This is a genomic window from Sporosarcina newyorkensis, assembly GCF_900167515.1.
GTDB lineage: Bacteria > Bacillota > Bacilli > Bacillales_A > Planococcaceae > Sporosarcina > Sporosarcina newyorkensis.
In genome coordinates, this window is record NZ_FUYJ01000001.1 from 288,062 (window position 1) to 403,404 (window position 115,343).

Below are 115,343 nucleotides of genomic sequence, written 5' to 3' on the forward strand. Positions count from 1 at the left end.
CTTCATCTTTGGAAATGTGGAAAGGGATCATGAGCCCTGGTTGGATGCCCGCATCTTTTTCAGTTACCGCAATATGCGATGATCCGCAAAATGAACAGAAGTCTGCTATGGCATTTGCATCGAGAACAGACTCAGCACCGCAGCTATCACAGGAAAAGACTCGCTTATCTTCTTGCCATAAGTGATAAAGACTGTCGCCGGCTGCATTAAAGTCCAGCTCGACATTGTGCTTACTCGTAGCTTCAATCGCCATCTCATGACTGCATGAAGGGCATTTCAACCCTCCTGTCTCTGGATCGAACTTTGTATTACTACCGCAAGAAGGACACTTGATATTCTCTGTTTCTTCAACGATTGTGGATGATTGTTCATCTAATGAAGTCAACATTCATCCCTCACTTCGCGTCCAATGTCTCACCGCACTCAGCGCAAAATTTCGCGTTTGGTAGGTTCGCATGTGAGCACGCTGGACAGATCTTTTCGGTAATTTGCGCGGCACCGCATTCATTGCAAAACTTTGCATTTTTCGGAATCTGCGCTTCACATTTGACGCATGAGACTTTTTCAGTTTCAACAGATTTCCCGCATTGACCGCAAAATTTTGCATCTGCATTAATGGTAGCTTGACAATGTGGGCAGGATTTCGTTGCAGGGGCAGTGGTTTGTGTGGGTTGAGTATTCGGTGCCATCGCATTTGCCATAACCTGACCCATTGAAACACCTGCGCCCATTCCCATACCTGCCCCCGCCAAACCGCTGGAATCGTTCTTTGCTACATCCCGAATTGCTTCTGCCGCCTGATACTGCTGGTATTGCTGCATATCGCCAAGGACGCCCATTGTCGTCCGTTTATCCATCGCCTGTTCGACCTCTTTAGGAAGTGAAAGGTTTTCAATATAAAGGGACGTGATGTCAAATCCGAATGAAGAGAAACGCGGCATCATCTTTTGCTTGCCTTGTTCGCTTAGTTCATCGTAATGCATCGCTAAATCGAGTGCCGGTATTTGGGACTCTGCAAATAAGTCGGATAGCCCCGAAATAATCATTTTCTTCAACTGACCTTCAACAGAATTCGTATCATAGGAGCTGTTCGTACCGAATAATTCGCGTAAGAACACAACTGGCTCAGATACCCGATATGAATAAATTCCATAGCCGCGAAGACGGATCATACCGAAATCCGGGTCACGCATCATAATCGGATTGGACGTACCCCATTTCTGGTTAATAAATTGCTTCGTATTGATAAAGTACACTTCTGCTTTAAAAGGTGAATCAAAGCCATATTTCCAAGACTTTAACTTCGTCAGGATCGGCATGTTTTGTGTATAGAGAATATGTCTGCCAGGAGTGAATACGTCCGCAATTTCACCTTCATTCACCATAATTGCGACTTGTGATTCCCGGACTGTCAGTTCTGCGCCCATTTTGATTTCATTATTGTGAACTGGAAACTGATAAACTAGTGTATTGGCATCTTGATCCTGCCATTCGATTACTTCAATAAATTGGTTTTTGAAAAAGTTGAAAATCCCCATTGAAACCCCTCCATTTAGACAGCATATTGCAAATACCGCTATTTCTTGTAGTATACCATACGAAGAATAAACGATTTGGTTTCAACTACATGTAAATATTTCAAAAATAACGAGAATGGATACGTGACGCATAGGAAAATAAAGAGTACAATGTACTGAACAGTCATTCATTTCAAGGGGGAACTTTCTTATGATAGAAAAGATTATAACACCTACTCCATTTGCAGTCGGAGATGTGAATTGTTTCTTACTAAAAGGCGATACACTGACTTTAGTCGATGCAGGGACGAAGACACCAGAGGCATACGAAGCACTGCAACATAGATTACGAGAAATCGGTTACTCATTCAAGGACATAGAACAAGTTTTCGTTACCCATCATCATCCCGATCATTGCGGGTGGATTGAAGCATTCGATCGTGCAGAAGTACTCGGCCATCCCTACCTCAATTATTGGCTGACGCGCGATCAAGATTTTCTGGATCGACATGATCGATTTTATGAAAATTCTCTTCATGAAGAAGGCGTGCCTGAAGAATATTCTAAATGGATAAAAAGATTTCGTCGCTCTGTCGATTTTATGGGTAATCGTCCTGTCGATCGGATGGTGAATGAAGGGGATGATTTGCCGGGCCATCCGGGCTGGAAAGTGCAAGAATCATTAGGTCATGCACAGAGTCATTTATCGCTTTGGAATGAACAAGAGGGAATCTTAATCGGTGGCGATCTTTTATTGGAAAAGGTTTCGTCCAATCCGCTGATCGAACCACCTTTTAGAAAAGAAGAAGACCGGCCTCGGGCGTTGCTTCAATATAACGCATCACTTGAACGTTTACTCGATTTGCCCGTCAACATTGTTTATGGAGGGCATGCCGGAGAAGTCCATAACGCACATTCGCTTATCAAGGAACGCTTGGAGAAGCAGAATGATCGGGCGATGAAAGTGCTCGGCATGCTGCGTGAACAGCCACAGACCGTTTTTGAAGTGACCAAACGCTTGTTTCCGGCAGTGTATGAAAAAGAGCTTGGATTAACATTGTCCGAAACGATTGGTCAGCTTGATTATTTGATTTCCAAGGAATTGATTAGGGAAACGGCAGATGAGTCGGGAGTTCATCAATATGCCAGCTGTTAAATCCATCTTAATTACCGGTGCAACGAGCGGGGTCGGTTTTGAACTGGCCAGGCGACTGGCATCGGTAAAAGGGATGCGCGTAATGGCTACTGGTCGCAATACGAAAGCGCTGCAAGAACTGCAGCAAGTAGGGGTGGAAGGTTTTTGTGCTGATTTGCGGGATGCCAAACAACTGGACTGGCTCGTGTCACGTATAGGCGAAGTGCCGGATGTAATCGTTTATTCAGCAGGAGTTGGCAGATTTAATTTCGCTCATGAAGCATCCGACGAAGAGATGGCAGAAATGCTTGAAACGAACGTGCTTGTTCCGATGCAACTGACGAAACGTTTGCTGCCTGCTATGATGGAACGAAAAAGCGGACACTTGCTGTTCATCGGTTCGCAGGCGGGGAAAGTCGCAACACCCAAAACATCGGTCTATGCGGCGACGAAACATGCACTTATTGGCTATACGAATGCATTAAGAATGGAAGCGGCTCCGTATCATTTGGATGTATCAGTCATTCATCCTGGACCGATAGATACACCGTTTATCGAATTAGCGGATCAAACAGGAAAGTATAAGCAAGCTTTGGGGTCCCAACTGCTCTCCATCGATACGGTAGTGCGTGCTGTCATACAGACGATTCGTGAACCGAGGCGAGAAGTAAACTTACCTAAAGTTATGGGTCTGACCAGTAAACTATATGCTCTTGCTCCTTCTTTAGTAGAAGTTATTGGACGTCCTTTTTTCTATAAGAAGTAACTGGATAGTTAGAAAGTGAAGAAAATGCTTACGTTGTTATTATGTAAGCATTTTTTTGCGCATAATAATATTATGTAAACTAGCATTGTCTCGATGGAGAAACCATCTGCAGAATGATATCGTCATAAAGGCTGGGTGCTGAAGGGCGCATCCGGCTTTTTGTTTGGATTTTGACAATCCATTATAAACGTCTTAATGTTACAATGAATGATATAATGAAGGAATCATATTCAATTGAGAATATTTTTTGACAGCCATGATTATTGATGGAGGGATCCCAAAGTGAAAACTGATACAAAACTACAAAAAGATGCGATGAAAGTATTGAAAGAAACAAGCCGCACATTTTTTATTCCAATTAAACTTCTTGAACCTGAAGTAAGAGAAGCTGTAGCATCCGCTTATTTGTGCATGCGGGCCATCGATGAAATTGAAGATCATGAACAAATGGGTGTTGCGGATGTCGTAACGTTACTGAACAAAGTCAGCGAACTACTGGAAAATAAAATCGCAACAGGCGCACCCATTGCGGAAGCGCTGGACAAGCTATTTGCTCCTTATCAATCGCAATTGCCGGAAGTGACATTGCGCCTTGCCGATTGGGTGGAATTTTGCCCTGACACGGTCACCGATAAAGTACTTGAATCGACTGCGATTATGGGCAGAGGCATGGCGAAGTGGGCAGAAAAAGATTGGGTGATCCATACGCGTGAAGACTTAGAAGATTATACATACTACGTTGCGGGATTGGTAGGTGTCATGCTGACGGATATTTGGAGTTGGTATGATGGAACCGAAACAGATCGTGATTTGGCAATTGGCTTTGGAAGAGGCTTACAGTCTGTCAATATCCTGCGTAACTATAAAGAAGACGCGGAGCGCGATGTGAACTTCTTCCCGGACGGTTGGAAACTGGATGAAATGTTCCGCTTTGCAGAAGAGAACTTGGCGTTAGCGGATGAATATATTCAAGACATCGAGACGAAAACGATCCTGAACTTCTGTAAGATACCGTTAGCTTTGGCGCACGGTACATTGGATGCGCTGAAAGAAGGTCGGGAGAAAATGTCTCGGACTGAAGTGATGGTTGTCGTGAATCAAGCGATGCGTTCTAAATAAGACGAATGATACGAGTAAAGTGGAGATGGCGATGCTGGATTTATTCATTAGTAAATACGAATGAGTCGACAAGATCCTAGCTTTCGCTTTCTTGCTGACTCGTTTTTGTTTTTTTGACAAACAGCACTTATCACATTAGAGGGGTGTTTGTAATGAATGTATTAATCGTTGAAGATGATCAAGCTATCCAAAAGTTTTTACAAAATGCATTAGAAACGTTACCACAAGTATTTAATGTTTATCTTACAGACAGCGCGGCAAAAGCTATGAATTTGGCACAAGATATTAAAATAGATTTCTTTATTGTGGATATTCAGCTAGTTGATTACAAGGGAACGGACTTAGTCAAACAGTTACGCACCATGCCCGCTTATATGTATACTCCTATTGTTTTTGAAACGGCTGTTTTAACGGAAGAATTGTATGCATACCGAGAGCTTAAATGTTTTTATTATTTAGTGAAGCCGTTTACTCAGTTAGAATGCCAAAAGGTGATCCAAGATGTCTTGCAGTATTTGTCACACTTTGAGATGGATGAGGGAAAGATCCGTATTGAACAGAAAGGATTCATTTTTGAGTACCTATTAAAAGATTTGTTTTATATCGAATCTTTTGGTAAGAAAATTTGTTTACATATAAAACGTGATGGAATCTTACTGAATGAAATGATCTCAAGTTATTCATTAAAGGCTAGCATGGAATTACTAGATGATCGGTTTGTGCAAGTACATAAAAGCTTTATTATCAATCAAGACATGGTAGAACAAATAGATAAAGTGGGGCAAACAATCCGTTTACGAGGCGTAGATACCCTTATTCCAATTGGCTTAAAATATCGTCAGTATATCTTATAGGAGGAAATAGTATGAGCATTCTATCAGATATTCTGGCTCTTTGGCTTATTACCTGTTTGTTTTTCCGTGAACCCATCAAATTTAAATGGGCACACGTATTCTGGGTGAGCATCATTTCATTATTTTGTTTGCTAAGTGATACCGATGAGCGAGGGTTAATCATGACGCTTAAGGGGCTTGGAGTTTTACCTGTGCAATATGTACCTGGTCTGATTGGTTTTTGTTTTCTTACACTCGTAGCGAATAGTTATCTATTTAAGCGTAGTCACTTAACCATTCTTTTGATGACAATGCTCAGTTTAATGGTCTGGATGATGGTCCGAATGCAAGCAGTCTTGTTGACGATGCTTTTACCGCTAGAAATCGATTGGAATCATTTGATTTGCTTAGCTGTGGTACTAGGTCTTGTTTTCTTCATTCGCAGACATTTTGCCTATACAGAATTCGAACAAATGACATTGATGCAACAGCTATTCATGAGTATAATCTTTTTTTCCTTTTTGGGTATGTATCTGTTCCAAACAACAGAAATTACTCAATTGGGTAGCTGGCTTATGCTGTTAGGATCGATCTTTGTCTTTTTATTACTAACGTGGTTATTTTTTGAACAAAAGAAACAACACGCGTTGAAAGCCCGAATCTTAGCTACAGAAAAATATTTACCGATTATTGACGAGCTAGTACTAGAGGTTCGTGCGAGACAGCATGAATTTTCTAATAAAATGTTGGCTATTTCAAGTATTCTTGAAACGGCTAATACGTTAGAAGAGGCAAAGCATGAAATTACTCGTTACACTGGAAATGTAAAAATGCTTTCTCATCAACAACAACTGTTAACGATGGATCATAAAATTGTTGCTGGTTTTTTATATACAAAAGTAAAAAGAGCCGAACAAATGGGGATTCAGGTAGTGATAGATAATTCCATCTCGCTTCATGAAATGGCTTGTGAAGACGTGGATTTAATTGAGGTGCTCGGCATTTTACTTGATAATGCCTTTGATGCTAGTCAAAGTGGAGACACTGTATATGTCACGCTTAAGCAAGAAGAAAATCAATATATGTTACAAGTAAGCAATCCATCACCTTATATTTCAAACGATCATTTCCTAAAGATGTTCGATATTGGATTTTCAACGAAAAAAGGCATGCGAGGTTTTGGGTTGCACAATGTCCAACAAATTGCCAAACAATATAAGGCTCATATTCTTTTGAAAAATGAGCAGAGGACGGGAAACTATGTCACAATTGGTTTACGTTTTCAGGAATAAACGAAGGTTTTACGGGAATGAAAATATTTTCATTCCCGTAAAACCTTTCTTTGTTCTATAACCATTGTAGCCAGTAAACGGCTTCGTTATAGTGAGGGCAGGAAGGAGGAATAAAGCTTGAAGCGATTAATTAGGAATGAATGGCGGAAAGTAAGAGTGGCAGTCGGTTTCACAGCCGTACTTGCTATGCTAGCCGCTATAATCTGTACATTAATTATTTACAAAAATTATGCATTAGAGGCACAACTGGAAGTGTATGAGGTGGGTTTTGAGATCTTTAATCTAATTTTCCCGTTGCTTGCAGTCATTCCCACAGGTTGGCTTATGTATTTTGAGCGCAAAAATGGATTTATTAACTATACGCTACCACGTGTGAATAAAAAGAACTATGTATTTTCGAAATGGATCGTAAGTGCAGGAAGCGGATACTTAGTTGTTTTCTGCGTTTCGATGATAAGTGTACTTGTTGCATTATATGTTGTCCCACCCATTACGGTCCAATTGTCATTGGTTAATCCTGAAACAGGTGAGTTGATGGGAAAAATTGTACAAACTCATATTTATGGAGAGCAATTTTTGGAGCAGCCTTTCCTATATGGTCTGCTATTAAGTTTATGGAAAGGCATTATAGGTGCATTGGTTGCAACACTAGGGTTTGTATTTAGTTTATATAGCCAAAACTTATTTGTTATTTTAACAGGACCTTTTGTTTATGTATTACTAGAGAATTTTTGTTGGTCTGTTTTTGGACTTGAGAAGTATCGTTTGGTTACGGCTTTTGAACCGTCACTTGTGTGGGTAGAAGCTATTTCATGGACCAGTTTTGTCACGGGACCTGTTTTGCTTTTATTAGTTATTCTCGGATATCTTGTGTACAAACGAAAAATAGTAAATGCACGCATTTATGAATTGTAGGTGAACATATGAAAATGCTCATTCAGCAGCATTTGAAATTAGTAATGACGAAATCTCTTTTGCTTGTAGTGATCATTTTCGCATTGACTGCAGTAGCAGACCGCAAAACTTACGAAGGAAATTTCAGTTTGTTTGTTCTTCATCTCATGACGAATCACTATATCATAATTTTTATTATGACGCCGGTTTTCTTCCTGTGCGTATCAAAATTATATACAATGCCACGTATGTTTGAATTAATCCGTATGAAAAAGTTTTATCGTTTTATGTTTATGAGATGGGTAACAATCACGCTGTTTTCTACTGTATTTGTAGGGATTATTGGTATGATTTCACTAGTGGTCTCAATTGGATTGCCTATGAGAAATGACTGGCATAGCTCGCTGGATGCAGATATGATGCAGTACTATATGGGTACATTTAGTAGCCCGTTACAAGGTATTCTTTATACCGTGTTATTTTTAGTCACGGGTTACAGTTTCATTGGCTGTACATTTGTAACTATGGCACACTTTTTCTCAAGAAAAGCTACTTATTTTTGTATCGTATTTTTATACATCCTTATGATATTATCTATCAAAGTGCCCTGGGTCGAAAAGATACCTTTCATCACAATCAATCGTTATATTGTGTTACATCATAACTATTCTGGGGATTACCCGCTTTGGTGGACACTTATAGCGATAGTCATACTAAGTCTCTTGCAAATTTTTTGCATTGTACAGTTTTGGCACTGGACACCAGCATATCCTAAAAAGTTAAAAAAGGGATTGTTCTATTATTACACTCGTATCTTCTGGATACCTAGATTAGTGCTGGTTTGGTGTGCAAGTTTAGTTATTTTAGCAGTGACAAAGGCAATATTTAGTGAGGAAACATTGAATGAGTATGTAATACGTTTCTTTTACGGATTACCCCTAGGTTCTATACATGTCATGACATGGTTGGAACAAATGATTTATATCGGAACACCGATTTATATGTTCAGTATATTTTTGCAGTCATGGTATCATCCAAGAAATATGGCATTGTTTATACGTATACGAAAGAAATCCATATGGGGAACAACTGTTTTAGGTCATATACTATTAGTAGCAGTTGTCTATGTTGTATTGTCAGTCGCCATTTTGTTACTTGTAGGTATATCTTTTGATAAAATTTTGATGATCGATTGGCATTTACTGACATATGTTATCCTTATTAAAATACTAGAATTATGTTGCATGCTGACGTTAGTATTCTTGTTATTTATTGTAACCAATCGAGTGACATGGTCATTTCTAGCTAGCATGAGTTTGTATCTATTGAATGTGTTTCCAGTAAGTTGGTTGTCGTACAATGTGGCAGGGATTGGTCAATTAGCACGTATAGAGGAAATGGGAAGAACGATGTTAGACATGTCGAGTAGTGGTTTTATTGCCCTCATCTGTATGATTGGCATTATAAAATGGAAAACGTATAAATATTTTGAGAGAGGGTGAAATGGGTGGTATATGCAATTGAATTACAAGATATATCAAAACAATTTTCAGGTCACGAAGTATTAAAAAATATTCAATTAAAGATTGGACAAGGTCAAACGGTTGGGATTGTCGGTGGGAATGGTAGCGGTAAATCAGTTCTATTTAAATTGATATGTGGATTTGTTGTGCCGACTAGTGGGCAAATAAAAATACGACAGCAAGTTCTAGGAGAACAAATCGATTTTCCGGAAGGTGTAGGCGTCTTTATCAACGAACCTGGCTACATCGAACTTTTTAGTGGCTTTAAAAATCTACAATACTTGGCTGCCATTACGAATCGTATTACCGATAAGCAGATCGAGAAGGCGATGCAATTAGTTGGCTTAAACCCTAAAAATAAGGCAAAAGTAAAGGATTACTCCCTGGGTATGAAACAAAAGTTAGGAATTGCACAAGCTATTATGGAAAATCAAGATATTTTAATTTTAGATGAACCTTTCAACGCACTGGATTATAAGACATATCAAGACGTAAAAGAAATTATTAAACACTTAAAAGAACAGCAGAAGACCATATTACTGACAAGTCACCATTTTGCTGATATTGAAGAGTTATGTGATGAAATATTTGTTATCGAAGATGGTGAATTGATCCCTTTAACAGATCATTATAAAAAACAATTTATGAAAAAATAGGTTTTATGAATTTGGGCGGATGTAAATTAGTACAATTAGAAGTTGGAAGTAGGCGGATTTTTTAAAGGACTTTTACTTAATAGGAGCATGTTTTGGGGGAAAACCTCAAAATGTGCTTTTTTTGTTTGCTTCTTAAACAAATGGAGTTGAGATCCAATATATTTCAGCTTGCCTTATTTCATGCTGTTTTAGTCTTACCGTGCTTCTGATCTATTCTTTTTAAATTAGTTGAATAATGTTTCCTGTTTGTATATAGTGTATATATAGAACATATACATTGTGCGGTTCGAATTTAAAAAACGATCAAATATTGAAGTAGAGAGGAGATGGGTCCAATTGTTAGGCACAGTAAAAACATTTCCTACTAAGCGAGCGAAACGCTGGATGCTCACCATTGGAATATTTTTAATTGTTCAGTTGGTCTTTATTGCTGTGGATGGCACGTTCCTTGAACCAAACATAAACGATAGCGGCAACTTGTTCGCCAGGACAGGAAGGTGGATTTTGAACTTAAAAATCTTTACAGAATGGATCACTCTGTATTCCTATCCATTTTTTAATATGTTTACAATCATCCATATTCTGGCGATATTCATTCAAGCGATACAGGACATTCATTCTATTATATTTTCAAAAAAATAGTGAAGAGGGATTGGCATGCAAATAATCATTTCCAATAGTTCAAAGGAGCCAATTTATGAACAAATCACGAATCAAATTAAATCGTCTATTTTAGCAGGAGAACTGAAGGAGGGGGATGTAATACCTTCCATGCGAAAACTCGCAAAGGATTTACACATCAGTGTAATAACGACGAAACGGGCCTATGAGGAATTGGAGAAGGCAGGTTTTATCTATTCGATTGTCGGAAAGGGATCTTTTGTCGCTGAGCAAAATTTAGAGATGATACGAGAGAAGAAGTTAAAGGTCATTGAGGAGCAACTTAGTATGGTCATAGCGAATAGCAGGGAGATTGGCCTGTCGACTGAGGAGCTGCAACAATTATTGAACATTTTATCCGAGGAGTGAAATGAATGGAAAATGTGGTTGAATTAAAAAATGTCACGAAGAAATTCAAAGGTTTTTCCGTAGAAAATATTGATTTGCAGGTAAAGAAAGGTTTTGTAACGGGATTCATTGGAGCCAATGGAGCTGGTAAGTCGACAACGATAAAAATGATCATGAATCTACTAAAACCGGATACCGGGGAAATTAAAATATTCGGGTTGGACTATCAGACACATGAGAAGGAGATCAAGGAGCGTATTGGATTTGTCTACGATGGCAATGTATTTTTTGAAGGACTGAATTTAAAGGATATAAAACGCATCGTTGCGCCGGCTTACAAACATTGGGATGATACGTTGTTTGAGCAATTTGTGGACCAATTTGAACTACCGCTTAATAAAGCAATAAAAACATTCTCAAAAGGGATGCAAATGAAGGCTTCATTAGCGATCGCGCTCTCACATCATGCAGAGCTGATTATTATGGATGAACCGACAGCAGGCTTAGATCCCATTTTCAGACGCGAGTTGCTGAATCTTTTACAGGAATTCATGGTGGACGGCAATCGGACGATTTTTTTCTCTACTCATATTACAACTGATTTAGACCGCATCGCAGATTATATAGCTTTCCTGCAGAGAGGCGAATTAGTATTTAATCAATCGATTCACGATGTAGCTGAAAACTATGCGCTCGTTAAGGGAAGGGTGGAACTGCTGGATCGAGATACAGAAAAGGCCTTCGTTCATATACATCGTGCGCCGACAGGATTTGAGGCATTAACGAATAATGTGAATGCGGTGAATAATACGTTCGGGAATTCGGTTGTCATTGAACGGGCATCATTGGAAGATATCATGTATTACATGAAAGGAAGAGAGAGCTATGTTTAATTTGATCAGACGAGATGTCATACTTCAGAAAAGGCTGCTGTTAACCTTTATTCCTTTTATCGCATTCTTTATTATTATGGACTCACATCCAGCCCTGATTTTTCTCGTTGCCAGTATTTTCATTCCCTTTAATGCGTATGGTTATGATGAAAAAGCGGAGACGAATATACTATTAAATTCTTTACCTTACACGCGCAGGGAAATTATCGCGTCACGCTATCTTGGCGCTATCATCTATATGATATTAGCTATTGGGGTGACGAGTCTGGCACTATTTGCTTTGGATAAATCATTTACGATGACTGATATTGCGATTGGTGGCGGCTTATTCTTATTATTTTCCGCGTTTACCTTTCCGTTATTCCATATATTTAAACCGGGTAATATTACAACGGTTGTTCTTATTGGCTTTATCCTTTTGACAGGTGTCGTACCGCCTATTGTGATGTTTTTTGCTGAACATTTAACAGCGATCACTGATTTTATTGTCAACGTACCCACTACATATTTATATTGGGGCGCTGCAGCTATTATCCTGGTAGCTTATACTGTATCTTGGGGAGTTACCACTACCATTTACCAACGAAAAGCATTCTAATTGAATTTTTTATTTTAGAAATCTGCTGAGTGAATTAGCCTCCGCAGGTTTCTTTTCTTTGTGAATTAAACATTTTTGAGAATGCTAAAATTAAAGATATTTCGATAAATACTGCATGCCTATGGTAGACTAGCAATAAGATATTCAACTAAATTACAATATTTATTACTATACTCTCTAAAAGTAACTAAATACTTTAAAAGTGTATTAATACACTTTTAGTGTAAAAGGGGTGTTTAGATGAATAAACAAACGGTAATTGATCTAGTGTTACCTAGGCTGAAGTTGATTCGTACAGAAATGGATTATACGCAAGATCAGATGGCGGATATATTAGGGATTTCGAAGAAGACTCTTGTGCAACTGGAGAAAGGTCGTCAAGAGTTGAGTTGGACGGTTGCTGTGGCGATTTGCGCGTTGTTTAGGGAAAGTGCCTTGCTGCGCTCTGTCCTAGGGGATGATCCGATAGAGTTGGCCGAGATTGCTGTACATCCAGAGGTCCGTATACGTGAGCTCGCAACAAGTGGAACTGTCAATTGGTGGACGGAGATCGGGCAATGGCAGCATTATAAGCTCCAACAACATACGACGGGCGGTCATTACCGGATTATTGGGGAAGAGGATAGGCGGCTCTTCAGCACTGCGGATCGAGAAAAAGCGTTAACGGAATTTAAGAAATATATGGATATAACATCTTAGTTATTTCGATATAATTACGAAATTGATTATATGAAAATAGTTTATTTGTTTTATTGGAATAATAAAACCGGCTACCTGTGTTATGAGGTTGCCGGTTCTTCTATTTCAAATGAAAATTTTTGTGTGGTGGTAAATTCACCATTCTTGAATGTTCGCTCTTCAAAATATACGCGGTCGTCTGAATCTATTAAAACTACGGTTGTGCAACGAGTCCCATACCCTTCAGAAGCAATGAATATGGAGGATAGCAAACTTTCCAACTCTTCGCCCGCCCCTGTATCAGGCAGTTGTTCAAGTGGAAAGCCTTCCGCCCGCTGCATCATTTCGAACAAGATATCGACATCGATTTTATCTGCAGTTTTCGTATAATCGCGCAAAAGCCTTTTCGTTTCTTCGACTTTTGGCCAAGGTGTATCGAGCAATGCGTTGCTAAGTCCGTATGTGCCTGTTGTTAGATACCTGATTGACTGTTCCATATTTGAGTAATAAAACAGTTCTTCGCTTGACCCGGCCAATACATTGAAACCAGTGTACTCGTCATGATTTGCATGCAGTTGTTCCATAAATTCACGTGGCGGAGTCTGTGATTGTAAATAGGAAGAGACAATATGCCCTCGTGATTGTTTTCCTTTGATCGGAAGTGAGAAGTCACGAAAATTGGTTAACGCAGCAATTTTACCTTGTTTATTGACGCCCAGCCAAGTTCCCATTTGTTCTAAGTCTCGCCCCGCTAAGATATCCGGATGGTCTTGCCAAAATTCGGCGGGAGCCGTCGGGCGATCATACGCTTCGTCTCGATTTGCCATGAGGATGAGCTTGTATTTTGGATGGTTCTGTAATTGGAAAGCTAGTAGACACATTCTATCGAACCTCGCCTTTTATGTAGTTTTGGTTAGTGTACCATGTAAACGCTAGCTAGATAAATTTTCTTGTTTTGTTAACAGACATTCATTCGTTTCGTTTGGATATTTTAAAACGCAGAATGAAAATGTTTGTTTTTTTATTGACACGCTGATATGTTGAAGCTATTATAATCAATATAATGCAAACGAATCGTGAATGTGTTTGCTTAAAAATCAACTTTAATTGGATGTGTTTAGTAATGGATCTGTCTGAACTTTTTTGGAATGCCACGATGCCAGAATTAAAACAAGGCTATATTTTGGAAAAAGACTGTTACATTTGCTTGCTGTGTGGCAAGGAAGTTGAGAAGGGAATTATTTACCCTTCTGAAAATATCCTCTATGAAGCGGAGAGATATATGAGGCTGCATATTGAACGTACTCACGGATCGGTATTTGATTATTTGATCGGTTTGGATAAGAAATTGACTGGTCTTACAAGTCATCAAAGCCAGCTTCTTCATCTCTTTTATCAAGGCAGGAATGATAAAGACGTACAGCAGACGTTAGGGATCGGCAGTACGTCTACTGTACGGCATCATCGCTTTGTCTTGAAAGAGAAGGAACGTCAAGCGAAGACGTTTTTAGCGATGATGGAATTACTGAAAGAAAAGGACGAATATGCACCAGCTTTCATACCGCCTCATACGACGGCTAAAATGGTCGATGACCGATACGCTGTGACGGAAAAAGAAAAACAGGAGACCATTAAGAAGTTTTTCCCTGATGGAACGACAGGACGGTTAGAGAAATTCCCGCCAAAAGAAAAACAGCGCCTAATTGTTCTGCGGGAGCTTACGAAGCGATTTGACAATGAAGTCACTTACAGTGAACAGGAAACAAATTGTATTTTAGAAGAAGTTTATGAAGATTATGTGCTGATCAGAAGGTATTTAATCGAGTATGGATTACTGGACCGTACGTCAGATGGGAGTCAATATTGGCTGAAATCATAATGAGGAAGCAGGAGATGCAAATGGATCAAAAAAAAGAATTGAAACAGTTATATAAAGAGACGAAGATCGAGGCAGGTGTATATCAAATTAAAAACACCGTAAATCAAAAATTGTTTATTGGCAGTACACCGAATTTCAAAACATTAAATGGGGTGAAATTCAGTCTGAATACAGGTGTGTATATGAATAAAGCGCTGCAAGAAGAGTGGAACACATTTGGAAAAGAAGCGTTTCAAATAGACATCCTGGAAACCCTTAAAAAGAAGGAAGGTCCATTTTACAATGCAAAAGAAGCGCTGATGGAACTGGAGGATAAGTGGTTGGGCTGTCTTCAGCCTTATGATGAGCAAGGATATAATGTCAAGAAGCCTTCTTGATCTTGGAATTCGTGGTTTGTCCGGTCACTCGAATGGATTGCTTCTCTCTCAAAGTTTAGAAAATGATCATTTGGGAAGAGTAGAAGTAATCGTGAAAGGAGCGATCGTTGATGAATGCGATGGATACAGTGAAGAAAATTTTAGATGAAAGTTTTATTGGTACGATGGCGACGGTTGATAATAATAAGCCGTATAGTCGGTATATGACGTTTGTGAATGATGGCTTGTCGCTCTACACACCTACGAGCAACCAGACGGATAAGGTGGAGGATCTAGAAGATAATCCGTATACCCATATTCTAATCGGTTATGAGGGAGAGGGATTTGGTGATGCGTATGTCGAATACGCAGGGCGTGTATCCATTTCTTCAGATGAACAGATCAAGAAGAAAATTTGGAATAATCAAATGAAAAAATGGTTTGATGGTCCCGAGGATCCGAAATTGGTGATTTTGAAAATTGAACCTGAAGCCATTCGTCTAATGAATAAATCCGGAGAACCGCCACAGGATATTTCTCTTTAAATAAGGACAAAAACAGCCTATTGTTTGGCTGTTTTTTTGTTCAAAAAACCTACTACGCCCAATTTTATGTCATTTATCCGCCAACTCCCATTGATTGAACTCTGTGTGGGTGGGTAATATAGGGGTGAGGAACATTCGTTCTTATGGAGGTGAAGGTCATGACAGAGCACTTGCCACACAGACAGATCGCTTGTTTAGATATGCGCAGCTTCTACGCCAGCTGTGCTGCTGCAATGGAAGGGTTGGATGTGATGAAGGTGCCAATTGCGATTATCGGCGATATTGAGCGTAAAGGCGGGGTTGTCCTTGCTGCGTCTCCGCCGCTCAAAAAGCAGTTCGGCATCAAGACAGGTATGCGGCTATATGAGATTCCAAACGATGCAAGTATTCATTTGATTGAGCCGAAAATGCAATTTTTTATTGATGTTTCGATGGAACTGACGAAGTTATTGAATCGCTATGTTCCGAAAGAAGCAATCCATGTATACAGCATTGATGAAAGTTTCGTCGATTTCACAGGGACAGAAAAGTTATGGGGCCCCTTGGATGACATCATCTATCGGATACAGGATGAGTTGTATCGGCAGTTTCAACTTCATTCCGCTTGCGGGGTTGGTCCGAATATGCTGTTAGCTAAGCTGGCGCTTGATTTGGAGGCGAAGAAAACAGGTGTGGCATACTGGACATACGAAGATGTGCCGAAGAAGCTTTGGCCAGTATCACCTCTTCGGAATATGTGGGGAGTCGGCAGAAGAATGGAACGCACATTGGAAGACATGGGGATTTATTCTGTGGGCGACCTGGCAAGAACACCGCTTGAGCGTCTGGAAAAGAAATTTGGCGTCATGGGAAACCAGTTATATTACCATGCGCACGGAATTGATTATTCAACGCTCGGATCGGTTTTGATCAAAGGACAAATCAGTTACGGCAAAGGTCAGACCTTGCTGCGAGATTACATAAAGATGAATGAGATTTTAACCGTTCTCCTGGAGATGTGTGAGGACACTGCTATGCGCGCACGATTGGCAGGCAAGAAAGGTCGCACTGTGCAACTGTCATTCGGCTATTCCAAACATGCCTTAGGTGGCGGATTTCAACGCAGAAAAACGCTGGCGGAAGCAACGAATGAAACCTTGGTCATCTACCACACATGTGTAGAACTGCTTGAGACTTACCACGATGGCCGACCCGTCCGCCACATTTCCGTCACCCTTACCAATTTAGAAACTGAACACGGCATCCAGCTCGACTTGTTCAAACCAACCAACTGGAAACAACAGCGGATCGGTCATGTAATGGATGAACTCCGCCTAAAATACGGCTCCACAGCCATACTCCGCGCCGTCTCCATCACTTCCGGCGGGACTGCTTACAGGCGAAACAAGCTAATTGGCGGGCATTATAAATAAAAGCGGAAGACGCCGTTTAGCCTCGACAGGCGTTGGAAGACGAGCAATAAAGGCGTTTTTTGCCTTTACTGCTTGTCTGAAACGTCCCGAGAGGCTGGCGTCTGCAGCTGGATATAAATAAAAACGGAAGACGCCGTTTAGCCTCGACAGGCGTTGGAAGAAAAGCAATAAAGGCGTTTTTTGCCTTTACTGCTTGTCTGAAACGTCCCGAGAGGCTGGCGTCTGCAGCTGGATAGAAGTTAAAAGCGGAAGACGCTGTCGAGCCTCGACCGGCGTTAGGAACTCACCCGAAATTGCTTGAGCAAAAAGGATGGTACTATACAATTCACAATGTATGAACTTCAGAACAGCATACAGGAGAATGGCTGAGAGGTTGTCAAAAAGATTTCACAAACAAATGGGGCGTAATCTATACGCGGTTTTGTTACGATAGGGTGGGAGAGTTGGCGGGATAAAATATGTCTGCCGTCTATCTACTATTGCTTAGCGTGAAGGAGGAAATAGTTTGGGAACGGATGTGAATATATTTTTTGCGTTCGGAGCGGGTTTTCTAAGTTTCATTTCTCCGTGCGTCTTGCCGTTATACCCAGCCTTTATATCGTACATCACCGGAATGTCGTTGGATGATCTGGGAGATAAGTCAAAAGGTATGAACCGTACCGGTATTTTACATACGTTATTCTTTTTACTCGGATTTTCCGTTGTGTTTGTCTTTCTGGGATTCAGTACATCGTTTATCGGAGCAATATTTTTACAGTATCAAGATTTAATCCGTCAAATTGGTGCGATCTTCATTGTCCTTTTTGGTTTGATGACCATTGGATTATTCAAACCTGAATTTCTGATGAAGGAGAAAAAGCTGCAATTCAAGAATCGGCCGGCCGGTTATCTCGGCACTGCTTTAATCGGGTTAGCGTTTTCCGCTGGCTGGCAGCCTTGTATGGGGCCAATAATTGGAGCGATCATTTATTTGGCGGCTACAAATCCGGCTTCTAGTATGTTGTATATGATGTTGTATGTTCTTGGCTTTGCGATTCCGTTTTTCTTCTTGTCTTTCTTCATCACAAGAATTGGTTGGATTCGAAAGCACAGCATGAAAATTACCAAAGCGGGCGGATATCTCATGATTGCATTTGGGATTTTGCTGTTCTTTAATGGAATGGTGTACCTGACTAGTTTGCTCAGCCCGATCTTTGGTGATTTCCAAGGTTTCTAATTAAAGGTCATGAAACAGAAAAGAGGTGTACTATGCAGGAACTTACTTCTTTTGAAGAATGGCAACACGTATTGAACGAATCCAAGCAATTCCTATTGTTCGTCAAGACCCATCATTGTTCTGTTTGTGAAGGGCTATACCCTCAAGTGGCGGCACTTGAAAGTCGTTATCCTTTTCCTTTTTACAGAGTCAATGCAGCGGAAGTTCCTGAACTGGCTGGCCAGCTGGCACTCTTTACAGCACCTGTCGTATTGCTGTTTCATCAGAAGAAAGAACTGGCTCGTTTTGCTCGAATTGTCCCGATGAATGACTTGACGAAACGGATGGATGAACTGGTTGAGTGGGGGAACATAGAGGATGCTTAAGTTACAAGAGTGGGTAGATTATATTTTCACAAGCATTCCGCCGGTTTATTTGATTATTGGCTCTACCGTGATTTTTATTGTCATGACGACATTTGTCTATACAATGCGTGCAAGAGCCGCGAGTAAACCCATTCAGGCGAAGAAGATCATTCTGCCGCCGTTGTTCATGTCTACTGGAATGCTGATGTTCTTGTTCGATGAATTTCAAGTGCCATGGATACAAGTGCTGGAAGCAAGCCTCGTGGGATTGGTTTTCTCTGCTGTTCTCATTAAAACCACAATGTTTGAAATGAAGGAAGACGGAATTTACTTGAAGAAATCGAAAGCTTTCCTCGTGATCCTATTCAGCTTGTTGATTTTACGGATGGTCGGCAAGCTCGTGCTCAGCAGTTCGATAGATGTAGGAGAATTAGGTGGCATGTTTTTCATATTGGCATTCTCGATGATTTTGCCATGGAGAGTCGGCATGCTTGTGAAATTTAAAAAGCTTGAAAGGAGCGCAAACTAAAAGCAATCTGTCCATTGATCACTTTTGATCGTTTGGACAGATTGCTTTTTTATCATTTATTAGCCGAATAAATGTTCATACGGCTGCATGTCGACTTCCATCTCATTCAGCTTTTTACGCAGAAAATTATGGTCTCGTTTGGGTGTCGCAAGAATATAGCCTTTAATAATATGGTCGAATTCAATTGTTTTTGCTCGGTCTTCTAGCGCAATTTGGCCGATTTTAGAAGCGATCTTTTGTTTTGCTACATCCCGGAATAGTTCAGGAACCGGTGTAACCAATTCATTCAACATACCCTTTGCTTCTGTATTCCATAAATGCAGGGATTCATTGACATAATGCTCTTCCCAATCGAGCGTCGATTTGCCGTCTTCTTTCGGAAAGACTTTAAGAAACTTCCGGAACATAAAGAATCCGCCGATACCGAATAAACCAATTAGTACAACGCCCCAAAATAGGATAAACCACATAAATAGGTCTTGCACTGTTTTTCACCTCTTCCATTCTACTATCCATTATAAAAGCATTTCGAAAATATTTCACTAACAAAGTATCTTTTTTGTTCTTTCGTTCTATGTAGGGGATGAAAGGAGGTGAGACATATGGCAGCTTCACTAGAATTCAGTCAGGCAGTAGGCAAGATTCACTTCAATGCAGGGACGAATGAAAAGGGTAACATCATTCGTAAGGTAAAGACGTATAAACACATTACAAGAGAGTCTACTGCAACGGACTTGAGCGTAGCATTCACGCAATTAGCGTCACTTTCTAGCTATTTGATGATGAAGGCGGAGAAAGTGGTAACGGAAGAAGTGCAGGATGACTAAAAAAACAAAAGGAGGAATTCACACATGGCAAAAGTATTGGAATTGACATTTCTGACTGCAGTAGAAACACCGGTCAAACTAACGGTCGATGAGCCGCGAGAAGACATCACGGAAGAGCAAGTTGAGTCGGTCATGCAGCGAGTGATCGAAAGTGGTGTCTTTGTGGCAGATGACTCTCAACTCGCGTCTATTAAAAGTGCACGGATCGTTGAGCGGGATGCGCGCACCATATTGACTCGTTAATAATGCAAGAAAATCGGCATTCAGTTCTCTACTGGACGCCGGTTTTTTTACTTTGAAAAGAGAGGAGGAGTGGACTATGGAGCAATGGCTGCAACTGATCCAGGATATCGGGTTTCCGGTCTTTGTATCGTTTTACCTGTTACATCGTTTGGAAGTAAAGCTGGAAGCGATCCATGAAGTTCTCTCAGATATTAAAAACCGCTGAACTTCATCAGAACTTCATGAAACCGTCAATGTTTAGCCAAATAGGAACAGAGCTCCGCCTTGTTTGGCAAACGAACTTTCGATATGATAAAGTGACTATCAGAAGCTGGAGGAATTGATTATGAAGAAAAAGTTTTTTGTACCGCTGATGCTTATTTTTGTACTCATGCTTAGTGCGTGTGGCGGCGGATTCAAAGCGGACCATAAGTATAAGGTGGAACCATTTGAATTTACCAATCAAAATCATGAAAAAGTATCGAATGAAGACTTGAAAGGTGATGTGTGGTTGGCACAGTTCATTTTTACGGTCTGTACGTCTGCCTGTCCTCCAATGATGAATAATATGGTGGAGTTGCAGGAAAATTTACAAGCAGAAGGTGTGGAGGATTACAAAATCGTATCCTTCAGCATTGACCCTGATGTCGATACACCGGAAGCTTTGAAGGAGTATATGCAAGCATTTGGCCCTCCTGATGAAAGTAAATGGGAGATGCTAACGGGATATGATATGAAAACAATTGAGAAGCTAGCGGCCAGTTCATTTAAGACTGCTGTAAAAGACATCCCAAATAGTGATCAAGTGTTACACGGTACTGCTTTTGGCTTAGTTAACCAAAAAGGCGAGGTTGTAAAACTATATGATGGGTATAGCGACGTACCATATGATACAATCGTCAAAGACATGAAAGAATTGATTAAAGAAGGTAACTAATTTTAGAAAGAGGTGGGGCAATGAAGAAAAAGAAGGTCAGCCGGTCGATCCGCATCAAAGTCGCCTTCTTGATCTTATTAATTCCCGTTGCCGTCACCGTCTTCACGATTGCTGCGATACTTTGGACGAGCATTGAGAAAAGCGATGTCATTCGCAAGTCTGCTTCCACGCTTTTGAGTATCCAGGATCGACAGACAGGAACCGTGATACCTGAAGAATACATCCCCATCTATATAGCTGCAGCTGAAAAATATGATATCCCATGGACGCTTCTCGCTGCACATCATCGGATCGAGACGAGGTTTTCCACAATGAATACCGATGTTTCACCCGCCGGAGCCGAAGGACCAATGCAGTTCATGCCGTGCACGTTTGTAGGATGGGGTTATCCTGGCTGTAAAGACCTTGGGAAAGGTGATATTCCTCAAAAGGATAAAACGAATCCCGATGTGATAAAGAAATATGGCGGCTATGGTGTAGATGCAAATGGTGACGGTATTGCCGACCCGTTTGATATTGAAGATGCGATATTCAGCGCAGCGAATTATCTCTCCAAAAGTGGAGCAGCAGACGGAGATATAGAAAAAGCGATTTTTCATTACAATCACAGTGAAACCTATGTAGAAGACGTTCTCTGGTATTTTAAGGAATTTGAAGACCAACGCAAGGAAAAAGAATCAAAAATACAAGCAGCTAAATAAAACGTGGAGCCACCGTTAAAGGTAGCTCCACATTTTTTAGCGTCTAATTTAGGATGCTTTGCGCATACTCTTCATAATCAGACTTACGATGAAGACAAGAACAATCGCACCGATTAATGCTGGCAAGAAGTAGAAACTGGAAATCTGAGGACCCCATTCACCCAGCAGCGCACCACCAATCCATGCACCCACGATACCTGCAATAATGTTACCGATAATACCGCCTGGAATATCTCTACCTACGATAAGGCCAGCTAACCAACCGATAATCCCTCCGATAATTAAGAACCAAATAAAACTCATGCTGTTCATCTCCTTTAAAATTTTGTATCTAGTACGTGCTTATTATTTGTATTACCGTCTTTTTAATACATGAAACATCTTTTATTCTGTTTGGCGAAATAAAAAAGTTCAGACAGATTATTTTCTGCTGAACTTTAGAGGAAAATTAATTAACGATCACTGTTGCACCAAGCGTGTTTTGGAAATGAGACAATGCCCAGTCATGGCCCGCGGGATTGAAACTTGCGACGCCGCCTTCATGAATAAAAATTTTATAGCCTAGATTGTAAGCGTCTATCGCAGTATGTAAAATGCAGATATCTGTACAGACACCAGTCAAATGGATTTCCCTGATGTCTCGTGCGCGCAATTGGATGTCCAAGTCGGTTCCTGCAAATGCGCTGTATCTGGTTTTATCCATCCAAATGATTTCATCCGAATGTTCACTATATAGATCGTGCATCTTACCATAAAGATTCCGACCGAATGTGCCGCGGATGTTATGGGCGGGGAACAGAGCATTTTCAGGATGATACGGATCGTCTTTTTCATGAAGATCATTAATGACAAAAACAGGCTGCTGCTGTGCAAGAAAATCTTTTGTTAACTGTACGATATGATTCTCCAACGCGATACCGGGTTCGCCGCATGTTAAGGCTCCGTCTATAGCCACAAAATCAACTGTATAATCCACGACAAGCAATGCTTTCTTCAATTCCATCATCTCCTTTCTGTTAGTTTGCCATAGTGGCGGTTGAATATCTAGACATATGTAAAGACAATGCGGTGAGAAATTTCTCTTTTCCCAAGGAGAACACCATGAAACTCGCTACTCACAAGGCAAATATTAATGCCTTACCAAAGGGGAAGTGCCCAGAAAGCGCCCCTGCCTGGAGGGCAAATCCCGAGGAATACACCCGTTCCTCCCTGTGTGTTTCCTTTCCAAATTAGGATATCCATTTTTAAGTGAAAGACTATGAGAGAACTATAAAATGGATTTTCACGAATCTGCCATAATGTAACAAAAAAGCACATTAAAGTAGGAAAAAGTGGTCTATTTGAGAATTGAAAAGACTAATTGAGAATTCTTAATGAAATTTGATTTAGTCATTACCTTTTCTTATGGAGCCCTATAAATTATATGTATTTTACTAATCTCCTTTGCTATACTATGATGGAGTAGAGGAAAGATGTGCATTTATAATCTTTCAGTACATAAAGGAGGAAACCAAATCATGGCAAAAAGCAATTTACACAATAGCCGAAAGTCTTTCGAAGTAAATGGAAAGACGTATAACTACTACCATTTAAAAGCTTTAGAAGAAGCAGGTCTTACAAACGTTTCGAAACTTCCTTATTCAGTGAGAGTATTACTGGAATCTGTTCTTCGTCAACACGACGGATATGTGATCAAAGATGAGCACGTTGAAGACTTGGCGAAATGGGGCTCTGTAGTAAATGCAGATGCTGAAGTGCCATTCAAACCTTCACGCGTAATCCTTCAAGACTTCACGGGAGTACCTGTTGTAGTTGACCTTGCATCTTTACGTTCTGCAATGGATGAATTAGGCGGAGATCCAAACAAGATCAACCCTGAAATTCCAGTAGATTTAGTAATTGACCACTCCGTACAAGTAGACAGCTATGGTACGCCACAAGCTCTTCAAATGAACATGGAGCTTGAATTCGAGCGTAATGCTGAGCGTTACCAATTCTTAAGCTGGGCACAAAAAGCATACGATAACTACCGAGCAGTACCACCTGCAACAGGTATCGTTCACCAAGTAAACCTTGAGTATCTTGCTAACGTTGTCCATGCGGTTGAAAATGAAGATGGATCTTTCGAAACATACCCGGATACACTTGTCGGAACAGACTCCCACACTACAATGATCAACGGTATCGGCGTACTTGGATGGGGTGTTGGCGGTATCGAAGCAGAAGCAGGAATGCTTGGACAACCTTCATACTTCCCAATTCCTGAAGTAGTTGGTGTCAAGTTGGTTGGAGTACTTCCTGAAGGAACTACTGCAACAGACCTAGCACTTAAAGTAACTGAAACGCTTCGTGCACAAGGTGTAGTAGGAAAATTCGTAGAATTCTTCGGTCCTGGCGTATCGAACTTGCCATTGGCTGACCGTGCGACAATCGCAAACATGGCGCCTGAATACGGTGCTACATGTGGATTCTTCCCGGTTGACGAAGAGTCACTGAACTATATGCGCTTAACAGGCCGCGATGAGAACCATATCGAAGTAGTGAAACAATACTTGATCGAAAACGATATGTTCTTCACTCCTGAAAAGGAAGAGCCGAACTTCACAAATGTGGTTGAAATCGATCTAAGTAAAATCGAAGCGAATCTTTCTGGTCCTAAGCGTCCACAAGACTTGATTCCTCTATCTGAAATGCAACAGTCTTTCAAAGACGCAGTAGTTGCACCAGAAGGAACACAAGGCTTTGGTCTTACACCGAAAGAGCTTGAAAAGTCTGGAACGATCAAATTCGAAGATGGACGTAAAGTAGAACTGAAAACTGGTGATGTTGCGATCGCAGCAATTACTTCTTGTACAAACACTTCCAACCCTTACGTTATGTTAGGCGCGGGACTTGTTGCGAAGAAAGCTGTCGAAAAAGGACTTGTTCCTCCAGCATACGTCAAAACTTCATTGGCACCAGGTTCAAAAGTTGTTACTGGCTACTTGAATGATTCCGGCCTATCCGAGTACTTGGACAAAATCGGATTCAACACAGTTGGTTACGGATGTACAACATGTATCGGTAACTCCGGTCCATTGCTTCCTGAAATCGAAAAAACAATCGGTGACGAAGATCTACTCGTGACTTCTGTTCTTTCCGGTAACCGTAACTTCGAAGGACGCGTACACCCATTTGTTAAAGCGAACTACTTGGCTTCACCTCCACTAGTTGTTGCATATGCACTAGCTGGAACAGTGAACATTGATTTCGCAAAAGACCCAATCGGTCAAGACAAAGACGGCAACGATGTATTCTTCAAAGACATCTGGCCTTCCACTCAAGAAATTCAGGATGTAGTGAAAGCTACTGTAACGCCTGAATTGTTCCGTAAAGAATATGCGCGCGTATTCACGGAAAACGAAGCATGGAATGCAATCGAAACTACTGATGATTCTCTTTATGATTTTGATGAGTCATCTACTTATATCCAAAACCCTCCATTCTTCGAAAACCTTTCGAAAGAACCGGAAGATATCCAAACACTTGCAGGCTTGCGTGTTATCGGTAAGTTCGGTGATTCCATCACGACTGACCACATTTCACCAGCTGGGGCAATCGGTCTAAATACACCTGCGGGAATCTACTTGCGTGAAAACGGCGTAGAGCCTCGTAACTTCAACTCATACGGATCACGCCGTGGTAACCACGAAGTGATGATGCGCGGTACGTTTGCGAACATTCGTATTCGTAACCAAATCGCTAAAGGTACAGAAGGCGGGTTCACTACGTACTGGCCAACTAAAGAAGTTATGCCGATCTATGATGCAGCTATGAAGTATCAAGAAGATGGCACAGGACTAGTCGTTCTAGGCGGTAAAGACTACGGAATGGGCTCTTCACGTGACTGGGCTGCTAAGGGAACAAACTTGCTTGGAATCAGAGCAGTTATCGTAGAAAGCTTCGAGCGTATTCACCGTTCGAACCTAGTGATGATGGGTGTACTTCCACTTCAATTCATCAATGGCGAGAACATTGAATCTCTTGGCTTAACAGGCGAAGAAGAAATCGCGATCAACATCGCAGAAGGTGTTAAGCCGCGTTCAATCCTGAAAGTCGTAGCGAAAGCTCCAGACGGCAAGGAAACTGAATTTGAAGTGCTTGCACGTTTCGATTCTGAAGTTGAAATCGACTACTATCGTCACGGAGGAATCCTGCAAATGGTTCTACGTGATAAGTTGAAATCAAACTAAGTATATGATTTAAGAAAAAGATGTCCGACTTTGTTGGGCATCTTTTTTCGTGTCGTTTGGAATGTTATTGCAAGCAATGTTTTTTTGCGTTCGTTATACTAGAGGATGAGGTGAGTTTGGATGTTTTACAGTGAAAAAGAAATTGAAGTTCGCTATGCGGAAACAGATCAGATGGGTGTCGTGTATCATGCCAATTATTTGATTTGGATGGAGGTTGGACGTACATCGCTCATTCAGGACCTAGGCTTTCATTATGCACAGCTGGAGAAGGATGGCTATTTATCGCCGGTTACCGAGCTGTCAGTGAAGTACAAGACATCCATTACATACGGAGAGACCGTAACCGTCCGGACATGGGTGGAATCGCATGGTAAACTGCGTACCGTCTATGGCTATGAAATCTTGCATGCAGATGGAACGGTTGCTGCAACTGCTGTCTCTGAGCACGTAGTAGTAAAAAAAGACAATTTCCGCCCTGTTTCATTACGGAGAATTCATCCGCAATGGGATGCAAAATATACGGAAGTTCAGCGTGGAGAAGGCTGATGGCTTTCGGAATTAAGCGACAGGAACTGTATGCTTGGAAAAGAGCAGTAGAACAAGGGGAGATTGCTTTTTTAACGCATTATTGGCTAGACGATCGGTTTCCGGATACGAACACAGTCACAAAAGTCGGGTGCAGCGACCTGAAGAAGCTTATCAATTGGGGGAAGCAGTATGGTTTGCGCCAAGAGTGGATTCATGCAAGAGACGAGTACCCGCACTTTGATTTGATGGGTGAACGACAAGTGGAGATTTTGAAACAGGAAAATTGTTTAGATCAATTGACGCGATTAAAAAATGGTAAGAATAACATGTGAGTTATTCTTACCATTTTATGTAGTGATTTTAAGATGCCTTCTCATAGTGAAAAGCAAGTTCTCCATGATTTACATCTGTATCCACATGTAAATCATGACCATCGAAAAACCAAAGATCCCGTTCTTCAATATAGTAATGTATACCATCTATGACCGTTTCCACAGCCAATTCATCGGGAGTTTCTTTCGTTATTCCCATCGAAAAACCGTCGTGCAATGGGCTAGATCCTCCATACCGTGCAAAAAACTTTACATAATCGCCTGAAGAGGCTTCCATTTCATCTTTGAACCAATGAACTGCCTTTTCGGATATATTGATATTCATGATGGGTACGTCCTTTCTTTTCATGATTTACAGCCATTTGATCTTAGGTTCTGTTCCTGCTTTGATGCGGCTGATATTGTCTCGGTGTCGGTAAAAAATGAAGAAGCCCATTAACGCAACGACTAAGAATAAGTATAGGTCTCCTGTCATCAGATAATAGATGAGGCAATAGATGGGTCCGAGAATTGAAACAATGATTGAAGTTAAGGATACCATTTTTGTTAGTTTCAATGCGATCAAAAACGTAATGATGACCAAAAGAAAAATCGGCCAATTGTATCCTAGCAGGACACCGCCTGAGGTGGCCACAGCTTTCCCGCCTTTAAGGTTCGCAAAAAGAGGGAATATATGTCCGAGCACGGCTGCAACCCCGAGCAACAATGGATGCACCGCAGTATCATGAAAGTACGGTAATAAAGGCAATAAAACGGCTGCAGTTCCTTTTAAGATATCGAGCAAGGTGACAACGATCCCTGCTTTTTTTCCGAGAACCCGGAAAGTGTTCGTAGCACCCATATTTCCGCTGCCATGCTGCCTGACGTCCGTTTGATAAAAAATCTTCCCGATCCACAAAGCGGAAGGAATCGACCCAAGCAGATAGGCTGCCAGAATGATCATATAATTTTCCATAATGAACCCCTTTTGCGTGATTAAATGTTTGCATTAAGTTTAGCAGAAGAGTAAGTTCTGGACAATGACTGATTTGTGCAGGTTGAAGAACGCTTTTAAAAAATATCTGTCGGAAGATGTCGTTCATTAGGTTGTCACCTTTTCCGCGTTGCAATCCTAAGATTTCTTCTATACAATAGGTTGAGCTGAAACAAAACGTTGATTTGACAAGGTTTATCAGAAGATGTATGATAAAATTAAGAGAACATTTGTTTGACGGGGGTTTCATTTTGACGAAACAGAAAATACAAAATACGTATGATGATAGTTCCATTCAAATTTTAGAAGGCTTAGAAGCTGTTCGAAAAAGACCGGGAATGTACATTGGTTCCACGGATACTCGAGGGCTTCATCATTTAGTTTACGAGATAGTCGACAACTCGGTAGACGAAGCGTTAGCAGGGTTCGGAGCAGAGATTGATGTGACGATTCACTCTGATGGCAGTGTCAGTGTTCGAGATTATGGACGAGGCATGCCAACAGGTTTGCATCAGTCCGGGAAGCCTACAGCGGAAGTCATTTTAACTGTACTGCATGCAGGCGGTAAATTCGGACAAGGCGGCTATAAGACAAGCGGCGGATTGCATGGTGTAGGCGCATCCGTGGTTAACGCCTTATCTGAATGGTTGGAAGTGACGATCTTTCGGGAAGGCAAAAAGTTCCGTCAGCGTTTTGAAAACGGCGGACATCCTGCTACCACGCTAGAGCAAATCGGCACGACAAAAGAAACGGGCACGATCATTCATTTCAAACCGGACAAAAAAATCTTTTCAACGATCAAATATCAATATGACACACTAGCTGAGAGATTACGTGAGTCAGCTTTTTTATTGAAAGGATTAAAGATTGTCCTGCAAGAAGAAGGTACCGATAAAAAAGATGTTTTTCATTACGAATCAGGTATTGAAGCGTTTATCGAGTATTTGAATGAAGAGAAGGATGTTCTGCATGACGTTGCATATCTAGAAGGTGAAGTGGAAGGCATTGAAGTCGAATTCGCCTTCCAGTTTAGCGATGGCTATGCGGAAACTATTCTTTCGTTCGTCAATAATGTCCGGACGAAAGACGGAGGGACACATGAAACAGGCGCTAAAGCAGCGATGACACGTGTTGTTAATGAGTATGCACGCAAGACCGGTTTGCTGAAGGAAAAGGATAAGAACCTGGACGGCGCGGATATCCGAGAAGGGATTGCAGCGATTGTCTCTGTTCGTATCCCGGAAGAAATTCTGCAGTTTGAAGGCCAGACGAAAGGCAAGCTCGGAACGAGTGAAGCCCGTACCGCGACGGACGCAGTAGTGTCTCAAAAGTTACTCTACTTCTTGGAAGAAAATGCTGAATTAAGTGCGAATCTTGTGCGTAAAGCGATCCGTGCACATCAAGCCCGCGAAGCAGCAAGAAAAGCGAGAGAAGATGCACGTTCCGGGAAAAAACGCAGAAAATCCGATACATTATTATCAGGAAAACTGACACCTGCCCAGTCCCGTAATGCAGCTAAAAATGAATTATATCTAGTGGAAGGTGACTCTGCAGGCGGTTCTGCAAAGCAAGGACGTGACCGTACGTTCCAAGCGATTCTGCCGCTGCGTGGTAAAGTCATCAATACGGAAAAAGCCAAGCTCGAAGACATCATGAAAAATGAAGAGATCAACACAATTATTCATGCGATCGGTGCAGGAGTCGGAGCAGATTTTCAAATCGAAAACGCTGCATACGACAAAATCATTATTATGACGGATGCCGATACAGACGGCGCCCATATCCAAGTATTATTGCTGACATTCTTTTACCGCTATATGAAACCTTTGATCGAAGCAGGGAAAGTGTATATCGCACTGCCGCCATTGTTCAAAGTGTTCAAAGGGTCAGGCAAGAGCGAGAAGCTGGAGTATGCGTGGACAGAAGACGATCTGGATGAAGCGATGAAGAAGATCGGTAAAGGCTATATGCTCCAGCGCTATAAAGGGCTTGGAGAAATGAATGCTGACCAATTATGGGAGACGACGATGAATCCGGAAACACGGACACTCATACGTGTGACGATTGAAGACGGTGCGAAATCCGAACGTCGTGTCACGACATTAATGGGTGATAAAGTGGAGCCGCGTCGAAAATGGATCGAAGAAAATGTCGATTTCGGCTTAATTGAAGAACATAATATATTAGATAATGCATTTATACATGTTGAGGGGGATATGGAATGACCCATTCAGAAACTTTTCAAGATCTTCCCTTAGAAGAAGTGATTGGCGACCGATTTGGGCGTTACAGTAAATACATCATTCAAGACCGTGCGATTCCCGATGCCAGAGATGGTTTAAAACCAGTTCAGCGTCGGATTTTATATGCGATGTATCATGAAGGAAATACCCATGATAAAGCATTTCGTAAATCGGCAAAAACAGTCGGTAATGTCATTGGTAACTACCATCCGCACGGTGACACATCTGTTTACGATGCGATGGTACGGATGAGTCAACACTGGAAGCTGCGCCATGAAATGATTGATATGCACGGAAATAACGGATCTGTTGACGGCGATTCAGCTGCGGCAATGCGTTATACGGAAGCAAGACTATCTGCCATTGCCAGTGAAATGTTGCGCGATATCCGTAAAGAAACGGTTGATTTCGCTCCAAACTTTGATGATACGGAACTTGAGCCGACGGTCTTGCCGGGACGCTTTCCTAATCTACTTGTCAACGGAGCGACAGGTATTTCAGCAGGCTATGCGACAGACATTCCGCCTCATGCTTTGCATGAAGTCATCGATGCGGTCTTTATGCGACTAAAAAATCCCGAAACTAGCGTTGAAGACTTAATGACCGTGCTTCCAGGACCGGATTTTCCAACAGGCGCCATTATTCAAGGAACCGACGGCATACGCAATGCGTACAAGACAGGCAAAGGACGCTTTGTTATCCGCGCTACGTGGGAAATCGAGCAGTTGAAAGCCGGTAAATCACAAATTGTCGTTACGGAAATACCGTATGACGTCAATAAAGCGAACTTAGTGAAAAAAATGGATGAATTGCGCCATGACCGCAAATTGGATGGAATTGCAGAAATTCGTGATGAATCCGACCGGACCGGATTGCGAATTGTGGTGGAACTGAAGAAGGATATGGACGGCAATGCCATCATGCAATATTTATTGAAACATACCGATCTGCAGATCACGTACAACTTCAATATGATTGCGATTGCCGGAAGACGTCCTATGCTCATGTCGCTTCCAATGCTGCTCGATGCGTATATCGATCACCAAAAAGAAGTCATTACAAGACGCTCCACATATGATATTCGAAAGGCAAAAGACCGTTTGCATATCGTGGATGGCTTAATGAAAGCCTTGTCTATACTGGATGAGGTCATTAAGACCATTCGTGCGTCAAAAGATAAAAAAGATGCGAAACGAAACTTGATCGATGCATATCAATTTACGGAAGTCCAAGCCGAAGCAATTGTTTCTTTGCAGTTATATCGTCTGACGAATACGGATATCACCGAATTGAAAGAGGAAAAAGAAGAACTGCGCATGTTGATTAATGAACTGGAAGAAATTCTTGCAAGTGAGAAGAAACTTGTAGCTGTTCTGGTGAAAGAACTGAAGGCTATTCGCAAACAGTTCTCTGAACCGCGACGTTCTGTAATTGAAGAAAAAATAGAAGAGTTGAAAGTGGACTTGGATATTTTAGTGCCAAGCGAGGAAGTCATGGTGTCTGTAACGAAAGGCGGCTATATTAAGCGCACTAGCATGCGCTCGTATTCGGCGTCGAATGGTACAGGCCAGGAGATGAAGGAATCCGATTATAATTTATTGGAAGCTGCGATGAATACACAGCATCATCTCTTATTGTTCACGTCATCCGGGAATTATATCTATCAGCCTGTCCACGAGCTCCCTGATATCCGCTGGCGCGACTTAGGGCAGCATCTATCAAGTGTTGTCGGACTTGAGCCGAATGAAGAGCTGGTGGACGTTATCGGGCTCGAAACGTTTGATGAAAACTTGAGTATATTAACTGCAGCTTCAAACGGCAATGTGAAATTATCTAAACTGACCGACTTCCAGGTACAGCGCTATAATCGTTCATTCAAAGCAATGAATGTGAAAAAAGGCGAGACACTCGTAGGTGCGCAGGTAGTAACGGGTAAAGAAGATGTGTTATTAGTGAGCAAGCAGGCGTATGCATTGCGATTCTCTTTATCTGAATTGGCCATCACTGGCATACGTACAGGAGGCGTCAGAGGGCTTCATTTGAAGGCAGAAGACGAGCTGGTAGCATTTGAAGTGATTACAGAGCAAGTCAAGAATATTTTCGTTGCGACTCAGCGCGGGTCGGTGAAAAGAATGAACATTTCAGAGTTCGAAGTGGCTTCACGAGCACTTAGAGGCGTAACGGTACTAAAAGAGTTGAAATCCAATCCATATCGGGTTGTGGATATGAAGGCAGTGAAGGAAGACGAACAATTTGTATTATTGACGACAAAAGACCAAAAAATTGAGATTGATCCGATGTCATTGAAGAATACGAATCGACAATCCACTGGTAGTTCTATTGTGGACGAAGCGAAAGAAGGAAAGATTGTCCAAGTGGCTGTAATGAAGAAGGAAGATAAATAAAAACAGAAACCCGCCCTTTCATCGTCAGATCAAGTAAATGTGCAGCGGGCATTTGGCAAGGATCTTCTCATTGTCTTTCTTAGATATCTGGTAGCATTGGCACAAGATATGGAAATTTGGAATATGCAGTACAATTATGCTGATAAAAGATTTTTTTCACGGAGCGTAATTACAGAAAACACTAAATTCTTACATGCTTTATAAGTTGAATGGAAAACTAAGTCAGTAGGCTGTCGAAGCCAAATATCAGTATCGATAATAACAACCTAACTACCTAGTGCATATGCTAAGTTTATGATCATATGGATTAGGAGGTATATTACAGTGAATAACCCTTATTTTATGTATCCTTGTCTAAACCTTTGTTACAGTTATGTACCAATGTGTAACTGTAATACTATTTGGAATTACGGCTATTGGAATATTTCAGATGCAGCGGACACTCCGAACCATTCTTTAACGTATCCAAATAATTTTAGAAATACAAGCGATCTCGTGTTAAAAGATCATGGAGAAAACCCTTTTGTAGTAAACATCAGTCAGGCTGCCAAGCAAAATAATACCTATCGTGACGCTATCTGGACCGGAAAACACCTACAAGTTACCTTAATGAGTATTAACGTTGGGGAAGATATAGGATTGGAGATTCATCCAGACGTTGACCAATTCCTGCGCATAGAGGAAGGCCAAGGACTTGTCCAGATGGGAAAAAGCAAGAATAACCTAAACTATGTAAGAAACGTCGGTAATGATTCTGCCATTATGATACCCGCTGGTATATGGCATAATGTAACCAATACGGGTAATTCTCCGTTAAAGCTTTATTCAATCTATGCACCGCCGCACCACCCATTCGGTACTGTTCAAGAAACGAAAGCTGATGCAGAAGCCGAGGAACATTAAGACGTGAATGAATGATCAATTTCGTTGTACTTTGACGGAATTGATCATTTTTAATTTTGCTGTTATACTTGAAAGTTTTAAGAATCGATCATTGAAAACGGGTAAACAATAAAAGGTAAAAGGAGAAACGTGAATGATTACTAAAATCGGTCAAATTATGCTTTATGTAACTAATCAACAAGAAGCAGTTGATTTCTGGACGAAAAAAGTAGGCTTTATTATCGTTGCGGAAGAAAATGGACAAGGAATGAGATGGATTGAAATAGCTCCCTCAAAGGATGCGGAGACCAGCATCGTATTACACAATAAAGAAGTAATTGCTAAGATGTCTCCTGAGTTAAATCTTAGTACTCCATCTTTGATGTTTACAACAGAAAACCTCGATAAATTATATAACGACTTAGCAAATCAACGTGTTACTGTCGGAGAGATTATGGAAATGCCGACTGGTAGGGTGTTTAACTTTGCCGATAGTGAACAAAATTATTTTGCAGTTGTGGAAAAAAGTAACTAACATTTTCAAGTTTCAAGAAATGATGCCAGATCCTAAACAACTTCGAATTGTTTAGGATCTGGCATTTTTTCGAGAATAGGCCTCTGCATCTCTGAGGATTCTACACAACACTCCGAGCCACCCGATCTGCAATCTCACAAAAAGTTTTCACAAGAATGGATTGGTCACTGCGCCGATACGTAATGCCCATCGAGACGAGAGGCAATTGTTGAATGGACTCAATGTAGACGACTTCTTGTGTATGAAGGTTCATGGTCGATTGAGGAACAATGGTGATGCCGATTCCTGCGGCAACTAAACCGATGACTGTTTGAAATTCGAGCGCTTCTTGTTGGATGACGGGATTACATATGCCTAGGATTTCGGTGTAGAGGCCGGGCCATGTTCTAGGTGATAATAATACGAACGGGTATGGCTTTAAATCGTCCAGGGTGACTGCTTTTAATTCGAGTAAGGGATGCTGTTTCGGGACCGCGAGTACGCAAGGATCAATGGAGACGATTTCGGTGTGGAGTGTGTCATCGAGGACAGGGGGTCTTAGGACACCGACGTCGATTTCGTTCTGTCGCAGTGCTTCGAGTTGGTCAGGTGTCGATAATTCAGAAAGGTGAACTTGGACGTCGGGGAATTGGTGTCGGAATTCCCGTAACACAGCAGGGAGAATGTCATAGGTAGCAGAACCAACGAATCCGACGCGCAAAGACCCAAGTCTTCCAAGATGAATCCGTTTTGCATTTTCAATTGAACCTTCTAGGGAATCGATAATTTTGACGATATCCTGATAGAATTGTTGTCCTGCCTCTGTTAATTCCACGCTTCGGTTCGTTCTAGAAAAAAGTAGAATATCCAATTCTTTTTCCAAGTTTTGAATTTGCATACTTAATGGTGGTTGTGTAATATGTAATCGTTTTGCCGCGCGACTGAAATTTAATTCTTCCGCCACAGCTATAAAATAGCGGAGCTGTCTTAATTCCATTGTTGCGTCACCAACTTTCTAACTATTCGAAAAACGTATCGTTGTTATATGAATTATATACTTCACGAATGATGACTAGCAAGCTAAACTTACAGATAACAAATGAATGGAGGAGATGTCATTGTCAACAAATGCACAGGCGGGAAAATTTGCTATTGGGGAAGCGGTGGAAAATTGGACGGGGGACGCGCGGTTTTTGGAGTATACCAATGCGGCGGATCCAATTGGAAGCGGTATCATCAGTCCGATACCCGCCAAAGAATTTGGTCCGGAGCTTTATCATGCTGGTGAAACGAGAATCGTCACATTAGACCTGAGTAGAGAATTAAAAACCGATTATTTGGCGACAAGTCCTTCGCTGCTTGCGCAATTTATGCGCATCAATGCGGGGGATTCCATTCAAACGGAACCGAATGCGACGAGTGAACTTTACTATATTATTTCAGGTGCAGGGCACACGGAAGTGAATGGGGAAACCATTGACTGGAAACAAGGAGATTTTGTCACATTGCCATCTGGATCGAATAGTATTCATACGGCGAAAGAAGATACAACGATTTATTATATTGTAGATACGCCTCTTCTTGATTATTTAGGCGTAAAGGCGACAGAGGCCCGTTTCAAACCGACGGTATATACAGCGGAAATGGCGAAAAAGCATTTGGAAGAAGTGGCGAATGCTCCGGATGCGCATTTGAAAAATCGAATCTCCATTTTGTTGAACAATGAAAAGTTTGATCAAACCTTGACGATTACGCATGTGTTGTGGGCGATGCTCGGCATTGTACCGGTCGGATCCAATCAGGCTCCCCATAGCCACAAATCGGTTGCTCTCGATTTTGTTGCGTATGCGGCATCTGGCACGTATACACTGGTTGGCGATCAAATTGATCCGAAGACCAATGAAATCATTGATCCAATTCGCATTGACTGGGTGACAGGCAAGGCATTCGTTACACCGCCGGGGCTTTGGCATTCTCATCATAACGAATCGGACGAAGCAGCTTATATCATACCTATTCAAGATGCCGGCCTGCAAACCTATCTGCGCACACTCGATATTCAATTCACGCATTATGATGAAGCTTAATGCGCGCTGTTAAATTTTGTGAAAACAATCTTCGCAGAACCACATCTGAGCAGGCTAAGGAAACCCTTGAAAAGGAGTATTCAGAACTTGTGAACGTCTATGAAACGGGATGCTTCAGACGCTGTCTGCGCTGTAGAGTCAAACCGTTTTGCCAGATTCAATTGCAAACCATTGAAGCAGAGGATGCGGAGGCATTGGTGGAGAAGGTCATTCGATATGTGAACGAGAAATCGTGCAGATTGAGTATTGACGAGGTGAATTGATAGACTGAATTAAATCCTGACAGTCGAATGCATGACCGATGCAGCATATCGTGAAGAAACAAACAAACAAAGCGGAGATCGAAACCCACTCGAAATGTCAGGATTACCTGATAATTCGAGCGGGTTTTGTTTTTGTGCGAGCAAAACGATTGCTCTCTCTAACGTTGGATTGAGTAAATGTGCGGTGGGTGGCTAGTTTGGATCGTTCTGTGGGTGGTTTGGTGCGGTGCGGTTGAGTAAATGTTCGGTTGGGAGGTTTTTCGTTCGGTTCAGCTGTGTTTTGGTGCGGTGCAAAGATACATTGCCACGGTCGGCGGACTTGCCTTTTATGTCCTGCATGTTGTAACAAAAATTTTTCAGTAGCGGCTCCGGATTGTGGCATATTGGGTAGTAAATAGACGTAGTTTTAAAAAGATTTAATTGTCTGCAATACGACCGGGGAGGATCAAGATTTTATTATGGAAAGAACTAAACAAAAAATCGACAGGATCTTTGAACGAACGACAAAAACCAATCAAATACATGAAGCCGTGCTCTTCGTGGAAAACATGGATGGCGACTTTTCTTACGGCACTGGATACGGTGGAAAGAATATCGATACACCATTCCTTATGGCAAGCATCACAAAGCTATTTACTACTGCTTGTATTTTAATTTTGAAAGAGCAGGGAAAACTGTCGCTCGATGATGAAGTAGCAAAATATTTAACAAAGGATACGCTGAGCCAACTTCATATGTACAAAAGACAGGACTATTCCACGGGGCTGATCCTATCTAATTTATTATTTCAAACTAGTGGATTGCCTGATATTTTTGAAGAAGGCAGTAACAAGGCAAAAAAACGTGCGATCTACGAAGATCGGCAATTTAATTTTGATGATAAGATCGCGATGACTAAGCAACTGAAACCAGATTTCGTGCCTGGTACGGGAAAAAGGGCTCACTATTCGAATATAAACTTTGATTTACTTGGAGAGATTATCGAAACTGTCACGGACTCGACATTGGAAGATGTGTATCAACAATTTATTTTTGACCCATTAGAACTCAGAAAAACCTGTCTCCTGAAAAGTGATGACGATGTCGTTCCAGCTGTTTATTATAAGGATATCGTCTTGTATCGTCCAAAATTCATTAGAAGCAGCCGTGCCAGTGGTGGTGGTATTTCTACGGCACGTGAATTAATGATATTCCTCAAGTCATTCTTTGGAGGAAAGTTATTTAATCAAACCATTTTCAATGAATTGAAAACAATGAACAAGTTGCAAGTCAGCATGTATCCTATTCAATATGGCGCTGGATTTATGATAGTACCCCTAAGTGGTCTCGCCACTCTGTTTACGGGTAAAGGGGAGCTGGTAGGGCATTCCGGCTCAACGGGTTCGTTTGCCTTCTATCATCCTATGCAGGACATCTTTTTTGTTGGGGATGTAAATCAAATGGCGAATCCGGCACTTCCTATACGGTTGGCGATGCGGCTTGCTGTTTCTGTGGGATCATAACTTTTGGCATCTTCGAAATATACCGATTTGTGATGAGGAAAGAAGTTAAATAGAGATAAAAAACGGTTTGCGACCCTATTGCAAAGCGTTTTTTTTTGATTTGATTACTAGACTTTCAGCTGTAGAGTGAATGGTATGGAAAAGCACAAGAAAAGCGCTTGTCCCGCTCCATTGTCGCGGTGATCGTTCACGAGAGTCGGGGGCACGCATACTGATTGAAAAATTGAAAAATTTAAAAACTCTTTACTGTCGAGTGTCCGCCACTCCATTTACTATTTTTCCAGACCTAATAAAATTAATTACTTAATTCAAAAAAGAAAAAGTAATGGAAAAACCACTTTGCTATGATTCTATTCAAGCAAGTAAAAAGAAAAAGTTGATAAGAAAGGGTAGAGGTGAAGAGATGATGAAAATGATGAATGAAGTACTACCGTCGAATATTGAGCTGGATCCCTTATTCAACCCAAAAAGAGTTGCCGTACTAGGTGCTTCGGAAAACACGAATAAAATTGGTTACTTGCAATTGAAAGCGCTATTAGACGCAGGATTTGAAGGCGAGATCTACCCCATCCATCCTACATCGAAAGAAATTGGAGAATTGCCTTGTTACGCAAGCGTAGGCGATACACCGGAACAAGTCGATTTGGCTATTCTCTGTGTCGGCATTCATCAAGTAGAGAAATGTTTGATCGATTGTGGCAAAAGCGGTGTCAAGGCGGCGATCGTCTTTGCATCCGGCTACTCGGAGATCGGAGAAGAAGGAATTGTTGCACAAAACCGCCTGAAAGAAATCGCGGAACAATACCATATGCGATTGATCGGCCCGAACTGTGTAGGTCTTCTCAATACAACAAATGGCTTGATGGGGACATTCTCCCCAGGGCTCACGAATGTGCCGCTTGGCAGGAAACGTGAAGTGGGTTTTGTTACGCAAAGTGGCGCGTTTGGCGTGTTGACGTATATTGCGGCAGCTCAACATGGTTTGACGTTTAATTACTTCGTCAGTGTCGGCAATGAAGTCGATGTGAGCTTCTCCGATGTTATTGAATACATGTTGCATGACTCAAAAACAAAAGTAGCAAGCGGCTATTTGGAAGGCGAGAAAAACGCAGCCAAGTTACGGAAACTAGCGAAATTCGCGCTTCAAATCAATAAACCGATCGTCATCATGAAGTCCGGACGAAGCAGCGCAGGCAGTCGTGCAGCGGCATCACATACCGGCTCATTGGCTGGTGCTGATAAAGTGTATGACGGATTCTTCAAGCAAGCAGGCATTGTGCGTGCGGACGATTACGATGATATTCTTTCATTCTCTAAATTATTCTTGGCCAATAAACTCCCGACAGGCAAAAATACAGTTATCGTCACGAGTTCAGGCGGTAGAGGAATCAACGAAGCGGATCGTTGTGAGTCGTACGGATTAAACATCCATGCGCTAAGCGATAAAGTACGAAAAGAAATTGAGAAAAACATTCCTGATTTTGCAAGCGCTTCCAATCCGGTTGATTTAACTGCAGCCGCATCGATTACCAATCCAGAATTGTATCTCGCACCATTAAAAGTACTAGTCAATGATCCGGATACGGACATCATCTTATTCCCTGAGTTCCCTATTCACTGGGATGAAAACACACCGCTCCTTCAGGAATTCGTTGAGATATGCAAGAACTCGGATAAGTTCGTGATGATATCGAACTTCCCGCTAAAAGGCATGTCTATTCCAAAAGGCGTCCAGTATCTCGAGGACAACGGTATCCCGTTCATTCTCGGTGACATGAATCCTATCCGCTCGTTGGCAAAATTAGTGGATTATGCAGAGGCTTACAGAAAGGCGCACAAAATCAGCGATGGGCCGGCAAGAACAGAACTGGACGTATCGAACATCCGGCACTTGTTACCCGCAAACCAAACGTTGAGCGAATCGCAGTCGAGCGAAATTCTCTCCGCGTACGGTATCCGCACAGCGAAGCGAATCACTGCCAAGACGGAGGATGCTGCAGTACAAGCTGCTAATAACATGGGGTATCCGGTTGTCATGAAAATCGATTCGCCTGATATTCCGCATAAGACGGAAGTCAACGGCATTCGGCTGAATGTCCAGAACGGGCAGGAAGTGCGCCAGGCGTTCAAGGAAATCTACGGCAGTGCAAAAGAACATTGCCCGACAGCGGATCTTCACGGCATATCCGTCCAGGAAATGTTGCCGGAAGGTGTGGAAGTCATCGTCGGTGTAACAAGTGATCCGACATTCGGTCCTGTCATTATGTTTGGTCTCGGCGGTGTCTTTGTAGAAGTCTTCAAAGATGTATCTTTCCGTGTCGCACCGATCACAAGACAAGATGCTATCGATAAGATGGAAAGCTTGAAGGGCTATCAAATCCTACAAGGCGTACGCAATAAAAAGCCCGTCGATCAAGAAGCAATCATCGACGTGTTATTGAAGGTTTCTAGATTAATTGAAGACTACTCGGATATTATTCAGGAAATAGACATTAACCCGTTAATCGTTTACGAAGACGGAATTGTAGCGGCAGATGCATTGATCATCACCAAATAAGAGGAGGATGGAAAATGGACTTGGATAAAAGTGTTATAGGCTTAATGAGCGACGAATACGTGTTTGAAGTCGAAAGTCGGCATGTCGGCCAATTCGCCACTGCCATCGGAGACGACAATCCACTCTATACAGACGACAGATATGCGAAGGAGTCGGCATACGAAGGGCTAATTGTCCCGCCCACATTCCCGATTGCGATGAACGACAGCAAAGTAGAAATGCCCTTACAACTTGACCACCGGCGGATGTTGCACGGTGAGCAAGAATTCCTCTACTACAAACCGATCCGCATAGGAGATCAACTACGTTGCCAGATCAAAGTAAGTGATCTGTATGACAAAGAAGGAAAGAGCGGAAAAATGCAGTTCTTGAAGCTTGATACGGAAATGAAAGATCCAACAGGCGAACTGGTCTGTATTAGCCGAATGAATATCGTCTATCGCGCAGCGAAAAACTAATGGGAGGGACTTCGTATGATCAAAGATTGGGTGTTGGAAGAATTGACTGTGGATCAGAAACTTGAACCGATGGTGAAGCCGCCGATTACGAAAGTGCAACTAGCACAATATGCAGGTGCTTCCGGGGATTTTAATCCGTTGCATCTGGACGATGGTTTTGCGCAGAAAATCGGAATGGATGGCGTCATAGCGCACGGCATGCTCGTAATGGGTTTCCTTGGGGAATATGTGATGAAAATTGCTGGCAAGGGAGCACGCGTCGCAAATTTTAAGATGCGTTTCGGCAAAATGACGGTACCGGGCGATGAAATACGCTGCACGGGTGTTGTCAAACGAACATATGAAGAAGATGGCAAGCGATGGATCGCACTAGATCTGACGGCCGAGATAGTATCGGGAGAAGTAGTCGGATCAGGCAGCGCCATCTTACAACTGACATAAACAGACGTGAAATAGGAGGAATATATCTATGGGAACTATTAAGGACCGCTATGCCATTGTAGGCGTAGGAGAGAGCGAACGTTCAAGAAAATCGGGAAAAACGCCTCTGCATTTGGCGCTCGATGCGGCCAACGCAGCAATCAAAGATGCGGGCTTGAAAGCGACGGACATCGACGGATTCATGAACTATAACGAAGGGGATTCCTGTACGTCCCACCAACTAGCAACCTATCTTGGTGTACGACCGAAGTATGTTAAGGATATCCAGGGCGGCGGAGCGAGTACGGAAATGCTCATTGCGGATGCAGTGGCGCTCATTGAAGCCGGCCAGCTGAACACGGTATTGATCTATCGTTCCATGAACGGTAGCTCGGGAACTCGTGTAGGTCGCGGATATGATCCCGATATGCTGCAGAGAGCGCTCACAGGCGGAAGCTTCGTGATTCCGTACGGATCGGCAAGCCCATCGCAATGGTTCGGCATGTATGCGACACGTCATATGCATGAAACGGGCATTACGAAAGAACATCTCGGGCACGTGTGCTTGAGCTTCTATGAGCATGCGCAACGAAATCCAAAAGCTTTCCTGCATGGTAAGCCGTTAACGATGGAAAACTATCTCGCTACACCGGATATTAGTTCTCCATTCAATATTCATGATTCATGCCTGGAACTCGATGAAGGAAATGCGATCATCGTAACGTCTGCTAAAAAAGCAAAAGACTGCGCGTCAAAATCGGTCTATATCATGGGGATGGCGGCAAGACAATGTCATCCGCACGCTCACTACTGGAACGATATCGACCAGGTTGCTTCTGATTACGTAGCGGAAGAGCTCTATGAAAACGCGGGTGTGACACCGGACGATATCGATGTTGCCTCCATCTATGACTGCTTCAGCTGGGTTGTTATGCGACAGCTTGAAGCATACGGATTTGCGAAACGTGGAGAAGTGGGAGATTTCGTTGCAGAAGGCAACTTGAAGATCGGCGGTAAACTACCAACCAATACAGCGGGCGGCATGCTATCCGAAGGTTACACACACGGAATGAACAATGCCATTGAAATCGTCAGACAGCTGCGCCATGACTACAAAGGAACCGACCGCCAAGTAGAAGATTGCAAGATCGGTATTTGTACCGGTTGGGCTGGACCGGATATCGCAGGCGCCATGATCTTACGAAACTAGGAGGAATAACTATGACACAAGCAAAGACTGCTTACCAAAAACCCATTCCATTGAAAGATATAGATAATGCTCCGTACTGGGATGCAGCGGACAAACACCAACTAGCTCTGCAAAAATGTGATGACTGTAATGCGTACTCACAACCGCCGGGCCCTACGTGCGCAAAATGCGGAAGTGAAAACGTCAGCTGGGAACAGTTCGGCGACGATATTAAAGCCACAGTCTATTCGTATGTGGTTTCCTACCGTCCATTCTTACCAGGTTTCCAGGATGAGTTACCGACGATTATCGCACTCGCACAGCTTGACAAAGTGCCAGAAGTGAAAATTATGGGTAACATCTTGAATTGCGAAGAAAAAGATTTGGAAATCGGTATGCCGATCCAAATGACATGGGTGGATATTACGGAAGACCGTGCATTGCCACAGTGGATTCCGGCTACAAATTGATCGATAAATGAGATAGAAAGGATGAGCGAGTGTGGATTTCTCTTTTACAAAAAAAGAAGAAAAATTTAGAATCGAACTACGAACATGGCTTGAAGCAAACCTTCCTGAAGGCTGGCTAGAAGGCAAGCGCGACTTGCCGGAAGACCTGGATGAATACTCACGTGTGTTACGTGCATGGCAAAATAAATTGTATGAAGGCGGATGGGCAGCCATCGCCTGGCCGAAAGAATATGGCGGCCGCAACGCAAGCTTGATGGAAGAAATCATCTACCACCAAGAAATGGTACGCGTCAAAGCGCCGCCACTCATCAACTATATCGGGATCCATATGGTAGGTCCTACATTGATCGACATTGGGACGGATGAACAAAAAGAGAGATACTTGAAAAAAATCCTAACAGGTGAAGAAATATGGTGCCAAGGCTATTCAGAGCCGGGCGCAGGGTCGGATTTAACAGGCCTGAAAACACGTGCAGTAAAAGACGGTGACCGCTGGCTCATCAATGGTCAGAAAATCTGGACAAGTTTTGGCCACGTGGCGGATAAATGCTTTCTTCTGACAAGAACGAGTACGCACCCAGAAAAGAAGCACCGTGGTATTACGGTGTTCATGATGGATATGCATCAACCAGGAGTCGAAACGTTTCCGATCGTGCAGATGGACGGACACAAAGACTTTAACGAAGTGTATATGACAGACGCTGTAGCGACAGATGCAGATATCGTCGGACAAGTAGACTCGGGCTGGCATGTTCTGATTGCCTTGATGCTCCATGAGCGTACGGGGATCGGTGCAGAACTCTTCACACTCGAAAAGCAATTCAACGATACAGTGGAACTGGCACAGCAGTATAAAGTAAATGGCAAACCATTGATTGAAAATCCTTTAGTCAGACAAAAATTGGCGAATTTCTATGCCCGCGTGCGCGGATCGCTCTTGAATTATTATAAAAACCTGACCACTACGATCAAAAACGGTCAACCAGGAGCGGAAACATCCATCGATAAATTGGTGGTAACTGAATTGAACCAGGCACTCTCTGCATTTGCAGTGGAGATTCAAGGACACCAAGGCGTGCTATTTGATAAGGATGCCGCAGCGGATCCGAAGTGGCAACATTTATTCCTCGCATCATTCGGACAGACAATCGGTGGCGGTACGAGTGAAGTACAACGCAATACGATTGGCGAGCGCGTACTAGGCTTGCCGAAAGACATGGGACGTTAATTGACTTGGAGGGATAAAATATGGACTTTTCACTGACAGAAGAGCAAGAAATGTTCCGTGGACATATCCGCAAAATGTTGGATAAATTCGGCGGTACACAGTTGGCTCGAGAAATGATTGACAATAATCCGGAAAATCTGAAGAAGGTGTACACGACATTAGCTGAACTTGGATGCAGTGGCATCAACATTCCTGAAGAATACGATGGTATGGATCTGGATGCACTCGATCTCGTTCCGACGTTCGAAGAGATGGGACGTTCACTAGTACCCGGCTTATTCATGGAAACTTCAGCGTTGGTAGTACCGACGCTGAAGAAATACGCCACAGAGGAGCAGAAGCAACAGTATCTGCCAGCGGTTGCCTCAGGAGAGAAACTGGTTTCATTCGCAGCACTGGAGCCTTTCAACGACTTCTCCCCAGCAGGTATCCAATGTACATTAGTACAGCAGGATGGACAGTATGTGCTTAACGGCACGAAGACGCTTGTACCGGAAGCGGAACTTGCGGATGCATTCCTCATATTGGTACGCACAAACCAGGAGGATCAAGAGGACGGATTATCTCTTGTGTTGATCGACAAGACAGAAGGGATGAACATCGAGAAACTATCTTCCTTTGACGAATCAAAACATGTAGCGAAAATCGAATTCAATAATCTAGTCATCAAAGAAGATCAAATTATAGGTGAAGTAGACAAGGGATGGATGCAGCTTCAAGAAGGTCTGTTGTACTTCAACGCTGCGCTTAGTTCATACATCGTCGGCGCAATGGAAAGTGTTGTCAATATGGCGACGGAATATGCGAAGATTCGGGAGCAGTTCGGCCAAGCGATCGGACGTTTCCAGGCGATCAAACACAGTATCGTCAACATGAAAGTGAATTTGGAAATTGCCCGTTCACTGAGTCATTATGCCAACTGGGTAGTAGATACGGACGAATTCGATCGAGAAGCAGCAGTATACAGCGCCCGTACATATGCGACGGAGAAATTCATCGAAGTTTCGGCACATAATATCCAGATTCACGGCGGAATCGGAATCACGGAAGAAATCGATTGTCATCTATTTGTAAAGCGCGCTCGCTATTATGATCAGTATTTAGGTTCCACCCCTTTCTATCAAGAAAAAGTAGTCTCTTCACTAGGCTGGTAATTTGAAGGAGGAAAATATATGACGAACGTATCCGAGAAATCCAAATTGACGACTTACGGCAATATCATCAACGGCAAGATCGTACAAGCGAAGGACGGGGCCGTAGCCGACAGTATCGACCCGTCAACAGGCGAAGTGTGGGCAAAGATCCCGTCAAGTAAGAAAGAAGATGCAGAACTCGTGATCCAGGCGGCACGCGGAGCATTTGAAGGCTGGGCTGACCTACCGGCACGTACACGCGGCGATTATATGCGCAAGATCGGGGATATGATACCCGAGTACGCTGCAGAGCTGCTTGAACTTGAGACGCGTAACAACGGCTGGGTACTGGATGAATATGGCTATCTCGCGGAAGTATTGAAGCAAGTCTGGTACGATGCAGCGAGTGCGGCAACATTAGTAGGCGGACAAGGGCGCACTGTACAGATGGGTACAGGAGATTTCGGTTTCACTGTACGCAAGCCGTACGGAGTAGTAGTCGGAATATTACCTTGGAACGCACCATTGTTTACATTTACGATCAAAGCTGCTTATGCGCTCGCAGCAGGCAATACAGTAGTGATTAAGCCGGCTGAAAGCGGAGCGGTTGGATCTTTGCGCTACGGTGAATTGATTTCACAAATTCTGCCTCCTGGCGTACTCAATGTCATTTCCGGTTCCGGTCGCGAAATTGGAGATTATCTTGTCAGTCACGAAGAAGTGAATAAAGTGAGTTTGACAGGTTCAAAGGCAACAGCGGAACGCATCACAAAAGCAACTGCCCATTCACCGAAGTCATTGATTTTTGAACTGGGCGGCAAGTCACCGAATATCGTTTTTGAAGATGCAAATATCGAGCAGGCGGTACATGGATTGATCAACGGAATCTTTACTCCGAACTCCGGCCAGATTTGTGTGGGTGGTTCACGCATGTTGATCCAGCGCTCTATTTACGATGAGGTGATAGGTCGCTTGAAAGAGTTGATGACGGACAAGGAATTTGTCAAGCACGGTAACACACTAGATACTACTAATACAATGGGACCTATCGCAAATGAAGCGCAATTCAAGTCGGTTTGCAGGTATATCGACGAAGCGTCAAAAGACGAGTATGAGGTAGTGTTCGGCGGAAAATACGGCGGACAGGAGGTTCTGCCGGGTCAACCTGAATTCGCGGACGGGTACTGGGTGCAACCTACACTCGTGAAAGTAGCGGACAACAGCACGAAACTAGCTCGTGAAGAAATTTTCGGTCCTGTGGCGGTTGCTATTCCGTTCGATACGGAAGAAGAAGCCATTCAAATTGCCAATGACACGAACTTCGGTCTGGCAGCGGGCGTATGGACGCAAAATCTCGGTCTTGCACATCGTATGATTGATAAGCTTCAAGCGGGTAATGTATGGGTCAATACGTACGCTAGAGTAGGAGCGGACCTGCCGTTTAGCGGTGTAAAGGAAAGTGGTTACGGTACGGACTCGATTTTGGATTATTCACAGGAAAAAGCTTGTGTCATTAATATCGGCTAAATAGCCAGTAACACTCTGATCTGTGGCGGGAGAGCTTCGGTTTTGCTCTGAGCAGACTGAAACTCCTTCTGCGGATTTACTTTTTTAGACCACAGCTAGATGTGACATAATAACCAAAGCTTGAAAACCATTCCATCATCGATAAAGGGAGGCCACTATATGAGTGAAATGGCATTGAAAGATAAATCGATTAATAGAGGTTTTTTATTCATAAGTTTCGGAGCATTCTTTATTATGTTAAGTTTAGCAACCCATCTTCCCGCATACCCGCATATGATTGCCGAATTTAATCTGACGCCGGGATACGCAGTCTGGATGCAACTGGGTCTGGCTGTTGGTTTAACAGGATTCCAGCCACTACTTGGATGGATTGGAGATTCGTTCGGATTGAAGATCGTCATCCTAATTGGCGGTATTTTCATGGTAATCGGATCATTGCTCGTAGCATTCTCGTTTTCTTTCTGGGTGCTCGTTCTCGGTTTATTCTTTAAAGGTATTTCGGGCGCGGCGATTGCGCCATCGGGGATTGCCTATGCCGGTAAATTCATGGTCGGGACACAGCGGGGGAAGGCGATTGGAACGTTTGCGGCGTTTATTACAATCGGTGCGGTATTTGGTCCGGTCATCAGCGGTATGATCGTCGATACGATGAACTGGCAGGCAAGCTTTATATTCACTGCTGTTCTTGGTGGTTTAGGCATTGCACTCTTTGCTTTTGTTCCACACGTCAAAGCACAAGCACGTAAGAAGTTGGATGTTCTTGGTTTGATTTTCGTTATCGCTCTATTGCTCGGTTTGCTGACGATTCCAACATTCATTAACAGCTTCGGAATCGAATCTGGAATGTGGGTTCCATCATTGCTAGTATTCGTCACTGCGTTGATCATCTTGATCGTTGTAGAGAAAAAACAAAAAGCACCGTTGCTCGATTTAGAGTATGTTGCGAATCGGAACTTCTGGGTACCTACGACGATTGCTGTATTCATCCTTATTGGATACGCAGGTGTGATGTACTTGCTGACATTCTTTGTACAAAACGTACAAGGAAAAGACGCTACGACTGTAGGTTTCCTGCAGATGGCAGTGTTCCTCGGGACGTCGGTCGCAGCATATTGCAGTGGAAGAGTTTTAAAGAAATTTTCGGCCCGGACCATTATGGGATCGGGAATTCTCATCTTTTCTTCCGGGATCATCATGTTGAGTTTCGTTAATCTTACGACATCGTTTGCTTATTTGTTCACGGCGATGAGTCTGGTGGGGGTTGGAGCTGGTCTCAAAACGCCGGTCGTCAAAGCATTGGTCGTTTCTAAAGCTTCCGTGCAACGGATGAATGTCGTGACGTTTACGAACACGGTAATAGAAAACCTTGCACAGAGAATGGGTGCTTCGTTTGCGTTGGTCGCGTTCTCAATCTTCTCTGCAAGCGGTAATAACGTCGGCGCGGTAGTGAATACATCTTTCGTCATCATGGGTTTCATCGTCATTGCACTATTATTCTTGCCGTTAATTCCTAAAACAATTCACGGGATCCATACAAGTGAAGAGGATTTAGTTGGTACGAAAATATTGCCGAAACCTTTAAACACTGAAGAAATCAAATAATGGTAACTCTAGAGTACAAGGAGGAGACTTATACATGAATATTTATGTCTTACTGAAAAAAACATTCGACACGGAAGAAGCAATTTCCGTGTCAGGCAATCAAATAGATGAAAGTGGTGCGGAGTTCATTATTAATCCGTACGACGAATACGCAGTCGAAGAAGCGATCCAGCAACGCGACAAGCACGGCGGAACGGTGACTGTTGTGACGATTGGTGATGAGGACTCGGAGAAGCAATTGCGTACGGCACTTGCGATGGGCGCAGATGACGCGGTACTCATCGATACGAGTGACGACCTTGATGAAGGTGATCAATTCACGACAGCGAAGATTCTTGAGACATTTTTTGAAGGAAAAGAAGCGGATTTGATCCTCGCAGGCAATGTGGCAATTGACGAGGCGAGCGGACAAGTAGGACCCCGTCTAGCGGAGCGCCTAAATATGCCTTTTATTACGACGATCGTCAAGCTGGATATTGAAGACGGCACGGCGAAAATTGAGAAGGACGTCGAAGGGGATCTCGAGAAAATTGAAGTATCCTTGCCGGTGCTCATAACGTGCCAGCAAGGACTGAATGAGCCAAGATATACGTCCCTTCCTGGTATCATGAAGGCGAAGAAAAAGCCACTTGAGCAACTTGAGCTCGATGATTTGGATCTCGATGAAGACGACGTGGAAGCGAAGACGGCAACGATTTCTATTTTCTTGCCTCCTAAAAAGCAGGCAGGGCGCATTTTGGTTGGTGAGACAGGAGAGCAAGTCAAAGAACTGGTCAGCTTATTATCCAATGAAGCGAAAGTAATCTAAGCAATCTACGAAACGAAAGGAGTTTTACTATGAGTGAAAAGATACTAGTAATCGGGGAATTGCAGCAAGGGGTTCTTCGTAAAGTAAGTTATGAGACGATCGCAGCGGCAAAACAAATAAACGAAAACGTAGAAATTCTGGCATTGGTACTAGGTGACGGAGACTTGCAACAACCGGCTGAAGAAATGATTCACTATGGTGCAGATCGTGTCATTACCGTCTCACATGCTAACTTGAGCAATTATACATCGGAAGGCTACGGACAGGTCATCATGGAAGTGATGGAGGATGAGAAACCATCTAGTATCATCATGGGCCATACGTCAGTCGGTAAAGATGTGACACCTAAAATCGCAAGTCGTCTGGAGCTTGGATTGATCTCGGATGCGGTGGCAATTGAAAAAGAAGACGATCAAGTAGTCTTCACTAGACCGATCTACTCCGGTAAAGCGTTTGAAAAGAAAGTGATGAAAGACGATGGACTGCTATTCGCCACGATCCGTCCGAATAATATTTCCGCATTGGAGCCTGACGCTAGCCGAACGGGTGACGTCATAGCAAAAGAAGTGGATGTCAAAGACTTGCGTACGATCGTCAAAGAAGTTATCCGCAAGAAAACGGAAGGCGTAGATTTATCGGAAGCGAAAATCGTTATTGCTGGCGGACGCGGCGTCAAGAGCACCGAAGGATTCAATGCATTGTATGAGCTAGCGGACTTGCTAGGCGGCGCTGTAGGGGCTTCTCGAGGTGCCTGTGATGCAGATTACTGCGATTACTCGCTGCAAATCGGTCAAACAGGAAAAGTGGTTACGCCCGATCTCTATATCGCGGTAGGTATTTCCGGAGCAATCCAGCATATGGCAGGCATGTCGAACTCCAAAGTGATTGTCGCAATCAACAGCGATGAAGAAGCGAATATCTTTAAGATGGCAGATTACGGTATTGTTGGAGATCTGTTCGAAGTTCTTCCGTTACTCATCAAAGAAATAAAATTAGAAGGTGCGCTCGTATCATAAGTGCCTGTTAACCATAAAAAGCTCGTACAGTTCAATTTATGAACTGTACGAGCTTTTTTGGCTTAGTCTATAACGCGACTAACTTTTTTACCGCGAAAGCGAATAGATAATTCTATAAATTCATGATATACTACTTGAAACTTACGGTTTATCGGGGGGACTATTTTGAACAATTACGATTTACTGTTAAATGACACGAACTGTGAACTGACCCATCATCAAAACATCGCAAATAAAATCGACCACTTCCAAGTGATCATTATACACGATCACCGGCATAACTTCTTTGACTATAACTACTTAATTAATTTTCCATCTGAAAACGTACGAAAAAAAGTGGATGCCAACCGTATTTTCCCGAGGGGGAAAAACGAGACATTCATCGTCCGTCAGCAAGACTACGAAAACAATATTGATTTATTTTTCAAGATTCGTGTTGATGCGAGACGCGAAGTGCTCGCGAAATCGACAGAGTTCATGGTCGCTAAATTTTTTAGTACTTATGAAGGTCATCTTGCACCGTTGTTTGTGAATAAGCCAACACTCAAATGGGAAATCCTAAATAAATTATATGCTAAATACGATAAAATGGTACGTGCACATACACGTCTAAATGATGAGAATTCTTGGAATGTATTCAGCACGTGGTATAGGACGTATTTAATGAACCATACCGTCAGTGAGATGATGAAAAAGCATGGATACGATACTCTGAACGCTCTTGAAAGAGAAATATTGAATGTATTATTCCTCGAAGAAATGAGGATGAATTTCGCTTCCAACGATAGCTTTCTGAATAAATTTACCGCTGACGTCAACGTTTACATCGAAAAAATGCTTTCGGAAATACTTGCGGTGTTTGAATTAGAAAAAAATTCAATGGAACAGATCAATGAATTACTCGGAGTCGGCGAGCAGGTTTCCGTACATCAGCCTATTGAATCAACAGCAAAAACGAATAATCTTGTTGTCATGAGCAATGCTATCTATCAATTCATTACGGAAGCGATTTCTAACCAAAACTTTGTCTGCGAGCTCGGTCAATGGCCACGAGCAACTATTCAAGGTGCTAGATTAGCAGGTTCTTTACAGTTACTTCCGCGTGAAGAGGATCGAACAGCAAGTCGTATGAATCAACTGCATAATGATGCTCAGATGTTATCAGAAGTCGATGTGGACGTATTAGATTCTCTATGCCATTTGTATTTGGCGCAATTAGGTGACCGCGTAGAAATCCGCTTCGATGATCTACTGACAATCCGTGGACTGAAGACAAAACTTGGAGGAACAGGTAGGCGCGGTGGTTATGAAAAAGAACAACGTATCCAAGTGTTGAAAGCGCTTTCAAATATACAGTCACTATGGATGGAACTTGAGACGGTCTTAGTATATGAACAAGGTAAACCTGTCAACAAGAAGATGCAAGGGCGTGCGTTCATTTTTTCGAATGAAGACGGCAGTCCATGCGAATTAAATGAAAAGTCACTACCCGAACGTCTATATGTAACGATTGGGGAAGTTTTTGAGCCTTTCTTGCAAGGTGCTGCCAGACAAGTAAAGTTATTACCGAATCAAGCGATTGAATTCAATCCGTATCAAAGGAAATGGGAGAAAAAACTCATCCGTTATGTAAGCTGGCGTTGGCGTACTCAGGCACGAAAAGCAAGCTATTTGCAGCCGCATAAAATCAGTACATTACTCGAAAAAATCGGTATACAAATAGATTCACAAGCACCTTCACGTATTCGGGACCGACTGGAGAAAGCCCTTGACCTATTGGAAGAAGAAGGTGTAATCACATTTTGGCAGTACAATCATTGGAACGAGGACGGTATGTCGAAAAAAGGATGGCTACGTATCTGGTTAGATGCTACGATCATCATCGCGCCACCTGACGAGATTGTTAGCTATTATGAGCCGATTGAGAGAAAGAAATCAATCAAGACACCAAACAATTTTTCCTTAGCGCAAACTAAAGAAGAAGTTTGCAAGAACATTGGTAGTGTTTTTAAGGAGTGTCGCATTAACCGTGGTTTAACACTGAAACAAGTATCCGACGAATTGAATATTTCGACATCCTATATAAGCAATATTGAACGAGGTGGATCATTACCGTCACAAACCGTCTATAAAAAGATGAAGGACTGGATAACGTAAGTCGCAATGACTTAATATGTGTCAGCTTCACTCAAATACGTAGTTAATGTTTAAAAACCGAACGTACAGGCGCTAAAATAGTGTTATACTAAGCAAAGCTCATTTTTAATCGAGCTTTGCATTTTTATATGTATAATTTGCAATTATTTTTAATAAGTAGAGTGTCAAATTCACCTTAAAAAGCGCTAATATCTCAATATCACAAGTATACTTATAACTGAAACTTAACTTCCTATAATTTATATTATGTTCGGGGCGTTCTGCGCGCTCTATATTTTACGCACTCTCTAATACCTTCCACGCTACTCTTCTAAGCGGTTTTTATGTTCTTTTGTTTTCAAATCGCTAAAATCAATATGATCCACACAATACTCAATGACATCATTGACGAACAGCTTTTGTTCTTTTGCCAGCTGTTTGACGGTTTCCAATAATTCTTTGTCATATGTAGTTTTATATTGAATTCGATCTTTCGGGCGTAAATTTTTATCATACTGAATCACATCATGCGTTATAATATTTCGTAAACCGTTTTCCAATAAATAATTGCTGTATGTATTGTATTCCTCGGATAAATCGTCTAGTCGCTGTAAAATCTCTTTGCTGATGTTCGTACGAAATTTCACACGCGTCTCATCGGTTGTTTGAATCATTTTTCCGTTCACTAATTTCCACATGATAATTCCTCCTTTTAATATATAAAACAAACCGTGATCAAAAATTCACGGAGTTGTTTTTTGAAGTCGTTCTGTTTGCTGCAGTTCAGTAAGGTTTTGTGCGCCGACTGCAAACATTGCCATCCGTAATTCGAGTTCTCTAATTTCCATTGTTTGTAAAACACTTTCTACAGAAACGGTTGCTTCCTCTAAAATCGATCTTCCAAAACCGACAAAATCTGCACCCAATGCGAAACACTTTGCAGCATCTACGCCAGTGTGCAACCCACCACTTGCAATTAATATTTTTTCATCCATAGTCGGTTTCACTAACTCCACAGAGCTCGCAGTAGGTATGCCCCACTCACTGAATGCGGCGGCAGCTTGTTGCTTAACTGGGTCCGTCCGAAATCTTTCAACTTGGCTCCATGATGTGCCTCCTGCTCCTGCAACATCGATAAAAGAAATACCGACATCCAGCAGTTTTTCGGCAGTGGACCGATCAATTCCCCATCCCACTTCTTTAATACCAACTGGAATGGACAAATCAGTACATAGTTTTTCTATTTTTGGCAGTAAACTGCTGAAATTTGTGTTTCCTTCCGGCTGAATGACTTCCTGAAGAATATTAAGATGAAGGACAAGCGCATCTGCGTCTGTATAATCAATGATTTTTCGGCATTCTGTTGCAGCAAAGCCGTAATTCAACTGAACTGCGCCCAAGTTTGCGATGATCGGAATGGTGGGAGCATACTCTCTCAGATCAAAAGATTGTCTATATGCTTCACTTTCGATTAAAGCACGCGTCGAGCCAAGTGCAAGGGCCCAGCCTCTTTGCTCTGCGGTCAGTGCCAAGTTTCGGTTGATCGTTTCAGCAAAATTAGCACCTCCTGTCATGGAACTGATTAAAAATGGAGTCTTGCATAATTTCGTGAAAAAAGCCTGTTCTATATCAATATCGTCAAATGCCAGTTCAGGCAGTGCATTATGTATAAAATGATAGTGCTCTAAGCCCGTTGTAATCGTGTTTCCTGTCACTTGTTCTTCTAAGACGATTTGGATATGTTCTGCTTTGCGGTCATTTAGCTGTTTGCTCACAGGATTGGCCCCTCTTCAATGGATTGATACCTACTAGTATGGCGATATTTTGTTTTAAATACAAGCCATGTCTAGGTCCAGCAAGACATAGAAAAAGCTCTGATCCATTGAATCGGAGCTTCGTTGATTGGTTCGTTACCTCAATAAGCGGTTACCAAATGTTTAATTCGCTTTTCATCTGCGATATGACCTTGATCTATATAAAGTATACGATCACCTAGCTTCTCGGCTTCCTCCAGATCATGCGTCACTATAATGAAAGGAATTTGCCAAATTTCATGTAGGCGAAGCAGTTCTTCTTGACATTGTTGCCTGGTTTCTTTATCAAGTGCAGACAATGGCTCGTCCAGTAATAAAACAGATGGACGCGTGGCGAGCGCTCTCGCTAGCCCAACTCTTTGCTTTTCACCGCCTGACACTTGATGGGGATACTTTTGCAGCAAATGTTCAATACCGAGCACGTGCAGAAGTTGCTTAATTGTATCCTGTTCCTCTTTGTAGTGCTTTTTCTTGACGCCATACCAAATATTCTTTTCGACTGTCATATGCGGAAACAGAGCATAATCTTGAAATAAATAACCAATTTGACGCTCTCTCGCTGGTACTGGTTTTTCACCACTCTTGTAAAATGACCGATCTTTCAATGCGATCAATCCACTATCAGGATGCACAAGTCCTGCAACACAGTTTAACACTGTAGTTTTTCCTGAACCGGATGGACCGGCCAACACGAGGATTTCTGCTCCCACATCGAATTGAATAGCCATTTCATAATGCGCGAGCCGTTTAGTTAGTTGTACGCTCAGCATCCGCTTCCCCCATTTCTTCATTCACATCCTGCTAAATCGACGAATATTACGCTTGCTCCACCAGTTCACCCACAAAATCAGACTGAATCCGAATGTAATGATGATGACGACCCAAAATGTCGCCTTTTCCATTTGACCGGACTCCACTGCAAAATAAATAGCCATTGGGATCGTATCCGTTTTGCCTGGTATGTATCCCGCAAGCATCAATGTTGCTCCAAATTCTCCTAGACCTCTTGCGAACGATAAAACCAATCCTGCCAGCAAGCCTGGCCAGGCAAGTGGAAAAACCACAGTCCAAAATACACGCCATTCGGAAGCGCCCATCGTTCGTGCTGCATTTGAAAGCCTTTCATCCAAACTCTCAAACGCAGCTGCAGCACTCTGGTACATTAACGGAAATGACACGACAATCGAAGCAATAACCGCTCCAATCCACGTAAAAACAATTTGAAAATCAAACCATTCCAATAGCCAACTACCGATCCACCCTTTTTTCCCGAATAAAATGAGCAGAGCAAACCCCACTACAGTAGGCGGCAATACGAGAGGTAACAAAAACAAAGCTTCCAATATACTTTTACCAAAAAAATCTCGTTTTGACAGTAAATAAGCTATGAAAACTCCTGCTAAAAACACGAAAAAAGTGGAGATGACAGCTACTTTCAACGATAAAATCAAAGGTGAATAATCCATTTCAAGCAAGCCTACTCCCCCCTTCCTCTTACTTAAATCCAAATTCCTGCAATGTTTCTTTTCCTTTATCACTCGTCAAATAATCCAAAAATTGCTGTGCAGCCTCCTGATGTTTGGAATCTTTTACGACTGCTCCGGGATAAACAATTGGCGCATGCCATTCAGGATCTGATTCAGCCAATACTTTTACATCATTCGAAATATATGCGTCACTTGAATAAACCACGCCATAATCTGCATTACCCATCTCCACATGTGTCAACACTTGACGAACATCTGAACCTAACACTAGTTTATCTTGCAAAGGCTCCCATAAATCTAGAGTTTCAAATGTTTCTTTCGTATAGCGTCCTACTGGAACGGATTCAGGTTCACCTACTGCAAAGTGATCGAGAGCAGCTGGATCGATATCTTCAAACGAGTCAATCGTACTGTCCGAATCTTTATGTGTGATTAATACAAGTACATTTGATGTGAAATTTTCTCTAGATTCATTGTTGATTAATCCTTTTTCCTCCATATCATTCATATCTTTTGAGCTTGCAGATAAGAAAACGTCAGATGGTGCTCCGTTTTCAATGTTTTTAGCTAATTTTCCAGAACTACCGAAATTATAAGTCAGTTTAATTCCTTCGTGCTCTTCTTCAAAAGTCGATTTTAAATCTTCTAATGCGTCTGTCAAGCTGGCTGCAGCAGAAATTAATAACGCCACTTCTTCATCAGGTTGCTGTTTTGACTCAGGCGTTTCCCGATCTACGGTCGCATCTGTTTTTTCTGGCTCATTGTTATTCGAACATCCGAACAATAGGACAGACAGCACGGCGAATGTAACCGAAAGTAAAAAACGTTTCACTGTTATTCCTCCTTTTTTTCTTGAATAAAACTAACTATAACTAGTTATATTTAATTATATTTAAAATTATCTTAATATGGTTTGCTATACTTGTCAATTTTGCATTTTTCATAGAAATGACGGAAGATAGAATGAATGTGCATTGGAGGATGAAGAAATGAGCAATCTAGATAACAGTGTATCGTATACAACAGAAGAAATTGCCCAACTACTGAAAGTTTCAAAACTTACGGTCTATGATTTAATTAAGAAAGGCGAAATACGTGCCTATCGTGTGGGAAGGCAAATGCGTGTAGATGCAGTGGATTTATCGGCTTATAAAGAGCGGTTAAAAAGCGGAGGTGACTTTCCTACAAGACAGCCAGTCCAAGCAATTTCGGAAGAACAGGCACCTGGATTATCTAGAGCTTCCTCGATTATTATTAGCGGGCAAGATTTGAGCCTTGATATTTTAGCCAATACGATTGAAGATGCCGGACTAGGCGTTCGTCCATTACGTTCATTTACAGGCAGTCTCAATAGCTTAATTAAAATGGTTCAAGGAGAAGCAGATATTGTCAGTACGCATTTGTTTGACGGTGAAACGAAACAGTATAATTTGCCGTATATTACACGTTTACTTACTGGCCAATCTTATTTGGTCGTTAATTTACTCGGTAGAACAGCTGGAATGTATGTACAAAAAGGCAACCCGAAAGAGTTTAGTACCTGGTTTGATATAGGACAGCCCGGCATTCGCCTGATCAATCGTGAGAAAGGCTCGGGTGCACGCGTCCTGCTAGATGAACAGCTGCGTCTTGCAAGTATTGCCCCGTCTGCTATAAAAGGTTATGAGGACGAAGAGTTGAATCATATGGCCGTAGCGGCGCGCATTGCCTCGGGTCAGGCAGATGTGGGAGTAGGAATTGAAAAGGCCTCGCGTCTCATTGATGTGGAGTTCGTTCCGTTGATTCAAGAGCAGTATGATCTTGTATTGCTGAAAACACAGGACAATGAAAGACTGCGTGATCTGGTTTTGGAAACTTTAAATTCTCAAAATTTCCAAGAGAAAATCTCTGCAATCGGCGGCTATGATTTATCAAATACAGGTTCCATTTTATACGAAACACCATAAAAATAACCCGCCGTACATGGCGGGTTATTCTATGTCCTCATAGTTTTCCAAAGTATCATAATACATCTCTTCCTCGGTTTCGAAGCGATTATAGCGCAGTGTGAATAAATGAAAGGCATGTGTCGCTACTACCTTCAGCAATGCATACGAAGGGATTCCAAGAATGACACCGGCTACGCCAAATAACGATCCGGCGGTCAACAAGACAAAAATAATTGTAATCGGGTGGATATGTAGGGATTTGCCCATGATTTGCGGCGAAATAAATTTACCTTCCACGACTTGTACAATGGTCCAGACAATCGCCAGCTTGACCAACATGAAAGGTGACGTCACAATGGCGATAATAACCGCAGGCGTAATGGCGATGACAGGTCCTAAATAAGGCACAATGCTTGTAAACATTGCCAGAACACCGAGCAAAAGTGCATATTTCATTTTAATGATTAGGAATCCAATTGAAACCATAATACCGATCGCAATTGCCACTAAAATCTGTCCTTGAATATAGGCGCTGATCTGTTTGTCCGCATCTCTGAAAATAGTTGATGCGTCGTCACGTAAACGAGGCGGCAACATACGCAAAATCATCTGTGGCAGCTTCTCGCCCTCTTTTAGCAAGTAGAACAATATTAATGGAACCGTAAACAAACTTAAAATAATACCAGTCAATGCGGAAATAAAGGACGTGACACCGGAAGCGATCCCTCCAATTGTTTCGGTGAAGAATTTTCCGATGCTCTCAAATCCTGAATCCAAAAAGCTGTTGACATTGAAATTAAATCCTTCATAAACAGGAGCGAATATGGAAGTTCTAAAAAATAAGTCCATATCCAAAATCAGCTGTTTGAAATACGAAGGAAATTCATCGAATAAGTTGATCGTCTGCTCACGCAGAAATGGCAGCACGAGGAAAATGACTAATGTGAGCAATCCGGCTGCAGCTAGGAATAAGATCAATATCCCATAAACCCGTGGTATCTTCAGTCGTACTTCCAAAAAACGAAGAATGGGTCTCATTAAATAATACAAAATGGTTGCCAGCACCATAGGCAGGACAACTGTTGAGAAAAACACACGGATCGGATAAAAAATAAATGAAACTTGAGTGAATATCAAAATGATCAATCCAATAAGCAATAAACAAAGCAGCACAAACAATGTAGATTGACCACCAAGAAATCCAACGATCGGTGACGCTGAACGAATAGACCAAAAATCCCGTAAAGAATTCTTTTTTGGTGGCTGTCTCAAGATCCTCTTCCCCCTTCTGTACGACCCTTTATTGTGCGGCTAAAAAAGAATGAATCGCTTCCCTATTTTTATCTAGATCGATTTCTATAACAGAACCTGCATGCCGGTAAGAGGTGAACGAATAACTATCCTCTACTGGTATCCTCAATGTTTCGAGATCCAATTTTCTTTTCGCCAAAACGGTCAAGACTTTGGTCAATTCTTCTTTCGAAGTGAGATCGGTTTGGATATAGTTATCAAGTGCGCCTGCTACTTTAGGTGCCTGCAAAATAGTAGATAAACTAAATAATTCATTCTTAACAGCTGAAATAACTTCCTGTTGCCTGTTTACTCGGCCAAAATCTCCTTCGTTGTCCGCGCGATAGCGGGCATAACCTAATAATTCTTTGCCGTTAAGCTTCTGTACCCCCGGAGTTAACGTAACGCCTATTTTTTCAGACATTTCCTTTTTTACATCCATCTCCAAGCCCTTTGGAAACATAATATCCATAATTGATTCAAAATTGTCGAAATCGACGACCGCGTAATGATGAATTGGAATATTAAACATTCCTGAGATGGTTTCTTTTGCGGTTTGTACACCGCCTAAGTAGTATGCCGTATTTAATTTATAGGATTGATAACCCGGTATCTGAGCATAAATATCTCTCATGAATGAAATCAACTTGGCGTTTCCGTGTGTTTGATCCCAAGAAAGTACCATCATCGTATCCGTACGGTATTTACCAGAACCATCATTATCAATTCCAAGCAACAAATAATTTTCCGTTGTGGGGTCTTGGGGATCTAGTAAATCGCCTTGAAAGTCTCCAGGGTCAATCTCATTTCCCGCAGTCATCGCTTTACCTTGCTTGTATTGAAAATAACAATACGCTGCAACTGTGATCGTGCCAAGCAATAAAAGGGTAATAAAAACCCTGCCGACCCGAAGCTTGCGTTTCTTTTTTCTGCGACGCGGCAGTTGTTCTTCCAAGTGTTCTTCCATTTAACCTTCATTCCTCCAATAACCCTGTAGTCCTTTAATCAATTACGCCTCGGCGTAATTGCGTCCAGATTTTGAATTGTGCTTAGGCCTACGTGATACAGGTCAGTTAACCTATGCCGCAGGATGCGGCGATCTTTGGTTAACTTCATCTCTCAAAATCTGTGACATCCGCCGGAGGCTTTATCTTTGTTCAGCAGGCGTTTAAACACCCATCGAACAGGAAATAAGACCCCATTCATCTCACCACCTGTAGAGGTGGGAGTCTCCTGCTGAATATAGATAATGACGTTTTTGCCTCCGGTGGGTTGCGTCTGGATTATGCGTTTCAAATTGATTCGCGATTTTACAATGTCAGTATAAGCATAGCCGAAAATAAAAGTGGAAATACAAATAATAAGGCTTGATGATTTGCTGTGTCAGCAAACTCCTGCTTCTCTTATCGTAAACCCAAAATGCAAACAGTTCCAGCCCAAACATTCCATTCCATCGTTTTTTCATGTATAATAGGAGCATTGTGAATTTAGGAGGATTTAATTATGTTAGCAGTCAGTAATGTGAGTCTTCGCTTCGGCGACCGCAAGCTATTCGAAGACGTCAATATACAATTCAATCCAGGCAATTGTTATGGATTAATTGGAGCGAATGGTGCGGGAAAATCAACTTTTATCAAAATCGTTTCAGGTGAACTTGAACCTCAAACAGGTAATGTCATCCTAGGTAAAGACGAGCGCTTAGCTGTATTGAAGCAAAACCACTTCGAATATGAAGAATTTGAAGTAATGGAAACGGTTATCATGGGACATAAGCGTCTATATGAGGTTATGAAAGAAAAAGATGCCATCTATATGAAAGAAGATTTCTCAGATGAAGATGGTATGCGTGCAGCTGAATTAGAAGGCGAATTCGCTGAAATGAATGGATGGGAAGCCGAATCAGAAGCTTCTGTTCTTCTTCAAGGACTGGGACTCTCTGAAAGTATGCACCATGTTAAAATGTCCGAATTAACTGGATCGGATAAAGTTAAAGTATTGCTAGCCCAAGCTTTATTCGGCAAGCCGGATGTATTGCTTCTCGATGAGCCGACCAACCACTTGGACTTGAAAGCTATCCAATGGCTGGAAGAATTCTTGATCAACTTTGAAAATACTGTCGTTGTCGTTTCCCACGACCGTCATTTCCTGAATAAAGTCTGTACGCATATTGCGGATCTTGATTTCAGTAAAATTCAAATCTACGCTGGGAACTATGATTTCTGGTACGAATCCAGCCAACTTGCGTTAAAGCTTTCTCAAGAGCAGAATAAGAAAAAAGAAGAAAAAGTTAAAGAACTCCAAGCGTTCATTGCGCGTTTCAGTGCGAATGCTTCGAAGTCCAAACAAGCAACTTCCCGTAAAAAGACACTCGACAAAATCGAATTAGACGATATCAAACCGTCGTCCCGCCGTTACCCTTTTGTGAACTTCACAATGGGCCGCGAAATCGGGAATGATGTATTATCGATCAAAGACGTTACGAAAACAGTAGATGGTAAAACCTTCTTGAAAGATGCTACGTTCACACTTGGCAAAGAAGATAAAGTCGTTTTACTAGGTAATCCACTTGCTAAATCTGCATTGCTCGATTTGCTTGCAGAAGAAACTGAGCCGGATACAGGATCGATTAAATGGGGTGTTACAACGACACGTGCGTACTTCCCTATTGATAACACGAAATACTTTGAAGGATCTGAGCAGACATTGGTCGAATGGCTGCGTCAATATTCTCCAGAAGACGAAACGGAAACTTTCCTGCGTGGATTCCTGGGCCGTATGCTCTTCTCGGGTGAAGAAGTAAAGAAAAAACCAAGTGTATTATCAGGTGGAGAAAAAGTACGTTGCATGCTCTCTAAAATGATGCTGACAAGTGCTAACGTTCTTTTACTTGATGAGCCGACCAACCACTTGGACTTGGAGTCGATCCAAGCATTGAACAATGGTTTAATTGCGTTTAAAGGCGCAATGGTCTTCACATCTCATGACCACCAGTTCATTCAGACAATCGCCAACCGTATTATCGAAATCAATGAAGATGGAACAATTTTCGATAAAATGATGTCGTATGATGAGTATTTGGAATGGAAAGGTCAAAAAGCATAATTGTTTCATGACCGCTTTCTCTTTGAGAAAGCGGGCTTTTTAATTTTCATGAATACTTGGTTTCATTGAGGGTATACCACAGAATAAAGGAGGTTTTTTACATGAAACGCAATTCAATCGTTCTTGTATTTGCGCTTCTGCTTGTAATGGCCGGTTGTTCTTCTAAGCCCGCTACATCACTGGATGGCAGTGGCAGCACAAATGATAAGCCGACTAAGGATGAACAAACAAATGAGAGCCAAACAGATCATCAGGATGCAGAAAAAACAGAAGTGCAATTACTCGACTACTTTCTTCCTGATGGATCAAGTGCCCATTATAAAGGTGAAGGAAATGAGTTTGCTGAATTGGATATCACAGTGAATTCCCCTATTGAGGATTATATTGTAATCCATGAAAATAACGGTGGGTCTTTCATTCAGAAAGTATACAAGCTTCAAGGAGATGAAATCCAGGTTCTTCAGGAAGAGCCGGTCGAATTGAATGCCGACGTTCCTTCTAAAGAAGAGTTGGAGGCATTGAAGCCGATCCGCGTCTATTTAAAGGGACCGATCGAAAAAGGCACAACGTTTGATGATTGGACTATTGTAAAAATGGATGCTTCTGTAGAAACACCTTATCAGCAATTTGAGGATGCGATCGTCATCGAAAAAGAGGATAAAGACATTATCAATCGCATCTATTTAGTGAAAGGATTCGGCGAAGTAAAACGAGAGTCGATCATGACATCAGAAGAAGATTTTGTAGTAACTTCTCTGCTGGAAACAGTAACACAACCTGAATGATTTATCCCACATAAAAAGGCGCCTCTATAGGCGCCTTTCTGCAAGTGGATTATAATTTCACAACGTTAGCTGCTTGTAAACCACGGTTTCCTTCGACAACTTCAAATTCAACTTGTTGACCTTCGTCAAGTGACTTGAATCCGTCGCCTTGGATTGCTGAGAAGTGTACGAAAATATCGTCTTCTCCATCAACTTCGATAAAACCGAAGCCTTTTTCAGAATTGAACCACTTTACTGTACCTTGTTTCATTCGATAACCTCCAAAAATGTATAAGTACTTGTTAATACATGAACTTTCGCATAAAAAAATTCACATATTACAAAAGGTGCCGACGTCGCCGATCCCTTTTGTAATAGGTGAATCAATTAGCATACGATCGTTCGATTAATTTACTTAGAGCAAGTATATCATAATTGGATGGATTGTCAATAAAAAGCATACCGAACTTACAGAATCTTTTTACGATATATCTGGCTGATCATTCACCAATACAATAAGTCCATGATAAATTTGCAAATCGCCTTCACAGCCGTCGCAATAATGCTTTTCAGATGGCGACCAAAATGCATGAAAACAGCCTTTGCGTGTCTCATAGTGCTCGTAACGCGTTTTCATATCGATAACCATAGCACTCACATATTCTTGCATTTCAATTTTATTTGGAAATGTTTTCGCAGAGATTGTAAAGTCTCTCCACTCTTCAAACATCCACCATGGTTCAAAATCAGCTTTCATATAGACCACTTCATACATTAGTATGCACCCCTTTATCCGCTCTATGCATGAATGACACTTATTCTAGCAAATCTATTCCCTATAGCAAAGTAAAAAGATTGGCGCGACGAAATATATGAGTTTTTATCCGATTTCAGCTATAATTAGGATAGGATGGATTATGGTCAACATCCCCATTGGGCCGAATGAAACTTTTTCGTTGTTAATCCGTAAGTAATGTATATAGAATGGAAGGTGGCCTGACAAATTATGAATAAAATAAAAAACTTTTTTACGCGACACGCAATTATGGCTCCTGCTAGTTTCCTGACTTGGTTCACTCTGATCGGAGCTACGAGTCTGAATTTCTTTGTGAGTTCTGCGATTGGTATCGCGTTGTATGCAGGTGGAAATGTGGCCATCAAAGAAGTACAATTACGTTCCAACCTGAAACAACTTGGAATGACGCGTACTGAATATAAGCATATCGAACACCAACTCACCCAATCCAAGCAAAAATTGAAACGTTTGGCCAATATGTATGGACAAGTGCGTTCTATCCAAGCGTTTAGACAAGTATATGATATGTCTTCGATGGCTAGAAGGATCATTAAAATTGTTCAAACGAATCCACGTAAATTTTATCAGGTGGAGACGTTTTTCTACGCACATCTAGATTCTGCAGTAGAATTGACTTCTAAGTATGGCCTATTAGTTAACCAACCGCTAAAAGATAGAGAAATCAAAGTAGCTCTTCAGCATACACGGGAGACGTTATCTGATTTAAGTCAAGAGATGGAAAGAGATTTACGAAATGCAGTTGCGACAGATTTAGAGCAACTACAAATGGAAATTGATTTTGTTGATGTTACAATTAATAAAGATAAACCGTTGCTCGAATCGAAAGGAGAACATTCTAATGACAGATAAAAATGCACAAGAGGAAACCACAATTGATGACTTACTCGGCAATCCATTCGACATGGATGCCAGCCTATTACCGCAAGAAATGGAGACTACCCTTGCGGAAAGCGGCGCGTCTACTAAGCTCGTAGACCGCCTATCAAAAGAAGAACAAGACAAAGCGAAACAGTTGGCTTCGCAAATTCCCGTAGGCAATTACGAAGCAATTATTACGTATGGTGCCAATGCTCAAAACGAACTGTCGCGCTTTTCCCATAAAATGCTGGATCATGTACAAAGTAAAGATATAGGACCTGTTGGCGATGTGCTCAATGAACTGATGAATAAACTATCCGAAATCGACCCGGATGACTTATCGGAGAAAAAGAAATCTGGCCTAAGCCGCCTATTTGGTAAAGCAACACGCTCTGTTCAAGAAATGATGACGAGATATCAAAAATTAGGTACCCAGATTGATAAAATTGGGGTGCAACTGGAACATTCAAAACGCGGTTTAATGGAAGATGTGCGCATGCTTGATAATCTATATGAGCAGAACAAGACTTATTTCCAAGCACTTAACGTCTACATTGCAGCTGCAGAACTGAAAGTCGAGGAAATCAACAATACGATTATCCCTGAATTGCACAGAAAAGCAGAGCTTGCGGATGATCAAATGATGGTTCAAGAAGTCAATGATATGGCACAATTTGTCGATCGCCTGGAGAAGCGTCTCTATGACCTGCAACTGTCACGCCAAATTACGATCCAAAGTGCTCCGCAAATCCGGATGATTCAGCAAACCAACCAGACGTTGGCAGAAAAGATCCAAGCATCTATTATGACGGCGATTCCATTATGGAAAAACCAGATTGCAATCGCATTGACGTTGAATCGTCAGCAAAAAGCAGTAGAATCTCAAAAGCTTGTAACAAAGACTACGAATGATCTGTTACTGCGTAATTCGGAGATGCTGAAAACGAACAGTATTGAAACGGCCAAAGAGAATGAAAAAGGCATAATTGAAATCGACACGCTGAAAAAGACACAAGAGAACTTGATTCAAACAATTGAAGAAACACTTGTCATCCAAGCTGATGGCCGAGCGAAACGTAAAGCCGCGGAACACGAGATCGCGCGTATGGAAGAAGATCTTAAAACTCGTTTGCTTTCTGTATATGAAGAATCAAAAAACCGTCCTTCGTAAAGTGCGAAGTTCGGTTGAAAGGAACTAGTACTATAAGTATTATTCTAATTAGTATGCAGTTCACTAGTAAAACGACAAAACACATAGCAAATAAAAATGCTCAGATTTGATTCTGAGCGTTTTTGCATTTCAATAGTTTACAGATGTTGGGAGTTGTTTGTCCGATAATCGTGCCTTTTAATTGAACTATGAATTTAACCTGACTAACGGGTTACAGTCTGGAAGTCGTTGAATTCCGTTGCAGGCGGACGCGGTTCCGCAGGGCGGGCGTTGAACCACACTGCTCGCTTCTCACCTAGGTGTTTCACCTGTCCCGCTAATCCTGCCGGAGTCGCCGCCTTCCACTCCAATCAACTAAGGCGGTCTGATTGAAATTTTTCTTCCGCAATTGCGCTCGTTACCTGAGTAAGTCCAATGTTAAAACCACACAAATAATATTCAAAATTATAATTTCATTTCTTTGTAAACTGCAATAGGTTCTACTGAAATGTCCGGATAAGCAACCGTTGAAAACATATCGTTTATTTTGCTAAACTCTTTTACAATTTCATTAATAAACGGACCTAAAGATTTAGCTTTGTTAATCCCTAGTGTATTAATTCCTTTTCCTAAATCCTTAACAAATGATTCTATGTCTTCACTACTTCTTCCTGGGATATTAGTTATTTGACAAATCAATAGGAAATAGGTGAATGCTTTATCAGAGAAGAAATAGTCAACTTTAGACAAAAAGAAAGCCACTCTGCGCCGTAAGAAGCAAAAGGGTGGTTCTTGAGATAAAAAGGAATTTTAAATTGACAACCACTCACCTGGATGGCTAAGATTGCGGGAGAGTTCAAGCTCTTCTATCTTTTACTATCTGCCCCCATTTCTAACGTAAAAAGTATGCATGATTCAAGGAAGGGTTTCTAATCTTGAGTCATAGAGGAGAATGGTTACTTTTTTCTATTGATGAATAGTGCAATCATCCCTTAAAAAAGGAATTGAAATTTGTTTAATGAACTGGCTATTTAGTGTTGCAAGTATGAAACTCGTAATGAATTTAATCCGTCTTATATTACAACGATTTCGAGAAGGGGTTCGATAGGAACAACTTTAATCAAAATCTGAAAAGGAATGGGTGATTTTATGGGGTTCTGGTACTTACTTTTACTTCTGACAGGTGTTGTCGTTTTTATTGTGGGGTTAGTTAAAATAAAGACAGCTGGAGGAATTAAAGCGTTTGTTCCACTAGTTACAGGAGGACTATTTGTAATCTTATCCGTTTTCTTATTAACGCCTAATAGCTCAGAAATTATTACAGACCTTTTAAATTTGCAATAGTAAATAGCTTTCCAAAGCAAATGGTCGCGATTGTGGAACAAACATTATGGATACCTTCTATTCGTAAAATAGTATAAAAAAAACGCTCAGAAATCTGAGCGTTTTTTCATGTCAATCGAACTTGTTACCTCATAAGGACATTTTTGCAGTTAGATCTGTTCGTTTGCAAAGTACGTTTTGTAATAGCCGCCGACTTTTCCAGAATTGTCGACGATGAATAAAAATTCATCTGTTTCATTTTTTACTTCGTACGTATTCCCTGCTGTCAACATATGATTGACGACATATTTTTCCGCGTCGGTGTGTGTGCACGTGACAGTTTTCAAAGTAGGTGCCTCTAACCAGTTCAGATAAGACATAGTTTCATCTCCCCTCTCATATTTCATAAAGGAAAGCGACCCGCGAATTGAAACGCGGGTCGCTTTATTTTGAATCAGACGATCAAGAACCTAGTAGAAGGTCTTCAGGGTTTTCAAGCAACTCTTTAACCATCTTCAAGAATCCAACTGAATCCTTTCCATCAATTACACGGTGGTCGTAAGAAAGTGCTACATACATCATTGGACGGATTTCGATGTTGTCGCCAACAGCTACTGGACGTTTTTGGATAGTATGCATACCTAGGATACCTACTTGTGTACCGTTTAGGATTGGAGTAGATAGTAATGAACCGAATACTCCACCATTCGTAATTGTGAATGAACCGCCTGTCATATCGGCAATTGTCAATTTATTGTCGCGTGCTTTTTTCGCAAGCTCTCCGATAGAAGCTTCAATTTCAGCGAAGTTTTTGCGGTCTGCGTCCACAACGTTTGGTACAACCAATCCGCCTTCAGTGGAAACTGCGATACCGATATCAAAATAGTTTTTCAATAAAATTTCATCGCCATCAATTTCCGCGTTGACATAAGGATACTTCTTCAATGCCGCAACGACTGCTTTCGTGAAGAATGACATGAAGCCAAGGCGCACATCGTTTTGCTCGAAGAACTGATCTTTCTTGCGTGAACGAAGAGCCATCACGTTTGTCATATCAATTTCGTTGAACGTAGTAAGCATTGCAGTCGATTGCTTCACTTCAAGAAGACGCTTTGCAATCGTTTGACGGCGGCGAGTCATTTTTTCGCGTGTGATGCGGCCGTCTTCTTTAGCTTCAGTTACAGCCGGTTTAGCTTGTGGCTGTGCTTTAGGAGCGTTTGTATGAGCGGATACGTCTTGTGCACGTACGCGACCCATTGGATCTACAGGTGAAACCGCTGCTAGATCGATTCCTTTTTCACGTGCCATCTTACGTGCTGCCGGGCTTGCAATTGTACGGTCTGTAGAAGTTGCTTGCTCAACTGCAGCTTCTTGTTTTGGAGCTGGAGCTGCTGCCGGAGCCGCTGCTTCTGTTGCTTGTGGAGCTTGCTGTGCCGGTGCACCTGAACCTTCGCCTACAATCGCGATTACTTGGCCAACCTCAACTGTGTCGCCTTCCGCAGCCAGTAGTTCAGATACCACACCTGCTTCTTCTGAAATGACTTCGACGTTCACTTTGTCTGTTTCCAATTCAACGATGAATTCACCTTTATCTACGTTTTCACCGGGTTGTTTCAACCATTTTGCAATTGTGCCTTCTGTAATCGATTCTGCTAGTTCAGGTACTATGATCTCTGCCACAATAAATTCCTCCTCGTAGGTGTACCGTTTTCACGGATAGCTACTTTTGTATAAGTAGTTTTTGACTGTTTTTGAAAAGCTTCCTTATTTGTTATATCACTTTTTTAATGCTTCTTCAATAATTCGATTTTGTTCAACTTTATGAGAAGCTCCGTCGCCTTCTGACGGGCTGGAACGGTGAATACGACCAACATATGAAATGTCCTTGCCATCTGCCAACTCTTCCAAGTACGGATATGCAAACGACCAAGTACCCATATTTTTAGGTTCTTCTTGTACCCATACCAAGTCTTTCACTTTCGGGAAGCGAGCAAGGATTTCTTTGATTTTGTCGGATGGGAATGGGTAGAGCTGCTCTACACGAATGACGTGCAAGTAGTCAAATCCTTCGCCATCTTTAATTTTCTCTGCAAGATCGATTGCTACCTTACCGCTTGCAAATAAAATTTTCTTAACTTTTTCAGGCTTCGTACCCGTACCCGGCTGTTCAAGCACTGTTTTAAAGTGTCCTTCCACTAAGTCATTGACGTCTGCCCCAACTAGTGGATGACGCAATAACGACTTAGGTGTCGCGATAACTAACGGACGCTCTGCTTCACTTCCAAGAATCTTCGATTGACGACGCAATACGTGGAAGTAGTTAGCTGCACTTGAGATGTTCGCAACTGTCCAGTTATTTTCTGCACACAGTTGTAAATAACGTTCGATACGAGCGCTGGAGTGCTCAGGTCCTTGTCCTTCAAATGCGTGCGGCAATAACAAGACAAGTCCTGATTGCTGACCCCACTTGGAGAAGCTGGAAGATACAAACTGATCAAACATAACTTGTGCCATGTTCGAGAAGTCACCGTATTGTGCTTCCCAGATGGACATCGTTTTGTCTTCTTCCAAGTTGTAGCCGAATTCATAACCGACGATACCCGCTTCCGTTAATGGGCTGTTGTATGCCACGAACGAAGCGTTGGAGCCACCAATATGATGCAGCGGAACGAATTCTTCACCTGTTTTTTCATCATGGAGAACTAGGTGACGTTGAGCAAATGTACCGCGCTGGATATCTTGACCAGACATACGGATTGGTTTGCCGTCCTGTAAAATAGAACCGAATGCGAGTTGCTCAGCGTGCGCCCAGTCGATTTTACCTTTTCCGTTAAACGGTTCTTCACGTCTTTTAAGGATTTTATCCAGTTTGCTAAATACCGTGAATTCAGATGGATATGTCAATAGATCTTCATTCATTTTACGAAGACGATCTTCTGCAACACCTGTTTCAAGATCACGCGGTAGTCCAGCAAGTACCCCTTCTGGTGTGGCATTCGAAGTTTTTGGAGCGTCTGCAGAATCTTCCTTCACACGGTCGTAAGCTTCTTGCATAGACGCGATGACGGATCGGTCCATCTGCTGCACTTCTTCGTCAGTCATGATTTTCTGTTCCACCAGACGCTGTCCGTAGATTTGGCGAACTGTTGGATGCTTATGAATCTCATGATACATCACTGGGTTTGTTACGAGCGGCTCGTCCATTTCATTGTGTCCGTAACGGCGGTAACCGATCAGGTCAATTAGGACGTCTTTACCGAACTTTTGACGGTATTCAAATGCTAACTTCGCTACAGCAAGAACTTCTTCCGGGTGGTCTGCATTCACGTGGAATATAGGCACCTCAAAGCCTTTTGCTGGATCGGACGCATAATGCGTAGAACGAGAATCATAGTATTCAGTCGTAAAGCCAATAGTATTATTGGCGATTACATGAATAGATCCGCCTGTTCTGAAGCCGCGTACACGACTGTAGTTGAATGATTCAGGTACAATACCTTGTCCTGGGAATGCTGCGTCACCGTGTACAAGTACCGCATACGCTGCATTTGTATCTTGTTTTGGAATCCCTGGCTGGTCTGTGTTCTCCTGTGCAGCCCGAGTTTGTCCTGTAATAACTGGATTCACAACTTCTAAATGTGAAGGGTTATAGGCTAAGAAACGGTTTAGACCGGATTCACCTTTGTAAAGAGCACCCATATGGTATTTTACGTCGCCAAACCAACCGCGCGTAACTTCCAATGAGCCGTCTTTAGGTAAGAATGGGGATGCCGGTACGCCTGCAAATTCTGCAAACATCATTTCATATGGTTTATTTAGATTATGTGTCAACACGTTCAAACGTCCGCGGTGAGCCATGCCAATCAACATTTTTTGTACTTTCGCTTCTTCAGAACGGCGAACCAATTCATCGATCAATACGACAAGAGTGTCCACTCCTTCTATAGAGAAGCGCTTGGCTCCGACGAATGTACGGTGAATAAATTTCTCGAAACCTTCAATTTTCGTCAAGCGTTCGAGAAGTTCCTTTTTCTCATCGCCTTGCAAGCTTGACTGCACGTCGCCGTTTTCAATTTTAGTTTGAATCCAGTTACGCTCAGTTTCGTCGATTAAGTGTGAAAACTCATATGCGATGGAACCTGTATATAAAGATTTCAGGTAATTCATTGCATCCAATCCGTTTTCCACTGTTGGTGGAACATTTTTCAAGAACAAAGATGCTGGCAATCCGACCAGATCGCTGTCTGTCAATCCGTGATATGACAATTCTAGACGTGATGTATCCTTTGGTCGATCGTTTAATGGATAAATGTCTGCTGCAAGATGCCCATACGAGCGAATGGCTTCTAGTAAAGAATAGACGGCAAGTACTTTGCGCAGATCTGTTTGTGAACCTTGCGCTACAACTGCTACTTCGCCGGACTCATCGATCTGAGGCGCACCAAAATTCCTGAATAGCTCTGCTAACTCAGGATCAACTGCATCTGGATCTGTTTTAAACAGATCATACATTTCCATTACATACCCAAGGTTTGGACCCGAAAAAGCAGAATACGGGGAACGATGGGAATCCACAATGTTCGACATGTAATATTACCTCCACATTTGCCTATTGGCTTGTTGTGATTATTTTATATACTTCCATACAATAATAGCACGCAAATCCTAGAACTGAAAGGGATTAATACAAAGTTGTGAACTTTTCTATAAAGGACACGAAAAAAACATGAAAATCGCGACAAAGTCTTTGACAAAGGTGTATTGCTATTGTTTTTTATTTCTGAAAAGACAAAATCATTTCAGCCATTTTCTCAGGGGTTTTTGGTTCTGTCGTTTTTTCAATATTCGACAGCAGTCGAGTTTTTTCTTGTTCCAGATTTTTGAAGAGTTCATCCATCGGCTGATCTGCAAGCTGTTCTTCCTCTACTTTAAGCGCTAATCCTTTCGATTCGAAATAAGATGCATTCAGTAGTTGATCTCCCCTACTTTTGGATGCAGCGAGCGGAACGAGTAGCATAGGTTTATGGATAGCGAGCAGCTCGAAAATTGCATTGGAGCCGGCGCGTGAGATCGCGTAATCGGAAGCCGCCAGCAAATGAGGCAATTCCCCTGTTACATATTCAAATTGAACGTAGCCTGCTAAGTCGTTTAGCTCATGAACTGCATTTCCTTTCCCGCATAAATGAATGATCTGATAATTTTTCAACAGTTGAGGCAATTCACCGCGTATCGCTTCATTCAATACGGCTGAGCCTTGGCTTCCGCCCATGACGATGAATATTGGACGGTCGGATTTTAACCCCGCTATGCGCAAACCTTCTTCTTTGCTGCCGTTAAAAAGTTCAGGACGGATAATAGGACCCGTGCAAGTAGATTTTCCAGCCGGCACATATTGCAGCGTTTGCTCAAACACGGTGAAAATCTGCGAAGAAAACGGCAATGCGAGTTTATTTGCTAATCCTGGCGTGACATCGGATTCGTGGACTACAACGGGCACATTGGCCAGCTTAGCCGCCATCACAACAGGAACCGAAACGAACCCACCTTTAGAGAAAATGATTTCTGGCTTGAGCTTTCTTATAATAGACAATGCCTGAAAGGTACCTGCTCCCACGCGAAATGGATCGGTAAAGTTTTTCATGGAAAAATAACGCCGCAACTTCCCACTTTGTATAGAGTGATAGACCACTTCAGGATGTCCATCTCCGATTAACTCTCTTTCTATCCCTTCATGTGAACCAATGTAGTGCACACTATATCCTTTACCCAATAAAACCGGGATTAAAGCTTGATTGACGGATACATGCCCTGCCGTACCGCCACCTGTTAATACAATTACCGGTCGCTTCATTCTTCCCATCCTTCCTTGTAAATCTTATGTAATGTAATTTTCGCTTTGTTTTTCATGATACAATAGCCATTGAAAAATAATTATAGAGGAAATGAAAACTATGTCTATTGCTGAGAACACATTAAAACAGAAAAGCTCGTTATTCATTAAAATCATGCTGCCGATTTTAATTACTCAAGTTGCACTCTACTTGATGTCTTTCTTCGATATCCTGATGACCGGACGCTATGATACCTATCATTTAGCAGGCGTCACGATCGGTTCTTCTTTCTGGATTCCTGTCTACACAGGGCTATCTGGTATCTTGATGGGTCTTACCCCTATTATTGCACAGCAAATCGGCTCGAAGAATAAAAGTGCGATCCGGCCTACTGTCCAGCAAGCATTATACGTTTCCCTCACTCTTTCAGCAATCATTTTTGTATTGATCAAGTGGGGAATCTTGCCTGCGATCACCAAAATGCCGCTCGATGATCAAGTTGTGGAAGTTGCTACGAATTACTTGACCGGTATGAGTGTCGGCTTGGTACCGCTGATGGCCTATACCGTGTTGCGTTCTTTTTTCGATGCCTTAGGTGCAACTCGAGTGTCCATGTTCATTATTTTATTATCTGCTCCGATTAATATTGTCTTGAACTACTTATTGATTTTCGGGAATTTTGGTTTTCCTGAATTAGGCGGAGCGGGTGCGGGCTATGCTTCTGGAATTACGTATTGGTTAGTATTCTTCATAGCCACGTTAATCGCTTGGTCATCTAAGCACTTTAAAGAGTTTGCTTTGTTCCAAGAATGGCAACCTGTATCGTTTACGAAGTGGAAAGAGATATTATTGGTCGGTGTGCCGATTGGTCTTTCGATTTTCGTGGAAACGAGTATTTTCTCAGTTGTAACGTTACTCATGAGCGGCTATACTGCCCAGGTGATTTCTGCGCACCAGATCGCTTTGAATTTTACTTCTTTACTTTATATGGTGCCGCTAAGCGTATCGATGGGCACGACGATTTTGGTTGGTCAATCAATTGGCGGCAATCGGCCAAAAGATGCCCGGGAGTTTACGTATCTCGGAATTGGGTTTGCTGTATTGTTCAGTTTCCTATCCATATTCATCTTACTGACGTTCCGTGAAGCCATCGCTTCTATGTATACGCCGGATCCAGCAATTATTGCACTCGCCATTCACTTTTTTGTCTATGCAGCGTTCTTCCAACTGTCCGATGCAGTGCAAGCACCTATTCAAGGCGCTCTGCGAGGTTACAAAGACGTAACGATGACGTTTTTGGTTGGTGTCATTTCATTTTGGGTGATTGGTCTGCCGGTAGGGTACGTTTTGGCTGGTTATACGAGTTTAGGAGCGTATGGCTATTGGGTCGGACTTATCACAGGATTGACAGTCGGTGCGGTCATTCTTTCTTTTCGCTTACGCTATATCCAAAAAAGACAAAGCCAGCAGTGATTTTCTGCTGGCCTTTTTATTCTAGAATACCTAAATCACGGAATGTCAGCTCTGCTTCCACCGTGATCGGCAGCTCTGAAAAAGTGTCCTGCCATCTTCCGCGATTCCAAATTTCAGGATGAAATGCTTGTACTTTGCGACCGAGACCGATCATATCGCTTTTTGCTTCCTGCATTTTGCCGACCACATCATTGAAGTCTTTCGTTAACTTTTCCGATAGTTGTTTCTCTACTGCTTGTGTATTATGGTGATAATCAGGAAATGCTTCCATAGTCGCTTTCAGTTTCATGCGGATTATTATACGATCGTTCAAAATATCCCAATTATCTTTTACTTTCAAAACGTCAAATGTCAGTTCGTTTTCTTTTTCATCATTCTCTAGTTTATAGCTGAAGCGGGTGAATTTTCCTTTCTCCCCACTTAAGAGCGTAGCGAGCATTGCTTCTCTCCTCTCTAAAACATAACCTGTAAAATCCTTTCCCGAAAACAATCCCACACCTACCAATTGAGGTAGCCCTTCCTCATCTATTCTTAGATAAGGCAATGCAAGGTCCTGTGTGTTTTCTAATAACAAGGTACCTGCACGCTGCAGGTTTGCAGGGGGAAAATATGTGTAAATCTTTCCGGTCAATAAAAGCTCTGTATAGTAATTGGATACTTCCCCTTGTAAATCACCAGAAGGATTAAAATATGTCTGGATATCGCCCTCTACCAAAGCCATGTAACTTTGCAGACGGTTTCTGGGCGCTCTATAGACGTTATCTAGATACTGATATAGATCATCTCGAGCCATCTCTTCAGAGACAAGAAGAACTTCCATTTTAGATAAATTTAGCGCTTCCTTCGTACTGTAGTTGGCGTTCATTTGAGCTTCCTTCATGGAATTCCCTTTCCCTTTGGATGTTGAAAATTTGATCTGATTACCATCAAATACTGGGAAAGCAAATGTCATGTGAACATCGTCATCGCCTCCTTCCATTCCCGCAAGCGGAACGATGGTCACATCTTTAAATAAAAGCTCATCCCAGCAACCGCTGAGCAGTAAAGAGGACAGTATTAAGACGAGGAGTCTTTTATCCATTTATTCAGCCCCTTCTTTAGAAGAATGAGAATGATAGGCAAGACGATACCTATTGCTAAGTGTAGATAATTCACTATTTCCCGAATCCATTCATTTCTTTCCTTTGAAACAAAAAAACCAATGACTGCCAATAAAAATAGGTGGATAACTATATTTTGCCGTCTTCGTTTGCTCTCATTGTCGGCTGGCCAAGTCATCACAACGAAGAAAATGTATAAAATGACTGTGACAATACTCCATATGATCCATGCAATCATATAAAACAAGTCCGCCCGTTCAATGAAAGACAATGTTAAAGATTTCATCATGTATAAAGTGGGCTGCGGGATGGTCTTGATTTCCTCTATCCCAAAGAATAATTGGTTGACGAGGATGGTTGCTAAATAAAAAAACGTCCAACTCATTTGATAGGAGAATAACGGCCAGCCCGCCAATGATCTTACTTCTTTAACAAAGGGGCGTAAAAATAAATAAAACTCCAAGCCAATCATCGGTGCTGTCGCGACTAAAAACGCTCTTGCCATTTTCACCACATTAAAATCTATTTGGGGAGCCATCCTGTACCAATCCAAATGAGGGACGGCTAATAGCCAGGTGATTACGATAAAAATAACCACAGGTATGGCGATTGTCCAAATGTTTAATACAGCAGTTACCTTTCCGTAGTTCGCATAATACGAAACAATAAGAATGATAGCCGTTGTTACAATAATAGGCGTGTCTGGTAACGTCCATAACGACAATAAATAGATGATAAAACTGAGTCCGCTGATGATGACAAGCAACCAGTAGATTTTGAATACCCAGCGAATGAATGTGGGTACGCGCAACGCGTGATAAGTCTTTTCAAAGAGAAGAAACAGCAAGTATTGCATGAGGGCAATCACTAAAAATACCAACCAGCTATTTTGTTTCGCATCTTGAATCAAGTAATGCTGAAAAGAGATAAAGACGCCGCCTGTCTGTATAAAAAATAATATACAGAAGAATTGAGTTTTGGATAGTTCAAACATCATCATTTCCTACCTCTCCGAAAAAACGAAAATGTCTTTTGCTGTGGATGATGACGAAAAAAAGGAAGCCTCAAGAAAACTACCCAAAGACGGGACGCATCAAATGGTATTAATGGAGAAAAATAAGGCTGCTTCAGTGACGAAAGATTAAGTAGATGGATATACAAAAGCAAAGCCATGATACTCATCCCGAAAAAACCAAATAACGTGGCCATGATCATAAACGGGAAACGAATAATTCGGATACTCATATTCATTTCTGGTGAAGGGATGACATAACTCGAAATAGCTGTTATGGCTACCACAACAATCATGATATTCGATACGAGCCCTGCGTTTACAACTGCATCCCCTATTACCAGTCCGCCCCCAATCCCAATTGTCGGACCAATAGGAGTAGGCAATCGGAGACTGGCCTCCCGAATTAGTTCAATGAAGAGTTCTAAAAATAACGCTTCGATAATAGGCCGGTATGGGAGATCATTTACCGTAAGCTTTACTTTTTGACTAATATCATTCGGTAAAATTTCAAAATGATAACTCACAACGGCTATATAGAATGCTGGCAGTAAAACAGCCATTGCCAAGCCGCCTAAACGCAATAGTCTATAAAACGTACCGACAATAGGGCGGGCATTGTAATCATCGGGGGATTGGAAAAACGAAAAAAACGTGACCGGTCCAATTAATACTGTAGGTGAATGATCGATTAAAAAAGCAATTTTACCTTCCAATAAATTTTCCACTACCCGATCCGGTCGTTCTGTATTCAATAGCTGAGGAAACGGAGAGTAAACCGTGTCTTCAAGATAATCTTCCATTTGTCCAGAGCCTAGGGCATATTCACCGGGAATATTCTTAAGTCGGTTTGCCGCCTCAAGGACCACATCCGGATCTGCAAGAGAATCAATATAAATATATGTTGCGTAAGAATTATTTTCTTTACCCATCTTGACCGTACGAATCACTAAATCAGGGATGGCAAGCCTTTTTCGAATCATGTATAGGTTTTGCTCCAAAGACTCTACAAAACCTTCGTGTGAGCCGCGGACGGTTGTTTCTCCAATTGGTTCATCGGGAGAACGGGCTGTGAACTGTTGGGTTGATAATTGTATTTGAATGTTCATCTCCGGGAAGATCAGTAGGGTCATGCCTGAACAAATGCTTTCGATTAACTGCTCTTGATTGAAGGTCTGAACGGTTGAAATAGCTGTCGTGCCCCAGTTTTTCAACGCTTGTTCAGAGCGCGAACGCATCAACTCAATTTGTTTAGCCGTTTCAACAGTATCTACTAGGGTTGTGAAATAACAAACGAAACCTTTCCCTATCGTCCATTGTACTTCCTGGATAACTAAATCAGATGATCCATAAAACAAGTCTTCCAAAAAATATTTATCTATCATTGATGCGGGGTTCTTCATGAAACTCACCTCTATGCAAGTCAGTATGCATAAAATTCATCTGTTATATGCAAAAAGGACGATGGAATATTCTCCATCGTCCTACCGCTTATTTTTGAATGAATTGTTGTGTCCAGTAATTTCCGTTCGCATCATAACCGATTCCAATATGAGTGAACTCTGGTGTCAAGATATTTTGTCTGTGACCTGCTGAGTTCATCCAAGCTGTTACGACTTCTTGTGCGTTCCGTTGACCCTGTGCAATATTCTCAGCTGCCTTACGGTATGTGATGCCATTCATCTTCATTTGATCAAATGGTGAGCCATATGTAGGGCTTGTGTGTGAGAAATAATTGTTCTTGGCCATGTCTGCTGATTTTTGTTTAGCAGACTTCTGAAGAGTTGCGTCAAATTGCAATGGTTTTAGACCTGCTTTTGCTCGTTCAGCATTTGTTAGATCTAGGACTGCTTGTTCTTCAGCAGACACATTTGCAGTCGGCTTTTGCTGTTCAGGCTTTTCAGCTGTTGGCGGTGTGCTAGGCTGCTGTGGTTTTTCAGCCGGTGTGCTTGGTTGTTGTGGTGTTTCCACTGGTTTGCTCGGTTGTTCCGGTTTCTCTACCGGCTTACTAGGCTGCTCTGGCTTTTCCACTGGTTTGCTCGGTTGTTCCGGCTTCTCTACCGGCTTACTAGGCTGCTCTGGCTTTTCAACTGGTTTGCTCGGTTGTTCCGGTTTCTCTACTGGTTTACTAGGCTGCTCTGGCTTTTCCACTGGTTTGCTCGGTTGTTCCGGTTTCTCTACCGGTTTACTAGGCTGCTCTGGCTTTTCTACCGGATTCTTAAGCTCGTTGTTCAAAATGCTATAATACTTATCCCAGAAATTAGTGAATATCCCCTTATCTTGTCCTTGAAGTATATTCCACGTGTACGTTTGGCTGATGTGGACAGTTTTGATCGTGCTTGCCTCCGCTGAATGGTTAGGCAATAAAATAGCTGAGCTTAATAAGATGATTGTCAATGGTTTTTTCATCTTCATACCTCCTCTTCTACGAAACTTATCATAACGTTTTAGAAAAGAAGAAAATATGACGGAAATTGCCAACTCGCCCAATACAATCTACAAACCTATGAGACAAGAGCCTCAGCTTCCTTATAATTGGCAGATATGCCCTTCCATGAAGACTATTGGCAGCGAAAAGCTATTGACAACTACTTTTCAGGCGGATATTCGATGCTTGAAAGCTGCTCACCTATGAGGACAAGTTTTGAAGGAATTTGCATATATTCAGGTATCCAATTGACCATTCCATACGCATATTGGAACAAGTGTGAGTATCTGGAGCCTTCTAATTGGATATAGCCCTTCATCCGATATACGGTGTCTGGCAAGGAACGCACCCAATCTTCAAAATGCTCTTGATTAATCGGTTTCTCAAAAGACAGTACCTTCGAAGCGAGTGGAAGGCCGCTGCCTGTACTGATGGCATGTTTCGGAGCAGAGGCGGCATCCACCATCTTCTCGATATAGCTAAAATCGATTTTCGCATTCGTTGTTTGTACGAGAGGAGCAAAGCTATTGAATTGTGTCACTTGCATCGTTACAGATGCCAATTGATCCGCTGTCAGTAAATCTGCTTTATTCAGCAGCATGAAATGAGCATGTCGGACCTGTTCCAAGAATAATGCGAGCATACGCTGAGAAAGCTTATCACGATCCAGCCAGCGCATGGCGTCTACAACCGTGATAATACCTTTCACATCTAATTGGTCGGCGAATAAGGGTGAATAGACGGCATCTAACGACTCTACCGGATGGGCAGCGCCTGTCGTCTCAATGAACAGCACGTCAACGTTTGGATAGTCAGTCAATAGACTTTGCAGTTGGGCTTCCGTCGATTCAGCACCTGTACAGCAAATACAGCCATTCAGCAACTCTTTTAACGGCACTTCCTCTTTCTCTTCAACGATTTGACTGTCTATATTCAATTCGCCGAATTCATTCATCAGAACAGCGGGCTGCCTCCCTTGTTTGTTTACTTGGTCAATCAATTGAACAAGCAAGGAAGTTTTTCCACTGCCAAGAAATCCACTCAATAAATATACATCGATCATAAACCTCTATCCCTTCTATAGAAGAAACGCATCCAAACAAGGCTGGACGCGTTTTCTTGTCCGTATTAAACGGATTATGATTTTACTTTCTTCAGGACGACTTCTTTTGCCTTTTGCAATTGAGGATCGTCTTCTTTCATCTTATCCCGCAATTTTTGCATTAAACCAATCGTCGAATCGCCAGTCAGTATGCCTGTTTGTTCGAGTGAAAGGTCTTTTTGCAATGATTTAACGGCTTGTGCAGTGTTTGCGTCATACAACCCGTCCGTTTCCCCAGGATGGTATCCTACTACTTCAAGCATTTCTTCAGCAGCTTGAACCGCAGGAGATACCATGCCTTCCTTCATTTCTTCAGATGCATCTAGGAACGGAAGTGATGCATAAGGAGGGTATGGCACTTTAACATCGGGCTCAATCCCTTTTTTATGAATCCAATTGCCGTCCGGCGTCAACCATTTGGCTGTCGTCAACTTTAGATTGGAACCATCTTGCAGCTGTGTCGGTGTCTGCACAGTCCCTTTACCGAACGTCTTGATACCGACAATCGGAATATGAGCGGATTCTTTCAGCGCACCTGCTAAAATTTCAGATGCCGACGCACTTCCATCGTCTACGATCAATGCAACAGGCACGTTAATTTTCTGACCGTCTGACGCAGGGAAAATCTCTGCCGGCCGACCCTTTTCTTGTGTCTGGAATAATGCTTTTCCTTCATCCACAAATAGATCGGAAATATCGATTGCGGCACTCAGCACACCGCCTGGATTTTGACGCACATCGATCAGGACACCTTTCATCCCTTTTTCTGTCATTTCATTCAAAGATTCCAGTAATTCCTCATACGTATGTTCTGAGAAAGACGTAATATTAATATGTGCAATTTTGTCATCCAGCATCTCTGCATACACCGTATGGACCGGTATGACATCTCGTACGATTTTCACCTCGAACGGCTCTGCGGCTGTCCCACGTCGGACCGATAATGTGACCGTTGACCCTTTTTCCCCGCGAATTAACAGTACAGCTTCCGAAGAGGACATACCTTGGATACTTTTTCCGTCTACCGAAAGGATGGTATCATTCGGCAATAGCCCGACTTTTTCTGCAGGCGAATTCTTAATAGGAGATACAATGCTGATATAGCCATTGGACTCTTGAATTTCTGCGCCGATTCCTTCAAAACTGGATGATATACTCTCATTCAGCTGCTTCGCTTCCTTTTCGTTCAGGTAGTCCGAATAAGGATCTCCTAACGCATCGACCATACCGTTGATTGCTCCGTCCAGTATGACTTGTTCGTCGACCTCATCGAAATAACTTTGTTTCAGTTGATCATACGCATCGAAAAGCTTTTTAAATTCTTTTCGTTCACTTCCCACTTGTTGGGGTTTGACGACCTCTACGACTTTATCATCACCGACTGTTAATGCGAAGAATGTAACCGCTGCTGTCGCCAGTACAAGGGCAAAGATGAGCATGATCAGCGAAAACGGCTTAATCCGGATATACCGGCTAGGTTCGGGTTTCTTTTCCGGCTCTACCTCTCCGTTTTCTTTTGAATCGTTCTCGTTCATCGTCTTCCCTACTTTCTAAACTCCCATGAAAAGAACCGCTGTCTAGAGCGGTCTTTGTTCAAAGGTTCTTTATGTGCAGCCATTCCGCTGTTTAAAATACTGTGTATTATTCAGCGATTGCTGCTTCTAGTGCTACTTCGATCATGTCATTGAATGTTAATTGGCGTTCTTCAGGCGTAGTGATTTCGCCTGTAAGGATATGATCACTAACCGTAAGCACAGCAAGCGCTTGACGGCCAAAACGAGAAGCTAGCGTGTAAAGTGCAGCAGCTTCCATTTCTACAGCCAATACACCATGACGTGCTAATTTTTCATGCTGTGCGTCTTCATTATAAAAGAAGTCTTCTGTGAAAACATTCCCCACTTGCAAATGAAGGCCTTTTTCTTTCCCTGCATGGAATGCTTTCAATAAAAGATCGAAATTTGCGATCGGAGCATAACGGATGGGACCGAACGTTGTATCGTTTAACGATGAGTTCGTTGTCGCAGCCTGTGCTAAAATCACATCGCGAACTTTTACGTCCTTTTGGATGGCACCGCATGTACCCACACGAATCAATTTCTGCACATCAAACTCCTGCATTAACTCTGTTGCGTAAATAGAAATAGAAGGAACGCCCATACCTGTTCCCTGCACTGAAACGCGTTTTCCTTTGTATGTACCTGTATACCCGAACATGTTTCGTACTTCATTGTACTGAACAACATCTTCTAAAAACGTTTCCGCAATATACTTTGCACGCAGTGGATCTCCAGGAAGAAGAATCGTGTCGGCGATATCGCCTTTTTTCGCATTAATATGTATGCTCATGTCTTTTTCAGCCTCATTTCGCTATTTTAATTTTATCATACAGTGATTAAAGGCGAGATGCAATGAAGACCTCGCCATTTATCTGCTGCATACGTCTTGATAGATTGCGTACAGTTCATCAAAGGTAGTGGAGCTTAAATCGTGATCGGCTTGATCCTCGACATAACGTGACAACGTATCGAATTCCTCTTCATTTTTTGGAAAACTCGGATCACGAAACATCTTTTCTGCAAACATCGCCTTCACATCGTCTTTTCCACCGCCACGATACCTCAACGCAAAATGATAAAAGGATCGATCCATCACGTAAATAGCCCTTTATACTCTCCGTAGCCCTCTTTCTCCAAATCGGAGACAGGAACGAAACGCATAGCTGCAGAATTGATGCAATAGCGCAGTCCGCCTTGATCAGCTGGACCATCCGGGAAGACATGTCCCAAATGAGAATCTGCCGTTTTGCTGCGGACCTCTGTACGGCGCATCCCATGAGTGGTATCAAAGTGCTCCGTCACTTCAGACGCTTCAATTGGCTTCGAAAAGCTTGGCCAACCACAGCCCGCATCGAATTTATCATGGGAACTGAACAACGGTTTGCCTGAAACGACATCCACGTATAGACCTTCTTCATAATGTGCATCAAATTCATTTTGGAAGGGCGGCTCTGTCCCGCTTTCCTGCGTTACATAATACTGCATATCCGTCAATCGGTTTCTCAAGTCCTCTTTCATGATGGATCCCCCCAATGCTTTTCAATAAACCCTGCTCGTCCTGATCCTACGGTGTAACGTTCATAATGCCCAGGGTTCTTTTCATAATATTGCTGATGATATTCCTCAGCTGGGTAAAATGGATGCGCCGGTAAAATGTCTGTGACAATTGGCAAGTCAAACTTCCCACTCGCCTGCAGCTCTGTTTTAGATTCTTCAGCCTCTTTTTGCTGTTCAGCTGAATGTGTATAGATTGCAGATTTATAGGACTCGCCGCGGTCGTAAAATTGTCCGCCTGCATCAGTAGGATCAATCACTTGCCAGAAAATATTCAATAATTCGTTATACGAGATGATGTCATCATCAAATTCAATCTTCACTGCTTCGCGGTGTCCCGTCGTGTTCGAACAGACTTCTTCATACGTCGGATTGACTGTATGTCCTCCTGTATAGCCTGAAGTAACAGAATGTACGCCTTCGTATAGGTCGAACGGTTTGACCATGCACCAAAAACAACCACCTGCAAATGTTGCGTATTGTGTCGCCATCTATGTTGCCTCCTTAATTTTTCGGAATCAATACTTCCAATATAATCTCATCTTCAGCTAAATTCACTTCTTTTGCTTTCACTTTAACGTCACCGGAGATCGGCAAATCTTGCAAATCAATGAAAATTTCTTCTTCTTTCGGCCGAACGATCATCCATGGAGGAAATTCGACAGAGTTTTTCAATAGCTTTAATACAGTCGAAGGAGGAATATTCAAATCCCCTAATTCCATAGACGATTGCTTCAGGATTAAGTTTCCATCTTCCCGCACGATCGGGTCAAAGTGCATGGCAAGTGGCAACGTATAGGAAAACACGGTTAGTTCTGACGTCAGCAGTACATCATCACGCATTTCCAACTCAACAGGTAATGCGCCTTTGACCGCTTTCCGAATGTACGTATTCGCAATGCCTTCGAAATTTTCCTTCGTCGTATTTAATTCCAGCGAATATCCTGCCTTCGAGGAAGCGTTTGATTCAGGAAGAGGAGGTGAAGATGCGGTATTGCCGATTACTATGATCAGCCCGACGATCGATGCTGCGATTAATCCTGCAAGGCTGAAGAATGCTATTTTCCAATAATTCATTAGTTGCTCACTCCACTTCCAAATCAATTGCTGAACATTTCTTCATTTCATCCACAAATCGTTTTCCCATCAAATCATAGCCTTTACTGTTTGGATGGAAGAAGTCTGTATGATAAACCATATTTGTATTCGAATTAAATAAATCTTTAACAGGAATGAAACAAGCTGCTCCGTCTTTCCGTACTTGTTCTTCCAATGAAGCATTCCAATCATCGACAATCTCCTCAAATTCCTGCACTTCATCCGTAACGACAGAAAATGGATTGTATAGACCGGCTACAATGATCGGTGCATTTGGATTGAGCAAACGGATCAACTGAAATAACTCTTCCATTCTATTTTCAAATTTACCAAGTTCCTTATAAAAATCGGAAAGCTTCATTTTCATGAAATTCCCTTTGACTACTTTCATCAAATCATTGCCGCCAATTGTAAAAACGATATAGTCGGCTTGCACGATTGCTTCTTGCACGTCGGTATCTTCCAGCTGATCTAACAGCTGATCGCTTCTCTTTCCTCGCTTTGCTAAATTCACAGCATCTACTTCCATTATCCCTTTCCATTGTTCCATCTCTGTTGTTAAGCGTCCGAAATAACCGCCTTCTTTACGTTCATCCCCTACCCCTTGTGTCAATGAATCTCCTAAACCGAGTACGTTGACCCGCTTTGGAACAAAATATTCCGGTATTGAGAAAGGTTCGAAGAGAACTGGTTCTCTTTCTGGCAAAGCCGTTTCTTTTTGGCTAAATGGTGCTTGGCACCCGGATAAAAACAATGAGAAGACAAACAGGAATAAAACCATTCTTCTCATAAACTCTATCTTCCCCTTTGTTTTGATAGTGTTACTCTGTGTAAAACATAAAACCAATCGCGCCTTCGCCCGTGTGGGTACTGACAATTGGCGTTGTAAATGTAAGCTTTACTTGAATACCCATTTCTTCAATCGTTTTTTTCAAAGGTTCGGCCATCAAGAGTCCATTCGCATGGGCGATGCCAACGCTACGAATTACTTTCCCCGCAGTCTCTTTTTTAAACTCATTCAATAAATATGTGACGACTTGTTTGTGACTGCGTACTTTCGCGACAGGGGTATAAACGCCATCTTTCAAAGTAGCGATCGGTTTAATGTTCATTAATGATCCGAACATCGCTTTCCCCTTGCCGATCCGGCCGCCTTTTACTAGATTATCCAGTACGTCCACCACTACATATAGTGAAGAACGTTTACGAACGCTGTCAAGCCCGTTCACAATTTCTTGGACAGATTTCCCTTCTTCCACCATACGGCATGCTTCGAGTACTTGAAACGTCAGGGCATGTGAAATGTACATGGAATCAATGACCGTAACGTCTGCAGAAGAAGCCTGGGCTGCCGCTTGGGCAGATTTCACTGTGCCGCTCATCCCGCCCGTCATGTGGATCGAGATAATTTGAGAGCCGTCCGCTCCTAGTTCATCGTATAATTTTTGAAAGACACCGACAGCGGGTTGTGAACTCTTTGGAAGTTCTTTTGACTCTCGCATGAGGTCTAAAAATTGGTCGGGCTGAAGTTCTACTCCATCCACAAAAGATTGATCGTTAATTTGGATAGTCAAAGGTACAACGTGAATTTCGTGTTTTTCTATGAGTTCTTTAGTGAGATCAGCGGTAGAATCCGTGACTATGTGTATTTTTTTCATGTTTATGGTCTCCTTCGCGTACTGTGAAATGCGATTTTCTGTTCATTTTTTGCTATAGTGAGGTTTGAGGAGTTGTTGCTTTTTGTCAGATGCATTTGATTTCAAGAATTTTTCGGAAGAACGTTGGAATGCGATTACCCACGCAATCGGTTTCTTGCTCAGCATACCTGCGCTGGTCTTTCTGATATTGGCAGGTATAGAGCGCGGAACCGCGATAGCCGTTGTTAGTTTCACGATTTTCGGGGTCTCTATGCTGTTGCTTTTCTTAATGAGCACGTTACTACATAGTATGCCTATTAAAGTGAAAGAGTTTTTCTCGATTTTGGATCACTCCGCCATTTATGTCTTAATCGCGGGAACTTATACGCCCTTCTTGCTCGTAACATTAAAAGGGGCTCTCGGCTGGACATTGTTCGGCATTATCTGGGGACTTACGATATTAGGGATCTTGTTCAAAATCTTTTTCATTCACCGTTTTGAGAAAGCCTCACTGGCGCTTTATATCGTCATGGGCTGGCTGATCATTATTGCGATCAAGCCATTGTATGAACAACTTCCGCCCGCAGGCTTTTGGCTGCTCGTAATTGGGGGAGTTCTCTACACATTCGGTTCTGTTTTTTATGCGTGGCGGCGCCTGCCGTACAATCATGCAATTTGGCATTTATTCGTCATTGCCGGCAGCGCAGCCATGTATTTTAGCGTCCTTCTGTATGTATAAGAGGGGCGCTATTCTTTTTTGTCCCAAATTTGATAGACATATGCTGTGCGGTCTTCTGCATATTGTACGTCGGACTCACTGGTCAGCTGCCAGCCTTCTTTATATTCAGGGAAGAACGTGTCGCCTGGATAGGAATTTTCAATAACGGTGATATACAGTCGATCCGCCAAGCCCATTGCCATATCAAAAATCTGTGCTCCTCCAATGATGACTACTTCTTCGGAGTATTCTTTAGCTTTTTGGATAGCTGTTTGCAGATCATGCACGACCGTAATACCTTCTGCTTCATATGATTCATTCCGAGTGACAATAATATTCAAACGCCCAGGTAACGGACGACCGATCGATTCAAATGTTTTACGCCCCATAACGATCGCTTTACCCATCGTCATCTTTTTAAAATAAGCCAATTCTTCAGGAATATGCCAGGGCATTTGGTTGTCTTTTCCTATGACGCGCTGTACGTCATGTGCAACTAGTAGTGAAATCAAAATTTTTCTCCTCCTTACACAGCAATGGGTGCAGTGATTTTCGGGTGCGGATCGTAGCCTTCTATCGTAATGTCTTCTACGTTTAAGTCGAAGATGGAACGCCCTGCGTAATTGACGTTGAGTTTCGGCAAGTCTCTAGGCTCTCTCGATAGCTGCTCCTGTACTTGCGTCAGATGGTTTTGATAGATGTGGGCGTCTCCGAGTGTGTGAACGAACTCACCCACTTCCAGACCGCATTCATGGGCAATCAAATGAATCAATAACGCATATGAAGCAATATTGAAAGGTACACCTAGGAAGACATCTGCACTTCGTTGATAGAGCTGGCAAGATAATTTTCCATCCGCCACGTAAAATTGAAACAGTAGGTGGCAAGGAGGCAACGCCATCTCATCCACTTCCGCCGGATTCCAAGCCGTGACGATATGGCGACGTGAATCAGGATTGGTTTTGATACTTTCGATGACTTGAGCCAATTGGTCAATGACACCGTGGTCTGTATCCCACGCCCGCCATTGTTTGCCATAGACAGGACCTAAATCGCCATACTTCCTTGCAAAATCTTCATCTGCGAGAATCTTTTCTTTGAATGCAGCAAGTTCAGCTTTGTACGTTTTCGCAAATTGCTCATCTTCCACTACACGATGCCCGAAATCCGTCATATCCGGCCCTGTATATGCATCGCTCTCTACATATCGTTCAAACGCCCATTCATCCCAAATTCCATTGCGGTCTTGGATAAGCGTCCGAATATTCGTATCGCCTTTCAAAAACCATAATAACTCGGAGACGATCAGACGAAATGCTGTTCGTTTGGTCGTCAATAAAGGAAAGCCTTTGGCTAAATCGAAGCGCATTTGGTAACCGAAAACGCTGTATGTCCCCGTACCGGTCCGATCTCCTTTTTTCGTTCCTGTTTCCAGAATATGTTGACAAAGATTTAAATATTGCTTCATTTTCAGACTCCTTTTTTCAAGCAACTGCTTCTAAATTACATACAGTATAGCATTATTTTAGTCATGACCCTACCAATGACATTCGTTAAATCGAGAACAAAAAAACACCTCTTTAGATGGCGAATTACGAAAGCCATCTAAAGAGGTGTGTTTTTGGACTGAATTTTGATGGTGTTTATACTGTTTGGTTGTATATAAACACAATATTTGTACGCTCACATCAAGTGGATCGCGTTGACTCCGCTTTTTATTTACTTCTTTCTTGTCACGTACCTACATCATTTTCTCCGTTGTCCTCTGTCAGCGGATCTTCTACTTTGAAATTATCCTTGTCATTGTCTTCTCCACAAGCACTCAACAACAATACTGCCGCCAATGGCAATGCTAAAAATTTCCCTTTCATTATGGCACCTCCTATGATTTATAGTACGTAGAGTTATTATCATCTCTCCGGGATAGTAATTTATTCATTGTTTTTGTTACCGTAAATTAATAAAATAAAAAAACACCCGTTTTCACAACGAGTGTTTCAACATTTTTAAGACAACCATTTCGGTGGTGTGTTTTTCGACCAGTAAATGTCGCCCAATGTATGATGAGCTGTGAACCCATCGTCAGCCGTATGATAATGGAAATTGTAAAAGTACCCATCAAGAGGACGTTTCTCGGTGCGAACGTGGAAACGAATAACGTCCTGTCCCGCCATTTTATCATGCACATGGAAAATCTTTTCTGCGTAATCGCCGGAAGGCTGTTCTGTGATCGCAAGACGACGTTCTGCTGCATTATGTATAGTGGTCTGTATCACTGCTTCGATTCTAGGGAAAATCTCCGAATCAAATTCATCTTGAATCACCGGACCGATGCGCTGACCGAATTTTTCATAAGACAGCGAACGCGCGAGATCGAGCAGTTGGTCTTCTTCTGAATGAATCGGATAATCAGGTGTAGATAAAAATTCCGTAGGCGAGTCGTCGAGTTCAATTGAATAGTGCGAATCTCCAGTTGTAGAATCCATTTCATTTGGCTCGTCCTTCGACTGAAAGTTCGACCAAATTTCATGATTGGACGTAATGGCCCCAAGCGTCAAGACTGCGACCGATGCGATCATAAATCGCTGCAACCATTGTTTCATGCTACCACTCCCTTCAACATTTCGTCATACATCCTAGTAACTCATACGAAAAAGCCGACAAAAGGTTTCTTCTTTCTCCAATTCATTGTACAATAAAGTCAAACTTCAATCATTCTTTTCACAAAAAGTTCGTTGATTGCAAGTTAAGCGGAATTCAACCAACCAACACGCAGGATAAAGGAGGTCGCACGAATGGACGTTAACTTCCTACTAGGAATCGGAATGCTCGTTTTGACATTATACTTAAGTTCCTTAAACTTCACTCACTGATCAAAAGTGAAAGACGCCGTCTAGTCTCGACAGGCACTGGAGGTCTTAAAAATAAAGGCGCTCTTTGCCTTTATCTTTAAGACAGAAGTGTCCCGAGAGACTGGCGCCTGCAGCTGGATGGTACAAAAGCGAAAGATGCCGTCTAGCCTCGACAGGCGAAACGCAAAAAAGACTGTACAAGCCAAGAATTCGGCCTGTGCAGTCTTTTTTTATGGAAAGAAGTTGTTACGCTCGCACTACGGTTGTTTTGGTGCGGTGTGGTGCGAGTTACGAGCGTTTGTGGTAGAATTTCGCTCGGTACAAAGCAGTTTGGTGCGGCTCTGTCTTGGATTGGTGCGGTGCGGACGAGTTTTCGTTCGGTTCTCCGTCACTCACTTCTCCAGCACGCCATAATGCACTTTCGTATGCAGACGAATTTGCTGAGTGAAGCCAAAACGTTCGAACATTGGTGACTGGTAATGGTCTTTCAATACCACGCGTCGCTTGCACACTCTTAAAGCCTCAGCTACCCACTCTTCCGACAAACGATACATAGCGCCTATTTCACGCAAACTCTCAAAATTGGAAGATTCCTCAATGGGTGTTGTAAACATCGGATCTAAAAACACCACGTCACGCGAACTTGTCGGACACTGCTTCAAAAACTGAACAGCTTCCGAATGAATGACTTCAATCCGTTCCATTGATTCCTTTAGCAAAGGAAAATCAATCGGAAAACTGCGTAATCCAGTCGCAGTCAAAAAAGCGATTACCTTATCTGCTTCGATTCCTTCGACCATCCCATTCGCACCTACGCTACTAGCCGCGATGATGGCATCCGATCCAAGACCCAACGTACAATCCAAAAAAGAATCTCCCGCCATTAACTCTGCTGCTTCAATTAAAGGATCTAGTTCACCTTTCAACAGACGCTTCAATCGATACGTAGCAGAATTCGGATGAAAAAAGAATGGCTCCGACATCCCGCGTCTGTAAAACGAATAGCGGTCCTTCCCAGCCACCAAGACGTCCGATTGATAGACGTCTTGCAACTTGGACACGGACCGCTTTTTTCGTTCGACAACAGGAGCACCCAAACAATCCTCGGCATATTTCAATAAAGCAGCAGATTGTTCATCATGTCGGCCGGCAGTCGTAATAATCACGTTCACTGACTAACAACATTCGTCAACACATCGACGAGGTGATCTTTGATTTGTTCTTTTTGAAAGTTCTCAATTTGTTCACGTGGAATGAAGTATGCTAATTTCCCATCATTCCAGATCGCGACAGATGGTGAACTTGGCGGCACTTCAGGGAAATGCGAACGCATAGCTTCCGTCGCTTCTTTATCCTGTCCAGCAAATACGGTCAATAAATGATCCGGTTTTACTTCCGCAACTGCTTCGCGAACCGCGGGACGCGCTAAACCTGCTGCACAACCGCAGACCGAGTTGATCACAATGACTGCAGAACCTTTTAAGTCCTGTAATGTATGTTCCACATCTTCAGCTGTCGTTAATTCCGTAAAGCCCGATTGTACTAACTCTTCGCGCATGGGCTGTACAATGCCCCTCATGTACTCATCGTATGCGTTCATTAAAAATCTCCGCCTCTCTTTAATCGATTACGTTTCTATCTTATCGTGTTCAGTGGAGATTTTCATCTTATCTACTCTTTTGTTGCTTTTATAGTAAATTAAATTCGGAATGGTTTCTCAATCAACAGAAGGCGAACATATGGTCTATTTATGTTTCTTTTCACTCTTAGAAATGGTATAATTGAATGGTAGACGACATATAGCGGATGGGCGGTTGGCACTCCCTTGAGAAAGGGGGTTTTAAAATGGTGACATACGAAGCAATGAACATGCTATTCCAATTTGGAATGTTTCTCGCAGCAATAGTAACAGCAGTTGTAGCGATGATTGCTCTATTCATCAACAGAAAAAAGTAACCACCCTCCGCTTATGACTAGGAAAGCTGAGTGGTTACTTTTTGTAACACCTTAAGACTTTTACTGGCCAACCGCACTTCATGCGGATGTCAGCTGCATTGACCGGGTGTAAGCGCACCTGGTCTTTTTTAGTATATGTTCAGTTTACCATACTTATACGAACTCTACACCTGATTTAGCATAGAAATTCAGAACTAGTAATGACGAGCATGAAATAGGCAGCAATATGAACAGTATGTCATTTCATCCGCTAGAATGGTATAATTAATAGGTAGACGACATATAGCGGATGGGCGGTTGGCACTCCCTTTGAAAGGGGGTGCTTACATGGTGACATACGATGCAATGAACATGTTATTCCAATTTGGAATGTTTCTCGCGGCAATGGCAACAGCAGTTGTAGCGATGATTGCACTATTCATCAACAGAAAAAAGTAACCACCCTCCGCTAACTGTCCAGAAAGCTGAGTGGTTACTCTCTTTGTAACACCTTATAACTTTTACTGGCCAACCGCACTTCATGCGGATGTCAGCTGCATTGACTGGGTGTAGTCGCACCTAGTCTTTTTTAGTATATGGTTATCTTACCACATTAATACGATCTCTACACCTAGGTATGCTTAAGAAAGTTAAGTTAAGACACCTGCCTCCAGTACAATTTAAATAAAATCCGAACTGCGCTTGAACCATTTACTGACCGGATACCTTTTCAACTACCGCCAACCCCCTTCGTGCAGCCATTGCCGCTTCCGCAATTTGCAGACGCTTTTCCAAGGCATCCATGTCCGCTTTGATTTGTTGCTTGTTAACCTCAGCAACGGGCCACACCGTGTAAATCCCTTTGTTGTTTATCCAATTAGTCATTTCCAACACCCCTAATATAATAATCGATCTCTATAATCATGATCCGGAGTAAATAATTCGATGGTTTCTGAATTCTCACCTATCCGAGAAACAGAACGAGCGCCGATCACCGCTTTTAGCGATTCCTTGTCGAAGTTTGTTGTGTATACGGTTGATTTACCGCGTCGCAAATCAATTAGTTTTACCCATTCACGGCTAGACCAGGAGAGTTCGTCGGCCGCTTTATTTGTTTCAACTCCGACATCATCTAACACGACTAGATCAAAGTCAGCAAATTGTTTTTCAAAACGCTCTTGCGCCACCCGATTGCCAAACGTATTTTTGATATTGTCGAAGAGCTTTCGAGATTCGATGAACGCCACTTTTCTGCCCTTATGTTTGAGTGTCCGCGCAATCGCCTTAGCGAGATGCGTTTTGCCTGTACCTGGCGTTCCTGATATCCGTAAATTCCGGATCTTACCTTCTAACAAATCTTTGATATAGTCGGTAGCTTTTCCTTTCGCCGCCGTCAATTCAGGATTCAGTTCTTCAAAATTCTTAAAGCCTGCTTTGTCATCGCTATTGATGTAATACCAATCACCATCCACGATATCCTGGCGCTTCTGAATCAATTTAGCCCCCACTTGAAGGGTATAAAATTGTTTCTGACATTCATGACAAATCGACCAAACGTCTTCTTGAAGCCGGTCACCGTCAAAGCAATATACCCATGCTTGTTTTGTATGCTGTTGACAAGCTGGACATTGAACATATTCCATACGCACTTCCGATACACTTTGCACATAATCCGGATGGATCTTAAAAAATAAATCCTCTACTTTGCGGACGTTCAGCTTCTCAAATACACTTTCAAATGCATGAACCAATACAATCCCTCCTAGAATGGCAAGTTCGAGTAATCGATTTCTTTCGGTTTGTAGTTCTCCACTGTTTTTCTCTGTCGCTCAAGGGTTTCCGACGAGGCATCGAATAACGACCGAACCTTGGCTTTTGGTTGCCCTTTGCGCGCTTTTTGCTTTTCGTCATTTTCCACGTCGGTGATCGTTGTAAAATTTTGCGACCTCCAGCTGCGTATGGTGACGAACGAATAATTAATTTTATGCGTCGCGTTCGCCAATACAGCCTTCTTTAAAGCGAGTAATGCAAGTTCGGAATTTAGTTCGTCGCACATTTCGCCGAGAACCTGTCCAATTTGTGGGGTAAGCGGCGCGATATTGGTTTCATAAAAATTAGCGATTTCTGCAAAACCAGCGTCCACAACAGCCGAGCTTTTTTCTCTAGTCGATTTAATTCGTTCATCCGAAAGACTTTGCTGTTGTCTAACGATTTGTTTTATTTCATTTTGTTTAGGTTTACTTAATGTGGTTACGTCGTGTTCGTTTCGTGTCCGTACTGTGCTCGCTTTGTGATCGTCCTGTGTATCAAAACGTACCAGCGCATAACAACCAGCTTGATTGGCCCGACCGGATTTTGTGTAGACGATTCGTCCTGCGTTCATTAATTGCTTTCTGGATCTGTCTAGTTGTTGTCGGGATAAACCACACTTTGCTTGTAATGTTAAGTTTGCGACCGTAAATTCATCCGACCAGACAGTTTTATTGTTGATCGCCATCAGTGTGTGCCATAAAGCAATCGCCCCGCTCGATAGAGGGTTGTGTCCAGCCAGTCATGAAACGAAACAAGTTCTTTTAAGTAGTTCATTATTTCACCACCTTTTATTGAACAGAGGGTACCTCTTTATCTGTCATATAGAATCTTTTTTGGAAAAGGATACACTGTTGTTGAAATTATTTTCTGTTTTTTGAAAATGAACAATAAAATAGAGTCGAAGCTTTTTGCCTCCACTCTCGCAATTACTATTCGCCTAGTTTGCCCATCTTATTTTCCATTGCCATCTTCCTCGCAATCCTTCCGTTTCACCATCGTCTTACTTCCAGAATACAACCCGCTCGCGGACAATCCCATAATCAGCCCGCTTAACACACCGGACTTCCAATCATTCGGGAACAAATAGAACATGCCTCCGCCAATACCTAGTGCCAGTGAGAAAATGGGCATCAATTTTTTTGGCAAACCATATAATTTCAGCAGCTCAATCAAGCCGATAATGACGGGAATTAATACGATATCCGTCGCTTCCATGTTCCGTCTCTCCTTTTTTTCTATCGTATGGACATTCTATGCAAAATGAGGCGGCACTTTGCATAGAGTAGTAGGAAATAATGAAAAAAAGGAGTAGCTTATGGTTGCTGGCTTGATAGTGATTCTAATGCTTGTATTGTTGTTGCCTTTTACCGTTACTCGTATAGAACGAAACTTGGAAATTTTTCTGTTTTTCATGGGCTGTGCTGCCGCATATATTAGCGGAGTGCTTCAACCCGAATTAATCATGCAGGCGCTTCGTGACCCGCTCCATATTACAATAGCAGTCGTCGCAGCCGGCATTGTATTCCGTTGGGTGCGTGTGCCGTTTGAAAAAGCCATTCTATACGGCAGCCGGCTTATCCCTTTTCGTCTGTATTTAGCTTGTATTATTATGATTTTAGGTCTCGTTTCCAGTATCATCACCGCAATTATCGCGGCACTCGTCCTCGTTGCGATTGCTTCGGTACTCCAAATGGACCGCCGCTCGGAAATTCGCTTCGTCATTTTGGCATGTTATGCGATCGGCATGGGGGCAGTGCTTACACCCATCGGAGAGCCGCTTTCAACGATTGCAACCAATAAACTGAATGAAGATTTCTATTATCTGATGAATTTGCTCGGAACGGATATCATAGCAGGGGTCTTTGTCTTCGGACTGTTGGCACTGTTCATCATCCGTCCTCGCTTAACCGTCCGCAAATCATCCGGACAAGCGGCGGAATCTTATTGGAGTATTTTGGTGAGAGGCATGAAAGTGTATGTTTTTGTCCTTGCTTTGACACTTCTCGGCGCCGGATTCGAACCGTTGATTCGTCTTTACTTACTCGATCTTCATCCACTGACGCTGTATTGGATCAATATGATTTCTGCCGTTCTCGATAATGCGACACTGGCTGCAGCGGAAATTAGTCCTTCTATGGACGAAGCGACGATTCAGGCGATTTTGCTTGGATTGCTCATTAGTGGAGGGATGCTGATACCGGGGAATATCCCGAATATCATCGCGGCAGGTAAATTGAATATACGCAGTGGTGAATGGGCGCGAGTCGGTGTGCCGCTAGGTTTTCTTGCGATGGTTGTGTATTTTGTGATTTTGCTGGCTAGGCAATGAAAAAAGACCGCTCAGTTGGCGGTCTTTTCTCTATTTGCATGCAATTAGACGAAGTCACTCCGAAGTGTTTGGTTGGGAAATGGATTACATGGAATTATTGAATTTGTTTCTAAGACAAGTACTCTATACAAATAATACATTTGAAGTTTTATTAGGGCAACCCTAATTCGTATTGGTAAAAATGTGAGTCTCGAACGTACCCGTTTCTTTCATATAGTCTTTGTGCAGAATAATTATCCGGTGCCGTACTTAAACTAATACTTTTTGCCCCTGTCTCAGCAGCAAACTCTTTAGCTTTGTCTAAGAGCATTTCTCCTACCCCTTGGTTTCTAGCTTCTGCATCCACATATAAGTCATTTAATATCCATACTCTTTTCATCGATATTGATGAAAATGTTGGATAGAGTTGAGTAAATCCAACATATCCTTGCTTATCTTTAACAACTAATATAACAGAATCCCTGCTTGCTAAACGTTTTTTTATGTAAGTCTTAGCCCCTTCTAAATCCGATGGTTGTTGATAAAACATGCGATACAAATTAAATAATTTTGAAACTCCTTCTAAATCTTCAATGATAGCATGATATATTTTCATTTAAATTCCTCTCCCCTTCCTATATAATATAATTTTTTCTTACTCACAATTATATATGGTATATTATTCTGAATACATAACCATTTTAAGGTTTATTTTAAAGATACCTAATTTAAAACTTTAATAGTATATATGTACTTAAAATTTTAAGGAGGAAAAAAACTTGGACGAGATTGATCATAGCATTCTTATACAACTTCAAAAAAACGCTCGAATATCAATGACAGAATTAGGAAAGAAAATTGGGCTTTCAACGCCTGCAACAAATGAAAGAGTAAAAAAACTTGAGGATAAAGAAGTTATAAAAGGGTATCGTGCTATCATTGACCCTGAAAAACTCAATAAAAACATAACAGCATTTATCTTATTCGATACAAAACAAGGGGGAAAATTCAAAGATTTTTGCAAAGAACAACCTATAGTAGTAGAGTGCCATCGTTTAGCCGGCCAGTTTAGTTACTTAGTAAAGGTTGTAACGGAATCAGTGAAAATACTTGAAGAATTTATTGATGCTACTTTATCTTTCGGAGAACCGACTACCTTAATAAAATTATCTTCAGTTGTAGACTATAAACCATTTACTAATGACATGGTTGTTTTAGATAGACAAAGGCATCCTGAATAGATCTATTCAGGATGCCTTTGTAATACTTAAGCTCTTTTAAGCAATGAGGAGACTATTTATATCTTTTCTTTGCATAAGACCATTGAGTTTGTTTAAACTTACGCGATTAATGAAATAATCACGACTATTGAAACCTTCCTGTTAGTTTCTCACACAGGTACATTATACGAGCCTATTTTCATTTATTCCTGTTCATCAGAATTTTTAAAATCTTATTCTATCCTTATTTGTTGGAATCCCATTATTTACTTTTTCCCATAGGCCATTTTTAAATATTTCGTATTGTTCAAAAGCAAAAGGCAATCCATTTGCGGTAGCTATGTCACTACTATCCATAAGTTGAAAATGCAAATGCGGAGCAAAGGAGTTACCCGAGTGACCAACTCTACCAATAACTTCACCTTTTTTTACACGCTGACCAACTGAAACCTGAATTGACCCTGTTTGAAGATGGACTAATCCAGCATATATATTGTCGGCACATTCTATAATGATGTAGTTGCCAGCCACTGATTGTATGTCGTCTTTTTTTAGGTCGAAATAATGAGCATTTTTATAAGCGTTAGACATATCTGAAAGCAATTTTGTTCTTGCTCGTTCTTTATAACCGTCCTTTGCTTGGACAATGATTCCTTCACAAGGAGCAAATACTTCTTGCCCCCAACAATAATAATCATCTAAGGGAACCCCGAAAAGTAAATATTGCGCCAAACTAGTGCGATAGGCGGGCCAACCCATTCTTTCCCAATCCACTTGAATAAAGTCATAAGCATATCTTGATCCTAATTGGTTTGTGCCGTGACTAGGAATTTTTGTCCCTGGCGTGTTAGGAGAGTACCATTCTCCTCTTAAAGGAAACTCTACAATTATCGGCTCGCGTGCTTCAATCATCTCATATCCCTCCTTCGTCGATTCTTTGGTTGAGGTACCTGTGCACGAAACTATTGAGTTTGTTTAAACAATTCGAAAATCTCAAGATTTTTCACATTAGGTACCTTGTATTATAGCAGCCACTGTCACCTCGTTTAATGACCCGCAAGGAGATGATCCGCAATGTTTGCTCCAATGAAGAATGCAGGCGCCGAGGTGTTACCGTCCGAAACGAACGGTGCAATGGAATCATCTGCAACTATCAAATCCTGTACGCCAAAAACGTGTCCCCTGGCATCTACAACCCCACTCTTTTCATTGGGTGCCATTCGAAGCGTACCTTGTACATGATGTGTGGGGGCAAGGTTGTTCTTTATATACATTTCAAGCTTGCTATTGTCGTTAATAGTATCAAGTGTGGGCGAAACAAGTTGATACTTTGGGTCAATCTTTAATAGCTCCGCCGCAATATTTCTAATATAGATTTTGTAAACTGTTTTAAGGGATTCCAGGTCGGCTGGGTTATTCAGAAACCCCTCGTCCGCAAGCACAATCTTTAATGGATCATAGTTTTGGATTTTAACAGAACCACGGCTTTTTGGTTCTAACAGGAAAAAGACAATGTTTAACATTCCATTGGAATCAATTTGGCCAATAATTTGTACCCCACGACGATTTGGATCAGATCCAGGCGTTGGGTCCGGTAAAAAGGCTCCACCTGTATAAAGTGCAAATGGATCATTGGCTGGCAGTGCTTTGTCGTTTGGATTCGTTGTAAAAGTAGCTGTATTGGCGGAGTGGGTGGTTAGGTTCATTCCGACATTGGGATTATGAAACACAATGGGGATTCCGGCTTTATCCAGGATGTCTGACGATCCAATTCCAGAAAGCATTAACAGCTGAGGACTATTGATTCCAGCGGATACAATGACCTTTCTGTGAACGTACGCACGGACACACTTCCCTGCTCTAAGGAACTCGACGCCAATTGCGCGTTTTTCATTATCAAAAATCACACGAAGAGCTGTTGAATTATAATATACTGTTAGCTTTCTCTCATTTACGCCTTGACCACTCACAGTCATAACATCGGGCGATAGAAAGGCGGTATCCGCACTCTCTCGTTGACCGTCAGGCATCTGATAAAGTTGCCATCTCGTAAAGGGACCAAGTGGCGTATTCGGGTCATTATAGTCAAGAATTCTTGAAAGACCAGTGGCCCGTTCCATAGCCGAAACCATCTTTTCTACCATTTCAGTTGGGTACGCCGGAGTCTGTCTGATATTCAATCGACCGCCGTATCCCCGAGCATATGGATTATAGGTTGCACCGTTGTAGTTCTCCAACTTTGCAAATTGATAGGTTTCCTGTTCAGGCGACCAAAGCGGTCCAAGGCTTTTCTCCCATTGTTTTATATTCACTTGCGAAGGTCGTACATATTGTTCATTATTAACTGAGGAACTGCCGCCTAGAGTCCGTCCACCCGTCCACTCAAAGGAACGGCTATTTACGTTTTTCTGTGGGACACCCTTTCCCTGCCAAAAATATTCAGGCAAATAGTTATCCGTTAGAATGAATGGCGGGGCAAAAAGCGAATTCCTTATTGGCTGCTCCCCACTGTTATGATCCCCCGCCTCCAAAACAAGCAAGGATGTTTTTTTATCATCTGTCAGCTTTTTCGAAATGACTGATCCAGCTGGTCCAGTACCAATTACGATATAATCAAACGTTAAATTCCCACTATGAACCTTACCCACCCCAGCACCCCCATATTAGCCTTTGCATGTTTATAAATTAGCATATGCATCCCTATATAAAGGTGCCCATTTCCAATGATAGACTTATCAATACCTTATATTACGCAACTTAAGATAATGAGTATTATTCCTCCCAGCTACAAGACTCGAAAGATTTAGGCGATTTTGTTTTGATTGCTCATTAGTGGCGGGATGTTGAATCCCCCGGCAAATTAAATATACACATCGTCGAGTGGGCCCGCGTCGGTTTAATACTTGGCTTGCTTGCGATGTTTTTGTATTTTGTGATTTTGCTGGCCAACCAATGAAAAAGACCCTGACTAGGCGGTAATCAAATAGTATTGCGTGCTAAATTGTATGAGTTCTTATCAATTGCTCATTAAAACACCCCATTTCTATTAATAAAACGCCCAATACAAAATATTCTTTTGTAAGAATTTGAGAGGCAAGTTAATTGCCTAACTCTCTTGTTGTATATGTGTAATCATATAATTTGTAAAATAGCTCTTTACTTTTTCTAGATTCAGCGCGCTGTATAGGACAATCCCTTGTGCATCATGATCGAACGTTAAAACGACTTTATCACTTGATTTGAAAATTCGGTTACGGCCAGTTCGGTTCTCCAGCTTATTTTGAGATACAATGAACGTGTCGTTTTGATATGCTAAGTAAAATAATTTTTCGAACACAATATTTAATTCATCGGTGTTCTTTACTGTTAAAAAGAAGCCGCATGATACATCCCTTTTGAAGAGAGGGTCAACACACGCTGCCCAGAGTCTATATATTCTACATCATACTCCGCCCAATCCTTCTGCATTTGACGTTGCTCTCCGTCGTGCGTTTCAATATAGATAGACAATGGATAAAAATAAAGATTTTCAATTGTTTCAAAAGCAAATTTCTCCATACAATCATAGTCCGTATTGATATAATACGATTTAGCCTGTTCTTGTAAATCTACATCACGTTCTCTATCTTTATCGGGAATATAAATTTCCAGTTGAAATGGCAGCTCTTTCACTGGCAACACACCACATGGCAAAGGCACTTGTTCATAAAACGATACATGTCTATTAAAATCGGCAATCACTTTGTCATGTTTATCATATATAACGCTCGTACATTCACTGATATTATTTGCTGTAATCCAACTCCTGGCAGCGTCATCTAAAAAGAATTTGTAGCATTTACCATGATGATCTGTTTTTACTCGTTGGTTTTTAAAAAGCTTCTTCATCTGCTTTAGTATCTTCTCTTCAGTTAACCCTTTGTACATCAATATATCCACAGTACAGGCTTTCATAATAAAATAATCAAAAAGCATTTTCCGCTGATTTTTCACTTCGTTATTTCGCACATCGAACTCAGGTGAATCGATATCCAATTCATTCGTTTGGTCTAAAATATACACAACTTCACCCCTAGTTCCGTTTTTAAAAACTTCACTTTCCAGATTATAGCCTATAGGATTTAATTTCTTTAACTTTTCCAGTCCTCGAACTATTACTAAATGTATATACATCACAGAAGTCAATTTCTGTACCATTTATTAATGAAATCACACCATTTATAGAAGCAAATTTCCCGTGAGTTATCACTTGGTAAATTTCAAGGCAGGAAACAAGGTTTTTTACTTCATCTTGCAAGGTAGTAACAAATGAACCTATACCTTCTATTTTTTTATGATCTTTTAATTGATACCATATAATTGATTCAACTGCATACTCCTTAATGATTTCATGTTGCAGCTCAACTATAGCTACTGTAAAGTCAATGATTATTTGTTTTCTTGGAGCATTATCACATCCTTTTGGAATGATAAGTTTCATTTTATTTGGGGAACTACTCACTCATTTTGACCTCCTAAAAAATCTAATTATATTTGTTATACTTTATTTTAAAAAGGCAGTTTGGTAAAGAAAATTTCCGCCTGAATCAAGTTCTTATTCTATTCGTTCCACTTTGAACGCAACGGCAGGATGTTAGTTCCATCAGTCTCCTCAACAGTTCCTTAAACCTTATAAAAAATAATATACTTTAACATTCGAAGCCCACTCTCTCCTTATGTAAAAAACGCAATTTTTAAAAGGACCTGGCTCTATCATCTTTCCGTCATATAGAAAAGAAGATAACACAAGGTCAATTTCATCAACCGTGTCATCTTCTTTGGTCATACCGCGACTTCTTTCACCAAGTCTCATCACCAAATGTGAAACTTGTTATAGCCCGGGGTTTCATACAGCACCCCAGGGCATATCGGTTCCTATTAATTCCGTATTATAATATATACCAAATAAACAATATAGGCGGCAGCAAGCACTGATCCTTCCCGCTTCCCAATCTTGAAATTGGTCCTTGAGAAAATCATTAACACAACAGTTAGGACGATCATGAACATCACATCAATAAACACCTTATCATTCACGGCTAATGGAGAGATTGCAGCCGAAGCACCAAGTACAAATAAAATGTTGAAAATATTACTCCCTACAATATTCCCCAGTGCTATTTCACTTTCTTTTTTCAGTGCCGCCGAAATAGATGTGACAAGTTCAGGAAGAGATGTTCCAATTGCAATAATTGTGAGTCCCACCAATGTTTCACTCATGCCAAGAGAGTAGGCGATTTTTGTACCATTATCTACTACTAAATCCCCTCCAAATATAATAGCAGCCAAGCCTAATATGGTAATTAATATATTTTTACCCCAGCTGATATTCTCAGGTACGGGTTCATTCGCAGCATTTTTTCGGCTTTTTAGTCCAATCTCGATAACGTAATACATGAAAATGGAAAGGAACAATAAGAAGATGAATCCATCACCACGTGTAATCATGTTGCTGCTGAACCCTTGCAATGCCATGTCACTCATAAGAATAAGCAATGCCACACTTGCGAGTAAGGTAAATGGAATTTCTTTTCTAATAGTCTCACTTTCAACCTTCAAAGGATATAGAAAAGCAGCCACTCCTACGACGAGAGTAATGTTAAAAATATTGCTTCCAACTACGTTTCCTACTGCAACCTCAGCACTTCCTTCCAGTGCTGCAATAATACTGACCGTCGCTTCCGGTGAACTTGTCCCAAAAGCTACAATTGTTAACCCGATTAAAATAGGCGGAACCTGAAGCAGTCTCGCGATATTGGAAGCCCCGTCAACAAAATAGCCAGCTCCTTTTATTAACAATGCAAATCCAATAATTAATATTATATATGCCATTGGTTTGTTTTCCTCCTATTCATTCACGTATTTTTACTATTCTTTTCTGTTTACCTTAAATACATACCCTATTATTACGGAATATAAAAACGGATAACGTAAAAACGATTCCAGAATATTGGTCAGCGAATAAATGCTGCTTCCTTTTTTGAAAGAGCATCCTCTAACCATTGAGGGTGCATTGTTAACAGATCTTCTGGTAAATTATCCTGGCCGAAAAATTTAATTTCAAGCGATTCGTCTGAATTACATTTCAATTCCCCACCTGTAATTTCAGCAAGAAAACAAGTCGTTATAAAATGAACTGTCTTGCCATTTGGATAATTGAAAACTTGTGAATTAGGATCGGAATAAACACCAATTAGCTTTTCAATTCTTACATCTAAATTCGTCTCTTCTTTTACTTCTCTTATAACTGCTTCAGACACGGTTTCACCAATTTCCACATGTCCTGAAGGGATACCCCACAGGCCCACATCCGCTCTTTTTTGCAATAGAACTTGATTCTCTTGGTTCAAAATAATTACAGCAACCCCGGCTTTTAATGCATCAATTTTTTTCAAATTAAAACTCCTTTCTTCTAGAAAATGGTCTGGTTGTGTGTGTTAATTTTTAATTTCCGAAAAAGGCATCTTTTTTGATATTTTGTTTTGAAATATTATTGTTTGATAGGGATATTGAAATTGTATCTACCATTGGCTTCGGTCCCGCAATATAGTATTTACTACCATTCTTATATACATTGGTAAACTTGTCTATTTCCTGATGTAATTCATCTCTTGAATCAAGGTAAGTTACACTTATTGAAGTGTTTTCAGCAATTCCATCAAGTTCATCTTTAAATATAAATGCTTTATTGCTATCTAAATAAAGCAGATGTAAATTATTCTGTCCAATCTCTTCAGTCTTCAATTGTGTTATTATCGATCGAAATTGTGTTATTCCGATCCCGCCTTCAATTAGAAGGGAAGGACTGTTATTTTGGAGATAACCCGCCCCCCCGCCTAATGGTCCACTCATTTTAAGTTTCATGCCTTGTTTTAACTCTAACATGGCTTTCTTAAAATCGCTTGGTTGATACTAATACGCATTGTGAGTCTAATCACATTCTCGGTTGGAGCAAATGCAATAGAAAATGGCCGTATCGGTTTTTTTGTCTTCCTATGTATAATCGTAAACAGACCATGTTGTCCTGCTTTCCAGGTTAAACCCTGTTCTTTTTCGAATAGAAAGGAATATACCCCTTCAGACTCTTTTTTGCTTTCTATTAATAACAATTCCCTCTTTTTGAATATTGATAAGGTATCTTGAATAAAGCTCATCATCCTGTTCTCCTTAAAACGAAAAACAGATCATTTTAGTGATCTGTTTAACATGATCTATTTTATCCATTCATTTAATTAAAGCAAAATACGATTATTGTTCCAACACTTTTTTAAGTTGCTCACCAAAGTTCGTCCAACTATATTTAGCTCCTTCAATAGCTCCTTTGGTTGCTTTTGTTTCCTCACTGAAACCTGTTTGTTCAAAATGCAAATGTGTAGCAGCGTCCGCACCTGTTTTCAATGTCCATGTAATCATAGTGGTTTCTCCAGCGCTTGCCCAAGTGTAAGACAATATATGAGGTTCCTCAACTTTGAGTACCTCCCCATTAACAATCCCATCCCACCATTCATTTGGCTCAGAACGGAATTGGAATTTTTCTCCGACAGCTGGTTTAAAGTCATTGTTCCATATCCATTTTGCCAACATATCTGAATCTGTTAATGCCTTCCACACTTGTTCAATAGAACTTGTAAATTGAAAATCTAATGTTACGTCTGCCATAGTTTATTCCTCCGATAGTAATTTTTTTAAATGCGACACTTTTTCCACCCAAAAGTTCTCATAAAAGGATACCCAGTCTTTAATTTCCTGCAAGGGGGCCGCATTTATTCGATACCTTGTTTCCCTTCCAACTTTACGAACGGTAACCAAACCCGCTTCTCTCAGGATAGCCAAATGTTTAGAAACTGCAGTACGCCCTATTTGGAATGGGGCAGTTAGTTCGTACAAAGGTAACTCCCCTGCATCTGCCAATATACGTAGCAATTTACGTCTCGTTGGGTCTGCGATGGCTTCATAAACATCACGACCTTCTTTTTTCTCGCTCAAAACCTCCCCCCCTCACAAATAGGACACCATTCAGTGTCTTTATAATAGGTCACTAAATGGTGTCTCGTCAATGTTTATTATTGGTATAACTGGCATAGATTTATTCTCTTGTTATTAAGTAAATTCTTGAACTGAACCAACCTTCTGAGTTGGACAGTAATTAAATCAATATTATTTCATTATTTCTCCTTAGGTGAGGTAAAGAACCTTTAAATTCTTATTCCCCTAATATGGGAATGACAACTTTTTTCAAGGTATTCTCCACCATTTCCTTTTAATCAATGATATTTTCTTCTACTTCCCTTAGCTATTTTATTCAACTAAATGGCCTGGTTGTTATACAATCTATTTTTAAAGTTGTCGTTCTATTTTGGTTGTATCTATACTTGGTAACTCAAATTATTTTCTCATTATCGACATGAAATATTTAATAATAAAACGCCCAATACAAAATATTTACGCACAAAATAACTGTAAAAATAATTGTCATAATCCAAACGATTTTCTTATATTTAGATAGTATTTTAACTTTTATTTTAACAATTATAAACCCACTATTGATAAGAGTGATCACTATATAAACAAAATTTAAAGTTAAAAATGGCTTAAGAAATGAATAACTTACCATAGATGAGGCCTTATAAACTATCCAAAGAATATTAGTAAACACAAGTAGATTTAAAATATGTTGAGTAAATAGTAATAAGTGCAGATGTTTTTTATTCCATATTCTTCTAAAAATCGTGACTATACTACAGAGTAAAGAAAACAGTATAGCGAATAATCCTAGAATAATTCCTCCCCACTCTAGGAAGTGTTTATAGTAAGGGACGTAAAGTAAATCTGAATACATATTAGATAACATTTTTTTAGTTTGCGGATGATGTGAATAAAGGTCCAGACTGTGTATACTGAATCCATCTTCTGTTCTGTAGATGCCTGGTTCTAGCTGTGAATACTTCAAGTCGTTTACCATTAAATCGTGTGACCCATTTTGCTTCGTCTTGCTTCTTAAAAATAACCCGTACACTCTACTAAATCCGTGTCGTGGTAACCGGGCCGGCTCATAAATACCTTTCCACTGAGATGAATTTTCTACTTTTTCTTCATTTTCTCCATGTTCATATTCTCCAAAAATGATTTCAGGAATCCCCGCTGTGAACGTACTTTCATCTTTAATGTTTGTCAACACTAAAACTCCGATACGTTCTTTTCTATCTACATAAAATGAGGAGCTAAAAGCCTTAGAATTCCCACCGTGACCATAAACATGCTGACTTTTCGAAGGTAAATAAAATAAACCGTTTGCAACCCTTGGGATATTGATTTCTGGGTAATATAATGTTGGCTCAAACATTATATTAATCGTTTTTTTATCTTTAAATAAGGGGGCTCCATCCTCGGCTAATAACGCTTGTAACAGCTTTTGCAGATCTGTAGCTGTTCCCATAGCACTACCTACTGGATACATAGGAATCGAGTAAAAATTAGGTTCGATTAATTGCAGCGTATTCGAATATCCCTGCACTTCTTTCCGCCGTTCTTTCACCCATTTGTTATCGTCTTGTTCAGGATCTATTGCGGTTTTCGTCATTTGAAGTGGTTCTAAAATATTCTTCCGTACGTATTCCCGATAGTCTAGACCACTCACTTCCTCAACAATATAGGCAGCGAGACCACTACTGTAATTTGAATAGGCAACGACTTCATCAGGAGGAAATATTTGTTTAATATCGGCCTCTTCAAGTACTTCTCGTAAGGAGCTCTTTTTTGTTGAACGATGAATCATTAAATCTGTATAACTATCATCAAATCCCGCTGTATGATGCATTAAGTACTGCATCGTGATCGGATCCTCAAATTTTGTTTTGGAGCGGAAATTATTTGGCAAGTAAGTCTCAATATCTGTTTCTAAATCAAGCATTCCTAACTCTACTAATTGCAAAACACTGATCCAAATTAGAATTTTAGAAACGGATGCCCATTCAAAAACCGTATTTTCATTAACTAGGTGTTGTTCTTCTATATTTGAATAACCTTTCATTTTGTAAATGATTTCACCTTGGTCAATTACAATCGTTGCTAATCCAGCAACATTTCCCTCGTGTTCTAGCATATAATTCTCTAATTTATTTTCTAAATCAATATGTTCATTCGCAGAAAACGTTGACTGAGGGTTATATCCAAATAGGATCCAAAGGAGTAGAAAACAAATGAAAGTATTAAAGAACTTATTATTGTGATTACTCACTTTGTTCCCCCCTTTTTCTATCAATTGAACTGGATGTATAACTTTCTGATACATTTTATTGCTCGCGAAAGCCCTTATCTCTGACAAGGCTAATAACTATCAAACAACCGTCCGAAAGGGTTCCTAAAATTGCTACTTTACTCCTCACTAGACTTCAATCGACGTATTAAATTTTCCTATAATAATTGCAGAAAAAAGTGGTGGCTACGTATTATTAGATGACCTTTTCCGTTTTTCATTCAATAAATAAACGGAATACACTATTATTAATATCATTCCTACCACGATAGCAATGGCTAAGCCAAGTAGTCCCACCATGCCTACCCAGCCAACTGTAAACGTTAAAAAAAATAGCGAATACAATAATCCTGCTATGATCAAAGCAATGGGAACATTGAAAGGAAACAGTCGCTTCCAACCTAATCCCAAAAAGGTCAAAAGAAGAATTAATACTACCGAGAAAGCTGTGTGTATTGAACTCCAACGAAACTCAGCGCGAGATTGATCAGCATCAAAAGAATGTGATGTACTATTTATATCTAAAAATGCAAAAACTGCTGTAATAACCCCTATCAAAACAAGGGATATGAACACAAACCAATTAATTGTTTTTAAAATACGCTTATTAATCATTTTACCCCTCCACACAGACGATCTTTTCCCAAACAAATTACACCCCTCATAATTACTCAATGAGATATTACTATATTTTATTCTGTAATCTGGATCCGATTCAGGCACAGTGTTCTTCGTAGACTAAACCCATTAATTTTGCACTATCAGTCTTACACGTTTTTCCGGTTTTCTGAAGAGTCAGAAGAGAAGGACTACCCCGATAACGTTAAAAACACTTGCAACAATAACAAAATAAGTCGTTTTAAACGTCCAACTAAGTGAATTCAAATTGAACACGAGAGAGCTGCCTAAACTGACAAACATAACTACCGATGCTACTAATAATCTTCTCTTCATTGGCATTTTCCCTTTCTGAACTCTATTCACAAATCAGCTCCAATTATGAAGAATGAGCGCTGATCTTTTTTCAAGAACAGCGCCCATTAGGTGAATTAGCATCCTTTTGTTGATAAATCATACGATATACCTTCAGAGTCCTTATCACTTATCTAACTTATCGGCAATATTCTGCAGTATGTCATTTCTGCGGTCCTGTATTTTAATGAATTTCACTAGAAACCAAACAATGAATATAGCCGGAACCATATAAAATAACAAACCTAAAATGGGAAGAAAAGCAAAAAATATACTACCATCCATGGTCTAACATCCTTTCTTTTCCGGTTCAATTCAAGCTTCTGAATCTCAACCTCATACTTCCTGGATCATCTCCACTCGGTTACCAAAAGGATCTCTGAATTCAAATCGTTCGAAACCTGGGATGGGAACTCCTTCAATCACTTGAATGTTATGCTGTTTTAACACGCTTCTCCAATACGAAATATCCTGTACCTGATAAGCTAAGTGAGCTTTTGTTGTGACTCTGTCAAACCCATCTTCTGTCCCCACGTGAACGTCTCGATCTCCGACTTCTAACCAAAATCCCCCACGTCCTTTTAAGGAATCCGGCTTTTCTCTCTCCGTTAAACCAAGAATTTCGCAATAAAACTTTTTCCCCTCTTCTTCAGCCCCAGTGGGAATTGTAATCTGTGCATGATGTAAACCGATGATCATAATATAACTCTCCCTTTAATTAACTGATAAAGCATCTCTAATCATAAAATTTGTATAAATCGCGCCTAATTAAGGTTATCAAATAAGCCGAAAAAATCAGTTATAAATAACGAAAATAAAAGTATTGAGAAAACTACCATTTGAACAATCGTGAAAATATAATTATTTCCATTTTCAGCATATCGTTTTTCCATAACAGCTCTAACTGTTTCAGATACAATCATAAAGGCGAATAAAATGAAATACGTCTCCAAAAACCAAATACGCTCTGTAGGTACGCGTGTAATGTTAACGGAATAACCAATTAACAGCAAAACAATGGAAGCAATTCTAATTGTCCAATCAATCTTTTTATGTTTGGCATTTACATGGTCATACGAAAAAGGCTTTTTCTTTTCCACGTTCAGCCATTTCCTAAGAATCTTATTAAGGAAAAAGACGAAAAGACTGAAAACAGATATCATTAGAATTAACTTTACAAAAATACTCCCCATGACCGATCCACCATCTTCCAATTAATTTTTTATTGACGTTTCTTTAGGATCGTTGCAATCTATTGGGAAAATTAAGCTAGAGAAAGTGAATCACCAAAATAGGACAATTCGATATTGGGAGTTAAGCTTTCCTTTCCACATACACACTCGAAATTCCTAGCCCGAATAACAGCAATACCCCTACTAGAGTTAAATTCGACCATTGCAGTCTCGAATCAAACAATTGCAAGAAAAAGGTAATAACAGGTATGAAACATAAAGACATCATAACCAAAAAAGTTTCACAGTACTGTATTCCTTTTTGCAGTAAGTACATGGGGATGAGAACACCTGTAAATGTTATTACCAAAATCCATCCAATATTCTCTAGCGCATAATCAAAAATCAGATCATATGTAAAAAAGAATGATAGTAAAATAATGCCGTAAAATCGTTTTGATAATATCATTGAACTCGTCCAGCCTTCATTGCTTAACTGCTTGGAATAAATAGTACATAACACTGCGCCTAAACCACATGCCACGCTCGCAAAAATACCAAGAAGAACATTCACATCCCATTGTATTGCGGTAGCGGATTGTCCCGTGAAAACTGCATAAATTAGCAAAAAAGTCGTAAGCAAAGTTCCAACTGCTATTCCCCATTTTTCTAGTGTAACGGCTTTTCTTTGAAAAAGGGCAATCAAGATGACAAACAAAGGGCCAATCCCCATCTCCAATGAACTGACAATGGCTGGCTCAATATACTTCAACGCATAGTAAAAACCCATGAACGTTAACGCGGATGAAAGATTCAACTTTACTAATGGAGAAATGGCTTTCCTCCAATAATAAGGCAGCCTTTGCTTACGTGCAAACCATTGAAAATAACAAGTCGTAATAAAAAAACTAATGCCGGTGAATAAAAAAGGATGAACAGATTGTACCCGATTCCCATAATAAACCTGACTTAGCGCAGTGAGGATTGCCGATAATATGAGAGCCGCTACCCCGATCATATATTTGCTTTGAGTCCTGTCTGCAGCATATTCCATGACGCTCCGCTCCTTTTAAAAAGCTTTTTCTTTGAATTAAAATAAATTATATAGGAAATCGGCTATGTACGTTTCCAGTAATGCGGCTAAAATAATGATGGGTAAAACAAAAAAAGCGTACGTCCTTATAGTTGCTAAAAATGGCTTAATAAATGATAATCCCAATCTATCTTTCTTAAATATACTTTTTATATTCGCTCTAATCACTCGGTTCAATTCAAATAGAGCCGCTGCAAGTAAGCATAACGCAAAAACCTCAAAAACATAGTGAGGAAGAGAAGAAAGTATAATTTCAAAGCCTTTTCCAAAATCACTTTGCAACGCAACTCCAAAAAGAATTCCTGGCAAGGAGACTGTTGTAATGATATTGAGAAAACACAAAAATTGTATTGGAATCAAGGCTAGGATAAACATCTGAAAAGGTACCATGAAACCGTTATTTACAATATATGACCATACTTTATCCACACCAGTAGCTTCTTTAACTTGTTCGGACGCCCTACTGTCTATTCCTTTCATTACCTCTTTTAAATCCGGATTGATTATGTACGTTATGATTGCGGCAAGTATTGTTATGGATGCTGCAAATATGAAAAACTTAATAGCTCTTTTAAATAAAGCCTTATTGATTATGTTTGGCATAGTAGACGTTACGATTTGGAATCATACTCCTTTTTTAAACATTCACGATTGTTTCAATAGGCTTGACTATTGGAACTTCGCGATCATTTTTTATACAGATACTCTCTATGATACAAGAACATCATACATTAGTTTCTCGTTCTCTTTCTTCCCTTTCTTTTATGTATCTTTTATAAACATCTTTCGCTCTGTCATTGCTATTGATCGGTACTACCTGTTTATGTATCTCATTAATTAAGATAAATAACCTGAAAATGACTCCAACAATAATTGCACACAAAATATATATTCCAATAGGACCGAGGAAAACCAAGGTGCCTAAAAACCCTGCTAAGAGAATGGATAACAACAACTTCATAAAAACCCTCCTTAATTTACCTAATTGTAATCAGTTAAATGAACTTTTTCTGGCACAACGTTGTACGGCTTTTACCTCCAGACAAATCACCGGCAACGTTGCTATTTGATAATCTTTTTTATTAGTGCCAATATGAAATAGTGAATAACTCCACCGACCATGCCGAAAATAAGCATAGACAAAATTGGAAATAAATCATATAGAACTACGCTCCCCAAAAGACCTGCCAAACTGCCGAAACCCGCATATAAAAACGTCTTTATCCATTTCGAACAATTTTTAATTTTAGCGGAAAAATCGATGTACAATGAAACTGGGAGAGCCCCAAACATAAAGAACGGAAATGAATAAAGGATCACTACCATTATGGCTGGACCGAAATTCCAAGAATCTTGTAAAAATGTTATTGAATAGATTGCCAAGAGAACCCCAAAAAGTATGGGGGAAATCAACATCGCTAAAAAATAGAGAGAAAAGCGATTAAATGTCTCATTATAGCTCATGTCATTTAAAATCTCTTCTTATTCTTTCCTACCACTTAAGAAAAATTTGGTCATATGTTGCTTTAAAGTCTGAATCGATTCTGACATATGATTGTTCGAGTAATTCAGTGGCTCTTCTTAAAGATGTTATCAATCTCGTCTCGGTCATAATCTAATATCCATTCATTGTATTCTTCAAAATTACCTCGAATTGCATCCAGTGAGTTAGCTAGCAAATCACAACCACGATCATCATATATGTGAAAGATCGTGTTTTTACTGACATTGATAAAATATATTCTGTGAAAAATACTTGGCCTTACTCCCATATCTTGGTTGCAAATTGCTTTAAGCATAGGAGAGTAGTTAAAATCAGATACTTTACATTTTAAACTGAATCTATGTGTGCTATATGTTCCTTCCTCGTCATCTTCTGGAAAAATGTTAGGAATTATATGGTGTTGTAACTTAAATAGGATTGCTTTTTCCTTTACATACTTAGAAAAGATGTTTAATTTTCTCTTGTAAGCTTTGTGCTCCCCAAAGTCATTCACATCCACTACGATGTAAACATCATCATTCGACGAATGGATAGATTTAAATAAAGTACTCGCTCTTTTATAAACCTCTTCTAAATAAGAATGGCTTTCATGAATATTTTCTAATTCGTAATTCACTCCTAATTCATAGCGAATACCAATACTCCAATTATAAAATAGAGGTGGTCTAAGTTTTAAGTTAGGAAACTTTTCTTGCATATATTGATCTACTGACATATTCCATCCTCATTTCTTTTAACAGGACAATCCTCTTTTAACAATTTGGCTCTATTTCTGAACAAGCGAGAATTCTCGTTCAAGAATTGCACACGATTGTTGTGAAATTTACTAACGAATATTGCCTACTGACATTTTTGTATTTAATTTCTATCCAAATGGTAGATTAATTGTACAACGCCGGAGGAATAAGTTGTGGTATTAATCAATTTCAAATTCAACCTCTGTCCTATATCAATAAACAGTGGTCTCCCTTCCCCCAAAACCACAGGGTGAACAGATAATCTAAATTCATCAACAAGCCCTAAATCCATAAAAGTGGTGATGAGGCTTGCCCCACCGTATAACCAGATGTCTTTACCAGGCTTACTCTTTAATTTTTTTACTTCTTCGGATATATTTTTATTCACAAATAGTGCTTTATTGTTAGACCCTTTTTGCGTTCTGGAAAATACATATTTCTCCTTACTGTGAATCAACTCCCACATTTCTTTTTCATCATCAGCAGCTTTGATTGTGGGAGTATATTGTCCCCATAAATCATAACTTTTTCTTCCATATAAAATTGTATCGATTTGATGTAGGAAATTAGTAAACTCCATTTCAGGGTCCATTATGCACCAATCAACTTCCCCATTTTTTCCTTCAATAAATCCATCTAGAGTAACGGCTAAATCTAAAATTATTTTTCTTGATTTTACTTTATTGGACATTACTTTTCCTCCTTGTTCTTCTTGGCCATTTCAAAAGAAATAGCTGCAAAACTAATTAAAAAGAAAGCAAGAAATCCGTAAGCTGCTCCTTCGAATCCCTTAATGTTTACAAAACCAATGTAAAACAGAACAATCGCCGTTATAGCTGTTAAGATTCCGGGTAATGTCTGAACAAACAAAGAAAAGTGCATCTTCTTAAACCACCAAGTAATCAACAATATAATACTCCCCAATATAACAGCTGTTAAAAAAGGTGCTAAAATCATCATATTACTCAAGCCCTTCTGTGTTTTTGTTCATCATATATACCTAGCAATAGACAGCCACGGCTATTTATTTCGCTAAATGGCCCGATTGTTGGAATGATAATACTTCTGATGCTTACGCATTAAAACAATTATTCATTTGCCGTTAATTCTTCAGAAAAACCATTGTCATCCTCATATTCAAACTTACCGATTTTCCCTTTTTCCTTTGTAGAAAAGAGAACGACACCTGATACCTCAGCAGATTTTTCTTTCTCTCCATCTTTCTGATATCCGACTGTTGCTGAGAATGTATAGCGATTGGAAGCTTCCTTCGATTTCTCAATAACCGCATCTTTTAAATTCAACTTATTTCCTGAGTTATAAGCTGTAACTGGATAATTCAATCCAATAGTGTTAAGAAAGGTTTCGACATATAACTCTGTAAAGTAAGGACCATATACTTCTTGTACATACTTATCCAACTCAGAGTTCACTCCATAACCTTCTACAACGGTCGTATACGTAGGATCATGAATAAGTGCCATAAATTTCTCGTCTGGACCATTGAATTGAAGTTCCAAAACATTTTTTATAACTCCTACATTTACATCTTCTGCGCCCGCCTTTGAGCAAGCAGCTAATAAAACTCCAGATAGCACGAGCATTAAGCTTATAAACGATAATTTGATTACTTGTTTCTTCTTGTTCATCAAAATAAGCCCTCCTCACTATCTACTTATACAATTAGAAAACGTTCCAATATTTTTGGTGATAACCTTCTCAAAGTTCGGAAACTAGAAATCACTACGTAAATTTATCCTTACAATCAATTCAACTATAGGTGAAAGAAAAGTATCCGGTATCATTGATGAATGCAAGTTTCCTGTAAAATTTGTTAAGCCAAAAAATGCTCCATCTATTTCGATCCAATCCAATTCACTCACATCCTGAATCTCCCCCATAAAATGATAATCGGCTACATAATAATATGTTCCATCCTCATTTTTAGCAGCTCTCCATACCTCTGCTTCCTTTCTTGGGTCAATACCAAGCTGATCAAAAAACTGCTTAATATCAGGTGTTGTTTGCATAATCGCCCTGGCGTAATATGAACACTCAGGACATCCACAATGGGCTTTTTCTGAAACAAGTGGAAGTTCCTTATATAACTCCTTTGTTTTCCTTTTATCCACCTTGACAATGTATCCATTTATTTTAAGATGCTCCAACCTCTGATCCCCACCAATATTTTTAATTAGACTCTAAATTACTTTTCAAGTCTACCAATATAAGCCCTATTAAAAGCATCACTAAAATTACCTGTTGGAGTTCTCTTCAATTCCTCTAGCCTTAATTTTTGGAATTTAATTCTTCATTCACTTTATAAATTATACTGCCAAACATAAATTTAACAGGGTATAACACAAGAATGACTGCAATTATTTGACTAAAGGTTTTAAGCGATCCGTGAAGATGCAAAACATCCCTGATCAAGTAATTAGCTAGTTGAATAAGGACATATGCCACCATTACAAACAAAATAAATGAAAAGACAAGCTGTAAATATTGAGATACGGATAGCTTTTTCATCTTCTTTAATCTCTTGATACGACCATCGCTAATGGCAAAACAGAGATACGTCACGGGGAGCCATAATAAGTAGATATCCAAATAACCAAACCAGATCCACGAACCACCCAACCCTATAAGCAATACCCAACCGAATATGTTGAATACTTTTTTATTCACTTTATCACCGACAGATTTGATTTGTATCTTCTTGCTATGTATTTATTGAAATCTTATTAAAGGTTTATTGTCTCTCTCTATTTAGGGAACATAACCATTTCTTTATAAATATAAGTACTAAAAAATGGGACATAGTTCTTTCATTCTTTATTTGGAAATAATTTATTTCCTATCAAACCACCGACTAAAGCTGATAACCCAGCAATTATTACTCGGATAATCCTAGTAGTAGGAATTAAAAATTCAAACAACAGCATTATGAGCATAACAAATATACAAGTGAATATTATCATTCCAACGCTTCCCTTTTTCACAGCATTCCCCCCTCA

Annotated in this window: 132 protein-coding genes and 1 pseudogene (2 of these 133 running past the window's edge); 59 read left to right on the plus strand and 74 right to left on the minus strand. The window is 41.2% G+C overall.

Annotated elements, in window-relative coordinates:
* Positions 1–388 carry the beginning of a TFIIB-type zinc ribbon-containing protein gene (locus B5D59_RS01545; protein ID WP_078816596.1) on the minus strand. Its footprint begins 725 nt before the window's first position, so only the first 388 of its 1,113 coding nucleotides appear in the window; its start codon is at positions 386–388; its stop codon lies off the left edge, out of view.
* Positions 389–395: 7 nt separating this feature from the next.
* On the minus strand, positions 396–1,538 hold the full coding sequence (locus B5D59_RS01550; protein WP_078816597.1) for an SPFH domain-containing protein: 1,143 nt from the start codon (positions 1,536–1,538) through the stop codon (positions 396–398).
* Between the two features lie 190 nt (positions 1,539–1,728).
* Between B5D59_RS01550 and B5D59_RS01555 the strand changes: the two genes are divergently transcribed.
* From B5D59_RS01555 to B5D59_RS01615, 13 genes are all read left to right on the plus strand, one after another.
* A complete protein-coding gene (locus tag B5D59_RS01555) occupies positions 1,729–2,673 on the plus strand; it encodes an MBL fold metallo-hydrolase (RefSeq protein WP_078816598.1) in 945 nt (314 codons plus the stop codon).
* Positions 2,660–3,418, plus strand: a complete 759-nt coding sequence (locus tag B5D59_RS01560; RefSeq protein WP_078816599.1) for an SDR family NAD(P)-dependent oxidoreductase — start codon at positions 2,660–2,662, stop codon at positions 3,416–3,418. The genes B5D59_RS01555 and B5D59_RS01560 overlap by 14 nt, the downstream gene beginning before the upstream one ends.
* A 282-nt stretch (positions 3,419–3,700) precedes the next feature.
* Positions 3,701–4,537: a squalene/phytoene synthase family protein gene (locus tag B5D59_RS01565; RefSeq protein ID WP_139365923.1), complete on the plus strand. Its 837-nt coding sequence runs from the start codon at positions 3,701–3,703 to the stop codon at positions 4,535–4,537.
* A gap of 152 nt (positions 4,538–4,689) precedes the next feature.
* Positions 4,690–5,391, plus strand: coding sequence for a LytR/AlgR family response regulator transcription factor (locus B5D59_RS01570; RefSeq protein ID WP_009496742.1), 702 nt, complete (start codon positions 4,690–4,692; stop codon positions 5,389–5,391).
* 11 nt (positions 5,392–5,402) lie between these two features.
* Positions 5,403–6,662, plus strand: coding sequence for a sensor histidine kinase (locus B5D59_RS01575; protein ID WP_078816600.1), 1,260 nt, complete (start codon positions 5,403–5,405; stop codon positions 6,660–6,662).
* Positions 6,663–6,779: 117 nt separating this feature from the next.
* Positions 6,780–7,577 (plus strand): hypothetical protein, encoded by a 798-nt coding sequence (locus B5D59_RS01580; protein WP_078816601.1) that lies wholly within the window; start codon positions 6,780–6,782, stop codon positions 7,575–7,577.
* An 8-nt stretch (positions 7,578–7,585) separates the two neighbouring features.
* Positions 7,586–9,058 carry a hypothetical protein gene (locus B5D59_RS01585; RefSeq protein WP_139365924.1) on the plus strand — a complete coding sequence of 491 codons (1,473 nt, stop codon included), beginning with the start codon at positions 7,586–7,588 and terminating at the stop codon, positions 9,056–9,058.
* A gap of 5 nt (positions 9,059–9,063) precedes the next feature.
* Complete coding sequence (locus B5D59_RS01590; protein WP_139365925.1) at positions 9,064–9,735, plus strand: ABC transporter ATP-binding protein; 672 nt, start codon at positions 9,064–9,066, stop codon at positions 9,733–9,735.
* A gap of 336 nt (positions 9,736–10,071) precedes the next feature.
* A complete protein-coding gene (locus tag B5D59_RS01595; protein WP_078816603.1) occupies positions 10,072–10,377 on the plus strand; it encodes a YfzA family protein in 306 nt (101 codons plus the stop codon).
* 15 nt (positions 10,378–10,392) lie between these two features.
* Entirely contained in the window at positions 10,393–10,764 is a 372-nt protein-coding gene (locus B5D59_RS01600) for a GntR family transcriptional regulator (RefSeq protein ID WP_078816604.1), read from the plus strand.
* Between the two features lie 5 nt (positions 10,765–10,769).
* Positions 10,770–11,636 carry an ABC transporter ATP-binding protein gene (locus B5D59_RS01605; protein ID WP_009496723.1) on the plus strand — a complete coding sequence of 289 codons (867 nt, stop codon included), beginning with the start codon at positions 10,770–10,772 and terminating at the stop codon, positions 11,634–11,636.
* Positions 11,629–12,234 (plus strand): ABC-2 transporter permease, encoded by a 606-nt coding sequence (locus tag B5D59_RS01610; protein ID WP_078816605.1) that lies wholly within the window; start codon positions 11,629–11,631, stop codon positions 12,232–12,234. The genes B5D59_RS01605 and B5D59_RS01610 overlap by 8 nt, the downstream gene beginning before the upstream one ends.
* Before the next feature lie 240 nt (positions 12,235–12,474).
* Positions 12,475–12,933 carry a helix-turn-helix transcriptional regulator gene (locus tag B5D59_RS01615; RefSeq protein ID WP_078816606.1) on the plus strand — a complete coding sequence of 153 codons (459 nt, stop codon included), beginning with the start codon at positions 12,475–12,477 and terminating at the stop codon, positions 12,931–12,933.
* Positions 12,934–13,013: 80 nt separating this feature from the next.
* Here B5D59_RS01615 and B5D59_RS01620 read toward each other — a convergent pair whose 3' ends face one another.
* Positions 13,014–13,793, minus strand: coding sequence for an NRDE family protein (locus tag B5D59_RS01620; RefSeq protein ID WP_078816607.1), 780 nt, complete (start codon positions 13,791–13,793; stop codon positions 13,014–13,016).
* Between the two features lie 242 nt (positions 13,794–14,035).
* Between B5D59_RS01620 and B5D59_RS01625 the strand changes: the two genes are divergently transcribed.
* The 7 genes from B5D59_RS01625 (at position 14,036) to B5D59_RS01655 (ending at position 19,193) form a co-directional block, all read left to right on the plus strand.
* Complete coding sequence (locus B5D59_RS01625; protein WP_078816608.1) at positions 14,036–14,791, plus strand: DUF2087 domain-containing protein; 756 nt, start codon at positions 14,036–14,038, stop codon at positions 14,789–14,791.
* A 20-nt stretch (positions 14,792–14,811) separates the two neighbouring features.
* Entirely contained in the window at positions 14,812–15,168 is a 357-nt protein-coding gene (locus B5D59_RS01630) for a GIY-YIG nuclease family protein (RefSeq protein WP_176132470.1), read from the plus strand.
* Between the two features lie 110 nt (positions 15,169–15,278).
* The gene (locus B5D59_RS01635; protein ID WP_009496716.1) at positions 15,279–15,692 is read left to right on the plus strand and encodes a pyridoxamine 5'-phosphate oxidase family protein; all 414 of its coding nucleotides are present in this window, start codon (positions 15,279–15,281) and stop codon (positions 15,690–15,692) included.
* A 158-nt stretch (positions 15,693–15,850) separates the two neighbouring features.
* The gene (locus tag B5D59_RS01640; protein WP_078816609.1) at positions 15,851–17,104 is read left to right on the plus strand and encodes a Y-family DNA polymerase; all 1,254 of its coding nucleotides are present in this window, start codon (positions 15,851–15,853) and stop codon (positions 17,102–17,104) included.
* A gap of 505 nt (positions 17,105–17,609) precedes the next feature.
* Entirely contained in the window at positions 17,610–18,320 is a 711-nt protein-coding gene (locus B5D59_RS01645; protein WP_009496714.1) for a cytochrome c biogenesis protein CcdA, read from the plus strand.
* Between the two features lie 32 nt (positions 18,321–18,352).
* Positions 18,353–18,685 (plus strand): thioredoxin family protein, encoded by a 333-nt coding sequence (locus B5D59_RS01650; RefSeq protein WP_078816610.1) that lies wholly within the window; start codon positions 18,353–18,355, stop codon positions 18,683–18,685.
* Positions 18,678–19,193: a CcdC family protein gene (locus B5D59_RS01655; protein WP_078816611.1), complete on the plus strand. Its 516-nt coding sequence runs from the start codon at positions 18,678–18,680 to the stop codon at positions 19,191–19,193. Before B5D59_RS01650 ends, B5D59_RS01655 begins: the two co-directional genes overlap by 8 nt.
* Positions 19,194–19,252: 59 nt before the next feature.
* Here B5D59_RS01655 and B5D59_RS01660 read toward each other — a convergent pair whose 3' ends face one another.
* Positions 19,253–19,663, minus strand: coding sequence for a DUF2621 domain-containing protein (locus tag B5D59_RS01660; RefSeq protein ID WP_040758759.1), 411 nt, complete (start codon positions 19,661–19,663; stop codon positions 19,253–19,255).
* 132 nt (positions 19,664–19,795) lie between these two features.
* On the opposite strand from B5D59_RS01660, the gene B5D59_RS01665 reads away from it, so the two are divergent.
* The 5 genes from B5D59_RS01665 (at position 19,796) to B5D59_RS01685 (ending at position 21,880) form a co-directional block, all read left to right on the plus strand.
* Entirely contained in the window at positions 19,796–20,020 is a 225-nt protein-coding gene (locus tag B5D59_RS01665) for a DUF1659 domain-containing protein (RefSeq protein ID WP_009496710.1), read from the plus strand.
* Between the two features lie 24 nt (positions 20,021–20,044).
* Positions 20,045–20,263, plus strand: a complete 219-nt coding sequence (locus B5D59_RS01670; RefSeq protein WP_009496707.1) for a DUF2922 domain-containing protein — start codon at positions 20,045–20,047, stop codon at positions 20,261–20,263.
* Positions 20,264–20,339: 76 nt separating this feature from the next.
* The gene (locus tag B5D59_RS01675) at positions 20,340–20,468 is read left to right on the plus strand and encodes a YvrJ family protein (RefSeq protein WP_078816612.1); all 129 of its coding nucleotides are present in this window, start codon (positions 20,340–20,342) and stop codon (positions 20,466–20,468) included.
* A gap of 120 nt (positions 20,469–20,588) precedes the next feature.
* Entirely contained in the window at positions 20,589–21,179 is a 591-nt protein-coding gene (locus B5D59_RS01680) for an SCO family protein (RefSeq protein ID WP_009496695.1), read from the plus strand.
* A 20-nt stretch (positions 21,180–21,199) separates the two neighbouring features.
* Positions 21,200–21,880, plus strand: coding sequence for a lytic transglycosylase domain-containing protein (locus B5D59_RS01685; protein WP_009496693.1), 681 nt, complete (start codon positions 21,200–21,202; stop codon positions 21,878–21,880).
* Between the two features lie 48 nt (positions 21,881–21,928).
* Here B5D59_RS01685 and B5D59_RS01690 read toward each other — a convergent pair whose 3' ends face one another.
* On the minus strand, positions 21,929–22,183 hold the full coding sequence (locus B5D59_RS01690; RefSeq protein WP_009496691.1) for a GlsB/YeaQ/YmgE family stress response membrane protein: 255 nt from the start codon (positions 22,181–22,183) through the stop codon (positions 21,929–21,931).
* A 145-nt stretch (positions 22,184–22,328) separates the two neighbouring features.
* The gene (locus tag B5D59_RS01695; protein ID WP_078816613.1) at positions 22,329–22,877 is read right to left on the minus strand and encodes a cysteine hydrolase family protein; all 549 of its coding nucleotides are present in this window, start codon (positions 22,875–22,877) and stop codon (positions 22,329–22,331) included.
* 520 nt (positions 22,878–23,397) lie between these two features.
* On the opposite strand from B5D59_RS01695, the gene acnA reads away from it, so the two are divergent.
* From acnA to B5D59_RS01710, 3 genes are all read left to right on the plus strand, one after another.
* Positions 23,398–26,112 carry an aconitate hydratase AcnA gene (acnA, locus tag B5D59_RS01700; protein WP_040758102.1) on the plus strand — a complete coding sequence of 905 codons (2,715 nt, stop codon included), beginning with the start codon at positions 23,398–23,400 and terminating at the stop codon, positions 26,110–26,112.
* Between the two features lie 120 nt (positions 26,113–26,232).
* The gene (locus B5D59_RS01705) at positions 26,233–26,658 is read left to right on the plus strand and encodes an acyl-CoA thioesterase (protein ID WP_009496685.1); all 426 of its coding nucleotides are present in this window, start codon (positions 26,233–26,235) and stop codon (positions 26,656–26,658) included.
* Complete coding sequence (locus tag B5D59_RS01710; protein ID WP_009496683.1) at positions 26,658–26,972, plus strand: hypothetical protein; 315 nt, start codon at positions 26,658–26,660, stop codon at positions 26,970–26,972. Before B5D59_RS01705 ends, B5D59_RS01710 begins: the two co-directional genes overlap by 1 nt.
* 28 nt (positions 26,973–27,000) lie before the next feature.
* On the opposite strand, the gene B5D59_RS01715 is transcribed toward B5D59_RS01710, so the two are convergent.
* Both B5D59_RS01715 and plsY read right to left on the minus strand, forming a co-directional pair.
* Positions 27,001–27,297, minus strand: coding sequence for a HesB/YadR/YfhF family protein (locus tag B5D59_RS01715; RefSeq protein ID WP_040758101.1), 297 nt, complete (start codon positions 27,295–27,297; stop codon positions 27,001–27,003).
* Positions 27,298–27,324: 27 nt separating this feature from the next.
* Entirely contained in the window at positions 27,325–27,927 is a 603-nt protein-coding gene (gene plsY, locus B5D59_RS01720; protein WP_078816614.1) for a glycerol-3-phosphate 1-O-acyltransferase PlsY, read from the minus strand.
* A 227-nt stretch (positions 27,928–28,154) separates the two neighbouring features.
* Here plsY and parE point away from each other — a divergent pair, with 227 nt between their 5' ends.
* From parE to B5D59_RS01740, 4 genes are all read left to right on the plus strand, one after another.
* Positions 28,155–30,170 (plus strand): DNA topoisomerase IV subunit B, encoded by a 2,016-nt coding sequence (parE, locus tag B5D59_RS01725; RefSeq protein WP_009496677.1) that lies wholly within the window; start codon positions 28,155–28,157, stop codon positions 30,168–30,170.
* Positions 30,167–32,593 (plus strand): DNA topoisomerase IV subunit A, encoded by a 2,427-nt coding sequence (parC, locus tag B5D59_RS01730; RefSeq protein WP_078816615.1) that lies wholly within the window; start codon positions 30,167–30,169, stop codon positions 32,591–32,593. The genes parE and parC overlap by 4 nt, the downstream gene beginning before the upstream one ends.
* Before the next feature lie 324 nt (positions 32,594–32,917).
* Positions 32,918–33,496 (plus strand): cupin domain-containing protein, encoded by a 579-nt coding sequence (locus B5D59_RS01735; protein ID WP_009496672.1) that lies wholly within the window; start codon positions 32,918–32,920, stop codon positions 33,494–33,496.
* Positions 33,497–33,629: 133 nt separating this feature from the next.
* The gene (locus B5D59_RS01740; protein WP_009496670.1) at positions 33,630–34,010 is read left to right on the plus strand and encodes a VOC family protein; all 381 of its coding nucleotides are present in this window, start codon (positions 33,630–33,632) and stop codon (positions 34,008–34,010) included.
* A gap of 100 nt (positions 34,011–34,110) precedes the next feature.
* Here the strand turns inward: B5D59_RS01740 and B5D59_RS01745 are convergent, their stop codons facing one another.
* Positions 34,111–34,986, minus strand: coding sequence for a LysR family transcriptional regulator (locus tag B5D59_RS01745; protein WP_078816616.1), 876 nt, complete (start codon positions 34,984–34,986; stop codon positions 34,111–34,113).
* Between the two features lie 115 nt (positions 34,987–35,101).
* Between B5D59_RS01745 and B5D59_RS01750 the strand changes: the two genes are divergently transcribed.
* From B5D59_RS01750 to B5D59_RS01820, 15 genes are all read left to right on the plus strand, one after another.
* The gene (locus B5D59_RS01750) at positions 35,102–36,076 is read left to right on the plus strand and encodes a cupin domain-containing protein (protein ID WP_078816617.1); all 975 of its coding nucleotides are present in this window, start codon (positions 35,102–35,104) and stop codon (positions 36,074–36,076) included.
* Positions 36,076–36,339 carry a DUF1450 domain-containing protein gene (locus tag B5D59_RS01755; RefSeq protein WP_078816618.1) on the plus strand — a complete coding sequence of 88 codons (264 nt, stop codon included), beginning with the start codon at positions 36,076–36,078 and terminating at the stop codon, positions 36,337–36,339. Before B5D59_RS01750 ends, B5D59_RS01755 begins: the two co-directional genes overlap by 1 nt.
* 458 nt (positions 36,340–36,797) lie before the next feature.
* Positions 36,798–37,841: a serine hydrolase domain-containing protein gene (locus tag B5D59_RS01760; protein WP_078816619.1), complete on the plus strand. Its 1,044-nt coding sequence runs from the start codon at positions 36,798–36,800 to the stop codon at positions 37,839–37,841.
* A 403-nt stretch (positions 37,842–38,244) separates the two neighbouring features.
* Positions 38,245–40,398, plus strand: a complete 2,154-nt coding sequence (locus tag B5D59_RS01765) for an acetate--CoA ligase family protein (RefSeq protein WP_245799413.1) — start codon at positions 38,245–38,247, stop codon at positions 40,396–40,398.
* A gap of 14 nt (positions 40,399–40,412) precedes the next feature.
* A complete protein-coding gene (locus tag B5D59_RS01770; protein WP_009496660.1) occupies positions 40,413–40,856 on the plus strand; it encodes an FAS1-like dehydratase domain-containing protein in 444 nt (147 codons plus the stop codon).
* 15 nt (positions 40,857–40,871) lie between these two features.
* Positions 40,872–41,297: a MaoC/PaaZ C-terminal domain-containing protein gene (locus B5D59_RS01775; protein WP_078816621.1), complete on the plus strand. Its 426-nt coding sequence runs from the start codon at positions 40,872–40,874 to the stop codon at positions 41,295–41,297.
* A gap of 28 nt (positions 41,298–41,325) precedes the next feature.
* Entirely contained in the window at positions 41,326–42,486 is a 1,161-nt protein-coding gene (locus tag B5D59_RS01780) for a thiolase C-terminal domain-containing protein (RefSeq protein WP_078816622.1), read from the plus strand.
* Between the two features lie 11 nt (positions 42,487–42,497).
* On the plus strand, positions 42,498–42,935 hold the full coding sequence (locus B5D59_RS01785) for a Zn-ribbon domain-containing OB-fold protein (RefSeq protein ID WP_009496657.1): 438 nt from the start codon (positions 42,498–42,500) through the stop codon (positions 42,933–42,935).
* A 31-nt stretch (positions 42,936–42,966) separates the two neighbouring features.
* Positions 42,967–44,163 carry an acyl-CoA dehydrogenase family protein gene (locus B5D59_RS01790; RefSeq protein WP_078816623.1) on the plus strand — a complete coding sequence of 399 codons (1,197 nt, stop codon included), beginning with the start codon at positions 42,967–42,969 and terminating at the stop codon, positions 44,161–44,163.
* 20 nt (positions 44,164–44,183) lie between these two features.
* Complete coding sequence (locus tag B5D59_RS01795) at positions 44,184–45,317, plus strand: acyl-CoA dehydrogenase family protein (protein ID WP_078816624.1); 1,134 nt, start codon at positions 44,184–44,186, stop codon at positions 45,315–45,317.
* 18 nt (positions 45,318–45,335) lie between these two features.
* Positions 45,336–46,823, plus strand: a complete 1,488-nt coding sequence (locus B5D59_RS01800; RefSeq protein ID WP_078816625.1) for an aldehyde dehydrogenase family protein — start codon at positions 45,336–45,338, stop codon at positions 46,821–46,823.
* Positions 46,824–46,982: 159 nt separating this feature from the next.
* Positions 46,983–48,425, plus strand: coding sequence for an MFS transporter (locus tag B5D59_RS01805; protein ID WP_078816626.1), 1,443 nt, complete (start codon positions 46,983–46,985; stop codon positions 48,423–48,425).
* 34 nt (positions 48,426–48,459) lie between these two features.
* Positions 48,460–49,233: an electron transfer flavoprotein subunit beta/FixA family protein gene (locus B5D59_RS01810; protein WP_078816627.1), complete on the plus strand. Its 774-nt coding sequence runs from the start codon at positions 48,460–48,462 to the stop codon at positions 49,231–49,233.
* Positions 49,234–49,262: 29 nt separating this feature from the next.
* Positions 49,263–50,249 (plus strand): electron transfer flavoprotein subunit alpha/FixB family protein, encoded by a 987-nt coding sequence (locus B5D59_RS01815; RefSeq protein WP_078816628.1) that lies wholly within the window; start codon positions 49,263–49,265, stop codon positions 50,247–50,249.
* Between the two features lie 165 nt (positions 50,250–50,414).
* Positions 50,415–52,406 carry a helix-turn-helix domain-containing protein gene (locus B5D59_RS01820; protein ID WP_078816629.1) on the plus strand — a complete coding sequence of 664 codons (1,992 nt, stop codon included), beginning with the start codon at positions 50,415–50,417 and terminating at the stop codon, positions 52,404–52,406.
* A 302-nt stretch (positions 52,407–52,708) separates the two neighbouring features.
* Here the strand turns inward: B5D59_RS01820 and B5D59_RS01825 are convergent, their stop codons facing one another.
* From B5D59_RS01825 to modA, 5 genes are all read right to left on the minus strand, one after another.
* Positions 52,709–53,083 carry a hypothetical protein gene (locus B5D59_RS01825; RefSeq protein ID WP_009496648.1) on the minus strand — a complete coding sequence of 125 codons (375 nt, stop codon included), beginning with the start codon at positions 53,081–53,083 and terminating at the stop codon, positions 52,709–52,711.
* Positions 53,084–53,128: 45 nt separating this feature from the next.
* Positions 53,129–54,160, minus strand: a complete 1,032-nt coding sequence (fni, locus tag B5D59_RS01830; RefSeq protein ID WP_078816630.1) for a type 2 isopentenyl-diphosphate Delta-isomerase — start codon at positions 54,158–54,160, stop codon at positions 53,129–53,131.
* Between the two features lie 140 nt (positions 54,161–54,300).
* A complete protein-coding gene (locus B5D59_RS01835) occupies positions 54,301–54,969 on the minus strand; it encodes an ATP-binding cassette domain-containing protein (protein WP_078817007.1) in 669 nt (222 codons plus the stop codon).
* Positions 54,970–54,990: 21 nt separating this feature from the next.
* Positions 54,991–55,665 carry a molybdate ABC transporter permease subunit gene (gene modB / locus B5D59_RS01840; protein ID WP_425441327.1) on the minus strand — a complete coding sequence of 225 codons (675 nt, stop codon included), beginning with the start codon at positions 55,663–55,665 and terminating at the stop codon, positions 54,991–54,993.
* Positions 55,666–55,693: 28 nt separating this feature from the next.
* Positions 55,694–56,518, minus strand: coding sequence for a molybdate ABC transporter substrate-binding protein (gene modA / locus B5D59_RS01845; RefSeq protein ID WP_078816632.1), 825 nt, complete (start codon positions 56,516–56,518; stop codon positions 55,694–55,696).
* Positions 56,519–56,675: 157 nt separating this feature from the next.
* Here modA and B5D59_RS01850 point away from each other — a divergent pair, with 157 nt between their 5' ends.
* The gene (locus tag B5D59_RS01850) at positions 56,676–57,632 is read left to right on the plus strand and encodes a substrate-binding domain-containing protein (RefSeq protein WP_078816633.1); all 957 of its coding nucleotides are present in this window, start codon (positions 56,676–56,678) and stop codon (positions 57,630–57,632) included.
* A 24-nt stretch (positions 57,633–57,656) separates the two neighbouring features.
* On the opposite strand, the gene B5D59_RS01855 is transcribed toward B5D59_RS01850, so the two are convergent.
* Together B5D59_RS01855 and B5D59_RS01860 are read right to left on the minus strand one after the other, a co-directional pair.
* Positions 57,657–58,886 (minus strand): AI-2E family transporter, encoded by a 1,230-nt coding sequence (locus B5D59_RS01855; RefSeq protein WP_009496642.1) that lies wholly within the window; start codon positions 58,884–58,886, stop codon positions 57,657–57,659.
* Between the two features lie 28 nt (positions 58,887–58,914).
* Positions 58,915–59,871 (minus strand): LCP family protein, encoded by a 957-nt coding sequence (locus B5D59_RS01860; protein ID WP_176132472.1) that lies wholly within the window; start codon positions 59,869–59,871, stop codon positions 58,915–58,917.
* 536 nt (positions 59,872–60,407) lie between these two features.
* Between B5D59_RS01860 and B5D59_RS01865 the strand changes: the two genes are divergently transcribed.
* Positions 60,408–62,006: an ABC-F family ATP-binding cassette domain-containing protein gene (locus tag B5D59_RS01865; RefSeq protein WP_078816634.1), complete on the plus strand. Its 1,599-nt coding sequence runs from the start codon at positions 60,408–60,410 to the stop codon at positions 62,004–62,006.
* Between the two features lie 101 nt (positions 62,007–62,107).
* Positions 62,108–62,791, plus strand: a complete 684-nt coding sequence (locus B5D59_RS01870; protein ID WP_078816635.1) for a hypothetical protein — start codon at positions 62,108–62,110, stop codon at positions 62,789–62,791.
* 49 nt (positions 62,792–62,840) lie between these two features.
* Here the strand turns inward: B5D59_RS01870 and B5D59_RS01875 are convergent, their stop codons facing one another.
* The gene (locus B5D59_RS01875) at positions 62,841–63,041 is read right to left on the minus strand and encodes a cold-shock protein (RefSeq protein ID WP_009496637.1); all 201 of its coding nucleotides are present in this window, start codon (positions 63,039–63,041) and stop codon (positions 62,841–62,843) included.
* A gap of 210 nt (positions 63,042–63,251) precedes the next feature.
* Positions 63,252–63,545, minus strand: coding sequence for a DUF1033 family protein (locus B5D59_RS01880; RefSeq protein WP_009496636.1), 294 nt, complete (start codon positions 63,543–63,545; stop codon positions 63,252–63,254).
* A gap of 231 nt (positions 63,546–63,776) precedes the next feature.
* On the opposite strand from B5D59_RS01880, the gene B5D59_RS01885 reads away from it, so the two are divergent.
* Both B5D59_RS01885 and B5D59_RS01890 read left to right on the plus strand, forming a co-directional pair.
* Entirely contained in the window at positions 63,777–64,436 is a 660-nt protein-coding gene (locus B5D59_RS01885; protein WP_009496634.1) for a 5-bromo-4-chloroindolyl phosphate hydrolysis family protein, read from the plus strand.
* Positions 64,426–65,616 (plus strand): toxic anion resistance protein, encoded by a 1,191-nt coding sequence (locus tag B5D59_RS01890; RefSeq protein WP_078816636.1) that lies wholly within the window; start codon positions 64,426–64,428, stop codon positions 65,614–65,616. The genes B5D59_RS01885 and B5D59_RS01890 overlap by 11 nt, the downstream gene beginning before the upstream one ends.
* A 444-nt stretch (positions 65,617–66,060) precedes the next feature.
* Here the strand turns inward: B5D59_RS01890 and B5D59_RS01895 are convergent, their stop codons facing one another.
* From B5D59_RS01895 to B5D59_RS01920, 5 genes are all read right to left on the minus strand, one after another.
* Positions 66,061–66,345: a hypothetical protein gene (locus B5D59_RS01895; protein ID WP_078816637.1), complete on the minus strand. Its 285-nt coding sequence runs from the start codon at positions 66,343–66,345 to the stop codon at positions 66,061–66,063.
* A gap of 743 nt (positions 66,346–67,088) precedes the next feature.
* On the minus strand, positions 67,089–67,298 hold the full coding sequence (locus B5D59_RS01905) for a DUF6501 family protein (RefSeq protein ID WP_078816639.1): 210 nt from the start codon (positions 67,296–67,298) through the stop codon (positions 67,089–67,091).
* Positions 67,299–67,380: 82 nt separating this feature from the next.
* Entirely contained in the window at positions 67,381–68,598 is a 1,218-nt protein-coding gene (odhB, locus tag B5D59_RS01910; protein ID WP_078816640.1) for a 2-oxoglutarate dehydrogenase complex dihydrolipoyllysine-residue succinyltransferase, read from the minus strand.
* Positions 68,599–68,694: 96 nt separating this feature from the next.
* Positions 68,695–71,505, minus strand: coding sequence for a 2-oxoglutarate dehydrogenase E1 component (locus B5D59_RS01915; RefSeq protein ID WP_009496630.1), 2,811 nt, complete (start codon positions 71,503–71,505; stop codon positions 68,695–68,697).
* Positions 71,506–71,692: 187 nt separating this feature from the next.
* Positions 71,693–72,769, minus strand: coding sequence for an undecaprenyldiphospho-muramoylpentapeptide beta-N-acetylglucosaminyltransferase (locus B5D59_RS01920; RefSeq protein WP_078816641.1), 1,077 nt, complete (start codon positions 72,767–72,769; stop codon positions 71,693–71,695).
* 100 nt (positions 72,770–72,869) lie between these two features.
* On the opposite strand from B5D59_RS01920, the gene B5D59_RS01925 reads away from it, so the two are divergent.
* Entirely contained in the window at positions 72,870–74,222 is a 1,353-nt protein-coding gene (locus tag B5D59_RS01925) for an MATE family efflux transporter (protein WP_139365926.1), read from the plus strand.
* 16 nt (positions 74,223–74,238) lie between these two features.
* On the opposite strand, the gene B5D59_RS01930 is transcribed toward B5D59_RS01925, so the two are convergent.
* The 13 genes from B5D59_RS01930 to B5D59_RS01990 form a co-directional block, all read right to left on the minus strand.
* Positions 74,239–75,303, minus strand: a complete 1,065-nt coding sequence (locus B5D59_RS01930) for a Ger(x)C family spore germination protein (protein ID WP_078816643.1) — start codon at positions 75,301–75,303, stop codon at positions 74,239–74,241.
* Entirely contained in the window at positions 75,279–76,322 is a 1,044-nt protein-coding gene (locus B5D59_RS01935) for a GerAB/ArcD/ProY family transporter (protein WP_078816644.1), read from the minus strand. Before B5D59_RS01935 ends, B5D59_RS01930 begins: the two co-directional genes overlap by 25 nt.
* Positions 76,319–77,737, minus strand: coding sequence for a spore germination protein (locus B5D59_RS01940; RefSeq protein ID WP_078816645.1), 1,419 nt, complete (start codon positions 77,735–77,737; stop codon positions 76,319–76,321). The genes B5D59_RS01935 and B5D59_RS01940 overlap by 4 nt, the downstream gene beginning before the upstream one ends.
* Positions 77,738–77,825: 88 nt before the next feature.
* Positions 77,826–78,743 (minus strand): CAP domain-containing protein, encoded by a 918-nt coding sequence (locus B5D59_RS18640; protein WP_078816646.1) that lies wholly within the window; start codon positions 78,741–78,743, stop codon positions 77,826–77,828.
* Positions 78,744–78,922: 179 nt separating this feature from the next.
* Complete coding sequence (locus tag B5D59_RS01950) at positions 78,923–79,825, minus strand: CobW family GTP-binding protein (RefSeq protein ID WP_078816647.1); 903 nt, start codon at positions 79,823–79,825, stop codon at positions 78,923–78,925.
* Between the two features lie 74 nt (positions 79,826–79,899).
* Entirely contained in the window at positions 79,900–81,399 is a 1,500-nt protein-coding gene (locus B5D59_RS01955; RefSeq protein ID WP_078816648.1) for a lmo1851 family serine protease, read from the minus strand.
* A 106-nt stretch (positions 81,400–81,505) separates the two neighbouring features.
* A complete protein-coding gene (gene deoD / locus B5D59_RS01960) occupies positions 81,506–82,210 on the minus strand; it encodes a purine-nucleoside phosphorylase (protein ID WP_078816649.1) in 705 nt (234 codons plus the stop codon).
* A gap of 78 nt (positions 82,211–82,288) precedes the next feature.
* The gene (locus tag B5D59_RS01965; RefSeq protein WP_078816650.1) at positions 82,289–82,513 is read right to left on the minus strand and encodes a YozE family protein; all 225 of its coding nucleotides are present in this window, start codon (positions 82,511–82,513) and stop codon (positions 82,289–82,291) included.
* The gene (gene msrB, locus B5D59_RS01970; protein ID WP_009499536.1) at positions 82,513–82,938 is read right to left on the minus strand and encodes a peptide-methionine (R)-S-oxide reductase MsrB; all 426 of its coding nucleotides are present in this window, start codon (positions 82,936–82,938) and stop codon (positions 82,513–82,515) included. Before msrB ends, B5D59_RS01965 begins: the two co-directional genes overlap by 1 nt.
* Positions 82,935–83,465 carry a peptide-methionine (S)-S-oxide reductase MsrA gene (gene msrA / locus B5D59_RS01975; RefSeq protein WP_078816651.1) on the minus strand — a complete coding sequence of 177 codons (531 nt, stop codon included), beginning with the start codon at positions 83,463–83,465 and terminating at the stop codon, positions 82,935–82,937. Before msrA ends, msrB begins: the two co-directional genes overlap by 4 nt.
* Positions 83,466–83,478: 13 nt before the next feature.
* Positions 83,479–84,051 (minus strand): YpmS family protein, encoded by a 573-nt coding sequence (locus B5D59_RS01980; protein WP_078816652.1) that lies wholly within the window; start codon positions 84,049–84,051, stop codon positions 83,479–83,481.
* Between the two features lie 7 nt (positions 84,052–84,058).
* Positions 84,059–84,862 (minus strand): SGNH/GDSL hydrolase family protein, encoded by an 804-nt coding sequence (locus B5D59_RS01985; RefSeq protein WP_040758095.1) that lies wholly within the window; start codon positions 84,860–84,862, stop codon positions 84,059–84,061.
* A gap of 31 nt (positions 84,863–84,893) precedes the next feature.
* Positions 84,894–85,730, minus strand: coding sequence for a DegV family protein (locus B5D59_RS01990; RefSeq protein ID WP_009496616.1), 837 nt, complete (start codon positions 85,728–85,730; stop codon positions 84,894–84,896).
* 82 nt (positions 85,731–85,812) lie between these two features.
* On the opposite strand from B5D59_RS01990, the gene trhA reads away from it, so the two are divergent.
* Positions 85,813–86,448, plus strand: coding sequence for a PAQR family membrane homeostasis protein TrhA (gene trhA, locus B5D59_RS01995; protein ID WP_009496615.1), 636 nt, complete (start codon positions 85,813–85,815; stop codon positions 86,446–86,448).
* Between the two features lie 8 nt (positions 86,449–86,456).
* Here trhA and B5D59_RS02000 read toward each other — a convergent pair whose 3' ends face one another.
* The 6 genes from B5D59_RS02000 to B5D59_RS02020 all read right to left on the minus strand — a co-directional run bounded on the left by B5D59_RS02000 (position 86,457) and on the right by B5D59_RS02020 (position 90,879).
* Complete coding sequence (locus tag B5D59_RS02000; protein ID WP_078816653.1) at positions 86,457–86,939, minus strand: dihydrofolate reductase; 483 nt, start codon at positions 86,937–86,939, stop codon at positions 86,457–86,459.
* A 14-nt stretch (positions 86,940–86,953) separates the two neighbouring features.
* Positions 86,954–87,895 (minus strand): thymidylate synthase, encoded by a 942-nt coding sequence (locus tag B5D59_RS02005; RefSeq protein WP_078816654.1) that lies wholly within the window; start codon positions 87,893–87,895, stop codon positions 86,954–86,956.
* 265 nt (positions 87,896–88,160) lie between these two features.
* Positions 88,161–88,298 (minus strand): hypothetical protein, encoded by a 138-nt coding sequence (locus B5D59_RS18100; RefSeq protein ID WP_009496612.1) that lies wholly within the window; start codon positions 88,296–88,298, stop codon positions 88,161–88,163.
* A 135-nt stretch (positions 88,299–88,433) separates the two neighbouring features.
* Positions 88,434–89,030, minus strand: a complete 597-nt coding sequence (locus B5D59_RS02010) for a YpjP family protein (RefSeq protein WP_078816655.1) — start codon at positions 89,028–89,030, stop codon at positions 88,434–88,436.
* Positions 89,031–89,671: 641 nt separating this feature from the next.
* Positions 89,672–90,451, minus strand: a complete 780-nt coding sequence (locus B5D59_RS02015; protein ID WP_078816656.1) for a class I SAM-dependent methyltransferase — start codon at positions 90,449–90,451, stop codon at positions 89,672–89,674.
* On the minus strand, positions 90,448–90,879 hold the full coding sequence (locus B5D59_RS02020; RefSeq protein ID WP_009496609.1) for a BrxA/BrxB family bacilliredoxin: 432 nt from the start codon (positions 90,877–90,879) through the stop codon (positions 90,448–90,450). The genes B5D59_RS02015 and B5D59_RS02020 overlap by 4 nt, the downstream gene beginning before the upstream one ends.
* 245 nt (positions 90,880–91,124) lie before the next feature.
* On the opposite strand from B5D59_RS02020, the gene B5D59_RS18395 reads away from it, so the two are divergent.
* Together B5D59_RS18395 and B5D59_RS18400 are read left to right on the plus strand one after the other, a co-directional pair.
* Complete coding sequence (locus B5D59_RS18395) at positions 91,125–91,235, plus strand: putative holin-like toxin (protein ID WP_245799415.1); 111 nt, start codon at positions 91,125–91,127, stop codon at positions 91,233–91,235.
* A gap of 327 nt (positions 91,236–91,562) precedes the next feature.
* Positions 91,563–91,673, plus strand: a complete 111-nt coding sequence (locus tag B5D59_RS18400; RefSeq protein WP_245799416.1) for a putative holin-like toxin — start codon at positions 91,563–91,565, stop codon at positions 91,671–91,673.
* 252 nt (positions 91,674–91,925) lie between these two features.
* Here the strand turns inward: B5D59_RS18400 and B5D59_RS02025 are convergent, their stop codons facing one another.
* The 4 genes from B5D59_RS02025 to B5D59_RS02040 form a co-directional block, all read right to left on the minus strand.
* A complete protein-coding gene (locus B5D59_RS02025; RefSeq protein ID WP_009496606.1) occupies positions 91,926–92,099 on the minus strand; it encodes a hypothetical protein in 174 nt (57 codons plus the stop codon).
* Between the two features lie 11 nt (positions 92,100–92,110).
* Positions 92,111–92,965: an ATP-binding protein gene (locus B5D59_RS02030; RefSeq protein ID WP_009496605.1), complete on the minus strand. Its 855-nt coding sequence runs from the start codon at positions 92,963–92,965 to the stop codon at positions 92,111–92,113.
* 11 nt (positions 92,966–92,976) lie between these two features.
* A complete protein-coding gene (locus B5D59_RS02035) occupies positions 92,977–93,711 on the minus strand; it encodes a DnaD domain protein (protein WP_078816657.1) in 735 nt (244 codons plus the stop codon).
* A 266-nt stretch (positions 93,712–93,977) separates the two neighbouring features.
* Entirely contained in the window at positions 93,978–94,241 is a 264-nt protein-coding gene (locus B5D59_RS02040; RefSeq protein WP_009496602.1) for a hypothetical protein, read from the minus strand.
* Positions 94,242–94,341: 100 nt separating this feature from the next.
* Between B5D59_RS02040 and B5D59_RS02045 the strand changes: the two genes are divergently transcribed.
* Positions 94,342–95,355, plus strand: coding sequence for a DUF1646 family protein (locus B5D59_RS02045; protein WP_078816658.1), 1,014 nt, complete (start codon positions 94,342–94,344; stop codon positions 95,353–95,355).
* 151 nt (positions 95,356–95,506) lie between these two features.
* Here the strand turns inward: B5D59_RS02045 and B5D59_RS02050 are convergent, their stop codons facing one another.
* Complete coding sequence (locus B5D59_RS02050; protein ID WP_078816659.1) at positions 95,507–95,950, minus strand: GNAT family N-acetyltransferase; 444 nt, start codon at positions 95,948–95,950, stop codon at positions 95,507–95,509.
* 163 nt (positions 95,951–96,113) lie between these two features.
* On the opposite strand from B5D59_RS02050, the gene B5D59_RS02055 reads away from it, so the two are divergent.
* Entirely contained in the window at positions 96,114–96,575 is a 462-nt protein-coding gene (locus tag B5D59_RS02055; RefSeq protein WP_078816660.1) for an Lrp/AsnC family transcriptional regulator, read from the plus strand.
* A 204-nt stretch (positions 96,576–96,779) separates the two neighbouring features.
* On the opposite strand, the gene B5D59_RS02060 is transcribed toward B5D59_RS02055, so the two are convergent.
* Together B5D59_RS02060 and B5D59_RS02065 are read right to left on the minus strand one after the other, a co-directional pair.
* Positions 96,780–97,466: a M23 family metallopeptidase gene (locus tag B5D59_RS02060; protein WP_009496597.1), complete on the minus strand. Its 687-nt coding sequence runs from the start codon at positions 97,464–97,466 to the stop codon at positions 96,780–96,782.
* A gap of 134 nt (positions 97,467–97,600) precedes the next feature.
* The gene (locus B5D59_RS02065; RefSeq protein WP_078816661.1) at positions 97,601–99,202 is read right to left on the minus strand and encodes a GMC family oxidoreductase; all 1,602 of its coding nucleotides are present in this window, start codon (positions 99,200–99,202) and stop codon (positions 97,601–97,603) included.
* Between the two features lie 212 nt (positions 99,203–99,414).
* On the opposite strand from B5D59_RS02065, the pseudogene B5D59_RS18405 reads away from it, so the two are divergent.
* Positions 99,415–99,510, plus strand: a pseudogene (locus tag B5D59_RS18405) (hypothetical protein); the annotation flags it as partial.
* A 150-nt stretch (positions 99,511–99,660) separates the two neighbouring features.
* Here the strand turns inward: B5D59_RS18405 and B5D59_RS02070 are convergent.
* The 25 genes from B5D59_RS02070 to B5D59_RS02180 all read right to left on the minus strand — a co-directional run.
* Positions 99,661–99,891, minus strand: coding sequence for a hypothetical protein (locus B5D59_RS02070; protein ID WP_078816662.1), 231 nt, complete (start codon positions 99,889–99,891; stop codon positions 99,661–99,663).
* A gap of 29 nt (positions 99,892–99,920) precedes the next feature.
* Positions 99,921–100,616 (minus strand): hypothetical protein, encoded by a 696-nt coding sequence (locus B5D59_RS02075; RefSeq protein WP_078816663.1) that lies wholly within the window; start codon positions 100,614–100,616, stop codon positions 99,921–99,923.
* A 43-nt stretch (positions 100,617–100,659) separates the two neighbouring features.
* Complete coding sequence (locus B5D59_RS02080) at positions 100,660–101,055, minus strand: hypothetical protein (protein ID WP_078816664.1); 396 nt, start codon at positions 101,053–101,055, stop codon at positions 100,660–100,662.
* Positions 101,056–101,471: 416 nt separating this feature from the next.
* Positions 101,472–102,425 (minus strand): calcium/sodium antiporter, encoded by a 954-nt coding sequence (locus tag B5D59_RS02085; RefSeq protein ID WP_078816665.1) that lies wholly within the window; start codon positions 102,423–102,425, stop codon positions 101,472–101,474.
* Positions 102,426–102,547: 122 nt separating this feature from the next.
* Positions 102,548–102,988: an NUDIX domain-containing protein gene (locus B5D59_RS02090; protein ID WP_078816666.1), complete on the minus strand. Its 441-nt coding sequence runs from the start codon at positions 102,986–102,988 to the stop codon at positions 102,548–102,550.
* A 49-nt stretch (positions 102,989–103,037) separates the two neighbouring features.
* The gene (locus B5D59_RS18645) at positions 103,038–103,457 is read right to left on the minus strand and encodes a ferredoxin reductase domain-containing protein (protein WP_342746506.1); all 420 of its coding nucleotides are present in this window, start codon (positions 103,455–103,457) and stop codon (positions 103,038–103,040) included.
* A 14-nt stretch (positions 103,458–103,471) separates the two neighbouring features.
* Positions 103,472–103,747, minus strand: coding sequence for a hypothetical protein (locus tag B5D59_RS18650; protein WP_342746507.1), 276 nt, complete (start codon positions 103,745–103,747; stop codon positions 103,472–103,474).
* A 94-nt stretch (positions 103,748–103,841) separates the two neighbouring features.
* Complete coding sequence (locus tag B5D59_RS18360) at positions 103,842–104,252, minus strand: SRPBCC family protein (RefSeq protein WP_078816667.1); 411 nt, start codon at positions 104,250–104,252, stop codon at positions 103,842–103,844.
* A 3-nt stretch (positions 104,253–104,255) separates the two neighbouring features.
* Positions 104,256–104,579 (minus strand): ArsR/SmtB family transcription factor, encoded by a 324-nt coding sequence (locus B5D59_RS18365; RefSeq protein ID WP_078816668.1) that lies wholly within the window; start codon positions 104,577–104,579, stop codon positions 104,256–104,258.
* A gap of 427 nt (positions 104,580–105,006) precedes the next feature.
* Positions 105,007–106,830 (minus strand): serine hydrolase domain-containing protein, encoded by a 1,824-nt coding sequence (locus B5D59_RS02110; RefSeq protein WP_245799417.1) that lies wholly within the window; start codon positions 106,828–106,830, stop codon positions 105,007–105,009.
* Positions 106,831–107,034: 204 nt separating this feature from the next.
* Positions 107,035–107,463 (minus strand): RND transporter, encoded by a 429-nt coding sequence (locus B5D59_RS02115; protein ID WP_078816669.1) that lies wholly within the window; start codon positions 107,461–107,463, stop codon positions 107,035–107,037.
* A gap of 180 nt (positions 107,464–107,643) precedes the next feature.
* Positions 107,644–107,802 carry a hypothetical protein gene (locus tag B5D59_RS18110; RefSeq protein WP_176132473.1) on the minus strand — a complete coding sequence of 53 codons (159 nt, stop codon included), beginning with the start codon at positions 107,800–107,802 and terminating at the stop codon, positions 107,644–107,646.
* Between the two features lie 354 nt (positions 107,803–108,156).
* Positions 108,157–108,519 (minus strand): VOC family protein, encoded by a 363-nt coding sequence (locus B5D59_RS02120; protein ID WP_078816670.1) that lies wholly within the window; start codon positions 108,517–108,519, stop codon positions 108,157–108,159.
* Positions 108,520–108,584: 65 nt separating this feature from the next.
* Positions 108,585–109,013: a DUF4181 domain-containing protein gene (locus B5D59_RS02125; RefSeq protein ID WP_078816671.1), complete on the minus strand. Its 429-nt coding sequence runs from the start codon at positions 109,011–109,013 to the stop codon at positions 108,585–108,587.
* Between the two features lie 121 nt (positions 109,014–109,134).
* Positions 109,135–110,046 (minus strand): DMT family transporter, encoded by a 912-nt coding sequence (locus B5D59_RS02130; RefSeq protein WP_078816672.1) that lies wholly within the window; start codon positions 110,044–110,046, stop codon positions 109,135–109,137.
* Between the two features lie 36 nt (positions 110,047–110,082).
* Positions 110,083–110,688, minus strand: a complete 606-nt coding sequence (locus B5D59_RS02135; protein ID WP_078816673.1) for a stage II sporulation protein M — start codon at positions 110,686–110,688, stop codon at positions 110,083–110,085.
* A gap of 121 nt (positions 110,689–110,809) precedes the next feature.
* The gene (locus tag B5D59_RS02140; RefSeq protein ID WP_078816674.1) at positions 110,810–111,046 is read right to left on the minus strand and encodes an ATP-dependent Lon protease; all 237 of its coding nucleotides are present in this window, start codon (positions 111,044–111,046) and stop codon (positions 110,810–110,812) included.
* A 607-nt stretch (positions 111,047–111,653) separates the two neighbouring features.
* Positions 111,654–112,304 carry a DUF3885 domain-containing protein gene (locus tag B5D59_RS02150; protein ID WP_245799418.1) on the minus strand — a complete coding sequence of 217 codons (651 nt, stop codon included), beginning with the start codon at positions 112,302–112,304 and terminating at the stop codon, positions 111,654–111,656.
* Between the two features lie 143 nt (positions 112,305–112,447).
* On the minus strand, positions 112,448–113,017 hold the full coding sequence (locus B5D59_RS02155; protein WP_078816676.1) for a dihydrofolate reductase family protein: 570 nt from the start codon (positions 113,015–113,017) through the stop codon (positions 112,448–112,450).
* Positions 113,017–113,286 carry a hypothetical protein gene (locus B5D59_RS02160; RefSeq protein ID WP_078816677.1) on the minus strand — a complete coding sequence of 90 codons (270 nt, stop codon included), beginning with the start codon at positions 113,284–113,286 and terminating at the stop codon, positions 113,017–113,019. Before B5D59_RS02160 ends, B5D59_RS02155 begins: the two co-directional genes overlap by 1 nt.
* A 128-nt stretch (positions 113,287–113,414) precedes the next feature.
* Positions 113,415–113,975, minus strand: coding sequence for a hypothetical protein (locus B5D59_RS02165; protein WP_078816678.1), 561 nt, complete (start codon positions 113,973–113,975; stop codon positions 113,415–113,417).
* 84 nt (positions 113,976–114,059) lie between these two features.
* Positions 114,060–114,494 (minus strand): hypothetical protein, encoded by a 435-nt coding sequence (locus tag B5D59_RS02170; protein WP_078816679.1) that lies wholly within the window; start codon positions 114,492–114,494, stop codon positions 114,060–114,062.
* Between the two features lie 38 nt (positions 114,495–114,532).
* Complete coding sequence (locus tag B5D59_RS18675; RefSeq protein WP_354000718.1) at positions 114,533–114,604, minus strand: hypothetical protein; 72 nt, start codon at positions 114,602–114,604, stop codon at positions 114,533–114,535.
* Positions 114,605–115,154: 550 nt separating this feature from the next.
* Positions 115,155–115,328, minus strand: coding sequence for a hypothetical protein (locus B5D59_RS18115; protein WP_176132474.1), 174 nt, complete (start codon positions 115,326–115,328; stop codon positions 115,155–115,157).
* A gap of 12 nt (positions 115,329–115,340) precedes the next feature.
* Positions 115,341–115,343, minus strand: partial view of a hypothetical protein gene (locus B5D59_RS02180; RefSeq protein ID WP_078816681.1) — the 3' end only. Its footprint extends 582 nt past the window's final position; 3 of the gene's 585 nt are visible here — the last part of the coding sequence; its start codon lies off the right edge, out of view — the gene reads right to left on this strand; the stop codon is at positions 115,341–115,343.

Bases quoted from the DNA above. Each gene is read 5' to 3' on its own strand.
- B5D59_RS02125 (WP_078816671.1), bottom strand. From the start codon at position 109,013: ATGGGGAGTATTTTTGTAAAGTTAATTCTAATGATATCTGTTTTCAGT.
- B5D59_RS01605 (WP_009496723.1), top strand. From the start codon at position 10,770: ATGGAAAATGTGGTTGAATTAAAAAATGTCACGAAGAAATTCAAAGGT.
- B5D59_RS02115 (WP_078816669.1), bottom strand. From the start codon at position 107,463: ATGATTAATAAGCGTATTTTAAAAACAATTAATTGGTTTGTGTTCATA.
- B5D59_RS02140 (WP_078816674.1), bottom strand. From the start codon at position 111,046: ATGAAGTTGTTGTTATCCATTCTCTTAGCAGGGTTTTTAGGCACCTTG.
- B5D59_RS01875 (WP_009496637.1), bottom strand. From the start codon at position 63,041: ATGAAACAAGGTACAGTAAAGTGGTTCAATTCTGAAAAAGGCTTCGGT.
- B5D59_RS01635 (WP_009496716.1), top strand. From the start codon at position 15,279: ATGAATGCGATGGATACAGTGAAGAAAATTTTAGATGAAAGTTTTATT.
- B5D59_RS01805 (WP_078816626.1), top strand. From the start codon at position 46,983: ATGAGTGAAATGGCATTGAAAGATAAATCGATTAATAGAGGTTTTTTA.
- B5D59_RS02155 (WP_078816676.1), bottom strand. From the start codon at position 113,017: ATGTCCAATAAAGTAAAATCAAGAAAAATAATTTTAGATTTAGCCGTT.
- B5D59_RS01615 (WP_078816606.1), top strand. From the start codon at position 12,475: ATGAATAAACAAACGGTAATTGATCTAGTGTTACCTAGGCTGAAGTTG.
- B5D59_RS01555 (WP_078816598.1), top strand. From the start codon at position 1,729: ATGATAGAAAAGATTATAACACCTACTCCATTTGCAGTCGGAGATGTG.
- B5D59_RS01780 (WP_078816622.1), top strand. From the start codon at position 41,326: ATGGGAACTATTAAGGACCGCTATGCCATTGTAGGCGTAGGAGAGAGC.
- B5D59_RS01600 (WP_078816604.1), top strand. From the start codon at position 10,393: ATGCAAATAATCATTTCCAATAGTTCAAAGGAGCCAATTTATGAACAA.
- B5D59_RS01715 (WP_040758101.1), bottom strand. From the start codon at position 27,297: ATGAATATCAATATATCCGAAAAGGCAGTTCATTGGTTCAAAGATGAA.
- acnA (WP_040758102.1), top strand. From the start codon at position 23,398: ATGGCAAAAAGCAATTTACACAATAGCCGAAAGTCTTTCGAAGTAAAT.
- msrA (WP_078816651.1), bottom strand. From the start codon at position 83,465: ATGGCGACACAATACGCAACATTTGCAGGTGGTTGTTTTTGGTGCATG.
- B5D59_RS01815 (WP_078816628.1), top strand. From the start codon at position 49,263: ATGAGTGAAAAGATACTAGTAATCGGGGAATTGCAGCAAGGGGTTCTT.
- B5D59_RS01990 (WP_009496616.1), bottom strand. From the start codon at position 85,730: ATGAAAAAAATACACATAGTCACGGATTCTACCGCTGATCTCACTAAA.
- B5D59_RS01885 (WP_009496634.1), top strand. From the start codon at position 63,777: ATGAATAAAATAAAAAACTTTTTTACGCGACACGCAATTATGGCTCCT.
- B5D59_RS01865 (WP_078816634.1), top strand. From the start codon at position 60,408: ATGTTAGCAGTCAGTAATGTGAGTCTTCGCTTCGGCGACCGCAAGCTA.
- B5D59_RS01630 (WP_176132470.1), top strand. From the start codon at position 14,812: ATGGATCAAAAAAAAGAATTGAAACAGTTATATAAAGAGACGAAGATC.
- B5D59_RS01905 (WP_078816639.1), bottom strand. From the start codon at position 67,298: ATGTCTTATCTGAACTGGTTAGAGGCACCTACTTTGAAAACTGTCACG.
- B5D59_RS01560 (WP_078816599.1), top strand. From the start codon at position 2,660: ATGCCAGCTGTTAAATCCATCTTAATTACCGGTGCAACGAGCGGGGTC.
- B5D59_RS01795 (WP_078816624.1), top strand. From the start codon at position 44,184: ATGGACTTTTCACTGACAGAAGAGCAAGAAATGTTCCGTGGACATATC.
- B5D59_RS01920 (WP_078816641.1), bottom strand. From the start codon at position 72,769: ATGAAGCGACCGGTAATTGTATTAACAGGTGGCGGTACGGCAGGGCAT.
- B5D59_RS18110 (WP_176132473.1), bottom strand. From the start codon at position 107,802: ATGAAGAGAAGATTATTAGTAGCATCGGTAGTTATGTTTGTCAGTTTA.
- msrB (WP_009499536.1), bottom strand. From the start codon at position 82,938: ATGAAAGAGGACTTGAGAAACCGATTGACGGATATGCAGTATTATGTA.
- B5D59_RS01800 (WP_078816625.1), top strand. From the start codon at position 45,336: ATGACGAACGTATCCGAGAAATCCAAATTGACGACTTACGGCAATATC.
- B5D59_RS01980 (WP_078816652.1), bottom strand. From the start codon at position 84,051: ATGAATTATTGGAAAATAGCATTCTTCAGCCTTGCAGGATTAATCGCA.
- B5D59_RS01955 (WP_078816648.1), bottom strand. From the start codon at position 81,399: ATGAACGAGAACGATTCAAAAGAAAACGGAGAGGTAGAGCCGGAAAAG.
- B5D59_RS01740 (WP_009496670.1), top strand. From the start codon at position 33,630: ATGATTACTAAAATCGGTCAAATTATGCTTTATGTAACTAATCAACAA.
- B5D59_RS01880 (WP_009496636.1), bottom strand. From the start codon at position 63,545: ATGTATGAAGTGGTCTATATGAAAGCTGATTTTGAACCATGGTGGATG.
- B5D59_RS18395 (WP_245799415.1), top strand. From the start codon at position 91,125: ATGGTGACATACGAAGCAATGAACATGCTATTCCAATTTGGAATGTTT.
- B5D59_RS01760 (WP_078816619.1), top strand. From the start codon at position 36,798: ATGGAAAGAACTAAACAAAAAATCGACAGGATCTTTGAACGAACGACA.
- B5D59_RS01710 (WP_009496683.1), top strand. From the start codon at position 26,658: ATGGCTTTCGGAATTAAGCGACAGGAACTGTATGCTTGGAAAAGAGCA.
- B5D59_RS02020 (WP_009496609.1), bottom strand. From the start codon at position 90,879: ATGAACGCATACGATGAGTACATGAGGGGCATTGTACAGCCCATGCGC.
- B5D59_RS01770 (WP_009496660.1), top strand. From the start codon at position 40,413: ATGGACTTGGATAAAAGTGTTATAGGCTTAATGAGCGACGAATACGTG.
- B5D59_RS01890 (WP_078816636.1), top strand. From the start codon at position 64,426: ATGACAGATAAAAATGCACAAGAGGAAACCACAATTGATGACTTACTC.
- B5D59_RS02120 (WP_078816670.1), bottom strand. From the start codon at position 108,519: ATGATCATCGGTTTACATCATGCACAGATTACAATTCCCACTGGGGCT.
- B5D59_RS02050 (WP_078816659.1), bottom strand. From the start codon at position 95,950: ATGAAAATATATCATGCTATCATTGAAGATTTAGAAGGAGTTTCAAAA.
- B5D59_RS01810 (WP_078816627.1), top strand. From the start codon at position 48,460: ATGAATATTTATGTCTTACTGAAAAAAACATTCGACACGGAAGAAGCA.
- B5D59_RS02010 (WP_078816655.1), bottom strand. From the start codon at position 89,030: ATGAAACAATGGTTGCAGCGATTTATGATCGCATCGGTCGCAGTCTTG.
- B5D59_RS01665 (WP_009496710.1), top strand. From the start codon at position 19,796: ATGGCAGCTTCACTAGAATTCAGTCAGGCAGTAGGCAAGATTCACTTC.
- B5D59_RS01690 (WP_009496691.1), bottom strand. From the start codon at position 22,183: ATGAGTTTTATTTGGTTCTTAATTATCGGAGGGATTATCGGTTGGTTA.
- B5D59_RS02160 (WP_078816677.1), bottom strand. From the start codon at position 113,286: ATGATGATTTTAGCACCTTTTTTAACAGCTGTTATATTGGGGAGTATT.
- B5D59_RS18400 (WP_245799416.1), top strand. From the start codon at position 91,563: ATGGTGACATACGATGCAATGAACATGTTATTCCAATTTGGAATGTTT.
- modB (WP_425441327.1), bottom strand. From the start codon at position 55,665: ATGGATTATTCACCTTTGATTTTATCGTTGAAAGTAGCTGTCATCTCC.
- B5D59_RS02150 (WP_245799418.1), bottom strand. From the start codon at position 112,304: ATGTCAGTAGATCAATATATGCAAGAAAAGTTTCCTAACTTAAAACTT.
- B5D59_RS01625 (WP_078816608.1), top strand. From the start codon at position 14,036: ATGGATCTGTCTGAACTTTTTTGGAATGCCACGATGCCAGAATTAAAA.
- B5D59_RS01930 (WP_078816643.1), bottom strand. From the start codon at position 75,303: ATGGATAAAAGACTCCTCGTCTTAATACTGTCCTCTTTACTGCTCAGC.
- B5D59_RS01650 (WP_078816610.1), top strand. From the start codon at position 18,353: ATGCAGGAACTTACTTCTTTTGAAGAATGGCAACACGTATTGAACGAA.
- deoD (WP_078816649.1), bottom strand. From the start codon at position 82,210: ATGAGCATACATATTAATGCGAAAAAAGGCGATATCGCCGACACGATT.
- B5D59_RS01915 (WP_009496630.1), bottom strand. From the start codon at position 71,505: ATGTCGAACATTGTGGATTCCCATCGTTCCCCGTATTCTGCTTTTTCG.
- B5D59_RS01640 (WP_078816609.1), top strand. From the start codon at position 15,851: ATGACAGAGCACTTGCCACACAGACAGATCGCTTGTTTAGATATGCGC.
- B5D59_RS02035 (WP_078816657.1), bottom strand. From the start codon at position 93,711: ATGGCGATCAACAATAAAACTGTCTGGTCGGATGAATTTACGGTCGCA.
- B5D59_RS01655 (WP_078816611.1), top strand. From the start codon at position 18,678: ATGCTTAAGTTACAAGAGTGGGTAGATTATATTTTCACAAGCATTCCG.
- B5D59_RS01775 (WP_078816621.1), top strand. From the start codon at position 40,872: ATGATCAAAGATTGGGTGTTGGAAGAATTGACTGTGGATCAGAAACTT.
- B5D59_RS02135 (WP_078816673.1), bottom strand. From the start codon at position 110,688: ATGCCAAACATAATCAATAAGGCTTTATTTAAAAGAGCTATTAAGTTT.
- B5D59_RS18360 (WP_078816667.1), bottom strand. From the start codon at position 104,252: ATGGCAGACGTAACATTAGATTTTCAATTTACAAGTTCTATTGAACAA.
- B5D59_RS01870 (WP_078816635.1), top strand. From the start codon at position 62,108: ATGAAACGCAATTCAATCGTTCTTGTATTTGCGCTTCTGCTTGTAATG.
- B5D59_RS01550 (WP_078816597.1), bottom strand. From the start codon at position 1,538: ATGGGGATTTTCAACTTTTTCAAAAACCAATTTATTGAAGTAATCGAA.
- B5D59_RS01680 (WP_009496695.1), top strand. From the start codon at position 20,589: ATGAAGAAAAAGTTTTTTGTACCGCTGATGCTTATTTTTGTACTCATG.
- B5D59_RS01850 (WP_078816633.1), top strand. From the start codon at position 56,676: ATGAGCAATCTAGATAACAGTGTATCGTATACAACAGAAGAAATTGCC.
- B5D59_RS01575 (WP_078816600.1), top strand. From the start codon at position 5,403: ATGAGCATTCTATCAGATATTCTGGCTCTTTGGCTTATTACCTGTTTG.
- B5D59_RS01925 (WP_139365926.1), top strand. From the start codon at position 72,870: ATGTCTATTGCTGAGAACACATTAAAACAGAAAAGCTCGTTATTCATT.
- B5D59_RS01705 (WP_009496685.1), top strand. From the start codon at position 26,233: ATGTTTTACAGTGAAAAAGAAATTGAAGTTCGCTATGCGGAAACAGAT.
- parE (WP_009496677.1), top strand. From the start codon at position 28,155: ATGATAAAATTAAGAGAACATTTGTTTGACGGGGGTTTCATTTTGACG.
- B5D59_RS01750 (WP_078816617.1), top strand. From the start codon at position 35,102: ATGTCATTGTCAACAAATGCACAGGCGGGAAAATTTGCTATTGGGGAA.
- B5D59_RS01685 (WP_009496693.1), top strand. From the start codon at position 21,200: ATGAAGAAAAAGAAGGTCAGCCGGTCGATCCGCATCAAAGTCGCCTTC.
- B5D59_RS02045 (WP_078816658.1), top strand. From the start codon at position 94,342: ATGGTTGCTGGCTTGATAGTGATTCTAATGCTTGTATTGTTGTTGCCT.
- B5D59_RS01860 (WP_176132472.1), bottom strand. From the start codon at position 59,871: ATGGAAGAACACTTGGAAGAACAACTGCCGCGTCGCAGAAAAAAGAAA.
- B5D59_RS01745 (WP_078816616.1), bottom strand. From the start codon at position 34,986: ATGGAATTAAGACAGCTCCGCTATTTTATAGCTGTGGCGGAAGAATTA.
- B5D59_RS02025 (WP_009496606.1), bottom strand. From the start codon at position 92,099: ATGACTAATTGGATAAACAACAAAGGGATTTACACGGTGTGGCCCGTT.
- B5D59_RS01610 (WP_078816605.1), top strand. From the start codon at position 11,629: ATGTTTAATTTGATCAGACGAGATGTCATACTTCAGAAAAGGCTGCTG.
- plsY (WP_078816614.1), bottom strand. From the start codon at position 27,927: ATGGAAAATTATATGATCATTCTGGCAGCCTATCTGCTTGGGTCGATT.
- B5D59_RS18640 (WP_078816646.1), bottom strand. From the start codon at position 78,743: ATGAAAAAACCATTGACAATCATCTTATTAAGCTCAGCTATTTTATTG.
- B5D59_RS01965 (WP_078816650.1), bottom strand. From the start codon at position 82,513: ATGGATCGATCCTTTTATCATTTTGCGTTGAGGTATCGTGGCGGTGGA.
- B5D59_RS02130 (WP_078816672.1), bottom strand. From the start codon at position 110,046: ATGGAATATGCTGCAGACAGGACTCAAAGCAAATATATGATCGGGGTA.
- B5D59_RS01755 (WP_078816618.1), top strand. From the start codon at position 36,076: ATGCGCGCTGTTAAATTTTGTGAAAACAATCTTCGCAGAACCACATCT.
- B5D59_RS01785 (WP_009496657.1), top strand. From the start codon at position 42,498: ATGACACAAGCAAAGACTGCTTACCAAAAACCCATTCCATTGAAAGAT.
- B5D59_RS02040 (WP_009496602.1), bottom strand. From the start codon at position 94,241: ATGGAAGCGACGGATATCGTATTAATTCCCGTCATTATCGGCTTGATT.
- B5D59_RS18650 (WP_342746507.1), bottom strand. From the start codon at position 103,747: ATGAGCTTTATTCAAGATACCTTATCAATATTCAAAAAGAGGGAATTG.
- B5D59_RS01660 (WP_040758759.1), bottom strand. From the start codon at position 19,663: ATGTGGTTTATCCTATTTTGGGGCGTTGTACTAATTGGTTTATTCGGT.
- B5D59_RS02005 (WP_078816654.1), bottom strand. From the start codon at position 87,895: ATGAAGCAATATTTAAATCTTTGTCAACATATTCTGGAAACAGGAACG.
- B5D59_RS01585 (WP_139365924.1), top strand. From the start codon at position 7,586: ATGAAAATGCTCATTCAGCAGCATTTGAAATTAGTAATGACGAAATCT.
- parC (WP_078816615.1), top strand. From the start codon at position 30,167: ATGACCCATTCAGAAACTTTTCAAGATCTTCCCTTAGAAGAAGTGATT.
- B5D59_RS01985 (WP_040758095.1), bottom strand. From the start codon at position 84,862: ATGAGAAGAATGGTTTTATTCCTGTTTGTCTTCTCATTGTTTTTATCC.
- B5D59_RS01675 (WP_078816612.1), top strand. From the start codon at position 20,340: ATGGAGCAATGGCTGCAACTGATCCAGGATATCGGGTTTCCGGTCTTT.
- B5D59_RS01620 (WP_078816607.1), bottom strand. From the start codon at position 13,793: ATGTGTCTACTAGCTTTCCAATTACAGAACCATCCAAAATACAAGCTC.
- B5D59_RS01940 (WP_078816645.1), bottom strand. From the start codon at position 77,737: ATGAAGAACCCCGCATCAATGATAGATAAATATTTTTTGGAAGACTTG.
- B5D59_RS01935 (WP_078816644.1), bottom strand. From the start codon at position 76,322: ATGATGATGTTTGAACTATCCAAAACTCAATTCTTCTGTATATTATTT.
- B5D59_RS18645 (WP_342746506.1), bottom strand. From the start codon at position 103,457: ATGAAACTTAAAATGAGTGGACCATTAGGCGGGGGGGCGGGTTATCTC.
- B5D59_RS01950 (WP_078816647.1), bottom strand. From the start codon at position 79,825: ATGATCGATGTATATTTATTGAGTGGATTTCTTGGCAGTGGAAAAACT.
- B5D59_RS02165 (WP_078816678.1), bottom strand. From the start codon at position 113,975: ATGAACAAGAAGAAACAAGTAATCAAATTATCGTTTATAAGCTTAATG.
- B5D59_RS18100 (WP_009496612.1), bottom strand. From the start codon at position 88,298: ATGAAAGGGAAATTTTTAGCATTGCCATTGGCGGCAGTATTGTTGTTG.
- B5D59_RS02085 (WP_078816665.1), bottom strand. From the start codon at position 102,425: ATGGCATATATAATATTAATTATTGGATTTGCATTGTTAATAAAAGGA.
- B5D59_RS01835 (WP_078817007.1), bottom strand. From the start codon at position 54,969: ATGCTGAGCGTACAACTAACTAAACGGCTCGCGCATTATGAAATGGCT.
- B5D59_RS01765 (WP_245799413.1), top strand. From the start codon at position 38,245: ATGATGAAAATGATGAATGAAGTACTACCGTCGAATATTGAGCTGGAT.
- B5D59_RS01825 (WP_009496648.1), bottom strand. From the start codon at position 53,083: ATGTGGAAATTAGTGAACGGAAAAATGATTCAAACAACCGATGAGACG.
- B5D59_RS01670 (WP_009496707.1), top strand. From the start codon at position 20,045: ATGGCAAAAGTATTGGAATTGACATTTCTGACTGCAGTAGAAACACCG.
- B5D59_RS01570 (WP_009496742.1), top strand. From the start codon at position 4,690: ATGAATGTATTAATCGTTGAAGATGATCAAGCTATCCAAAAGTTTTTA.
- B5D59_RS02060 (WP_009496597.1), bottom strand. From the start codon at position 97,466: ATGATTGAAGCACGCGAGCCGATAATTGTAGAGTTTCCTTTAAGAGGA.